We start from the raw sequence: 111,445 nt of genomic DNA on the forward strand, positions 1-111,445 counted from the left end.
CGGGGCAGGATCTCGTCCAGGTGGGTCTCGGCGAGGTGGAGGGTGAGGGCCCCGGCCTGGAGGCGGCTCATGTCGAGCAGGTTGTCCACCAGCCGGGTGAGCTTGACCAGGGACTCGTCGGCGGTGGCCAGGAGTTCGGCCCGGTCCTCGGCGGAGAACTCGACGTCGGGGCTGCGCAGCGAGCCGACCGAGGCCAGGGCGGCGGCCAGCGGGGTGCGCAGGTCGTGGCTGACGGCGGCGAGCAGGGCGGTGCGCATCCGGTCGGCGGCCCTGATCGGTTCGACCTCGGCGGCCACCACGGCGAGCCGGTCGCGTTCCAGCGCGGCGGCCACGTGGGCGGCGAACGCGGTGAGGACGCGCTGGTCGGCGGCGGGCAGCCGGCGGCCGGTGAGCGCCAGCAGGGCGTCGGCGCCGACCGGGACCTCGGTGGTCCCGCCGGGCCCGGCGGGCCCGCCCTCGCCGTCGCAGCGGGCCAGCACCGCGCCGCCGGTGCGTTCCAGCAGGGCGACGGAGTCCATCCCGAAGGCCGTCCGGGACTTCTCCAGCAGGGCGGGCAGGGCGTCGGCGCCGCGCAGCACGCTGCCGGCCAGGGTGGAGAGGGTCTCGGCCTCGGCGGTGGCCCGGGCGGCCCGGGTGGTGAGCCGGCCCGCGTGGTCGACCACGGTGGAGACGGTGAGCGCGACGGCGGCGAACACCAGCAGGGCGACGAGATTGTTGGTCTCGCCGATGGTCAGGGTGTGCAGGGGCGGGATGAAGAAGTAGTTCAGCAGCAGCGAGGCGACGAGGGAGGCCAGCAGGGCCGAGGTGGCGCCGCCGAGCAGGGCGACGACGACCACGCCCAGCTGGAAGATCAGCGCGTCGGTGGTCAGGTTGACGGTGCCGTGGGACTGCGAGAGGCCGGCCGTCAGCAGCCAGGGCAGCACGAGTCCGGCGGCGTAGCCGGCGACGGTGCGGCGCCTGGAGTGGCGGCGGCCGAGCGGGGGCAGCCGGCCGCGGCCGGTGAACGCGTGGGTGACCATGTGGACGTCGATGTCCTCGGAGGCGTCCACGGTGGTCTCGCCGATGCCGGGGCCGGTGAGGAGCCGGGTGATCCGGCCGCGCCGGCTGGTGCCGAGGACGAGCTGGGTGGCGTCGTGGGCGCGGGCGAAAGCCAGCAGCGCGGTGGGGATGTCGTCGCCGACCACCACGTGGTAGCTGCCGCCCAGCGCCTCCACCAGCTGCCGCTGCTGGGCGAGCGCCCCCGAGGACGCCCCGGCCAGGCCGTCGCTGCGGGTGACGTGCACGGCGAGCAGGTCGCCGCCCGCCGTGCGGTCGGCGATCCGGGCGGCGCGGCGGATCAGCGTCTCGCCCTCGGGGCCGCCGGTGAGGGCGACCACCACCCGCTCGCGGGTCTCCCAGACGCGGTCGATGCGGTGGCTGGCCCGGTAGTCGCGCAGCCCCTCGTCGACCCGCCCGGCCACCCAGAGCAGGGCGAGCTCGCGCAGGGCGGTGAGATTGCCGACCCGGAAGTAGTTCGAGAGCGCGGCGTCCACTTTCTCCGCCCGGTAGACGTTGCCGTGGGCCATCCGGCGGCGCAGCGCCTGGGGGGCCATGTCGACGAGTTCGATCTGGTCGGCCCGGCGGACCACCTCGTCCGGGACGGTCTCGCGCTGGGGGATGCCGGTGATCTTCTGGACGACGTCGTTCAGCGATTCCAGGTGCTGGACGTTGACGGTGGTGATGACGTCGATCCCGGCGGCCAGCAGCTCCTCGACGTCCTGCCAGCGCTTGGCGTGCCGGCCGCCGGGGACGTTGGTGTGCGCGAGCTCGTCCACCAGCACCAGGGAGGGGCGGCGGGCGAGCAGCGCGTCGAGGTCCATCTCCTCGAACTCGGCGTCCCGGTAGGACCGTCGGGCCCGGGGAGCGACGTCCAGGCCGTCGAGCATGGCCTCGGTGTGGCGGCGGCCGTGGCACTCGATGTAGCCGACCACCACCTCCGCGCCGCGGTCCTGTCTGCGCCTGGCCTCGTCCAGCATCCGGTAGGTCTTGCCGACACCGGGGGCGGAACCGAGGTACACCCTCAGCCGGCCGCGGCGGGGGCCGGTGCCGGGGGCGAGGTCGCGGGCCATGGGCGCTGCTCTTTCGTCTTCGTACGGGGGTCGGGGCGTACGGCGGCCGACCCGGGCGCGGGGTGGTGCCCCGGCCCGGGTCGGCCTGTCTCACGGCGCTGCCTGCCTGGCCGTCACTTCTGGTGTGCCAGAGCCGTGTTGAGAAGGACGATGTTGACTCCCGGCTGGCCGAGGAAGCCCAGCGAGCGGCCCTCGGTGTACCTGTCGATCAGCTTCTCCACCGTCTCCACCGGCAGGTTCCGGGCCCCGGCGACCCGGGCGGCCTGCTCCTCGGCGTAGGCGACCGAGATGTGCGGGTCGAGGCCCGAGCCGGAGGCGGTGACCGCGTCCACCGGCACCTTCGCCGGGTCGACGCCGTCGAACGCGGCGACCGCGGCGCGGCGGTCCTCGATCGCCTTGGCGAGGTCCCCGCTGTTCGGGCCCAGGTTGGAGGCGCCGGAGCTCTTCGGGTCGTACCCGCCGGCGGAGGGCCGGGGCTGGAACCACTCCGGGTCCGGCCGGGCCGCCTCGTTCTCGTCGCCGGGGTTCCGCTTGGGCAGGTCGAAGGTCTGGCCCAGCAGACTGGAGCCGACCTCCTTGCCGTCGGCCCTCACGATCGAGCCGTCGGCCTTGTCGGCGAAGGCGACCTGGCCGATGCCGGTGACCAGCAGCGGGTAGGCGAGGCCGAGGATCACCGTCATCACCAGCAGCATCCGCAGTGCGGTGAGGTGCGTGCGCACGGTGGTGGGCAGGGGCTTGGACATCTGGATTCTCCTCTCTCAGCTCAGGCCGGGGACGAACTGGACGACGAGGTCGATCAGCTTGATCCCGACGAAGGGGACGACCAGACCGCCGAAGCCGTAGACCCCGAGGTTGCGACGCAGCAGGGAACTCGCTTCCGACGGGCGGTACTTGACCCCGCGCAGGGCGAGCGGGATCAGGCCGACGATGACCAGGGCGTTGAAGACGATCGCCGAGGTGATCGCGGACTGCGGGCTGTGCAGGCCCATGATGTTGAGCCTGTCCAGGCCCGGGTAGACCGCCGCGAACATCGCCGGGATGATCGCGAAGTACTTCGCGACGTCGTTGGCGATCGAGAAGGTGGTGAGCGCGCCGCGGGTGATCAGGAGCTGCTTGCCGATCTCGACGATCTCGATCAGCTTGGTGGGGTTGGAGTCCAGGTCGACCATGTTGCCGGCCTCCTTGGCCGCCATGGTCCCGGTGTTCATCGCGACGCCGACATCGGCCTGGGCGAGGGCGGGGGCGTCGTTGGTGCCGTCGCCGGTCATCGCGACCAGCTTGCCGCCCGCCTGCTCCTTCTTGATCAGGGCCATCTTGTCCTCGGGGGTGGCCTCGGCGAGGAAGTCGTCCACGCCCGCCTCCTCCGCGATCGCCCTGGCGGTCAGCGGGTTGTCGCCGGTGATCATGATGGTCCTGATGCCCATCCGGCGCAGTTCGTCGAACCGCTCCCGCATGCCCTCCTTGACGACGTCCTTGAGGTGGATGACGCCCAGCACCCGAGCCGGGGCCGAGGCCGTGCGCGTCGCCACCACCAGCGGTGTGCCGCCGGCCGCCGAGATGCCGTCGACCAGGGCGGAGACCTCGTCGGTGACCGTGCCACCGTGGCCGGTGACCCAGAGGGTGACCGCGGCGGCCGCGCCCTTGCGGATCTGGTGGACCCCGTCGGCCTCGTCCAGGTCGACGCCGGACATCCGGGTCTGCGCGGTGAACGGCACCCAGGTGGCGTGCGTCAACTCGCCCTGGGCACGCGCCCGCAGACCGTAGTCCGTCTTGGCGAGGACGACGATCGAGCGGCCCTCCGGCGTCTCGTCCGCCAGGGACGACAGCTGCGCCGCGTCCGCGAGGTCCCCGATGCCCACACCCTGGGCCGGCTGGAACTCGGCGGCCTGGCGGTTGCCGAGGGTGATGGTGCCGGTCTTGTCGAGCAGCAGCGTGTTGACGTCACCCGCCGCCTCGACGGCCCGGCCGGACATCGCCAGCACGTTGCGCTGGACCAGCCGGTCCATGCCCGCGATGCCGATCGCCGACAGCAGCGCGCCGATGGTGGTCGGGATGAGCGCCACGATCAGGGCGACCAGCACGATCATCGACTGCGGCGCACCCGCGTAGGTGGCCATCGGTTGGAGCGTGACGACCGCGATCAGGAAGACGATCGTCAGCGAGGCCAGCAGGATGTTGAGCGCGATCTCGTTCGGCGTCCTCTGCCGGGCCGCGCCCTCGACCAGGGCGATCATCCGGTCGATGAACGACTTGCCGGGCTCGGAGGCGATCTTCACCACGATCCGGTCGGAGAGCACCTTGGTGCCACCGGTGACCGCGCTGCGGTCACCGCCCGACTCGCGGATCACCGGCGCGGACTCACCCGTGATCGCCGACTCGTCCACCGAGGCGACCCCCTCGACGACGTCGCCGTCGCCGGGGATGATCTGCCCGGCCTCGACCACCACGTGGTCACCCAGGCACAGCGCCGTCCCCGGCACCTCCTCCTCGGCCCGGCTCGCCGGCCAGTCGGTGAGCCGGCGGGCCATGGTGTCCGTCTTGGTCCTGCGCAGGGTGTCCGCCTGCGCCTTCCCGCGGCCCTCGGCCACCGCCTCGGCCAGGTTGGCGAAGACGGTGGTCAGCCAGAGCCAGACGGTGATCGACCAGGCGAAGACGGACGGGTCGGCGATCACGGCGATCGTGGTCACGACCGAGCCGACCTCGACCACGAACATCACCGGGTTCCTGACCATCACCCGGGGGTCGAGCTTCTTCACCGCGTCGGGCAGCGACGCGACGATCAGCTTCGGGTCCAGCAGTCCGCCGGAGACCCTGTGCGGCGCCGCCGCGGGTGCCTGCGGCTGCGCGGCCGGCTTGTCGGTAAGGGTGGAGGACATCAGGAGAGACCTTCCGCGATCGGCCCGAGAGCCAGGGCCGGGAAGTAGGTGAGACCGACGACGATCAGGACGACGCCCGACAGCAGGCCCACGAACAGCGGCTTGTGGGTGGGCAGGGTGCCCGGGGTGGCGGGGACCGGCTGCTGGCTCGCGAGCGAGCCGGCCAGCGCCAGGACGAAGACCATCGGCAGGAACCGGCCGAACACCATCGCCAGTCCGATCGCGGTGTCGTACCAGTCGGTGTTCACCGTGATCCCGGCGAACGCCGAACCGTTGTTGTTCGCGCCCGAGGTGAACGCGTACAGCACCTCGGAGAAGCCGTGCGCACCGGAGTTGAGCATCCCGGCCCGCTCACCGGGCAGCGCCATCGCCACCCCGGTGCCGACCAGCACCAGCGTCGGCGTGGTCAGGATGTAGAGCGAGGCGAACTTCATCTCCCGCCCGCCCAGCTTCTTGCCCAGGTACTCCGGGGTCCGGCCGACCATCAGACCGGCCACGAAGACCGCGACGATCGCCAGCACCAGCATCCCGTACAGGCCCGAACCGGTGCCGCCGGGCGCGATCTCGCCCAGCATCATGTTGAACATCGTCAGCCCGCCGCCGAACGGCGAGTACGAGTCGTGGAAGGAGTTCACCGCGCCGGTCGAGGTGAGCGTCGTCGAGGCCGCGAACAGGCTGGACGCCGCGATGCCGAACCGCTGCTCCTTGCCCTCCATCGCGCCGCCGGCCGCCTGCAGCGCGGTACCGGAGTGCCGGGCCTCGGAGAGGGTGATCAGCGCGACCGAGGCCACCCAGAACAGGCCCATCACCGCGACGATCGCGTAGCCCTGCCGGTGGTCGCCCACCATCTTCCCGAAGGCGCGCGGCAGCGCGAACGGGATCAGCAGGATCAGGAAGACCTGCAGCAGGTTGGTGAACCCGGTGGGGTTCTCGAACGGGTGGGCCGAGTTGGCGTTGTAGAAGCCGCCGCCGTTGGTGCCCAGCAGCTTGATGACCTCCTGCGAGGCCACCGCCCCGCCCGGGACCGCCTGCGGGTCGCCCGCCAGAGTGGTCACCTCGTGGAACCCGTGGAAGTTCTGCACCACCCCGTTCGCCACCAGGACCAGCGCGAAGACGATCGAGACCGGCAGCAGCAGCCGCAGCGTGATCCGGGTCAGGTCGACCCAGAAGTTGCCCACCCGGTCCGTCCGGTTGCGGGTGAAGCCCCGGATCAGCGCGGCCACCACGGCGATGCCGACGGCGGCGGAGACGAAGTTCTGCACCGCCAGGCCCGCCATCTGCGCCAGGTGCCCCATCGCGGACTCGCCGCTGTAGGACTGCCAGTTGGTGTTGGCGGTGAAGGAGATCGCGGTGTTCCACGCCTGGTGCCCCGACATCTGCGGGACCCCGAGGCTCAGCAACAGGTGTCCCTGGAGCCGGATCAGGCCGTAGAGGAAGAGCACCGAGACGGCCGAGAAGGCCAGCACCGAACGCAGGTAGACCGGCCAGCGCTGGTCGGCGTCGCCGTCCACCCCGACGACCTTGTACAGGCCGCGCTCCGCTCTGAGGTGCTTGGACGTGGTCAGGATCCGGGCGACGTAGTCGCCCAGGGGCCGGTAGCACAGGGCCAGCGCGCCCACCAGGGCGACGACCTGCGACCAGCCCGCGAGAACGGAACCCATGTCAGAACTTCTCCGGGTAGATCAGCGCGACGACGAGGTAGCCGACGAGGGCGACGGCCACGATGAGACCTGCGACGTTCTCGGCGCTCACAGCTTCTCCACCCCCCGCGCGATCAGGGCGATGACGGCGAACACGGCGACCGTGACACCGACGTGGATGAGATCGGACATGGGCTCCACCACAGTGGTTCGGAGGTGGCCGCGAACCGGCCCCTGCGGGCGGTCGACGCGGCACCGGCGGTGGGCCGGCCTCGCCAGCCAACCGCGCCTACGGACCGTCACCGCCGTTCTTGACGCCCTCCATACGGCGCCCGTTCGATTGTTGACGGGCTCCATACGGTGACTCCACGCGGCGCCCCTCACGCCTCGCCCCTCGCACTGCCGGGCGTCCCTCGGGACGGCCGCGCGGATACGCCGAGAGCCCCGGACCGCGTGGTCCGGGGCTCTCGGCGTGGTCCGGGGCCCGGCCGTGACCGGGGCTCTCGGCGTGGTCCGGGGCTCCGGCGTGCTCCGGGCTCCGGCGTGCTCCGGGTTCCGGCGTGGTCCGGGGCTCTCGGCGGCGACGCCTCAGGCGTTCCCGGGCGCCGGCAGCCGCTCGTACTCCGACCGCGTCGCCGGCTCGCCGCGGCGGACCGCCCCGGGGGCCCGGCGGGACGGGTGGTGCGCCTTGCTGGAGGAGGTCAGCTGCCACGGCACGCTGATCACCATCACGCCCGGGGTGAAGAGCAGCCTGCTCTTCAGCCAGAGCGCCGACTGGTTGTGCAGCAGGTGCTCCCACCAGCGCCCGACCACGTACTCGGGGATGAAGACGGCCACCGCGTCCCGGGGGCTGGTCCGGCGGTACTCGCGCACGTACGCCACCACCGGCTTGGTGATCTCCCGGTACGGCGAGTCCAGCACCTTCAGCGGCACCCGGACGTCCAGTTCGCCCCACTGCCGCTCCAGTTCGCCGGTGGCCTCCCGCTCCACCGCCACGGTCAGCGCCTCCAGCGAGTCCGGCCGGAACGCCTCGGCGTAGCCGAGCGCCCGCAGGGTGGGCTTGTGCAGCTTGGAGACCAGCACGATCCCGTGCACCTGGGAGGGGCGCACCGAGTCGGCCTCCGGGTCGTCCACCGCCAGTTCCTCGGCGACGCGGTCGTAGTGCCGGCGGATGCCCCGCATCATCACCCAGAGCACCACCGCCGCGACCACGGCCAGCCAGGCGCCCTGGGTGAACTTGGTGAGCAGCACGATGACCAGCACCAGCGCGGTGGTGACCGCGCCGAAGGCGTTGATCACCCGGGCGCGCTGGGCCGGGCCGCGCACGCCCGGCTCGGTCTCGGTGCGCAGCACCCGGTTCCAGTGCTTCACCATGCCGATCTGGGAGAGCGTGAAGGAGGTGAAGACACCCAGGATGTAGAGGTGGATCAGGCTGGTGACGTCCGCCTCGTACAGCCAGAGCAGCCCGCCGGCCACCACCGCGAGGGCGATGATGCCGTTGGAGAAGGCGAGGCGGTCGCCGCGGGTGTGCATCTGCCGGGGCAGGTAGCGGTGTTCGGCCAGGATCGAGGCCAGCAGCGGGAAGCCGTTGAAGGCGGTGTTGGCTGCCAGGATCAGCACCAGCGCGGTGACGGCCTGGATGAAGTAGAAGAGGAAGCTCCGGTCGCCACCGAAGATCGCGGCCGCCAGCTGGGCGATCACGGTCTGCTGCGGCGCGGTGTGGCAGTCCCCCGCGAAGCCGGTCAACGTGCAGGCGTCGTCGGCGATGTGGACCTTGGACATCAGCGCCAGCGCGGTGATGCCGACGAACATGACCACGGCCGTGGTGCCCATCACGGCCATCGTGGCGGCGGCGTTCCTCGACTTGGGCGCCCGGAAGGCCGGTACGCCGTTGGAGATCGCCTCCACGCCCGTCAGTGCCGTGCAGCCGGAGGCGAACGCCCGCAGGCCCAGCATCAGCAGACCGAGGCCGGCCAGGGTGTCCTTGCCGTCCACCGGCAGGATCCCGTACGAGGCGCTGGCCGCCACCGGGGTGTCCCCGAAGAGCGCCTTGACCAGTCCGGTGACCACCATCAGCAGCATGCCGCCGATGAACAGGTACGTCGGCGCGGCGAAGGCCTTGCCGGACTCCCGGACCCCGCGCAGGTTCATCGCCGCGAGCAGCACGACGAAGGCGACCGCCAGTTCGACCCGGTGGTCGGCCAGCGAGGGCAGCGCCGAGATGATGTTGTCGACGCCCGAGGCCACCGACACCGCGACCGTCATCACGTAGTCGACCAGCAGCGAAGCCGCCACCACCAGGCCCGAGTTGGCGCCGAGGTTGCGGGACACCACCTCGTACGAGCCGCCGCCGCTCGGGTAGGCGTGGACGACCTGGCGGTAGGACATCACCACGACCGCCATCAGCGCGACCACACCGGCCGCGACCCACGGGGTCAGGTACAGGAAGGCGGTGCCACCGACGGTGAGCACCAGCAGGATCTCCTGGGTCGCGTAGGCGACCGAGGAGAGCGGGTCGGAAGCGAAGATCGGCAGCGCCAGCCGCTTGGGGAGCAGCGTCTCGCCCAGCTCCTCGCTGCGCATGGCTCGGCCGATCACTAGGCGCTTGAGCGCCTGGGGCAGGTTGAACACATGGGCGAGCGTAAGGGCGGAAAACGGACCGTCCATGGGCCCGAGCGGAGTACCGCGAGCGCCGGACACGCCCTTTGGGCGGGGTGTTCCCGCAGGTGGAAGCCGCTATGGGGAGCGTGCTCCGAGCGGCTCGGAGGCGTTTCGGGGGCGCCAAGGGGGGCCGTTAAGACCTCGTCAAGATATGACGATCGGATAGGACATTTGCGGCATAGGCTCTTAATTGCCCCCATTGGCGAGCCGCTCCTGAGGCACCGCCGCCCGGCCGCTACATCCGCATCCGCAGCCGGCATGCCACCGCGTCGGTGTACCGGGGCCGCGCCGCTCGTTGACACCTCGCAGGGGGTTCCTGCGCGGGGTGGGCGGGCCGATGTCCCGGCGGGCGCCGGTTGGGAAGACGATCAGCTCGGACGGAGGACTCCCGGCGCGCCTGGGCACGTCCGGAACTTCTCGGCGGGGAGGCTGAACGGCCCGGCCCCACCCCTCGGAGAACACTCTGCTGCCCCCAGGAAGCAATTGCAAGTAATGCGCAATAATGCCGACCCCTCCGGCGGGCTACGCTCCGCGCATGGATCACCACTCTCCGCAGGCGAGCCCGCTCCTCCTCATCGACCTCGACCACACCCTGGTCGAACGCGACGGCGGCACCGACGCCTGGGCCACCGCGTTCTGCACCGCCCACGCCCTCCCCCTGGACACCGCACCCACCATCGTCACGCTGGTGCGCGCCGACCGCTCCCCGGCCGGCTTCGCCGGGATCGCCGCCCGCTACGGCCTCCGGCAGTCCGGCGAGGCCCTCTGGGAGGAACACGTCGCCCACGAGGCCGCCCGCACCCACCCGATCCCGGGCGTAGCCGCCGCCCTCACCGCCCTGCGCGAAGCCGGCTGGACCATCGGAGTCGTCACCAACGGCTACACCGACGTCCAGCGCGCCAAACTCGCCCGGACCGGCCTGCTCCCCGCCGTCGACGCCGTCTGCGTCTCCCAGGAGGCCGGCGCCCGCAAGCCCGACCCCGAGATCTTCCGCCTGGCCGCCACCCGCCTCGGCCGCACCCTCACCCCGGACACCTGGATGGTCGGCAACAACCCCGCCACCGACCTGCTGGGCGCCCACGCCTGCGGCATCCGCTCCATCTGGATCACCCCCACCCCACCTCCGCCGCTCCCCCCGGCCCACCCCGCCCCCACCCGCACCGCCCCCGACACCCCCACGGCGGCCGCCCTCCTCCTGGCCGCCCCCTGAGCCGCACCGGCCGCCCGCCGATGTCGGCCCCCTCGGGCAGGCTTCACCCATGCGCGCACCACGAGTCCAGTGCCCCGCCTGCGGCCGACCGGTCGCCCTGATGCCCACCCGCCGGGCCGGCTACGGCGTCATCCACGACCACAAGAGGGACCGCCGCTCCCTCCTCCTCTGCGAGGCGAGCATGCGACCCCTCCCGCTCTCCCGGGCCACCGCCTGGCAGGACGCCCTCCCCGGCGTCACCCCCGACCCTCCGGCCCCCACGCTCTTCTGACCCCCCGGCACCGCCGAACCGGAACGCCCGCGCCCGAGACCCGCCCCCGGGTACGACAAAACCGGCCCTGAACAACGTTTCCGCTGTTCAGGGCCGGTCTGGTAATCCAGTGGCTGGTGCAGGGTTCGAACCTGCGTAGCTTGCGCGGCAGATTTACAGTCTGCTCCCTTTGGCCGCTCGGGCAACCAGCCAGGATTTGGCGCCTCGCGGGGCTTGCCCCGTTCGACTCCGTAAACGATACCTGATGCCGGGGGGTGGTTCGCCACCTGGTTGGTCACGTGATGATCAAAGGATGTGGCGTGGCTGTCGGGGGCGGGGGCGGGGTGGTGCTGGATAGGCTGGGGCTGCGGGCGTCCGGTGGGGCGGGCCGTGTCAGTGAAGCCAGAGCATCAAGGAGACCAACACCCATGGCCGACTCCAGTTTCGACATCGTCTCGAAGGTCGAGTGGCAGGAGGTCGACAACGCGATCAACCAGACCTCGCGTGAGATCGCCACCCGCTTCGACTTCAAGAACGTCGGCGCCGAGATCAGCCGCTCCGGCGAAACGATCGAGATGAAGGCCAGCGGCGAGGAGCGGGTGAAGGCCATTCTGGACGTGCTGCAGAGCAAGTTCATCAAGCGTGGCCTGTCGCTGAAGGCGCTGGACGCCAAGGAGCCGCAGCTGTCCGGCAAGGAGTACAAGATCTTCGCGGACGTGAAGGAGGGCATCTCCCAGGACGATGCCAAGAAGGTCGCGAAGATCATCCGTGACGAGGGCCCGAAGGGCGTCAAGGCCCAGGTCCAGGGCGACGAGCTCCGCGTGACCTCGAAGAGCCGCGACGACCTGCAGACCGTCCAGGCCCTGCTCAAGGGCAAGGACCTCGACTTCGCGCTCCAGTACGTGAACTACCGCTAGTCCCGTCGGGACGCGCAGCGGCGACGGCCCCCGGACACCGTGTGGTGTCCGGGGGCCGCCGTGTCGGGCGGTGGGTCAGGGGCCGGTGAGGCGGGTGACCGTGCCGGTGGTGGTCGCGACGGTGTCGGGGGCCAGAGCCGTGACGGCCTGCTGGACGGCGGCCGGGTCCGGCTTGGCGGCCGTGGCGGCGTCGACCAGGGCCTTGGCCTTGGTCCCGAGCGAGGCGAGCCGGTCCTCCAGGGCCGGCGGCGGGAGCGCGGGGGTGGTGGTGCGCGGGGGCTCCGCCGCCGGCTGCTGGTCCAGCGGGGCCGGAGCGGGCACGGGGGCCGCCATCGGGGCCGCGGGCAGCTGGGCGAGCAGGCCCTTCGTCGCCGTGTCGAGCGTGGCGAGCAGCTGCTGGAGGACGCCGAGGTCGGGGCTGCCGGTCGGCGGGGTGGCGGCCGAGAGCAGGCTGCTGACCAGCTTGAGGACGTCGCCGAGGCCGCCCAGCGCCCCGAGCGCGGCGGCCGGGTCGGGCACGGCGGCCGGCGCCGCGGCGAGGTCGGGTGCGGCGGGGAGCACCGGAGCCGGGGCGGAGACCGGCGGGGCCGCGACCGGCGGCACGCCGACCGGCAGCGGGACGTCCGCGAGGAACGCGGGGGGCGAGCTGGCGGGGGTGAAGGCCGCGGCTTCGTTGCCGGCGGCGGTGGCGGACGCCGTGGCGACCGGGGTCAGCGCGATGGCTGCGGTCAGCACGGCGGCCATCCAAGTGGCACGCATGGGTGATGCTTCCTCTCGATGCGAATCAGGCGAAATGCCTGATTCACACGTTGGGGCAAGCCAGTTGGCCCAGCCACCGCGGGTACGCCGAACGGTTCACGCCCCGTCGGGAGCGGCCCAGCCGTCGGTGCGGCGGTGGGCGGTCAGGCCGACCGCCTCGAACTCGTCGTGGTGGTGGGCGTCCACGACAGTGGCGCCGATGCGCCGCAGGGCGCGGGAGATCGGGGTGCCCTCGGGCGGGCTGGGTTCGAACTCGCCGCTGACGAGCGGGCCCAGGTCGAGCCGGCCGTCGGCCCAGACGGCGGCGCGCTGGGTGCCGCTGCCACCGAAGTAGTCGGCCTCCACACAGGCGATCGGACCGGCCTTGGACCACGCGGCGAGCCGGCGTTCGAGGCCGTCCGGGAACCAGTCGAAACCGGACTCACCGCCGAACCCGGGCTCACCGCGGCCGAACTGGAGCGCGGACAGGAAGGCGGGGGTGGCCGGTATCAGGGCCAACCCCTGGGCCAGCGGACTGAGACGGGCGGCCGGGACCTCCGCGGCGGCCACCGCGAGCAGCTCCGCCGAACCGATCAGCGCCTGAAGTTCGTACGACATTCAGTCATCCTGAACCAAGGCACTGACACTCCGCCCGGCATTTACCATTCCGTACCCGGACGGGTAGGGGATGGACGGCGCGGCTCCGGGTTCGGGCGCCCGGGGCAGGCCCCGGGCAGGGTTTCGGGCAGGGCCCCGGGCAGGGCCCCGGAGGTATCGGACGGCCCGGGCGCATCGGACCGCCGGAGGCCGCGGCGCGGCGTGCGGACGGCCCACGCGGACGGACCAGGCGGTCCTGACCGCCGGAGGCACCGGGACGGCCGACCGGATGACCGACCGGGAGGGTGAACCGGGCACCGGGGCCCCCGCGGGCCAAACCTCCGCCGCGCATCCCTGACAGTCGCTCACCCGAGCGGGCGCACGCCGCATGCGACACCCCCGGCAACCGGGTGAACTGGCCGGGTACGGCCCGCCCCCGGGGCTCTCCCGGGGCGAACCCCACCGCCGGAGCGGACCCCGGTGGACGTACCCCGGGCCGCACCCGAGGAGGACGCATGAGTTCGATGGAGGCACCCTCGCCCGGCCGGGGCAGCCCCGGCCCGAGCGCCGCCCGCAGGAGCGGCGGCGCGGTCGCCACCCGGATGGCCGGCGCACCACGGATGTCCTGGCTGACGCTGGCGCTGATGACGACCAGCTCCGTGGCCAGCCTCCGGGCCGCGCCGACCATGGCGGTCTACGGCCTGGCCTGCGTCTTCCTCTACCTCGTCCCCGCGATCGTCTTCCTGCTGCCGACCGCGCTGGTCTCCGCCGAGCTGGCCTCCGGCTGGGAGGGCGGCGTCTACCGGTGGGTGTCGGAGGGCCTGTCGAAGCCGCTGGGCTTCCTCGCCGTCTGGTGCCAGTTCGCGATGACGATCTTCTACTACCCGTCGCTGCTCGCGTACGTGGCCTCGACGATCGCGTACGTGGTCAACCCGGCGCTGGCCAGCAACGGGCCCTACACCGCCGTCGTGATCATGGTGCTGTACTGGACCGGCGTCTGGGTCTCCTCGCGCGGGACGAAGGCCGTGGCCGGCCTCTCCTCCTGGGGCCTGGTGATCGGCACCCTGATCCCCGGCACGCTGCTCGTGGTGCTCGGCCTCGTCTTCCTCGGCCAGGGCAACACCTCGGCCGCCCCGATGAACGCCGCGCACCTCTTCCCGCAGTGGACCGGCCTGGCCAGCCTGGTGCTGATCGTCAACAACTTCCTCAGCTACTCCGGCATGGAGATGAACGCGGTGCACGTCTCCTCGCTCCGCGATCCGGCCCGGGAGTTCCCGCGGTCGATGTTCACCGCCTCCGGGATGGTCCTGCTGATCTTCATCCTGCCCGCGCTGGCGATCAGCTGGGTGGTGCCGTCCAGCCAGCTGAGCCTGACGGCCGGCGTGATGCAGGCCTTCGACTCCTTCTTCCAGTACTTCCACATCGGCTGGCTCACCCCGGTGATCGCGGTGGCGCTGATCGCCGCCTCCCTCGGCGGCATGCTCACCTGGCTCGCCGGACCGTCCAAGGGCCTGCTGATGATCTCCCGCCAGGAGGGCTACCTGCCGCCGTTCCTGCAGCGGCTGAACAAGGAGGGGATCCAGCAGAACCTGCTGGTCACCCAGGGTGTGGTCACCACGGTCATCGCCCTCGCCTACGCCCTGATCCCGAACGTCTCCAGCGCCTACTGGATCTTCTCGGTGATCACCACGCAGGTCTACCTGATCGTCTACCTGCTGATGTTCGCCGCCGCGATCCGGCTGCGCCGCACCCAGCCGGACCACCCCCGCGGCTACCGCGCCCCGGCGCTGGTCCCGGTCTGCGTGACCGGCCTGATCGCCTCGGCGGCCGCGATGGCGATCGGGTTCGTCCCGTCCTCGCAGTTCGGCAGCGGCAGTGTCTGGTCGTACGTCGCGATCGTCGGCGGCGGCCTGGTGCTGCTCGGCCTGGTGATCCCCTACCTGTTCCTGAGACTGCGCAAGCCCTCCTGGCGCAACGCCGACGCCCAGGCCGAACTGGCCGAGCAGGAGGCCGAGGAGCGGCGCGGCACCACCGGAGGTGCGGCATGACCGGCACCGTGATGGCCTCCCGCCACCGCTGGATCTACCTGGGCGCGATCGCCCTGCTGGTCGGCATGCTGATCACCGGTCTGCTGACGTACTCCCAGCTGCACAGCACCAACGAGGCCAACGACAAGGCCAAGCAGCTCTCGTCCGCGCTGACGGCGGCCGGCTACCCGGTGCCCAGCCAGAGCCAGATCGTGCACACCCTGGGCGAGGACGGCGGCGCGGTCTGCGAGAACCCGGCCGACGCGCTGAACCAGGCGCAGTGGAAGTACGGGATGTCCAACGGCGCGGGCGGTCCCGGGCAGCGGCCGGTGCTCTCCGACCGCGAGGTGGTGTTCGCGGAGTCGATCGTGCTCTCGGTGTACTGCCCGGACAGGCTCGCCGACATCCGGCAGAAGATCGACGACCTCAAGCTCCGTGACACCGTCCGCAATTGACGATCAGCCCACCGAACCGACCGATCGCCCAGGAGCCGTACCCATGACCGACGAACTCGCCCGCCGGATCGCCGCCCTGATGCCCCGGGCCAAGGACGACCTGGCCGAGCTGGTCGCCATCCCCTCCGTCGCCGACCCGCGCCAGTACCCGCCGGAGAAGTGCCGCGAGGCCGCCGAGTGGGTCGCCGCCGCTTTCACCGGGGCCGGCCTGCGCGACGTCCACCTGGAGGAGACGCCGGACGGCAGCCACGCCGTGATCGGCCACCGCCCGCCGCCGCCCGGCGCCCCGACCGTCCTGCTCTACTGCCACTACGACGTCCAGCCGCCGCTCGACGACGCCGCCTGGACCTCCCCGCCGTTCGAGCTCACCGAGCGCGACGGCCGCTGGTACGGACGCGGCACCGCCGACTGCAAGGGCAACATCGTCATGCACCTCACCGCCCTGCGGGCGCTCGGCGACGACCTCCCGGTCGGCATCAAGTTCGTCGCCGAGGGCTCCGAGGAGCAGGGCACCGGCGGGCTGGAGGCGTACGTGCCGCCGCACGCGGGCGAGTTGCACGCCGATGCCCTGCTGGTCTGCGACACCGGGAACGCGGCGGTCGGCGTGCCGACCGCCACCACCTCGCTGCGCGGGGTCACCAACGTGGTGGTCGGCGTCTCGACCCTCGCCGGCGACGTGCACTCCGGCATGTTCGGCGGGCCCGCCCCGGACGCCCTGGCCGCGCTGATCCGCGCCCTCGACTCGCTGCGCGACGCCGAGGGCGGCACCCGGATCGACGGCCTGGACTCCACCGGCACCTGGCGCGGCGTCGGCTACGACGAGCAGCAGTTCCGCACCGACGCCGGGGTCCGGGAGGGCGTCCGGCTGACCGGTTCCGGCACCGTCGCCGACCGGCTCTGGGCCAGGCCCGCCGTCACCGTGCTCGGCATCGACTGCCCCCCGGTGGTCGGCTCGGCGGCCGCCGTCCCGGCCACCGCCCGCGCCCGGGTCAGCCTTCGGGTGCCGCCCGGCACCGACGCACGGGCCGCCCAGGACGCGCTGACCGCGCACCTGAAGGCCGCCGTGCCGTGGGGCGCGCAGGTCACGGTCGAGCCGGAGAGCGTCGGTTCGCCGTTTCAGGCCTCCACCGGCGGGCCGGCGTACCAGGCGCTCGACCGGGCCATGCGGGAGGTCTACGGCAAGCCGATCTCCTTCCTCGGCCAGGGCGGCTCGATCCCGCTCTGCAACGTGTTCGCCCGCACCTACCCGGACGCGGAGATCATCCTGATGGGCGTCGAGGAGCCGCGCTGCCTGATCCACGCGCCCAACGAGAGCGTCGATCCCGGCGAGATCGAACACATGGCCCACGTCGAGGCGTTGTTCCTCCGGCACTACGCCGGGTCCGCCCGGACGTGAGGGAGTTCGGTACGCGCGACAGCCCGCGCCCGGCGGCCGGCCCGACCCGGACGGCCACCGGTCCGGGCCCGGTTCCAGAACGGGAAGGACAGCGGGGAAGACAGCGGGAAAGACAGCGGGGAAGACCCATCGGGACAGAAGCGGAATTCCGGTACGGGGCAGACGCAGCACTTCCGGTACGGGACAGACGCAGAGAGGAACCCTCATGCCACGACCGTTCACCACCGAGGACTACACCGCCCGGATGGCCCGGGCCACCGCCGACGCGGCCGCCGCCGGACTCAGCGGCCTGGTCGTCGCCCCCGGCCCCGACCTGGTCTACCTCTGCGGCTACCAGCCGACCGCGATCACCGAACGGCTGACCGCGCTGCTCCTCACCGACGGGCGCGAACCCGCCCTGATCGTCCCCAAGTTGGAGCGGCCCGACGCCGAACGGGCCACCGGCGCCCCCGGCCTGCGGCTGCTCGACTGGACGGACGGCGAGAGCCCCTACGACACCGCCGTCCCGCTGCTCGACCCCGCCGGCCGCTACGGCGTCTCGGACAACGCCTGGGCGATGCACCTGCTCGGCCTCCAGGCCGCCCTGCCGGGCGCCGGCTGGACCTCGCTCACCGAGGCGCTGCCGATGCTCCGGGCGGTCAAGGACACCGACGAGCTGGAGCGGCTGGCCGCGGCCGGCGGGGCCGCGGACGCCGCCTACCGCGGCATCCTGGAGGTGCGGTTCGCCGGCCGGCGGGAGACCGACGTGGCCGCCGACCTCAGCGCCCTGCTCATCCAGTACGGGCACAGCCAGGTCGACTTCACCGTGGTCGGCTCCGGCCCCAACGGCGCCAACCCGCACCACGAGGCGGGTGACCGGGTCATCGAGGCCGGGGACACCGTCGTCCTGGACTTCGGCGGCCTCAAGGACGGCTACGGCTCCGACACCACCCGGACGGTGCACGTCGGCACGGACGTCCCGGCCGAGGTGCGGACGGTGCACGACGTCGTCCGGCAGGCGCAGCAGACCGCGTTCGAGGCGGTCCGGCCCGGCGTGACCTGCCAGGAGATCGACCGGATCGCCCGCCGGGTGATCACCGAGGCCGGGTACGGCGAGTACTTCATCCACCGCACCGGGCACGGCATCGGCATCACCACGCACGAGCCGCCCTACCTGGTCGAGGGCGAGGAGCAGCCGCTCGTCCCGGGGATGTGCTTCTCGATCGAGCCCGGTGTCTACCTGCCCGGCCGCTTCGGGGTGCGGATCGAGGACATCGTGACGGTGACCGACCAGGGCGGCCGGCGGTTCAACAACACGCCCCACGAGCTGGGCACCGTCTCCTGACCACCGTCTCCTGACCACTGCCGACCGGCCCCGCGACCTGCGGCGGAGTCCGCCCGCACCGCGCCGCACGGGGCCGGGCGGGGGCGGGCCGGCGGGCCAGGCCGTTCCGCTGTCCGGCGTCTTTCTGAGTCTTTGCTGGACGACAGGCCGTTCGCGTGAAGAGTTCTCAAAGAATGCCTTGCTAGCTTCGGCTGGCATGACCAAACTGCTCCGCCCGGCGCCGCCCCCACCCGCGAGCGCCGGGCGGCTGCGTCCGGTGACCCGGCCGCTGCCCGGTGCGCGCGCCAGCGCACTGACGCGGCTGCGGCTCCTGGCGTGGCCGCTCTACCTCGTCGCCCTGCTCTGGTACGTGCGCACGTACGGCCTGCCGTACTCCAACGACGTGGTCTTCTGCTGGCTGATCGGCGCGCTGCTGGCCGCCGCCGTGCACAGCGGCCACGGGACGCGCGGCTTCCTGCTGGTGCTGCGCGACTGGGTGCCGGTGATGGCCGTCGTCTGGGCGTACTCGCTGCTGCGCGGGTACGGCGCGCACACCCCGTGGGCCCCGCACTGGCGGCCGCAGCTGCGGGCGGACGAGCTGCTCGGCTTCGGTGAGACCTGGACGGTCCGGCTGCAGCACGGGCTCTACACCGCCGGTTCGCCGCACTGGTACGACTACGCGGCGGTCCTCGTCTACATGTCGCACTTCTTCATGATCTTCGTGGTGCTGGCCGTGCTCTGGCGGCGCCGCCACGACCGGTTCCGGCACCTGCTCACCTGCTACCTCGCGCTGACCTTCGCCGGTTTCGCGACGTACATCCTGTTCCCGGCCGACCCGCCGTGGCTCACCGCGCAGGAGGGCCACATGCCGGCGCTCACCCGGGTGGTGTCGGACGTGCTGACGCAGAGCGGGCTGCCCCGGGCCGGGTCGGTCTTCGAGAACGGCAGCCGGTTCGCCAACGACGTCGCCGCGATGCCCTCGCTGCACTCCGCGTACCCGGCGATGCTGCTGTTCTTCTTCTGGCCGACGGCCGCGCGGTGGGTCCGCGTGCTGCTGGTCGCGTACCCGCTCGCGATGGCGTTCACCCTGGTCTACGGGGCTGAGCACTTCATCGTCGACGTCCTCGCCGGCTGGGCGTACGCGGCGGCGGTGGTCTACGGCGTGCGGTGGCTGCGCGCACGGCGCCGGGCCCGGCTGCTGGCGGTGGCCGTACCGGGGTAGCCGCGCCGCCCGGCCGGGTGCGGACCGCACCACCCCCGTACCCGGCCGGCGGCCGCCACCGGCAGACTGGGCGGGTGACCGAGACACCCAGGAAGCCCACGCAGGACCAGCTGCTCGCCGCTCGCGGCAGCACCATCCCGGACATCGCCGGCCCCGGGCTCCGGGTGCTGTTCTGCGGGATCAACCCCGGCCTCTGGTCGGGCGCCACCGGTCACCACTTCGCCCGGCCGGGCAACCGGTTCTGGCCCGCGCTGCACCGCTCCGGCTTCACCCCGCGCCAGTTCCGCCCGGACGAGCAGCGCGAGCTGCTCGACCTCGGCCTCGGCATCACCAACGTCGCCCCGCGCGCCACCGCCAAGGCGGACGAGCTCACCGCCGACGAACTGCGCGAGGGCGGGGCCGCGCTCGCCGCCCGCGTCCTGGCGCTGCGCCCGCAGGCGCTGGCCGTGCTCGGCATCGGCGCGTACCGGACGGCCTTCGGCCGGCGGACGGCGGCGGTCGGCCGGCAGCCGGAGGGCCTCGGGGAGACCGAGGTCTGGGTGCTGCCCAACCCGAGCGGGCTCAACGCGCACTACACGCCGGACGCGCTGGCACGGGAGTTCCGGCGGCTGCGCGAGGCCGTGGAGTGACCGGGGCCGGGACCGCCGGAGGGCCGGCAACCGGCCCGCGGGGGCGGTTCAGCGCGCGCCGAACCGCTCGTCAGTGGGTACCACCTCGCGCCCCAGCGGCATCAGCGAGATCGGGATCATCTTGAGGTTGGCCCAGCCGAACGGGATCCCGATGATCGACACGAACAGCGGGATGCTCGTCGCGATGTGCGCCAGCGCCAGCCACCAGCCCGCGAACACCAGCCAGATCACATTGCCCACGCAGGACGCCGCCCCGGCCTCCGGCCTCTCCACCGTCGTCCGGCCGAACGGCCAGATCACGAAACCGGCGATCCGGAACGAGGCGATGCCGAACGGGATCGTGACGATGAGGACGCAGCAGATGATGCCGGCGATGACGTAGCCGAGCGCCATCCAGATCCCGCAGAAGATCAGCCAGATGGCGTTCAGGACGAACTCGATCACCTTCATGGTGGGCACCCTCTCACGACGGACGGCCGACCCCTATGACGTGCCATGCCCGCTGTCCGCCGTGTCTACGCCGCCGACCGCCGACCCGCCCGCCGGACCGACCGCAGAACCGACGACCGAACCCCCCGCCGAACCGGCCCGCCACGCGCGGGCCGCCGGTGCCGAACCCCTACAGCGCCCGGCCCCTACAGCGGGGTGACGGCCTTCAGCACCAGCAGCAGCGCCACCGCCGCGTTGACCGCGCAGAGCGCCGACGCGGCCGTTCCGATCGCCGCCACCATGGCCGCGAGGCCCGCCCGGGTGTGGGCCGGCGGCCAGTTCCGCGAGGACGGCACCGGGCCGAGCAGCGCGGCCACCCGGCGCGGCACCGGGCCGGGCACGGCCCCCGGCGCGGCGAAGGCGGCGAAGCCGGGAGCGGGCGCCCGGTGCGAGACCAGCGCCGCCCGGGCCACCGCCCGGGCCGTGATCCGCCGGTCGCCGACCGCCTGGGCCGACTCCTCGTCCGCCCACCGCTCCGCGCTGTACGCCACCGCCTGCTGCAGGGGCCGCAGGAACGGGTTGACGCAGCCCGCGAGTTGGGTGATCAGCAGATAGCGGTGGTGCCGGTGCTCCAGGTGCGCCCGCTCGTGCGCGAGCAGCGCCTCGCGCTCGTCGGCCGCCAACCCGGCCAGCATCCCGGTGGAGACCACCACCCGCCCCGGCGAGCCGGGCAGCGCGTAGGCGTAGGGCCGGTCGTCCGGCAGCACCGCGAGGTCGTCCGGGAGCCCGCCGGGTGTGCCGCCGAGTCCGTACCCGGCGGTCCCGGCGAGTCCGTACCCGGTCGTGCCGCCGAGTCCGTACCCGGTCGTGCCGCCGAGGTCGCGGCCGAGCGCCCGGCGGGCCCGGGCCCGGATCCTCAGGTGTCGCACCACCGTGCGCAGACAGGCCCCGGCCACCACGGTCAGGACGCAGATCGCCGCCGTGCCGACCGTCTCGTGGTACGGCAGCGCCGCCCGCACCTCCGGGTCGGACCAGCTGTCCGGCAGCGGGTTGCCCGGGATCTGGGCGGTGCCCACCACCCCGGTCAGGCCGAGGCAGACGGCGCTGCACAGCGCCATCACCGCACTGATCACGGTCAGCAGCCGGGACGCCCCGCGCGGATGCAGGTGCTGTTCGGTGAGCCGGGCGATCGGGACGGCGGTCAGCGGCAGGATGAGCGGGAGGAAGACGAAGACGCCCACGGGTCAGCTCTCGTGGTCGGCCACTGCCGGGTCGGCACCGGCGCTGTCCAGCAGCGTCCGCAGCAGCTCCTCGTCGTGCGGCAGCAGGGCGGTGACGAAGCTGGCCAGGACGGCGTCCCGGTCCGGCTCGCCGTCCAGCATCCGGCGCATCCGCAGTGCGGCCAGCCCGGCCGCGTCGGAGGACGCCTGCCAGAGGTAGGAGCGGCCCGAACGGGTCCGCGAGACGGCCTTCTTGGCGTGCAGCCGGGACAGGATGGTCATCACGGTGGTGTACGCCAGGCCGCCGTCCAGCCGCTCCTGAACCCAGACCGCGGTGGCCGGGCCGGGCGCCCGCTGGAGCACCGCCAGCACCTGGGCCTCCAGCTCGCCCTGGCCTCGCCGGCGGGCCCGTGGATCCCCGGCCGCCGGGGCGTGCCTCTCCTCTGCCATGACGGCCACTCCCTCCGGATGCCGCGCCCCGCAGCCGGCGGGACGCGCTCTCATCCTAACGAGCGGCCGCCGGCCCCCGGCCGCCCACCGGCCCGCTCAGACCAGCGGCTCACGGGCGTTCTGCCGCCGGTCCAGCTCGGCGATCCCGGGGTGGTGCAGGTCGAAGGCCGGGGACTCCGATCGGATCCGGGGCAGGGTGACGAAGTTGTGCCGCGGCGGCGGGCAGGAGGTGGCCCACTCCAGCGACCGCCCGTACCCCCACGGGTCGTCCTCGGTGACCCTGCGGCCGTACCGCGCGGTGTGCCAGACGTTGTAGAGGAACGGCAGGGTGGAGATGCCGAGCAGGAAGGAGCCGATGCTGGAGACGGTGTTCAGCGTGGTGAAGCCGTCCGAGGCCAGGTAGTCGGCGTAGCGGCGCGGCATGCCCTCGGCGCCCAGCCAGTGCTGCACCAGGAAGGTGGCGTGGAACCCGACGAAGAGCGTCCAGAAGTGGATCCGCCCGAGCCGCTCGTCCAGCATCCGTCCGGTGAACTTGGGCCACCAGAAGTGGAAGCCGGCGAACATCGCGAAGACCACGGTGCCGAAGACCACGTAGTGGAAGTGGGCGACGACGAAGTACGAGTCCGAGACGTGGAAGTCGATCGGCGGCGCCGCGAGCAGGACCCCGGTCAGCCCGCCGAACAGGAAGGTGACCAGGAAGCCGACCGTCCAGAGCATCGGGGCCTCGAAGCTCAGCGAGCCCTTCCACATGGTGCCGATCCAGTTGAAGAACTTCACCCCCGTCGGCACCGCGATCAGCATCGTCATGATCGAGAAGAACGGCAGCAGCACCTGGCCGGTGACGAACATGTGGTGCGCCCAGACCGTGATCGACAGACCGGTGATGGCGATGGTGGCGGCGATCAGCCCGGAGTAGCCGAAGACCGGCTTGCGGCTGAAGACCGGGATGATCTCGGTGACGATGCCGAAGAACGGCAGCGCGATGATGTACACCTCCGGGTGCCCGAAGAACCAGAACAGGTGCTGCCAGAGCAGCGCCCCGCCGTTCGCCGCGTCGAAGACGTGCGAGCCGAACTTGCGGTCCGACTCCAGGCAGAGCAGCGCGGCCGCCAGCACCGGGAAGGCGAAGAGCACCAGGACGGCGGTGAGCAGGATGTTCCAGACGAAGATCGGCATCCGGAACATCGTCATCCCGGGGGCCCGGAGGCAGACGATCGTGGTGATGAAGTTGACCGAGCCGAGGATGGTCCCGAAGCCGGAGAAGGCCAGGCCCATGATCCACAGGTCCGCGCCGAGGCCCGGGCTGTGCTCGGCGCTGTTCAGCGGCGCGTAGGCGAACCAGCCGAAGTCGGCCGCGCCGTCCGGGGTGGCGAAGCCGTAGAGGGCGATCAGCGAGCCGAACAGGTAGAGCCAGTAGGCGAGCGCGTTCAGCCGGGGGAAGGCCACGTCGGGCGCGCCGATCTGCAACGGCATGATCCAGTTGGCGAAGCCGGCGAACAGCGGGGTCGCGAACATCAGCAGCATGATCGTGCCGTGCATGGTGAAGAGCTGGTTGAACTCCTCGTTGGAGAGCAGTTGCAGCCCCGGCCGGGCCAGCTCGATCCGCATCAGCATCGCCATCAGCCCGCCGACCAGGAAGAACAGGAACGCGGTGGTGATGTAGAGGGTGCCGATCCGCTTGTGGTCGGTGGTGGTGAGCCAGCCCACCAGGGCCCGGCCGCGCCGTCGGCGCGCGGCCGCCCGCCGGCGGTCCAGTCGCGGCGTGCGCGACGGGCGCGGAGCCCGCTCCACGGCGTCCTTCGGCAGGAGAGTCACGCGGCGCACCTTCCGTACTCGGGGCCGGGCCCCGGTCGAGCCCGCCGGCCCGGGCCCGGACAGCAGTCGGACAACGACTACCAGCCGCCGCCCGGCCCCGCCGGGGGCGCGCGGGGCCGGTCACCCGAACAGGCGCGGTCCGGTTGCCCGGCGCCCGGCCGCGGCGGACGGTCGAGGTCCGTACCCCTTTCCGTGCGCCTGTTCGCCGTCGGTCCGGCTCCGGCCGGGTACCGCCGACGACGCCGGCCCGCGGCCCAGGAGGAGTCCATGAGCACCTCGTCGCCCACCCCCGACCAGCCCCCGCCCTGGCGCTCCGGCACCGGGGCGCCGCCCCCGCCGCCATCGGCCGACCGGTTCCGTGACTGGGCCCCCGGCCTGGTGATGTTCGCGGGTGTGCTGATGCTCATCAACGGCTTCATGGAGGCGGTGCGGGGCATCATGGCGGTCGCCGACGACGACATCTTCGTCTCGACCCCGCGCTACGTCTTCCGCTTCGACCTCACCGGGTGGGGGTGGGTGCACATCGTCATCGGCGCCCTGGTCGCGGTGGTCGGTGCCTTCGTCCTCAAGGGCGCCGCCTGGGCCCGCTGGGCCGGTGTGTTCCTCACCGCGCTGAGCGCCCTGGACAACTTCCTGGCCCTGCCGTACTACCCGCTCTGGTCGATCGTGGTGATCGCCCTGGACGTCTTCATCATCTGGGCGCTCTGCGTCTACCGGCCGGAGGACGACGTGTACTGACCGGCCGCACCGACCCGCCCCGCGCCCGTACCGCACCGCCGGTACGGGCGCGGGCCGTCTCAGCTGCGGGCGCGCTGGGTGACCGCGATGCAGACCAGCACCACCACCGCGGTGACCGGCGCCGCCACCGGCAGCTCCTCGCCCAGCAGCAGCACCGCCCAGACCAGCGTCAGCAGCGGCTGGGCGAGCTGGAGCTGACTGGCCCTCGGCACCCCGATCGCCGCCATCCCCCGGTACCAGAGCACGAACCCGCCGAGCTGCGACACCGCCGCCGTGTACGCCAGTCCGGCCAGCGCCTTCACCCCCGGGTGCGCCGGCTCGCCCGGCAGCGCCAGCGCCGTGGTCACCACGGTGACCGGCAGCGCCGCGACCACCGCCCAGGCGATCACCTGCCACCCCGGCAGCTCCCGCGAGATCCGCCCGCCCTCCGCGTACCCGGCCGCGCAGACCACCAGCGCGGCGAACAGGTAGAGGTCGGCGGTGGTCGGCCGCCCGTGGCTCTGCAGCAGGGTGAAGGCCAGCACCGCCGCCGCACCGGCCAGCGCCGCGCACCAGAAGGCCCGGGACGGGCGCCGGCCGGTGCGCAGCGCCGAGAACGCGGCGGTGGCGAGCGGCAGCACACCGATGACCACAGCCGAGTGGGCGGTCGAGGAGGCCCGCAGCGCCAGCGTGGTGAGCAGCGGGAAGCCCAGCACGCAGCCGGCCGAGACCACCAGCAGCCCGGGCCAGTGCCGGCGCGCGGGGAGCGGGACCCGGGCGGCCGCCAGGCAGAGCGCGGCGAGCAGCCCGGCCACGGCGCCGCGCAGGCCGGTCGCCGTCCACGGACCGAACCCGGACAGGGCCCAGGCGGTCGCGGGGAAGCTGAAGGAGAAGGAGAGGACGCCGAGGGCCGCCAGGGCCGTACCGGAGCTGCCGGAGCTGGCGGAGCTGCCCGAGCTGGCGGAGCCGATCGGTGCCTGCGGTGCTATCGCGATCGGGCGGGTAGCGCTATCTTGTGCCGTCATGAACGAGCGTAGCAGCGTGACCGATCTGGCCGACAGCCTGCGCCGGGAGGTCGAGCGCTACCCGGAGGGACGCAAGCTGCCGTCGAGCCGGGCCCTGATGGAGCGCCACCAGGTCAGCCCGGTGACGGTCTCCCGGGCGATCGCCGTGCTGGCGGCCGAGGGCCTGGTGGTCTCCCGGCCGGGCGCCGGGGTCTTCCGGGCCGCCGCCTTCGCGGGCGGCGGCACCACCGGCGGCGGTTCGCCGCTCGCCGCGCCGACCGCCCGGCCCGGCGACCTCTCCTGGCAGGAGCTCGCGCTGAGCGCCGACGCGGGCCCGCGCGAGCGGGGCGCGGGCGCGCTGTTCGCCACCCTGAACGTCCCGCCGCCCGACGTGGTCGACCTGAACGGCGGCTACCCGCACGCCTCGCTCCAGCCGGAGCGGCTGCTGGCTGCCGCCCTGGCCCGGGCCGGCCGGCGGCCCGGCGCCTGGGAGCGCCCGCCGGTCGACGGGCTGACCGAACTGCGCGCCTGGTTCGCCCGGGACATCGGCGGCAACGGCGGGCCGCTGGGCGCGGGCGACGTCCTGGTCACGGCGGGCGGGCAGAGCGCGCTGACCGTCGCGATCCGCTCGCTGGCCGCCCCGGGCGCACCCGTGCTGGTGGAGTCGCCGACCTACCCCGGGACGCTCGCGGTCGCCCGCGCGGCGGGCGTGCGGCCGGTCCCCGTCCCGGTGGACGAGGACGGCGTGCGCACCGACCTGCTGGCGGCGGCCTTCGACGCCACCCGGGCCCGGGTCTTCGTCTGCCAGCCGCTGTTCCAGAACCCGACCGGCGCGGTGCTCTCCCCCGAGCGGCGCGCCGAGGTGCTGCGGATCGCCCGGACGGCCGGCGCGTTCGTCGTCGAGGACGACTTCGCCCGCCGGCTGGTCCACGCCGACTCCCCCGCACTGCCGCGCCCGCTCGCCGCCGACGACCCGGACGGCGTGGTGGTCCACCTGCGCTCGCTGACCAAGGCCACCTCGCCCAATCTGCGGGTCGGCGCGCTGACCGCCCGCGGCCCGGCCCTGCGGCGGCTGCGGGCGACCCAGGTGGTGGACAGCTTCTTCGTGCCCCGGCCGCTCCAGGAGGCGGCACTGGAACTGGTCGCCGACCCGGGCTGGGCGCGCCACCTGCGCACCCTCGGCGCCGAGCTGCGCGACCGCCGGACGCTCACGGTGGCCGCGCTGCGCCGCGAACTCCCCGGGCTGCTCGGCCCGCACCGGCCCGGGGGCTACCACCTCTGGCTGCGGCTGCCGGAGGGCACCGACGAGGCCGCGCTGGCCACCGCCGCGCTGCACGCCGGAGTGCTGGTCGCCCCCGGAAGCCCCTACTACGCCGCCGAGCCCCCCGCGCCCCACCTGCGGCTGAGCTATGCCGCCGTCGACAGCCCGGCCCGGATCGCCGAGGGCGTCCACCGGCTGCGCCGGGCCTACGAGGGTCTCACCGGCTGAACGCGGCCGGCCGCCGAGCGAGCGGGCGGGCGGGGGCGCGGGGCAGGCGGGCCCCCGTCAGCCCCGGTAGCCCGCCATCCGCTCCAGTCGGGCGATCCGCTCCGCCATCGGCGGGTGCGTCGAGAAGAGCTTCGTCCCGGCCTCGCCCGGGCGGAACGGGCTGGCGATCATCATGTGGCTGGCCGTCTGGAGCTGTGGCTCCGGCGGCAGCGGCAGCTGCCGGGTGCCGACGTCCAGCTTGCGCAGGGCGCCCGCCAGGGCGAGCGGGTCGCCGGTGATCCGAGCACCGTCGGCGTCGGCCTGGTACTCCCGGGAGCGGCTGACGGCCAGCTGGATCAGCGAGGCGGCGAGCGGACCCAGGATCATGATCGCGAGCATCCCGAAGAGCCCGGGGCCGTCGTCGTCGTCGCTGCGGCCGAACGGCACCAGCCAGGCGAAGTTCACCAGGAACATCACCACCGAGGCGAGCGCCCCGGCGACCGAGGAGATCAGGATGTCCCGGTTGTAGACGTGGCTCAGCTCGTGGCCGAGCACCCCGCGCAGCTCCCGCTCGTCCAGCAGCTGGAGGATGCCGTCGGTGCAGCACACCGCCGCGTTGCGCGGGTTGCGGCCGGTGGCGAAGGCGTTCGGGGCCGGGGTCGGGGAGATGTACAGCCGCGGCATCGGCTGGCGGGCCGAGGTGGAGAGCTCACGGACGATCCGGTACAGCCGCGGCGCCTCGATCTCGCTCACCGGGCGGGCCCGCATGGCGCGCAGGGCGAGCTTGTCGCTGTTCCAGTACGCGTAGGCGTTGGTCCCGAGCGCGACCAGCAGGGCGATCACGAAGCCGGTGCGGCCGAAGAAGCTGCCGATCACCAGGATCAGCGCCGAGAGGCCGCCGAGCAGTGCGGCGGTCCTCAGTCCGTTGTGCCGGCGGTGCACGGCAGGCCCTCCAATGGTGCGGTGGGGAAGCCCTCGCTGCCTCGTCCCTCTGCCCGCTCAACGGGCGAGCCCGGCGGCCTTGTTCCCTTGTGACCACCGCTACACCCGGACCGCCCAGCCGCCCGCCCCGGCCGGCGGCCTCAGAACAGCGTGCCGCCGACCACCTGGAGGACCAGCTGCGGGGCCACCGAGAGCACCACGGCCACCGAGGCGGTGAGCCCCAGGGTGGCCGTCAGCGAGGCCGGCAGCCGGCGCTCGGCGACGGCGGTGACCGCGTCCTGCGACGGCGCCGGAGCGAAGAGCCGCGCCATCCAGAGCAGGTAGTAGTACAGCGCGATGACCACATTGACGGCCATCACCACGGCCAGCCAGCCCAGCCCGGCGTCGACGGCGGCGCGGAACACCACCACCTTGCCGAACAGGCCGATCACCCCGGGCGGGAGCCCGGCCAGGCAGAGCAGGAAGAACGCCAGCGCCAGGGCCGTCCAGCGGCGCCGGGCGAACAGGCCGCGGAACTCGTCCACGCTCGTCCCGGCCCGGCGGCCGACGGCGGCGACCACCGCGAAGGCGCCCAGGTTCACCACGCCGTAGATCAGCGCGTACGCGGCGGTGGCGCCCAGGCTGTCCGCCCCGGTCCGTGCGTAGCCGGCGGCGGCGAGCGGCACCAGCAGGTACCCGGCCTGGCCCACCGAGGACCAGGCGAGCAGCCGCACCGCGCTGTACCGGGTGTCGAACCGCTGGCGCAGCGCGCCCACGTTGCCGACCGTCATGGTGACGGCGGCCAGCACCGCGAGCACCAGGCCCCAGGTGTGCGCGTACGGCCGGAAGGCGATCGTGGTGACCAGCGCCAGGCCGGAGAGGCCGGCCGCCTTTCCGACCACCGAGAGGTAGCCGGCCACCGGCAGCGGGGCGCCGACGTAGGTGTCGGGCACCCAGAAGTGGAACGGGACGGCGGCGACCTTGAAGGCGAAGCCGACCAGGGTGAGCACCGCGCCGGCCTCGGCCAGCGGCCCCAGCTGGGCGGGGGCGTGGGCCAGGCCCTCGGCGACGGCGCCCAGGTGCAGGCTGCCGCTCGCGGCGTAGACGAAGCCGACGCCGAGCAGCATCACCGCGGTCGCGGTGACGGAGGAGAGGAAGAACTTCAGCGCGGCCTCCGCGCCCCGGCCGTCCCGGCGCAGCGCGACCAGGGCGAAGGCCGGCAGCGAGGCCACCTCCAGGGCGACCACCAGGGTGGCGAGGTCCCGGGAGGCGGGCAGCAGGGCGGCGCCGGTGGCGCTGGAGAGCAGCAGGAACCAGTACTCGCCGCCGGGCAGCCCCGCGGCGGAGCCGTCGTCCGATGCCGGGCCGTCCACGGTGTGCATGGAGAGCAGCGCGGCGATCAGCGCGCCGCCGAGCGCGAGCAGCTGGAAGACCAGCGCGAAGTGGTCCGCGACGTAGGAGCAGCCGGTGTCCCGCACGCAGAAGGTGCTCCGGGGCGAGCCGCCGGTGAGCGGGAGCAGGGCGAGCAGCGCGAGGGCGAGGCCGCCCACGGCCAGGGCGCCGAGCAGCTTGCGGTGGCGCGCGGGCAGGAAGAGGTCGGTGACCAGCACCGCGAGGGCGGCCAGCGCGGCGATCAGCGGGGGCGCGATCGCCACCCAGTCCACGGACTGGATCAGGCTGCCCGGGTCGGCTACGGCGAGGGAGGTCACAGTGGGCTGCCCCGTGGAGTGAGGTCCGAGTGCGGCGAGCTGGGGTCCGAGCATGTCAGCCACCCCCGAGGAGGTGCTTGACGGCCGGGTCGGAGAGACCGAGCAGGAGCGCGGGCCAGAGGCCGGCGAGCAGGGTGAGGGCGGCCAGCGGGGTCCAGCTGACGGCCTCATACGGGCGCAGGTCGGCGAGCTCGGCCACCGGAGCCGGCTGCTTCGGGTCGCCCATGCAGACGCGCTTGACCACCATCAGCAGGTACCCGGCGGTGAGGAGGGTGCCCAGGCCGGCCAGCACCATGTAGGTGACGAACGCGGGGCGCGAGAGGCCCTCGGCCGGGTCGAACGCGCCGAACATCGCGAGCAGCTCGCCCCAGAAGCCGGCCAGCCCCGGCAGGCCGAGGCTGGCGACGGCGGCGAAGGCCAGCAGGGCGCCGATCCGCGGGGCCCGTCCGTAGAGGGCGGCCCCGGTGGAGCCGGCCAGGGTGTCGAGGTCCGCCGTGCCGTAGCGGTCCTTCAGGGCCCCGACCACGAAGAACAGCAGGCCGGTGATCAGCCCGTGGGCGATGTTGGCGAACAGCGCGCCGTTGACGCCCACCGGGGTGAGGGAGGCGATGCCCAGCAGCACGAAGCCCATGTGGCCGACGGAGGAGTAGGCGATCAGGCGCTTGAGGTCGCCCTTGGCCCCGGGCCGGACCAGCGCGAGGCAGGCCAGCGAGCCGTAGACGATGCCGACGGCGGCGAACGCGCCCAGGTAGGGGGCGAGCGTCGCGGTACCGTCCGGGACGACCGGGAGGAGGACCCGGACCAGGCCGTACGTCCCCATCTTCAGCAGCACGCCGGCGAGCAGCACCGAGCCGACCGTGGGGGCCGCCGTGTGCGCGTCCGGGAGCCAGCTGTGCAGCGGCCAGGCGGGGGCCTTGACCACCAGCCCGACCATGATCGCCAGGGCGGCGACCACCTGGGTGGTGTGGCTCAGGCCGCTGCCGTGCGCGGCGGCCAGCGCCTGCATGTCGAAGGTGCCCGCCTTGCTGCCGACCAGCAGGAAGCCGAGCAGCATCACCGCCGAGCCGAGCAGCGTGTACAGGATGAACCGGTTGGCGGCCGGCACCTTCGCCCCGGTGCCCCAGCGGGCGATCAGGAAGTACATCGGGATCAGCACGATCTCGAAGGCCAGGAAGAAGAGCAGCAGGTCCAGCACCGCGAAGGTGGCGAGCATGCCGACTTCGAGCAGGAGGAAGAGCCCGGTGAAGGCCCGGGCCGAGGGGACGCCCTCCCCGGTCGGCAGCCGCTTCTCCGAATACAGCGCGCAGAGGAAGGTGAGCAGCGCGGTCAGCACGATCAGCGGGAGCGAGACGCCGTCCACGCCGAGGTGGAGGCGCACGCCGATGGCCGGGATCCAGGACACGTCGGTGGTCGCCTGCATCCGGCCGGGCCCGTCGTGGTCGAAGCCCGCCGCGAGGACGATGCCCAGCACCAGGACGGCGCCGGTGACCACGGTGTTCAGCCGCAGCGCGCGCCGGTCGGCGGCGGCCGGGTCGGCGCCGAACGCCGGTACCAGGGTCAGCGCGGCCCCGGCCAGCGGCAGCACCAGGAGGGCGATGAGGACTGCGTTCATCGGGGGCTCCTACGGGCTGCGGTCGGCGGGGCTGGGCGGCGGGGCTGCCTGTTCTGGTCCATCCGGCTACACCGCCACCAGGACGGCCAGCAGGACGACGCCGGCGAGCAGCGCGCTGAGGTAGGTCTGCGCGTTCCCGGTCTGGGCGAGCCGGACGGCCCGGCCGAGCAGGCCGGCCGCCGTCCCGCTGCCGCGCACGTACGTCTCGACGACCTCGCGGTCGAGGAAGCGGACCAGCCGGGCCGCGGCGGTCACCGGCCGGACGAACAGCGCGCTGTAGAGCCGGTCGACGCCGAAGCCGTGCCGGGCCGGGCCGAACAGCGGACCGAGCAGGGTGCGGCCGGGGTCGGCGACGATCACCTCGGCGGCCGGGGCGCCGGCCTGCTCGGGCACCCGGCCCAGCGGTGCGGCGGCCGGCCGGCCGGCGCCGAGCCGCGCGGTGGCGGAGCGCCAGGCCCCATACGCCAGCAGCGCGCCGACCACGGCGAGGCCGGTGCCGGTCACGGCGGTGACGGCCGAGGGCCGCAGCGAGCCGCCGTCCAGCAGCGCGGGCAGCCAGTCCGAGCGCAGGCTCGTCACGCCGAAGGCCATGGTCGGGACGGCCAGCACCCAGAGCGGCCAGCGCATCGCGGGCGGCTCGGCGGTGGCCGGGTCGGCCTCGTCCACCTCGGGCGAGTAGGGCGCGTCGGCCTCGTGGTCCGCCGGCGAGGCGGGCGCGGCGGCGCCGGCGGCGGCCGGGCTGTGGAACGCCACCAGGAACAGCCGCGCCGCGTACGCCGCGGTCAGCAGGGCGGTGAGCGCGGCCGAGATCAGCACGATCCAGCCGGCCGACTGCGGTACCGCGGACACCGGGCCGAGGCCGTTGGTCAGCGCCTCGCCGTTGGCCGCGTGCTCGGCGGCGGTCAGCACCGCCTCCTTGCTGAAGAAGCCGGAGAACGGCGGCAGCCCGATCAGGGCGACGAGCGCGATGCCCATCGTCCAGTAGGCGTCCGGCACCCGCTTTCGCAGCCCCGGCATCCGGGACATCGCGGAGATCGAGTTGGTGTGCGCGGCGTGGATCACCACACCGGCCGCGAGGAACAGCAGTGCCTTGAACGCCCCGTGGCTGACCAGGTGGAAGACGGAGGCCTCGCGGTCGCCGGCGGCCAGGGCGCCGGCCATGTAGCCGAGCTGCCCGACCGTCGAGTAGGCGAGCACCCGCTTCAGGTCGTCCTGGGCGAGCGCGCAGAGCGCCGAGCCGATCATCGTCACGGCGGCCATCACCGCGAGCACCACCAGCGCCGCGCCGGAGAGCAGGAAGACCGGCAGCAGCCGGGCGACCAGGTAGATGCCGGCCGCGACCATGGTGGCGGCGTGGATCAGCGCGGAGACCGGCGTCGGACCGGCCATCGCGTCCGGGAGCCAGGTGTGCAGCGGGAACTGCGCGCTCTTGCCGGCCACGCCGGCGAGCAGCAGCAGCGCGGTCAACGTCGGGTGGCCGAGCCGCCCCTCGGCGGCGGCGGCCAGAACGTCAGAGATCCGGAAGCTGCCGGCGTCGGCGCCGAGCAGGAAGATGCCGAACAGGAACGGCACGTCACCGAGCTTGGTGACCAGGAAGGCCTTCAGCGAGGCCGACCGGGCGTCCGCGGTCTCCCAGTGGTGGCCGATCAGGAAGTACGAGCAGATGCCCATGACCTCCCAGCCGACCAGCAGCACGATCAGATCGCCCGAGTAGACGACCAGGAACATCGCCGCCGTGAACAGCGAGACCAGCGCCGCGTACGACGGGTAGCGCGGGTCGTCCTTGAGGTAGGCGGTCGAGTACACCTGCACGCAGGTGGCGACCAGGCCGACCAGCACGGAGATCAGCGAGCTGTAGCCGTCCAGGTAGAGGCCGAGCGTGAGGTCCGGCCCGCCGGTCGGGGTGAGCCGGGTGCCGGCCTCCAGCACCTGGCCGGTGCCCAGCTGGAGGGCGACCACCAGGGCGAGCACGGCCGAGACGGCGACCGGCACGATCGCCAGCGGCCGGGCCAGACCGGGCGCGCGCCTGCCGACGGCCAGGGTGGCGGCCGATCCGAGCGCGGGCAGGACGGGGACGAGGACGGGCAGGGCGAGGTTCATGCGGCGGCCTGGCCCTTCAGTGCCCCGGCGCCGGCCGGCGCCTCCTCGGCGGACTCGGCGGGATCACCGAGCGCGGTGGCCCGGTCGATGTCCGCGGTGCCCCGGGCCCGGAAGAGCAGCAGGACGATGGCGAGCCCGAGGCCGATCTCGGCGGCGGCGATGGTGATGGTGAACAGGGTGAGCGCCTGGCCGGCGTGCAGGGAGTCCCGCAGCCAGGCGTCGAAGGCGACGAGGTTGAGGTTGACGGCGTTGAGCATCAGCTCCACGGACATCAGCACCAGGACGACGTTGCGCCGGGCGAGCACGCCGTACACGCCGACGCTGAACAGCAGCGCGGCGAGCACGACGGGGTAGGCGAGATGCATCAGCTCTCCTCCGCCGAGGTCGTCGGGGCGGGAGCCGCGGGCTCGGCCGGGGCCTTCGGCGCGGTGGCGGCGACCGTCCCGTTGGAGCCCACCGGCCGGCCCACGCGCAGCTTGGCGGCCCGGGGCGGCGGCACCCGCCGGCCGGCCCCGCGGGACAGCACGATCGCGCCGACCAGTGCGGCCAGCAGCAGCACCGAGAGCGCCTCGAAGGGCAGCACCCAGGTCCGGAACAGGCTGGTACCCGTCGCCTGCGCCGAACCGCCGCCACCGCCGAGGTCGATCCACGACGTCCGGAAGGCGTCGACGAGCAGCGTCACCAGCGTCCCGGCCGTGGCCAGCGCCACCACCAGGGCGACCCAGCGGTTGCCCGAGTCGGCGTCCGGCGAGCGCCCGATCGGCGCCCGGGTGAGCATCAGCCCGAACAGCACCAGGACGACCACCGAGCCGAGGTAGATCAGCACCTGCACCCATGCGATGAACTCGGCGGTGAGCAGCAGGAACTCCACCGCCAGGCCGCCGAGCGCGACCACCAGCCAGAGCGCGGCGTGCACCAGCTGCCTGGTGGTCACGGCCATCACGGCCGAGCCCAGCACGGCGACGCCGACCAGCAGGAAGACGATCTCGACCCCGGTCGGGGAGAGGAACGAGCGGGCGGCCGGGTCCAGCGACCCGGCCGCGGTCAGCAGGGCGGCACTCATCGCGGGTCACCCTCCTCCGGCGCCGCCGAGGCGGCGGCGGCCAGCTTGTCCGCGGCCTTGCGCGCGGTGGCGATCTCCTTGGGCTCCTCGGCCGCCGGGTCCAGCGCCGGCGGCGCCGGCACCGTCCACATCCACTCGCGGAGCTTGTCCCGCTCGTGGGTCAGCTCCAGGATGTCGGTCTCCGCGTACTCGAACTCCGGGGACCAGAACAGCGCGTCGAACGGGCACACCTCGATGCAGATCCCGCAGTACATGCAGAGCGAGAAGTCGATGGCGAAGCGGTCCAGCACGTTGCGGGTCCGGGCGCGGGCGTTCGGGTCGGCGGCCGGCAGCGTCTCCTTGTGGGAGTCGATGTAGATGCACCAGTCCGGGCACTCGCGGGCGCACAGCATGCAGACCGTGCAGTTCTCCTCCAGCAGCGCGATCACGCCGCGCGAGCGCGGCGGCAGCGCGGGCTGCACGTCGGGGTACTGCGCGGTGACGGTCTTCTTCGTCATCGTCCGCAGGGTGACGGCCAGGCCCTTGGCCAGTCCGGAGCCGGGGAAGCTCATGCGCCCACCCCGCTCCGCCGGGCCGGGGCGTCGGCCCCCGCGTGCCTGTCGGCCACGAGCTCGCTGCGCTCGGTCATGAGATCGCCACCTTGATGATGCCGGTGAGGGCGAGCTGGACGAGGGCCAGCGGGATCAGCACGAGCCACGCGAAGCGCATCAGCTGGTCCTCCCGCAGTCGCGGGTAGGTGACCCGCAGCCAGATGACCACGAAGGCCAGCGCGAAGGTCTTCAGGATCGTCCAGAGCCAGCCGAGCTCGTCCGGCAGCGGACCGTGCCAGCCGCCCAGGAAGAGCACCGCGGTCAGCCCGGAGACCACCAGGATCCCGACGTACTCGGAGAGCAGGAAGAGCGCGAAGCGCAGCCCGGTGTACTCGGTGTACGCGCCGAAGATGATCTCCGAGTCGGCCACCGGCATGTCGAACGGCGGGCGCTGGAGCTCGGCCAGGCCGGCCGTGAAGAAGACGAAGGCGCCGATGAGCTGCCACGGGATCCAGTACCACTGCCAGGCGTCCAGGATCCCCGGGAGCGAGAGCGTGCCGGCCGCCATCGCCACCGAGGCGGCCGCGAGCACCATCGGCAGCTCGTAGGACATCAGCTGCGCGGCCGTCCGCAGACCGCCGAGCAGCGAGAACTTGTTCGCCGAGGCCCAGCCGGCCATCAGCTTGCCGATCACGCCGACGCCCATCACGGCCAGCACGAAGAAGAGGCCGGCGTCGATCGCCTGGCCGACGAAGCCGTCCGGCCCGACGGGGATGGCGAGCAGCACGAACAGGTAGGGCAGCAGGGAGACGGCGGGCGCCAGCTGGAAGATCCTGCGGTCCGCCCCGGCCGGGACGATGTCCTCCTTCTGCGCGAACTTCACGCCGTCGGCGACGAGCTGCGCCCAGCCGTGGAAGCCGCCGGCGTACATCGGACCGAGCCGGCCCTGCATGTGCGCCATCACCTTGTGCTCGGTCTGGCCGATGACCAGGGGGAAGGTGAGGAAGACGACGAGGGTGGCGACGCAGCGCAGCAGCGTGTCGAGCAGGTTCACGTGCTGTCTCCGTCCTGGTCGGCCGGGTCGGCCGGCGTCTCCTTCGTCCCGTCCTCCGCGCGCTTCCCGTCCTCCGGTCCGGTCGCACCGGCCGCCTCGCCGGGCGCCTCGGGCGCGGCAGCGGCCTCGGTCTCGGTCTCGGGTGCGGCGGTGCCCTCAGGTGCGGCCTCGGCCTCGGAACCGTGCGCGGGCACCGGGGCGTGCCAGGGCGCGTCCGCGGACTGGGTCCGGGCCGGCGCCGCCCGCCCGGGCTTCAGCTCGGCGCTCTCCACGGCGGGCTCCCCGGCGGGGACCTGGCTCGCCGAGCCGTCCGTGACGGACCTGGTCCGGCGCGGCCGGTCGGCCCGCACCGGCGGCGCCGCCTCGGCGGCGGCTCCCTCGGCGACGGTCTCGGCGGCCTGGCTCACCGAGCCCGCGTCGACCGACCTGGTCCGGCGCGGCCGGTCGGCCCGGACGGCGGGCCCGCCCTCGGCCGAAGCGGCGGCCGCACCTGCGGCGGCCGCACCGGCCCGGGGCGTACGGGCCGCCGCGCCGGCCGCCCGCGCACCGCGCGCGGGCCGCTCGGCCACCGGCGGCAGGGTCCCCTTGAGCGGGCCCCACTCGTTCGGGTCCGGGACGCCGGGCGGCTGCATCTTGCGCCGCGCCGGTCCGTCACCGTGGTCGGACTCGCCCGGCTCCTTGGCGCCCGGCCAGGCCTTGGCGACCCGGGCCGCGAGCACGAACTCCTTGCGCAGCGGGAACCCCTCGAAGCCGTCCGGCAGCAGCAGGGTGACCAGGTGGGGGTGCCCGGGGAAGTCGATGCCGAACATCTCGTGCGTCTCGCGCTCGTGCCAGCCGGCCCCCGCGTACACCTCGACGGCGGTCGGCAGGGCGGCCCCCGCCCGCGCCACCTTGGTGCGCAGCGCCAGGTGGCGCACCCCGGGGCCGTCCGCGGCGGCCAGGTGGGCGACCACCGAGAAGCCCTCGGCCAGCTCGTCGACGGCGCTCAGCCAGTCGAAGAACCGCAGGCCCAGGACGTCCCGGGCCGCGGTGAGCGCCTCGATCCAGTGCTCGGCGGGCACGTCGACGGTGACCAGCCCGTACGCCTCGGCGCCGGTGGCCCACTCGCCGACCGACGCCGCGTACTGCTCGGCGGTGCTCACGAGACGCCTCCTTCGGACGGCGCGGGGCCGGCCACCAGCGGGCGGCGCAGCGCGCTCGCGGGCGCGGCGTACCGGCCGGGCAGCGACTCGGCGGCGATCTTCTCCTGGAGCTTGAGGATGCCCTGGAGCAGGGCCTCCGGCCGGGGCGGGCAGCCGGGCACGTAGACGTCGACCGGGATGATCTGGTCGACGCCCTTGGTGACGGAGTAGGAGTCCCAGTAGGGGCCGCCGGAGTTGGAGCAGGCGCCGAAGGAGATGACGTACTTCGGCTCGGGCATCTGCTCGTAGAGGCGCTTCACGGCGGGCGCCATCTTGTCGGTCACCGTCCCCGAGACGATCATCAGATCGGCCTGTCGGGGGCCGGGCGCGAACGGAATCACACCCATCCGGATGAAGTCGTGCTTGGCCATCGACGCGGCGATGAACTCGATCGCGCAGCAGGCGAGGCCGAAGTTGAAGCACCAGAGGCTGTAGCGGCGGCCCCAGTTCAGGACGACCTTGACCGGGTCCGGCGCCAGCCGGGCGAGCGGGCCGAGGCTGCTCCGCCCGACGGCCGCACCGGGGCGCGACGGGTCCGGCAGACCGAGCGGTACCGGGCCCCCGGCGCCCCCGGTGCCGTGCGCGTGCGAGTGGTTGTGGGTCACGTCCATTCCAGAACGCCCTTCTTCCAGGCGTAGAGCAGCCCGACCGCGAGGAAGCCGATGAAGACGAACATCTCGATCAGCGTCCCGGCGCCGTAGCCGGCGGCGGCGAAGACGGTCGCCCACGGGAACAGGTAGATCGCGTCTACCGCGAAGATCACGTACAGGAAGGCGTAGACGTAGTAGCGGATCTGGGTGTGCGCCCAGTCCTCTCCCACCGGGTCCACGCCGCACTCGTAGGCGAGGAGCTTCTCCGGCGAGTACACCACCGGCCGCAGCAGCCGGTTGGCGGTGAACGCCACGGCGACGAAGAGCACGCCGACGACGGCGAGCAGGCCCATCGCGGCGTACGCGTCGAAGTAGCCGCTGCCGGCGGCCGGGTCGGCCGCGACGGCAGCTGCCGGCTGCCCCTCCATGCCCCTCGCCTCCACATCGCCTGGGAAAACCGCCCTCACGGCAGTTCTACGACGTTTCTTTACACGGTCATAACCATCGCCAATGCGTGAGTCTAAGTGCACGGCCGTGGAGCACCGCATCCCGCCCGATCCGCAAGACGGCCGATGGACATTCGGTGGACGACCGCGCCCGCCGGCCGCCCCGGGCGGGGGTGGGGATAACCCCCGGGCGGGAAGACGTATCACCCCCATGGCCCCGCGCGCCCCCGACCGGGGAAGCTTGGATCACCAGCTCGACTCCAAGGGACGGTAGATCCGACATGAAGCCACTGCACCGCCGCGCCGCGGATGCCCTCAAGGAGCAGGACGCGGGCCCCGAGCGCGCCCCGCTGTACGGCGCGCGGATGTGGCGGCAGGCCGGGCAGCTGATGCTCAATCTGCCGCTCGGCCTCGCCGGGTTCGTCTTCACCGTCGTCCTGCTCTCCGTCGGGCTGGCGCTCTCCATCACCGTGATCGGCCTGCCGCTGCTGGCCGCCGGGCTGGCCGGATGCCGACTCCTGGGCGCCTTCGCCCGCCGCCGGGCCCGCTCGGTGCTCGGCTCCGAGGTGCGCGAGCCGGAGCCGGTGCGCCGGAACCGGCCGGGGATCACCGGCTACGCGATCGCCTACCTCACCGACCCGCTCAGCTGGCGCTCGGCGCTCTACAACGTGCTGCTGCTGCCCTGGGGCCTGCTGAGCTTCGCGGTGACGCTGATCTGCGTCATCGTCGGCTGGCCGGTGCTGCCCTGGGTGGTCCGCTTCCAGGCGGCGATCGACCGGATGCTGGTGGAGGTCCTGCTCTACCCGGGCGCGCTCTCCGAGCGGGTGCGGGAGCTGGAGGACGACCGCGGCACGGTGATCGACACCGCCGCCGCCGACCTGCGCCGGATCGAGCGCGACCTGCACGACGGCGCCCAGGCCCGGCTGGTGGCCCTGGCGATGGACCTCGGCATGGCCAAGGAGAAGCTGAGCGAGACCGAGACGCCCGAGGACGTGGCGGCCGCGGCCCGGATGGTCGGCGCCGCGCACGGCGAGGTGAAGCTGGCCCTGCAGGAGCTGCGCGACCTGGCCCGGGGCATCCACCCGGCGGTGCTCACCGACCGGGGGCTGGACGCGGCGCTCTCCGCGGTGGCGGCCCGCTGCACGGTGCCGGACGGGGTCAAGGTGCACGTCGAGCTGACCGCCGCCGACGGCACGGTGGAGCGTCCGGACTCGGCGGTCGAGGGCATCGCCTACTTCACCGTCAGCGAGCTGCTGACCAACATCTCGAAGCACGCCCGCGCCCGCTCCGCCACGGTGGACGCCTGGCGGGCCGGCGACCAGCTGATGCTGCTGGTCCGGGACGACGGCAAGGGCGGCGCGGCCGCCTACCCGGGCAGCGGCCTGGCCGGGCTGGCCGAACGGATCCGGGCGGTGGACGGGGTGTTCCTGGTGGAGAGCCCGGACGGCGGGCCGACCACGGTCACCATCGAGCTCCCCTGGCGCACCCGCGCCGCCCGCCGCTGACCGTTCCTCCGGCCCCCCGCCGGACACGTCAACGGGCCGGGACTCCGTCGAGGCAGTGACGGAGCCCGGCCCGTACCCGTGCGGCGGCCGCCCGCCGACCCTTGCGCGGTGCGCGGGCGGCCGCCGCCGGGAACCCGAGGGGCCAGGGCCTGTCCCACCCGGCCCTAGGGCGTTTCCAGCGTGCCGAGGGTGACGTCGGCGGTCTTGGCCTGGCCGTCCCGGGTGTAGCCGACGGTCGTCGTGGTCCCCGGGGTGAGCGAGGCGAGCGCGCTGGTGAGCCCGTTCAGCGAGTCGACGGTGGCGTCGCCGACCTTGGTGATCACGTCGCCGGGCTGGAGCCCCGCCGAGGCGGCCGGCCCGCCCGCGCTGACGGCCACCACCACGGCGCCGGCCGGGCGGAAGTTCTGGTCGAAGTACGTCCGGGCGGTGACCCCCAGCGCGGCCCGGCCGGAGTTGGTGACCTTGCCGTCCTTGATCAACTGGTCGGCGATGCTCGTGATGGTGGACGCCGGGATGGCGAAGCCGATACCGGGCGCGGCGGCCCCGTTGGCCTCCGGCTCGGTGGCGGCGAGCGTGTTGATGCCGATCACCTGGCTGTTCAGGTTGACCAGCGCGCCGCCGCTGTTGCCCGGGTTGATCGCCGCCGAGGTCTGCACCATGTTGCCGATGGTGGCGCCCGGCGAACCACCGCCCTGGGGCTCCGAGACGGTCCGGCCGGTGGCCGAGACGATGCCCTGGGTGACGCTGCTGGACAGGCCCAGCGGACTGCCCATCGCCAGGGTGATCTGCCCCAGCTCGACCTTGGCGGAGTCCCCGAAGACGGCCGGCTTGAGGGCGCTCGGCGGGCTGGTCAGCTTGATCACCGCGAGGTCGGAGTCCGGGTAGGAGGCGACCAGCGTGGCGTCCAGGGCCTTGGTGCTGTTGGCCAGCGTGACGGTGAAGGTGGTGGCGGTGCCGACCACGTGGGCGTTGGTGACGATGTCGCCCTTGTTGTCGTAGACGATCCCGGAGCCGAGCCCGGTCGCGGTGGTGATCTGCACCACCGAGGGCAGCACGTCGGCGATCACCTTCTGGTAGGCGTCCTGGAGCTGGTTGCCGCCGGCCGGCTGGGCGGCGGACGACGAGGAAGCGCCGGGGGTGGTGGCGGTCGACGAGGAGGAGGACGATCCGCTGCTGCACCCGGCCACCGTCAGCGCGGTCAGCGCGGCGACGGCCGCCGGCCCGGTCAGTCGCCCGCCGAACGCCCGGGGGCCGGTGGGGCGCGGCCCGGCCGGGAGCGGGCGGGTGGGTTCCTTCTTTCGGTTCACCTGGGCTGCCTCCGATTCCATCGGCCGTACCGGGGCCGTCGAGGTCCGTGCGGAACCATCGAGATCACAGAGATCTTTGTCAGCATTTCACCGATATGTCCGAATCATTGCCCCGACGCGCCCGTCACCGGGCACGACCTGGGGCAAGGCGGACAAGCCCTAGGATTCACGCCATGACTTGGTTGATCACCGGTGGTGCCGGGTACATCGGCAGGCACGTGGTGCACCAGCTGGTCGAGGCCGGCGAGCGGGTGGCGGTACTGGACGACCTCAGCACCGGCGACCGCGCCCGGCTGCCGCGGGGAGTCACCCTGATCGAGGGCTCCACCCTGGACCGCGCCGCGCTGGACACCGCCCTGCGCTCCCAGGACATCGCGGGCGTGCTGCACTTCGCGGCGAAGAAGCGGGTCGGCGAGTCGGTGGAGCGGCCGTTCTTCTACTACCGGGAGAACCTCACCGGCCTGCAGAACGTGCTGGAGGCCGTCGCCGAGGCCGGGGTGCCGCGCTTCCTCTTCTCCTCCTCCGCCGCCGTCTACGGCATGCCCGACGTCGAGCTGGTCACCGAGACGGCCCCCTGCGCCCCGATGAACCCCTACGGCGAGACAAAACTGGCCGGCGAGTGGCTGGTGTCCGCGGTCGGCCGGGCGCACGGCATCTCCACCGTCTCGCTGCGCTACTTCAACGTGGCCGGCGCCGCCTCGCCCGAGCTCTCCGACGAGGGCGCCTACAACCTGATCCCGATGGTCTTCGAACGGCTCACCGCCGGGCGCGCGCCACTGATCTTCGGCGCCGACTACCCCACCCCGGACGGCACCTGCGTCCGCGACTTCATCGACGTCCGGGACATCGCCTCGGCCCACGTGGCGGCCGCCCGGCGGCTCGCCGCCGACCCGCCCGGCGAGACCTCGCTGGTCCTCAACATCGGCCGCGGCGAGGGCGTCAGCGTCCGGGAGATGCTGGACGTGATCGCCCGGGTCACCGGCTACGACACCACCGGCGAGGTCACCCCGCGCCGCGCCGGCGACCCGGCCCGGGTGGTCGCCTCCGCCGAGCTGATCCACCGCGAGCTGGGCTGGACGGCCCGCCACGGGGTCGAGGAGATGGTGACCTCGGCCTGGGAGGGCTGGTGCGCCCGGCACCCGGGGGCCCGCAGGCGGTAGGGCCGGTCCTCGGGGTCCCGCCTGCGGGGCGTTCGGGACGGCGGCTCAGTGCGAGGGCACCGCCGTGCCGTAGAAGGCGTCCAGCGCGTACACGCAGCGGTCCTTGCTGCCGACGAAGACCCGCCCGCCGACCGCCACCGGCGAGCCGGTCAGCTCGCCCTTGGTGCCGAGCTCCCACCGCAGCTGACCGCTCACCAGGTCCAGGGTGTGCAGCGAGTGGTCGCGGCTGCCCAGGTGGACCAGGCCGTCGGCGACCGCCGGCGAGCCGACGATCTCGCCCCGCGCGGTGTAGCGCCAGCGCTCCCGGCCGGTGGCCGCCTCGAACGCGTAAAGCACGTCCCCGCTGCCGACCAGCACCATGCCGTCCCCGACGACCACCGGCTCGGCGCCCTGCCGGTTGCCGGTGGCGGCGCGCCAGCGGTCCCGGCCAGTCGACGCGTCGAGCGCGTAGACCGTGCCGAGGTAGTCGGCGACGTAGACCGCGTCCGCGTCCAGCGTCGGCGGGGTGAAGAGCACCACCGGCGCCTCGAAGCGCCAGCGCTCGGCGCCGCTGGCCGCGTCCAGCGCGTACACCCGGGTGCCGGCCGTCACGTACAGCACGCCGGCCCGCTCGGCGGGGCGCGACGGCACGTCCTCGCCCACCGGGAAGGACCAGCGCAGGCCCGCACCGCGCGGATCGACGCAGCGCAGCCGCCCGCCGCCGTAGTAGTACGCGGCGCCGCCCACCAGGGCCGGCCCGGACTGCGGGTTCTCGTAGTCCTGCTGGGCGTCGTCGGCGCGCCACAGCTCGGCGCCGCCGGCCGCCGAGCGCAGCTGCACCCCGCCGCCCCGGACGCCGCAGCAGAGCACGCCGTCGGCGGCGTCCAGCGAGTAGACCCAGCCGTCCAGCGAGTTGCGCCAGCGCTCGGTGCCGTCCGCGACGTCCACCGTGTACAGGTGCGGGCCGTCGGCGGCGTGCACCCGGCCGGCGTCCACCGCGAGCGCCCAGGCGACGTCCCGGGTCTTGTAGCGGCGCTGGCCGGAGGCGACGTCCAGGGCGTGCACCTCGAAGCTGGAGACGAAGAGCGTGCCGTCGGCGACCACCGGGGTGCCCCAGACGTCGTTGGACATCCGGAACCGCCAGGGGCGCCAGCGGGCGGCCTGGACCGGCGGCGGCGTGGCCCGGCGGACCCAGTCCGTCTCGGCGGGCGCGGCCCCCGGCCCGGCCTGCTCGGCGCGCGGACCCGGGCCTATCCGGACCGAGGCCCCGGGCAGCCGGACCTCGGCGGCGCTCTCCCCGGCGACCGGGGCCCGGTGGCGGCGGGGGGCGGCGAGCTTCTCGGTGGCGGCCTCGGGGTCCGGCCCGGGCAACGCGTGCACCGGCCCGGGCGCGGGCGGCGCGTACCGCTCGGCCGGATGCCGGGTACGCGGGTCGTCCTGCGCGGGGCGCTGGGGCGGCAGCGGCTGGTGCGGGTGGGGCGGCGGGGCCGGCTGCGGCGGCACCGGCGCGGGCGCCGGAGCGGGGGCGGGCGCCGGGGCCGGGCGGCGGCCGCGCTTGCGTTCGATCAGCTCCAGCGCGTTGGCCGGCAGCCAGTCCCCCGCCTCGCCCGAGGCGTCGTCACGGGAGAACAGGTGCGGGGCCAGCTCGGCCTGGATCTGCGCCGGCGAGGGCCGGTGCTCCGGGGAGGGCCGCATACAGGCGCGCACCAGGTCCACCAGCTCGGCCGGCAGGCCGGAGAGGTCGGGCTGGTCGCGCAGCAGCTGGAAGACCGTCTCGACCGGGTTGGCGCCCCGGTACGGCGGGTGCCCGGTGGCGCAGAAGACCAGCAGCGACCCGAGCGAGAAGACGTCGCTGGCACCGGTGACGCCACGGCTGTCCCGGGCCTGCTCCGGCGACATGTACGCCGGGGTGCCGACCGCGACGTTGGTCATGGTGAGCCGGGTGCTGGAGACGCCGGCGGCGATGCCGAAGTCGATCACCCGCGGACCGTCCTCGACCACCAGCACGTTGGAGGGCTTGAGGTCACGGTGGACCAGCCCGGCCGCGTGGATGGACTGGAGCGCCTCCGCGATGCCCGCCACCAGCCAGCGCACCGCCCCCGCGGGCAGCGGCCCGCACTCGGTGACCAGGTCCTCCAGGGACGGCGCCGGGACGTACGCGGTGGCCAGCCAGGGCACCCGGGCGTCGGCGTCGGCGTCGACCACGGCGGCGGTGTAGAACCCGCCCACCGTCTTGGCGGCCGCGATCTCCCGGGCGAAACGGACCCGGAACAGCTCGTCCTCGGCCAGCTCCCCCCGGACGGTCTTGATGGCCACTCGCCGGCCGGACGCGGAGCGCGCCAGGTAGACCAGGCCCATCCCGCCCGCGCCGAGCCGCCCCAGCACCTCGAAGGGCCCGATCCGCCTCGGATCGTGCGCCGTCAGCTGGTCCACTCCGCTGCCACCTCCCCGTCTTCCGCACCCGCCACGGGGTGCCGCAGCCGATTCTCCAATGCCGCCCCGGTCAACTCCAACCTCCCCCGCCCAGAGGCCCCTCCGGCTCACCGTCCGGTCAGTGCCGCCGGAACGGCCGGATTCTGACGCCCGCTCCGCCTGCGGCTTGCACACGAGATACCCGCAACTCTTTTTCGGGCACCTCGGATCCGGCCGCGATCGTCACGCTCTGTCACTCGACCACCCCTCAGCGGAGGGTCCGTCACGCTGTGGGGTCATAAGCACACGGGGGGGCTTCAACAGGCGCCTCCGGAGCCCGGTGAATATCCGTCCGAAGTCGTTCACGCCCCCTATAGCAACCCCCCGTGCGGAGTAATAGTCGCATCACCGAATCGCGCCAAGATCGTGCCACGGTAAGCTGACGGCATGACAGGACAAGTTCGCACCGTCGACGGTCGCGTCGCCGGGCGACGCGGACAGGAGACGCGGCAGAAGCTGCTCGACTGCCTCCGCGAGATGCTCAGCACGTCGCCCTATCGGGACGTCAAGGTCATCGACGTCGCCCGTATGGCGGGTACCTCCCCCGCGACCTTCTACCAGTACTTCCCGGATGTCGAGGGCGCAGTCCTCGAAATCGCCGAGGAAATGGCCAAGGACTCCGACACCCTCAAAGAGCTGGTGGCCGGAAAGTCCTGGGCAGGGAAGTCCGGCACGACCACTTCGGAAGAACTGGTCGACGGATTCCTCGCCTTCTGGCGCAAGAACGACGCCATTCTCCGAGTGGTCACGCTCGGTGCCGCCGAAGGGGACAAGCGGTTCTTCAAGATCCGCATGACGGTCCTCAACGCGGTCGCCAAGCCCCTCACGGAGGCCGTCAAGGAGCTCCAGACGAAGGGCCAGGCCGACAAGTCGCTCGACCCGGCCGCCGTCGCCGGCTCGCTGGTCTCGCTGCTCGCCTCGGCGGCCGAGCACCAGAAGGCGTTCACCTCGTGGGGCGTCAAGGTCAAGGACCTGAAGCCCAACCTCGCTCCCCTGGTGTACCTGGGTGTCACCGGCAAGAAGCCGCCCAAGTAGACCGATCCCGCCTACCCACCCATCCGCTCCGCACGCAGCCCCGGCCTCCTGTCCGGGGAACGACGGACGGCGGCCGTGTCCTCGGGGGAGGTCCGCCGACGTGCCGCAGCGTGCCAGACATGCCGGTGGGCGGGCACCCGTGCAGGGTGCCCGCCCACCGGCATGCGCGTGTGAGAGGGGGCTTCCGGGCCTCCGGGGACGCCCGGGGGCCGGAAGGGGCCGTGGCGGGCGCCCAGGGGCGCCCTGGGGTGCCCCTGGGCGTCAGGGGGCCGCTAGGGGCAGCGGACGACCTGACCGGCGTACGCCAGGCCGCCGCCGAAGCCGAACAGCAGCACCGGGTCGCCGGGCGACAGCTCGCCGCGTTCGACCATCTTGGAGAAGGCCAGCGGAATGGACGCCGCCGAGGTGTTGCCGGAGACCACGACGTCCCGGGCGACCACCGCGTCGGGCGCGCCCAGCTTGGCGGCGATCGCGTCGATGATCCGCAGGTTCGCCTGGTGCGGCACGAAGCCCTTGAGCTCGGACGGGTCGATGCCGGCCTTCTCGCAGGTCTTCCGGGCCAGCGGGGCGATCTGGGTGGTGGCCCAGCGGAACACCGACTGGCCCTGCTGGCTGATCACCGGATCCCAGCCGGTGATCACCACGGCGTCGCTCTTCTCCGGCTCCGAGCCCCAGACCACCGGGCCGATGCCCGGCTCGGCGCCGTCCTCCTGGGCCTCCACCACCGCCGCGCCGGCACCGTCCCCGAAGATCACGCAGGTGGTCCGGTCGGTCCAGTCGAGGGTGTCCGACATCCGCTCGGCGCCGATCACCAGCGCGCGGGTGGCCGCACCGGCCCGGATCGCGTGGTCGGCCGTGGCCAGCGCGTAGGAGAAGCCCGAGCAGACCGTGTTGATGTCGTAGGCGGCGGGCGCGCGCACGCCGAGGCGGGCGGCGACGGCGGCGGCCGTGTTGGGGCTGCGCTCGACCGCGGTACAGGTGGCGACCACGACCAGGTCGATCTCGGCGGCCGAGCGGCCGCTGTTGGCCAGCGCCTTCTGGGCCGCCTCGGTGGCCAGGTCGACCAGGGTCTCACCCTCGGCGATGTGGCGGGTCCGGATCCCCACCCGGCTGCGGATCCACTCGTCGTCGGTGTCGACCAGCACCGCCAGGTCGTCGTTGGTGAGGACCTTGGGGGGCTGGTAGTGGCCGAGTGCCACAATGCGCGAACCGCTCATACAGCCACTCAACCGGGTTACCCGCTGGTCAGCGGGGCGCGACCGGCTACAGGATCCGCCCCCGGAAGCTGTAGGAGGCCGACAAGGGCCGTTGCGGCGCCTGGGGAGTGGCGGCGGCCCGGACGGCCGGTTCAGGCGGCCAGTGAGGCCGAGTCACCCATCACGATCACCGGATGGGCCGCCGGATCGAGGGTGCGGATCAGCTGGGCCATCTTGTCCTCGGGCACCGAGACGCAGCCGTGCGTCGGGCCGCCGTGGTCGACGTGGATCCAGATGCCGCCGCCCTTGGAGGAACCGCTGGGGCGTCGCGGGTCGAGCGGCGAGTTGCCGGGCACCCGGTTGTAGTTGATCGCGATCACGTAGTCGAAGGAGCCGGCCAGCGACTCGCCCGCGAAGCCCTTCCCGGAGACCACGAAGTTGGCGTCCTTGTCGTACGGGAGGCGGCTGCCGGGGTCGGCGTTGCGGCCGCCCGCGTCGGTGAGCGAGAAGACCCCGATCGGGCTGCGCAGGTCGCCCTCGTTGTGGTCGGTGGTCCAGCCCTTGTTGGCGTTGTGCCCCTGCCAGGTCTCGCCGGCCAGCCAGCGGCCCTCGGCGGTGCGGGTCCAGAGCGTGACGGCGGTCCGGTTGGCGTCCTTGTCCTGACCGGAGGCGAGCACGACCTGGGTGGTCTCGGCGGGTATCCGCGCGGTGAAGGCGGCCCCCAGACCGGGTATCGCGGCCACCGAGCCGTCCGGGCGGGACTCGCTGCGGTCGGCGGCGGGGGCCCCGGTGTGCCGGTCGCTCGCGGCCTGGGCGGCCGGCGCGGCGGCGGCCGGGGAGGGCTGGTCCGGGGCGGAGACCCCCTCCGGACCGGGGCCGTCGGCGGCGGTCACGCCCGGGTGGCCGGAGTCCTGGCCGACGGTGTACCAGCCCGCGGCGGCCGCGAGCAGCAGCGCGGTGCCGGCGGTCACGGCCTTGCCCCCGCGCTTCTTCTTGGGCTTGCGGCGGTGGCCGCGGGCGGCCGCCCGGGGACCGGCCGCGGCGGCGGCCGGGGCGGCCGCGGGTGCCTGGCCCCGGGGCCGGACCGGTGCGGCGGCGAGCGGCGCCACCGGCTCGGCGGGCTGGGGCTGGAACGGCCGGTCGTAGGCGTCGTAGCCCTCGGCGGCGGTGGCCTGCGGGACGTAGACCGCCTGGTGGTCCGGGTGGTTCTGGTGGGCCTGGTGGTTCTGGTGGTTCTGGTGGGCCTGGTGGTTCCAGTGGTCCTGCTGCGGGTAGCCGTTCCAGCCGTCGTGGAACGGCTGGTTCGGGTCGGCCACGGCCTGCGCGGGAGCGTCCCAGCCCTGGTGGGACTGCTGCTCGTAGACCCCGTAGGACTGCTGCGGCACCTCGTACACCGGCTCGTGCATCGGCTCGTACGACGGGTACGCGGTGGCGCGATGGGAACCGGACATGGCGCTGATCCTGCCAAACCCGGACCCGGTTGGGAAACCCGGGGGCCTGTGCGGACCCGGTGAAGAACACCGCCTCCCGGGCCGACGGGCGGCCCGGGAGGCGGTGGAAGCCGGTCGGGGACCGGTCAGAGGCGCATCGCCTGCGGGGTCTCCCGGCGCGTCAGGTCCGGGCCGTCGTACTCCCGGATGACCTCGTAGCGGGTGTTGCGCTCCACCGGGCGGAACCCGGCGTCCCGGATCAGCCCGAGCAGGTCGTCGCGGCCGAGCTTGTTCGGCGTGCCGAAGTTGTCCGCGTCGTGGGTGATCTTGTACTCGACGACCGAACCGTCCATGTCGTCCGCGCCGTGGCTGAGCGCCAGCTGCGCGGTGGTGACGCCGTGCATCACCCAGAAGACCTTGACGTGCGGCACGTTGTCGAACAGCAGCCGGGAGACGGCGAAGGTCTTCAGCGCCTCGGCGCCGGTGGCCATCTCGGTGCGCGCCATCAGCTTGTTGCGCACGACGCCGTCCTTGGAGTCGTGGAAGTCGTGCTGGTAGCGCAGCGGGATGAAGACCTGGAAACCGCCGGTCTCGTCCTGCAGCTCACGCAGCCGCAGCACGTGGTCGACCCGGTGGCGGGGCTCCTCGATGTGGCCGTACAGCATGGTGGAGGGCGTCTTGAGGCCCTTGCTGTGCGCGAGGCGGTGGATCCGCGACCAGTCCTCCCAGTGGGTGTCGTGGTCCACGATGTGCTGGCGAACCTCCCAGTCGAAGATCTCCGCGCCGCCGCCGGTCAGCGACTCCAGGCCGGCGTCGATCAGCTCGTCCAGGATCTCGTCGGCCGGCAGGCCGCTGATCTTCTCGAACCAGTGGATCTCGGTGGCGGTGAAGGCCTTCAGCGAGACGTTCGGCAGGGCCGCCTTCAGCTCCCGCAGCGAGCGCGGGTAGTAGCGCCACGGCAGGGTCGGGTGCAGCCCGTTGACGATGTGCAGCTCGGTGAGGGAGTCGACCTCCATCGCCTTGGCGAGGCGGACGGCCTCCTCGATGCGCATCGTGTACGCGTCCTTCTCGCCCGGCTTGCGCTGGAACGAGCAGTACGCGCAGGACGCGTTGCACACATTGGTCATGTTGAGGTGGCGGTTGACGTTGAAGTGGACGACGTCGCCGTTCTTCCGCGTCCGCACGTGGTGGGCCAGACCGCCCAGCCAGGCCAGGTCGTCGCTCTCGTAGAGCGCGATCCCGTCCTCGCGGGTCAGCCGCTCACCCGCGTAGACCTTCGCCTCCAGCTCGCGCTTGAGCCCTGCGTCCATGCGGTGCCCCGCCTCCTCCGACTTCGAATCGTTGCCGGACCGAGCGTACGCCTATGCCGGCGTCACGCCGCGAGCAGCTCCGCGAGCAGCGCCGGATCGATGTTCCCACCGCTGACCACGGCGGCCACCGCGCGGCCACCGATCTCGCCCGCGCGGTGGAAGTACGCCGCCGGGGCGACCGCGCCGGAGGGCTCCGCGACCAGCCGGCCGCGCCGGGCCAACACGGCCACCGTGGCGCGGATCTCGTCCTCGGTGACGGTGACGATGTCGTCCACGTACGCGGTGAGATGCTGGAACGGCAGCTCGCCGACGGAGGGGGTGCGCAGCCCGTCCGCGATGGTCCGGTAGGTGTCGGCGACCGGCCAGGCCAGCCGCTCGCCGGCCCGCAGGCTGGCCTGGGCGTCGGCGGCCAGCTCGGGCTCGACGCCGACCACCCGGATGCCCGGGCGGGTGAGCTTGAGGGCGGCCGCGACGCCGGAGATCAGGCCGCCGCCGCTGACCGGCACCAGCACGGTGTCCAGCTCGGCCGGGGCATCCTCGGCGATCTCCAGGCCGACCGTGCCCTGGCCCGCGATGATGTACGGGTCGTCGTAGGGCGGCACCCAGACGTAGCCGTGCCGCTCGGCCAGCTCGCCGGGCACGGTGTCCCGCTCCTCCGGCGAGACCAGCAGCACCTCGGCGCCGAACGAGCGGGTGCCTTCGACCTTGACCGCCGGCGAGGTGTCCGGCATCACGATCACGGCCTTGATGCCGAGCAGCCCGGCCGCGTACGCCACCGCCTGGGCGTGGTTGCCGCTGGACTGGGCGACCACACCGCGGGTCCGCTCCTCGTCGTCGAGCGCGGCGAGGCGGTTGTAGGCACCGCGGGTCTTGAAGGCGCCGGTCGGCTGGAGGTTCTCCGGCTTGAGCCAGAGCCGGCGCTCGCCGTCGCCCGCCCAGGGGGCGGGGACCAGCGGGGTGCGGACCGCCACCCCGGCGATCCGCTGCCGAGCCGCGCGCAGCTCCTCCAGACCGACCAGTGCCATCGTGTTACTCGCCTTCGACCATCGGGAGTTCGCTCACCCGGTTCTCCCACTTCGTGGAGAGTACGACGGTCGTACGGGTCCGGGCCACGCCTTTCGTGCCGGAGATCCGCTTGACCACCGATTCCAGGCCCTCCACGTCGGAGACCCGGACCTTGAGCATGTACGAGTCGTCACCGGCGATGAACCAGCAGTCCTCGACCTCGCCGAGGTCCTTCAGCCGGAACGCGACGTCCTCGTGGTCGGCCGCGTCGGTGAGCTGAAGGCCGATCAGGGCCGTGACGCCGAAGCCGAGCGACGCCGGATTGACCGTCGCGCGGTAGCCGGTGATGACCCCCGCCTGCTCCAGACGGTTGATCCGGTCCGTGACGCTCGGGCCGGAGAGGCCCACCAGTCGGCCCAGCTCGGCGTAGGACGCGCGGCCGTTCTCCCGGAGCGCCTGGATGAGCTGTCTGTCCACCGTGTCCATATACCGTCCGCGTCCTTCCGAACCTCACCAGACCCACAGATCATTATCCGGATTCAAAGGCGCCGTGCGCGGAACAACCCGGATATCGCAGAGAACATACTCTCCTGCCCCGGGGCCGCCCACTCCCCCCGGGACCGGCCTTCACCCGCCCTGGCCTGCCGGGCGGGCGGCCGCGCCCAACTCGCCCTCCCAGCGCCGGTACAGCGTGTGCGGGACGCCGACGGCGTCCAGGACCCGGCCGGCCACGAAATCGACCAGTTCGCGGACGGTGGAGCCGCCGGCGTAGAAACCGGGCGAGGCGGGGAGCACGACGGCGCCCTGCGCGTCCAGCTCGACCAGGTGCTTCAGGGTCACCCCGTTGAGCGGCGCCTCCCGGACGCAGACCACCAGCGGCCGGCGCTCCTTGAGGGTGACGCTGGCGGCCCGCTGGAGCAGGTCCTTGCTCAGGCCGAGCGCGATCCCGGCCACCGCGCCGGTGGTCGCGGGGACGACCAGCATGCCCTTGGCCGGGTAGGAGCCGCTGGACGGCCCGGCCGCGAAGTCCCCGGACGACCAGTACCGGACGTCGTCGAGGCCCTCGTCGCCGCCCACCCAGGCCGCGAGGTCGGCGCGCCAGTGCGCGTCCCGGAAGGAGATCCCGGTCTCGTCCAGGATGGTCAGCCGGGCGGCCCGGCTGACCACGAGGTCCACCGGCTCCCCGGCGGCGAGCAGCGCCCGGATCACCGAGGCGGCGTACGGCGTACCGGAGGCGCCCGAGACCCCGACCACCCATGGCTGACGCGTTTCTGTTCCCATGGCCCCTTTCTATACGGCGGCCCCCGGGACGGGCCCATCCGCGTTCACCCCTGCGAGGATGGGCGCCATGGCAGCGACCCTCGTCGACCTCACCCATCAGGTGACCACCGCGATGCCGGTCTACCCCGGCGATCCGGCCGTCGTCCTGACGCCCGTGCTCACCACCGCCACCGCCGGGGTGAACGTGCTGGCCGTGCACCTCGGCTCGCAGTCCGGCACCCATGTGGACGCGCCGTACCACGTGGACGTCACCTGGCCCACCCTGGACGGGCTCCCGCTGGAGCGGTTCACCGGGCCCGCCGTCGTCGCCGACCTGCGGGGGCTGGAGCCGCGGGCCGAGGTGACGCCGGAGCAGCTCGCCCCGGCGCTGGAGCGGGCGGGCGAAGGCACCGTGCTGCTGCTGGCCACCGGCTGGGCCCGGCACTGGGGCACCGACGCCTACCTGGCCCATCCCTGCCTGAGCGCGGCGGCGGCCGAGGCGATCGTCGCCGCCGGGGTGCGGACGGTGGGGGTGGACGCGCTCAGCGTCGACCCCACCCCCGACCCGGGCCCGGGCGACCCGGCGGTCGCCGCGCTGCTGGCCGACCTGACCGACGAGCACGACCAACCCGCCGCCCCGGAGCCCACGCTGGCCGCGCACCGGGTGCTGCTCGGGGCCTCCGGCGGGGGCGTGATCGCCGAGAACCTGACCGATCTGCGGGCGCTGCTGGACGCCCAGCAGGCCGGCCGGCCGGTGGAGGTGTCGCTGTTCCCGCTGCGTCTGGTGGCCGCCGACGGCGCGCCCATCCGGGCGGTGGCGCGACTGGGCTGACGCTCGTTGGCACTTGGTCTAGACCATCCCCGGCGGGCGCCGCTACGCTTGCGCGCCATGGCAGAGATCATCGGAGTGATCGAGCAGCTCTGGCGCTACCCCGTGAAGTCCACCGGCGGCGAGCGGCTCGACTCCGTCGAGCTGGACGAGCGCGGCCTGGCCGGCGACCGCCTCTACGCGGTGCGCGACGGCGCCGGGAAGCTGGGCTCCGGCAAGAACACCCGACGCTTCCGCCGGATGGACGGCCTGCTGCGGCTCTCCTCCCGGCTCGGCCGCCGGCTCGACGGCCCCGAGCTGTTCGACCCGTTGGGCCGGCCGGTCGCCGATTCCACCGCCTTCCTGCGCGCCTACCTCCAGCGCCCGGACGTCGCGCTCGCCCGCGAGGACGCCGTCTCGCACTTCGACCAGCTGCCGGTCAGCGTGCTCACCACCGCGACCCTGGACTGGGTCTGCGGGGCCGCGCCCTCCGTCGTCGTGGACGTGCGGCGGTTCCGGCCCAACATCCTGCTGCGGACACCACCCGGCACCCCGCCGTTCGTCGAGGACGGCTGGTTCGGCCGCGAGGGCGGCGCCGGCACCGGTGCCCGGCTCTCCTTCGTCCGGGCCAGCGAGCGCTGCGCCATGACCACCGTCGCCCAGCCCGGCCTGCCGCACGCCCCGGAGATCCTCAAGGCCATCGTCCAGGCCCACGACGGCCGGCTGGACGCCCTCGCCGAGGTGGTGGCTCCCGGGCGCCTGAGCGTCGGTGACGAACTGTCACTCGGCTGAGTCCGGCCGCTCCCGTCAGGCCCGCGGGCCACTCCCGGAGGCGGCCGGGAGCAGGCAGAACGGGTGGCCGGCGGGATCGGCGTAGATCCTCCAACCGCCGGCGTCTCCCAGTCGGGTGGCACCGAGGGCGAGGACCTCCCGCTCGGCCCGGTCGAGGTCCGGCACGTCGATGTCCAGGTGCGCCTGCTGCGGGTGGGCCGGGTCGGGCCAGCGCGGCGGCCGGTGGTCGGCCACGCCCTGGAAGCAGAGCACCGGGCCGCCCCCGACGTGCAGGGTCGACCACGCGCCGTCCAGCGACCACCGGGGGTCCGGCCGGTCCACCTCGCCGCCGAGCAGGGCCGCGTAGAACCGGGCCAGCACGGCCGGCTCCGGGCAGTCGAGGACGATGCACTGCAGTGTGCCGATCACGGCGCTCCCTGGTGACGGACGGGCGGTTCGCCGCCATTGTCCTCCGCGGGCCGGAGGGTGGGACTCACTCCTGCGAGTGAACGTCCCGGCCGGGCCCCGGGGTCTGTAGCAGGCTCGTCCGCGCGGCTGGCGCACCGTCAGCCACGCGGCGACGAAACCTCGGAGAGCCCCATGACGAACATCCCGACCGACCGGAAGTACTCCAGGGACCACGAGTGGGTGCGGTCCCTGGACAACGGCCGGCTGCGGATCGGCATCACGGACCATGCCCAGAGGCAGCTCGGCGACATCGTCTTCGTCGAACTGCCCAAGCAGGGCGACGTGTTCGAGGGCGGCGAGCCGTTCGGCAGCGTGGAGTCCGTGAAGTCGGTGAGCGAGCTCTACATGGCGCTGGGCGGCACGGTGAGCGTCGTGAACGAGGAACTGAACGACTCCCCCGAGCTGCTCAACGAGGACCCGTACGAGGAGGGCTGGATCATCGAGGTCACCCCGGCGGCGGGCAGCGGCCCGGAGGGCCTGCTGACCGCGGCCGAGTACCAGGACTACATCACGTCCGAGACGGCCGAGTAGCCGCCGTCCGGCCCCGGGGCACGGCGGCGGGCTACCCGGCCGGCCGCCGGCTCTCGGCGGCCACCGCGTCGACCAGGCGTGCCAGACCCTGCGGGGCGCTCCGCAGGAACAGGTTCGGCTCGATCAGCTCCAGTTCCATCACCACCGGCTCGCGGGCGTCGTTCAGCGCCAGGTCCACTCGCGCGAACAGCAGGGCGTCCGGCGCCGGGACGGCCGCCAACGCCGCTCGGGCGGTGCGCAGTTCCGCCTCGGTCGGCAGGTACGGGGTGACGCCGGGGTGGGGCATCCGGTCGTTGTCGATCACCCCGGGCTCGGTCAGCACGGGCCCCTTGCGGATCGCGTGGCTGAAGGCTCCCGCGATGAAGACCAGCGCGCGCTCCCCCTCCTCCACCAGCGGCAGGTACGGCTGCACCATCACCGTCCGCCCCCGCTCCAGCAGCATCCGGGCGTGGCGGAGCGCGTCGGCGGCCCGGCCGGGCTCGTAGCGGGCGGTGTCCTGCGCCCCGGCCGAGACGGCGGGCTTGACCACCACCCCCGGGGCCAGGTCGAAGTCCGCCTCGTCGCAGCGGTCGCCGGGGGCGACGAACCGCGTCGGCACGACCGGGACGCCGCGCTCGGCGAGCACCGACAGATAGCGCTTGTCGCTGTTCCAGCGCACCACCGGGGCCGGGTTGCGCAGCCGGGTGACGCGGGCCGTCGTGTCGGCCCAGGCCAGGAACTCGTCGAGGCGTTCCGCGTAGTCCCAGGTCGACCGGACCACCGCCAGGTCGAACTCCCCCCACCCCGGGGCGGCCGCGTCCCAGGGCACCGCCTCGGCCGCCAGGCCGCCCGCCCGCAGGGCGTCCACGATCAGGGGCAGGTCGGCGTCGTACTCCGCGGCGGCGGTGGCGGTGACGACCGCGATCCTGGCAGTACCCATGCGTGCTCTCCCGTCCGACCGGTCGACGATCTTCCGAGTCTAGGGAGCGGCGAGGCGGCGGTCCGCGAGCCGGCCTACGGGCGGACGCCCGGTCGACGCCCCCCTACTCTCGGGGCATGACGACGAGACTGGAGCGACTGCGGGCCGACCACGCGCCGGCCCTGCTGGCCTTCGAACGGGAGAACCGGGAGTACTTCGCCCGCTCCGTCCCCGACCGCGGGGACGACTACTTCGCGGCGTTCGCCGACCGACACCGCGCGCTGCTCGCCGAACAGGACACCGGGGCCTGCCACTTCCACCTCCTGGTCGACGAGCGCGGCGAGCTGCTCGGCCGGGTCAACCTGGTGGACGTGGCGGCCGGGAGCGCCGAACTCGGCTACCGGATCGGCGAGCGGGCCGCCGGCCGGGGCGCGGCGACGGCGGGCGTCGAGGAGGTGTGCCGCCTGGCCGCCGTCGAGTACGGCCTGACCGGACTCACCGCCGTCACCACGATCGACAACCCGGCGTCGAGGGCGGTGCTGCGGCGGACCGGGTTCACCGTGACCGGGGAGACCGTCGTCGACAGCCGCCCCGGTCTGCGCTACCGGCGCGGCCTCGACGCCCCACGGTAGCGGCGGCTCCTCAGCCGAGCGTGCGGGTGCGCTCCAGGACGGCGGCCGGGGCCTTGGCCACCGAGCCGGTGTCGAACGGGGGTCGCGGGTCGTACTCGGTGTACAGCTGGATGGCCTGGGCGGTGAGGTCGTCGGTGAGCAGGGCGGCGAGCCGCAGGGCCATGTCGATGCCGGCGGAGACCCCGGCCGAGGTGATGATCCGGTCGTGGCGGACGACCCGCTCGGCGGTGTAGGTGGCGCCATGGGCCTCCAGCTCGGCGACCGCCGCCCAGTGGGTGGTGGCGGTGAGGCCCTTGAGCAGCCCGGCCGCGCCGAGCACCAGCGCGCCGGTGCAGACCGAGGTGGTGAACCCGCTCTCCCCGTGCACCGCCCGGACCCAGTCCAGGAAGTCCTCGTCGGCGACCAGCGCCCGGGCCCCGGCGCCGCCGGGGACGAGCAGCACGTCGCAGGACCCGATCTCCGAGTACCGGGTGGGGACGTCGACCGTCAGCGCCCCCAGCGCATCGGTGACCCGCCCCGGCTCGGGCGCGACGAAGCGCACCTCGGCGCCCGGGACATGGCCGAGGATCTCGTACGGCCCGATCGCGTCGAGCGGCTCGAAACGGTCGAAGAGCGGGATCACGATGTCCATGGGCGCAGCGTAACGGCGGCCCCGCCCGGGCCGGTCGGTCGCGCGGCCGGGTTCACGGGATGGAGTGATCGCGCGGCCGCGGGGGAATACCGGGGGCCGTCAGCGCAGCGCGTCGAACCCGGCCCCGATGGCGGCCCGGAGGCCGTCCTGCGCCGGGCCGAGCGCATACCGGGCGCCCCTGTGACGCGGGTCACTCCGGCGGACCGATGAGTTCGGCGGTCCGCTCCGGTCCAACTTTCGGAAACACCGCGCGAAGGCGACCGAACACCCCGACAGGAGACTCCCGTGACCGCGTCCGTGAAGGGCCCCGCCAGCTACTTCCCGTCGATCGAGAAGACGTACGGCCGGCCGGTCGCGCACTGGCAGGAGCTGATCCGCTCCTCGCCGCTGACCAGGCACGGCGAACTGGTCGGCTGGCTCAAGTCCGAGCACGGTCTGGGCCACGGCCACGCCAACGCCCTGGTGAAGCACACCCTCGACGAGGACGCCGGCCGGTAGGACGGGCCGGGGCCCGGCCGGGGCGTCCGGGTCCCGGCCGGGCACGAGCGGATCCGGGTCAGGTCCCCAGACCGCGCAGGAGCAGGTCCACCAGGGCGAAGAAGAACAGCGAGATGCCGACGAAGCCGTTGGTCTGGAAGAACGCCCGGTTCAGCTTCGACAGGTCGTGGGGCTTCACGATGGTGTGCTCGTAGACGAACGCCCCGGCCACCACGAGCAGGCCGACCCAGAACGCCGGACCGGCGTCGGTCAGCACGGCGTACCAGCCGAGCAGCAGCGTGGTCAGCACGTGGCAGGCGCGGGCGCTGCGGATCGCCGCCGGGACGCCGAAGCGCGCCGGTACCGAACGCACGCCCCCCGACCGGTCGGAGGCGACGTCCTGGCAGGCGTAGATCAGGTCGAAGCCGCCGATCCAGATGCCCACCGCCACGCCGAGCACGACCGCGTCCCAGGACCAGGAGCCGGTGACGGCGAGCCAGGCGCCGACCGGGCCCATCGCCTGGGCCAGGCCGAGGATCGCCTGCGGGAAGTCGGTGAACCGCTTGCCGTACGGGTAGACCACCATCGGCACGACGGCGACCGGCGCCAGCGCCAGGCAGAGCGGGTTGAGCAGTGCGGCGGCGCCGAGGAAGACCACCAGCGCGACCGCCGAGCCGATGTACGCCGTCTTCACCGACACCGCGCCGGTGACCAGTTCGCGCCCGGCGGTGCGCGGGTTGCGGGCGTCGACCTCGCGGTCGATGATCCGGTTGGCGGCCATCGCGAAGGTCCGCAGACCGACCATGCAGACCGTGACGATGAACAGTTCGGCCCAGTGCACCCGCTCGTCGGCGAGGAACATGGCCGTCAGCGCGGCGATGTAGGCGAAGGGCAGGGCGAAGACCGAGTGCTCGATCATCACCAGCCGTAGGAACGCCTTGACCTTGCCGGGCGGGACGTCGGGGAGGGCGGCGGCGGTACTCATCAGAGCCCGTACTCCTTCCAGCGGCGGTCCACCAGGGCGGCGGTGGCCGGGTCGGAGGAGACCATCTCCGGCCAGCCGCCGTCGCGCGTGTAGCCCTCCTCGGGCAGCTTCCGGGTCGCGTCGATACCGGCCTTGCCGCCCCAGAACTGCTGGTAGGAGGCGTGGTCGAGGTGGTCGACCGGGCCCTCCACGACGGTGAGGTCCCGGCTGTAGTCGACGTTGCCGAAGGCCCGCCAGGCGACTTCCTGGTAGTCGTGCACGTCGCAGTCGGAGTCCACCACGATGATCAGCTTGGTCAGCGACATCATGTGGGCGCCCCAGATGGCGTGCATCGTCTTCTGGGCGTGCTTGGGGTACTTCTTGTCGATCGAGACGATCACGCAGTTGTGGAAGCCGCCGGCCTCGGGCAGGTCGTAGTCGACGATGTCCGGGATGATGATCTTCAGCAGCGGCAGGAAGAACCGCTCGGTGAACTTGCCCAGCGGGCCGTCCTCGGTCGGCGGCCGGCCGACCACGATGGACTGCAGGATCGGCCGGCGGCGCATCGTCACGCAGTCGATCGTCAGCGCCGGGAAGGGCTCCTGCGGCGTGTAGAAGCCGGTGTGGTCGCCGAACGGACCCTCGGGCAGCATCTCGCCGGGCTCCAGCCAGCCCTCCAGCACCACCTCGGCGTCGGCCGGGACCTGCAGCGGGACGGTCTTGCAGTCGACCATCCGCACCCGCTCCCCCGCCACGAAGCCGGCGAACAGGTACTCGTCGATGTCACCGGGCAGCGGCGCGGTGGCGGCGTAGGTGACGGCCGGCGGGCAGCCGAAGGCGATCGCGACCGGCAGCCGCTCGCCGCGCTTCGCGGCCACCGCGTAGTGGTTGCGGCTGTCCTTGTGGATCTGCCAGTGCATGCCGATGGTCCGTCGGTCGTGCCGCTGGAGCCGGTAGAGGCCCAGGTTGCGCACGCCGCTGTCCGGGTCCTTGGTGTGGGTCAGGCCCAGGTTGAAGAAGGAGCCGCCGTCCAGCGGCCAGGTGAACAGGGCCGGCAGGGCGTCCAGGTCGACGTCGTCGCCGGTGAGCACGACCTCCTGGACCGGGGCGTCCTTGACGTTCTTCGGCGGCACGTGGGCCATCGAGGCGAGCTTGCCGAAGGCGTCCCGGAAGCCGGTGAAGCCCTGCGGCAGCTCCGGCTTGAGCAGCCCCGCGATCTTCTCGGCGATGTCCTCGGGCCCCTTGAGGCCGAGCGACTTGGCGAGCCGGGCCTCGGTGCCGAAGACGTTCATCGCCAGTGGCATCGACGAGCCCTTGACGTTCTCGAACAGCAGGGCCGGGCCCTTGGCCTTCTGGACCCGGTCGACGATCTCGCCGATCTCCAGATGGGGGTCCACCTCGGCCTTGATGCGCTTGAGATCGCCCTCGCGGTCGAGGGCCCGCAGAAACGAGCGGAGATCGTCGTATGCCATGCCAGCCAGTATCCGCCACCCGATAGCCTGGCTCGGTCAAGGGCCCCCGTGAAGCCGTCCACCGCTTCCGGGCCGCCCGCCGCAAACCGCCGTCGCCGGGGGAGATCGCCGCCGTGCTGAGGATCCTGACCTTCGTACTCCCGCTCGCCCTCTGGGTGTGGGCGTTCATCGACTGCCTGACCACGCCCGAGGACGAGGTGAAGCACCTGCCCAAGGTGGTCTGGGTGATCATCGTGCTGCTCTTCCCGCTGGTCGGCTCGATCGCCTGGCTGGTGGCCGGCAAGCGGCGCGGCGCGGCGGTGGCCGGCGGCCACGGCGGCTCCCCGGAGTACGAGCGCCCGCGCGGCGGCCGGCCGCTCGCGCCGGACGACGACCCCGAGTTCCTCGCCTCGTTGAAGAAGGACGACAAGAAGCACGAGGACATGCTCAAGCAGTGGGAGGCCGATCTGCGCCGCCGCGAGGAGGAGCTGCGCGGCAAGGACGAGCCGGAGGACGGCCGGAAGAGCTGACCCGGCTACCCCGGACAGCCCAGCCGGACCGGTTCCGGGTGGGCTGCGGTGTTTTTGGCGCATCCCTACGAGTGGCGGACGCCCCGACCCGCTGCGCCGCGCCGGCCGCGACCGCCCGGCGGCCGTCGCCGGCCCTCTGCGGGGTGCCCCGCCCGGCCCCTCGGCGCACGCCCCTGACCTGCACGTTCCCTCATGTTCAGATCATCTTCCGCAAGTCGTGACGACGGCTTCGGGTAATCGAACGGACACCTACCGTACGCAGTCCCACCGACCGGTTTCTGTGCAGCCCTGACATCTAAACGGACCCGACCTTGTACGGAATCGACGCCGAAACCAGCGTGCGGCCCCTCGTACAGTCATAAGTGAAGAAAGTGATTCGCAGCCGGGGGCACAGCAGACGTTGGCTGTCGGACAGTTCCCTCACCCTTGGAGTGGTTCGAGATGACGGTTGTGCATGAGGCGCCGGTCGGCGACGAGATCCCCGAGATCGCGGCCGACGCCCACGGGCGGGTCGCCGAGCTGCACGAACTGCGCGACCAGGTCCGCCGCGGCCCGAGCGAGAAGGCCACCGAGGCCCAGCACGCCAAGGGCAAGCTGACCGCACGCGAGCGCATCGAGCTGCTGCTCGACGAGGGCTCGTTCCGCGAGGTGGAGCCGCTGCGCCGGCACCGCGCCCAGGGCTTCGGCCTGGAGGCCAAGAAGCCGCACACCGACGGCGTGGTCGTCGGCTGGGGCACCGTGCACGGGCGGACCGTCTTCACCTACGCCCACGACTTCCGGATCTTCGGCGGCGCCCTGGGCGAGGCCCACGCGCAGAAGATCCACAAGATCATGGACATGGCCATCGCGGCCGGTGCCCCGCTGGTCTCGCTGAACGACGGCGCCGGCGCCCGCATCCAGGAGGGCGTCACCGCCCTGGCCGGCTACGGCGGCATCTTCCAGCGCAACACCCGGGCCTCCGGGGTCATCCCGCAGATCTCGGTGATGCTCGGCCCGTGCGCCGGCGGCGCCGCGTACTCCCCGGCCCTGACCGACTTCATCTTCATGGTCCGCGAGACCTCGCAGATGTTCATCACCGGCCCGGACGTGGTCCAGGCGGTGACCGGCGAGAAGATCACCCAGAACGGCCTCGGCGGCGCCGACGTCCACTCCGCGGTCTCCGGCGTCTCGCACTTCGCGTACGACGACGAGCAGTCCTGCATCGAGGAGGTCCGCTACCTCCTCTCGCTGCTGCCGCAGAACAACCGCGAGATGCCGCCGACGGTCGTCAGCGACGACCCGGTGGACCGCCGCAACGACGTGCTGCTCGACCTGGTGCCGGCCGACGGCAACCGCCCGTACGACATGCGCAAGGTGATCGAGGAGATCGTCGACCACGGCGAGTACCTGGAGGTCCACGAGCGCTGGGCCACCAACGTGCTCTGCGTGCTCGCCCGGATCGACGGCCACGTCACCGGCATCATCGCCAACCAGCCGCAGTCGCTGGCCGGCGTGCTGGACATCAACGCGAGCGAGAAGGCCGCGCGCTTCGTCCAGATGTGCGACGCCTTCAACATCCCGCTGGTCACCATGCTCGACGTGCCCGGCTTCCTGCCCGGCGTCGACCAGGAGCACGACGGCATCATCCGGCACGGCGCCAAGCTCCTCTACGCCTACTGCAACGCCACCGTGCCGCGCATCCAGCTCATCCTGCGCAAGGCCTACGGCGGCGCGTACATCGTGATGGACTCCCGCTCGATCGGCGCGGACCTCTCGTTCGCCTGGCCGACCAACGAGATCGCCGTCATGGGCGCCGAGGGCGCCGCCAACGTGATCTTCCGCCGGGACATCAACGGCGCCGAGGATCCCGAGGCGATGCGGGCGCAGAAGATCAAGGAATACAAGAACGAACTGATGCACCCGTACTACGCGGCCGAGCGCGGCCTCGTGGACGACGTCATCGACCCGGCCGAGACCCGCCAGGTCCTGGCCTCCTCGCTGGCCATGCTGCGGACGAAGCACGCGGACCTGCCGTCCCGCAAGCACGGCAACCCGCCGATGTAGCACCGCGGTTACCACGCCACCGACCACACACCACACTTGCGCCGGGGGAGAAACCGAATCATGACCGCTTCCGCCGAACCTCTCGTCCGTATCGTCCGCGGCTCCCTCGACGACGAGGAACTCGCCGCCCTGACCGCCGTCCTGCTGGCCCGCGCCGCGGCCGCCCAGCAGGCCGCGGCCGCCGCCGCCCCGATCGAGCCGATCGCCAGCTGGCAGCGCCTGGAGCGCCGCCCGGCGTACTACTCGCCGGTCAGCTGGCAGCAGGCCGCCTGACGGCCCGACACGCCCGCCCGACGGCCGGCCACCCTCCCCGGGTGGCCGGCCGTCGGCGTACCGGGGCCCCGCTCACCGGGCGTCCGGGCCCGGACGGACCCGTCCCGGCCCCGGACGGTCCCGGTCGGGCCCGGGGCGGCTCGGTAGAATACCTACTGGACGGTATGTGATCTCCGCGCCGTCGCGGCCCTAGGATCAGCCGCTGCCGGAGCGTGCGAACTACCCAGGGAGGCTGCGATGGCCAGGCAGGCCCGGGCACTGGCGACCCGCCAGGCGGTGCTCCTCGCCGCGGCCGAAGTCTTCGACGAACGCGGCTACGCCGCGGCCACCATGGCGGACATCCTGGAGCGGGCCGGTGTCACCAAGGGGGCGCTGTACTTCCACTTCCACTCCAAGGAGGAGCTGGCGCTGGCCGTGATCGAGGGCCAGGCCGACTGGCTCGCCACCTGGCGGCCGACCTCCGACAGCCCGGTGCAGACCCTGATCGACCTGGGGTACGCCTTCGCCCACGCCCTGCTGGACGATCCGCTGGTGCGCGGCAGCATCCGGCTGACGATCGAGCACGGCAGCTTCACCCAGCCGCAGATCGAGGCCTACCAGGGCTGGTCGGACGCGGCACGCGCGCTGCTGGAGCAGGCCCGGGAGGCCGGCGACCTGCACCCGGGCCTGGACGTCGCGGCGGCGGCCGGGGTGATCACCGGGGCGGTGACCGGGATCCAGCTGAGCTCCCAGGTGCTGGCCGGCCGCCGGGACCTCCTCCAGCGGATGACCGACCTCTGGACGCTGCTGCTGCCGGGCCTGGTCCAGCCGCACGCACTCGCCCGGCTCAGCGTAGCCGAGCGGGGCGCGGGCGGCGGCTGATCCGGCGGCCGCCGATCGCGGGGTGCGGCGCTACGGCGCGCAGGTCCGGTAGGCGGCGCAGCGGTCCCCCGGGACCAGCGCGGGCAGCGCCGCTCCCCACAGGCTCCGCACCGCCTCCGGGCGGAGCCGGTCGGCGTCCTCGGGGGCGAGCAGCACCAGCCCCGCCGCCAGGGTGGTGAGCAGTTCGGCGGCCGGGCGCGGATCCAGCCCCGGGCGCAGCTCGCCGGCCGCCGCCGCGCGCTCCAGCAGCCGCCGGACCACGGCGGTCAGGCTGTGCCAGGCGTCCGAGCCGCCCCGGGCGCCCTGGCCGAGCTGGACTCCGGCCCGGACCACGACGTCCTCGCGGAGCAGCCGGGCCAGTTCGTGCGTGAAGTCGATCAGGCCCTGGAGGGCCGGTCCGCCACCGCGCAGGGCGCGGAGCGCGGCCGAGCCGATCTCGCGCCCGGCCGCGGCCCGGACGCCGTCGGCGAGTGCCTGCTTGGAGACGAAGTGGAAGTAGAGCGCGCCCTTGCTGACGCCCGCCCGGCGGCTGATGTCGATCAGGCTGGCGGACTCGAACCCCGCGTCCGCGAAGGTGACCGCCGCGGCGAGCAGGACGGCCTGCCTGGTCCGACCCGCGCGTTCCTGCTTGACCACTCGGCCCCTCCGGCCTCGGCGCCGGCGAGATCGCGGCTCGCCCGGCTGCTCTCAGGGCGTCGTCGTCGATGGTGCGACGCCTCGCATGCGGACGGGCCATCCCAAACCGCATGGTTGGTATCTAATCTAGCCCCCCGCTCGACGCCGCCATCCAGGGGGGATCGGCGCCCGTCCGGGGCGCGGACTTCTCCCCTCGGCACGTTCCCGCAGTCCAGCCCGCGGGTACCGTGATCACGCGGAGTGCTCGGCAACGACGACCCCGCCAGTAGTGCGCAAACCGGGTGGTCTGTATGTTTTACCGAGGCCGTCTGCGCGGCCGGTCGGCCGAGACCCGGGAGTGGGGCCAGTCATGCCATTGATCGTAGATCCGGACGCCGGCATCCCCTATGCCCACCCCGGTCCCGGCTACGACTTCCACGAGCGGACCGTCTCCCGGCACCTGGTCCACCGCTCCTGCGTCTCCGACGTCCTCATCACGGGCTGGCAGTCGGCCGGCCCCTACGACTTCCTGCTGGGCGCCCAATGGCCGCGGCTGCACGGCTTCTACCGGCTGCCGGACGACCGGCACCACGACCCGCTGCTGATGGCCGAGACCGTCCGCCAGGCCGGTCTGCTGATCGGCCACGTCGGCTTCGGCGTGCCGCGCGGCCACCACTTCACGCTGGACGAACTCTGCTTCACGCTCGGCCCGGCCGGGCTGGACGGGCTCGCCGTGGGCGCCGGACCGGCCTCGCTGATGCTCAAGGTCGGCTGCCAGGACGTCCGGATGCGGCACGGCCGACCGGCCTCGCTGCGGGTGCACGTCGAGGTCGAGCGGGACGGCCGTCCGGTCGGCCACGGCTCCGGAGAGCTACGAGTGCACTCCCCCGCCGCCTACGCCCGGCTGCGCGGTCCGGGGCCCCGGCCGGTGCCTCCCCGGCTGTCCGGCGCGCCCCCGATGCGGGCCGCGGCGCTGTCCGCGCCGACCGCGCCCGAACTCGTCGGCCGCGAGCGGTCCGCCGACGTGGTGCTCGGCGCGTCCCCCGCGCCGGACAGCTGGCTGCTGCGGGTGGACCCCGGCCACCCGGTGCTGTTCGACCCGGCGGCAGACCACGTCCCCGGGATGCTGGTGCTGGAGGCCGCCCGGCAGGCCGCCCAGCGGCTGCGGCACCCCGAGCCGGTGGTACCGGTCGAGCTGCTGTCCTCGTTCGACCGCTTCATCGAGCTGGACCGGCCCTGCCTGGTGCGGGCCGTCCGGGAGAGCGGCGCGGACGGCCGGCGGGTACCGGTCCGGGTCCAGCTGGTCCAGGACGGCCGGACGGCGGCCGAGTGCCGGCTGCTGACCGAGCCGGCCCGGCAGGAGGCCCGGGACACCCGCCCCGCCGGCTCCGGACGCGCGAGGGGCCTGCCGCTCGCCAGCTGACCCCGGACCGGTGTCCGGGGCCGGCGGGCGACCGGCAGGCCCCTCGTCCGCACCCTCAGGCGGCCACCAGCGCCGCGGGGCGGCCGGCGTGCATCACGCTGAGGTTGGCGGCCAGCCTGGTCGGGTCCTGGGCCAGCCAGAGCCGCAGCGCGGCGCCCAGCATGGCGCTGGCCGAGCCGATCCGCACCTGCGTCACCTGGGCGATCCGGGCGGCCCCCGGCACCAGCAGATCGGCCAGCGGCGTCGGCAGCCAGACGGTCAGCGCGCACGGCGCGGGGGCCGTCAGGGCGCCCAGCAGCCGGTAGGCGTCCGCCTGCGAGCTGAGCGTCGGAATGATGTCCAGCAGGCCGTCGGCCACGACCTCGGACACGTCGCTGCGGTGCCCCTGGGCGAGTCTGCGGAGCAGCGTGCGCTCGGCGGCGGTGATTCGGACGGTCAGCATGACCTCGTCGCACTCCATTGCGCGATTTCCTCCTCGGTTCCTCCCCGTGCCGGACCGGGTGGCCGGCACGAACTACCCCTGTCGCACCACGGCCCGGCTTCCTTGGTCGGAGCGCCGGGCCGGTGGGTGGTGCAGCCCCGGTCAGAGCCCCGCGTACGAGTGCTTGCCGGTGACGAAGATGTTCACGCCGTAGTAGTTGAACAGGTAGCAGGCGAAGGCCAGCACCGCGAGGTACGCGGCCTTGCGGCCCCGCCAGCCCGCCGTGGCGCGGGCGTGCAGGTAGCAGGCGTAGGCGACCCAGGTGATGAACGACCAGGTCTCCTTCGGGTCCCACTCCCAGTACTTGCCCCAGGCGGCCTCGGCCCAGATCGCGCCCGCGATGATGGTGAAGGTCCAGAGCGGGAAGACCAGGGCGTTGATCCGGTAGGACAGCTTGTCGAGCGTGGAGGCGGCGGGCAGCCGGCGCCAGATCGACGGCGAGGTGCCGAGCGGGCCCTTGGCCAGGCCGGCCGCCATCCGCTTGTCGAAGGAGTCCTTGCCGAGGTACAGCAGGGTCGCGATGAACGCCGCGTACAGGGCGCCGCCGCAGATGATCGCGGTGGAGACGTGGATCGCCAGCCAGTACGAGTGGAGCGCCGGGACGAGCTGCTCAGACTCGGTGTACAGCACCGAGACGGCGATGCCGAGGGTCAGCAGCACCGCCAGGGTGACCGGCAGGCCGAGCCAGCGGACCGGCTTCTTCGTCAGCAGCAGGCCGAGGAAGGCCACCGTCATGGCGAGCGCGAAGGCGCAGGAGAACTCGTACATGTTGCCCCACGGCCAGCGTGAGACCGAGAGGCCGCGGGTGACCACGCCGCCCGCGTGCAGCATGGCGCCGAGCACCGTGAGCGAGATCGCGATCCGGCCCGACAGGTCGGCCTTCTCGCTGGTGCCGGCCGCGCCCGGGCCGTCGACCTCGCCGTCGCCGCGCCCGCTGGTGACCACCGTCGCGCCCTCGCCCGCCAGCGCGGTGCGGGTGAGCGTGGTGGTGCCGCCGCCGGCCGAGGCGACCGTGACGGTCACCTTCTTGCCGCTCCCGGCCGCGGGCGCGGCCTCGGCGACGGTCTCGGCCAGGCCCGCCTGCGCGGACGAACGGACGGCGACGGCTCCCTTGGAACCGAACGTCCACTCGAACATGTAGGCGAACATGGCGATCAGGTAGACGGCCATGGCCGAGTAGATCAGCTTGTTGGACAGGTCGGCCAGCTGTGGGTCGACCGCCGAGGCGAGATGCACCGTCTACTCCTTGGAGTTCTGGTCGGCAGGGACTGCGGGGTCTGCGGGTGCCGAGGGCTCGGGGGCCGCTGCGGCCCCGGCGGGCTCGGCGGGCTCGGCGGGTTGATCGGGGTCGGCGGCCCCGGCGGGTTCATCCGGCCGGTGGGGACCGGTCGCGCCGGAGTCCGGCTCGTCGGCCGCCGGAGCGTCGTCCTGGAGGTCGACCGCCAGCTCGGCCAGCTCCTCGGCGGTCTTCGCCGACTCGCTGCGGCCCAGCCCGGCCAGCTCGACCAGGGTGCCGCCACCAGGCAGCGCCACCGCGCGCACCCAGATCCGCCGGCGCTGCACGAAGAGCGAGCCGATCAGGCCGAGGATCGCCAGCACGCCGCCGGTCAGGGCGATCGCGTTGCCGGGGCGGTGCGAGACGTTGAAGCTGGCCCACTGCTTGTAGCCCTCGAAGGTGACGCTTCCGTAGCCGTCCGGCAGGTCCCACGCCTGGCCCGGCTTCAGCCGGACCTTGGCGATCTTGCCGTCCTGCTGCAGCTGCGTCAGGTTCTTGGTGTTGAGCTGGTAGACGTTCTGCGGCAGGCCGGAGTCGGTGCCGAGGTCGCCCGCGAAGGCGTTCAGCACCAGCGCCGGGTCGGCGTCGCCGGGGAAGAGCGAGCGCGGACCGGTGTTGGCGTCGAAGGCCACCGGGGCGGTCGGCAGGAAGAAGCCGGAGAAGCCCATCTGGGTCCGCTTGCCGTCCTTCTCGCCGTAGTCGGAGACCTTGATGACGCCGGTGGAGGTCAGGTTGGGGTCCTGCGGCAGGAACGGCGTCGCACCGGTGTAGACCACCGTTCCGGCGGCGTTGCGCACGGTGACCACCGGGGCGTAGCCGTGGCCGATCAGGTAGACCTTGCTGCCGCCGATCTCCAGCGGGTGGTTGACCTCGATCGAGCCCTGCTTCAGCTTCGACGCGTCGCTGCCGGAGTAGTACTCGACGTTCGCGGTGAACTCCCGGGCGGCGCCGATCTGGTCGCCCTTGGTCTGGAAGCGCGAGGTGAAGTCGTTGAGCTTCAGGTAGAACGGGTCGAGGTCCTGGGGGCCGTAGAACCGCGAGCCGGTGAAGTCGTCGAGCTGGGTGATCGTGTTGGAGTAGCCCTCGCCGGCGACCATCAGCTTGCCGCCGGTGCCGCTGGCCAGGCTCGCCCAGGCGAAGCCGCCGAGCAGCGCGAACAGCGACAGGTGGAAGACCAGGTTGCCGACCTCGCGCAGGTAGCCCTTCTCGGCGGCCACCGCGCCGCCGGCCAGGTTCGCCCGGAACCTGCGGCGCCGCAGCAGCCGGTGCGCGGCGGCGTTCACCTCCCGGGGGTCAGCCTCGGTGCGCCAGGCCGCGTAGACCGGCATCCGGGTCAGGTTGCGCGGCGCGGCCGGCGGCTGGGCGCGCAGCACGCCGACGAACTGCCAGGTGCGCGGGACGATGCAGCCGGCCAGCGAGACGAACAGCAGGATGTAGATCGCCGAGAACCAGACCGAGCTGTAGACGTCGAACAGCTGGAGCTTCTGGTAGATCGGCGCGACCGTGGTGTGCCGGGCCTTCCAGGTCTCGACCTTGAACTCGTTCTGGCCGCTCTGCGGGATCAGCGAGCCCGGGATGGCGGCCAGCGAGAGCAGGAAGAGCAGGATCAGCGCGACCCGCATCGAGGTCAGCTGGCGCCACATCCAGCGCAGCCAGCCGAACGCCCCTATCCCACCGGGGCCGTCCGACTCGACCGGGGCGCTGGTCAGCCGCTCGGCCGCGTCCTCGACCGCCTGGGGGGGCAGCTCGGTATCGGTCGTGGTCTTGCTCACGGTCAGATTCCGATCTGGAAGTCGGCGGTCCAGGACTGCAGTTCGTTCACCATCGAGTCCCAGACCCCGGTGACGAGCAGCAGACCGACCGCGACGAGCATGCCGCCGCCGATCCGCATGACGAGCGGGTAGTGCCGCTTGACCCAGCCGAAGGCGCCCAGGGCCCGGCGGAAGGCCACCGCGGCCACGACGAACGGTACGCCCAGGCCCAGGCAGTAGGCCGTCATCAGCAGCGCGGCGCGGCCGGCGTCGGCCTCGTTGAGCGCCAGGTTCTGGACGGCGGCCAGGGTCGGGCCGAGGCAGGGCGTCCAGCCGACGCCGAAGACCACGCCCAGCATCGGCGCGCCGAGCAGGCCGACCGCCGGGCGGCGGTGCGAGCGCACCTCGCGCATGCTCAGCCCGGGCACCAGGCCCATGAAGGCGAGGCCCATCACGATGGTCAGCGCGCCGAACACGATCGAGATGACCCGCCGGTGCTCCTGGAGGGTCGAGCCGAAGAAGCCGAACAGCGCGCCGGTGGAGACGAAGACGGCGGTGAAGCCGAGGATGAACAGCAGCACCCCGAGCAGCATCCGGCCGCGCCGGGCCCCGCGCGCGTCGGCGAGGTCGGCGGCCGAGAAGCCGGTGACGTAGGAGAGGTAGCCGGGCACCAGCGGCAGCACGCACGGCGAGAAGAACGACGCCAGACCGGCCACCAGCGCGATCGGCGCGGCCACCAGCAGCGCCCCGCTCTGGATGGTCCCGGTGGTGTCGGCGAGTTGGGCCGCGGCACTCACTGCTGCTGCTCCGCGAGGACCGGCTGGAGCATCGACTCCAGGCCGTCGTCCAGCTGGCCGCCGACGGCCCGCACGGCGAGCCTGCCCTCCCGGTCGACCACGATGGTGGTCGGCACGGACTGCGGGTTGAGGCTGCCCTTGGGGAACTTCAGCAGCTGCGTCCCGGCCGGGTCGTAGAGGCTCGGGTAGGTGACGCCCCGCTCCTGCTCGAAGCGGACGGCGTTGGTGATCTCCGGGTCCCGGGTGTTGATGCCGAGGAACTGGACGCCCTGGTCCTTGTACTTGTCCCAGATCCGCTGGAGGTCGTCCGCCTCGGCCCGGCAGGGCCCGCACCAGGAGCCCCAGACGTTGAGGACGACGACCTTGCCCCGGTAGTCCGAGAGCTTGACCGGGGTGCCCTCCAGGGTGGTACCGGAGAGGTCCGGCGCGTCCTGGCGGTGCCCCACCGCGGCCTTGGAGATGTTGCTGCCCTTGGCCGAGACGAAGCCGATCTGGCCGTCACCGCTGGCCGACGAACCTGAGGAGCTGCAGCCGCTGAGGGCGAGCGCGGCAGCGGCGGCGGTGGCGGCGGCCGCTGCGGCGACACGGGGACGGGGGCGCGTCATGCCAGACATGTGAAAAGTTTCGCATGGAGTTGCGGGCAGGTTCGGGGGGGTCCGACATTCCGTGTCGAACCCCCTCTGACCTGCGGCTGGGCCAGACCACCCGACGGCGGTCAGGCGCCGAAGCTCTTACCCACCGGCTTGCTCTTCCCGCCCTTGCCGACCAGGTGCGCGGGCAGCAGATCGCGGGCCGGCTCGCGGTAGCCGACCGACACGATCCGGTCGCCCTCGTAGGTGAAGCTGGTCAGCGAGGCCAGCGAGCACTGGCGGTTGCGCGGGTCGTGCCAGAGCCGGCGGCGCTCCACGAAGGAACGCACGATCCAGATCGGCAGCTGGTGGCTGACGCAGACCGCCTCGTGGCCGCGCGCGGCGTCCCGGGCGGCGGCGAGCGCGCCCATCATCCGCACCGCCTGCTCCAGGTACGGCTCGCCCCAGGACGGCTTGAACGGGTTGGTCAGGTACTTCCAGTAGCCCGGGTTCTTCAGCGAACCGTCGCCGACCCCGAAGGTCTTGCCCTGGAAGATGTTGTCGGCCTCGATCAGCCGCTCGTCGACCGCGAGGTCCAGGCCGTGCGACTTGGCGATCGGCTCGGCGGTCTCCTGCGCCCGCTCCAGCGGGGACGCCACCACGTGGGTGATGTCCCGGCCGGCCAGGTCCTCGGCGACCCGGTCGGCCATCTGCCGGCCCAGCTCGGACAGCCGGTAGCCGGGCAGGCGGCCGTACAGGACGCCCTCCGGGTTGTGCACCTCGCCGTGTCGCATCAGGTGGACGACGGTGGTGTCGTTGGTGCTCACTTCTCAGTACTCCTGGTGGTCGGCCGCGGCTACGCGGGCTGGGCCTCGGCGGCCGCGCGGGCGGCGGCCGGCAGTGCGGCGGCGATCCGCTCGATCGCCCGGTCGTCGTGGGACGCCGAGACGAACCAGGACTCGAAGGCGGACGGCGGGAGGTAGACGCCCTCGGCGAGCATCGCGTGGAAGAAGGCGTTGAAGCGGAACGCCTCCTGGGTCCTCGCCTCGTCGTAGTTGGTCACCGCGGCCTCGGTGAAGAACACCGAGAACATGTTCCCGGCGGTCTGCAGCCGGTGCGCCACACCCTCCTTGGCCAGCGCGCCGGAGACCATCGCCGACAGCTCGGCGGCCACCCGGTCCACCGTGGCGTACACCTCGTCGGTGCAGCCGCGCAGCTGGGCCAGGCCCGCCGCGGTGGCGATCGGGTTCCCGGAGAGGGTACCGGCCTGGTAGACCGGACCGGCCGGGGCCAGGTGGCCCATGACGTCGGCGCGGCCGCCGAAGGCCGCCGCCGGGAAGCCGCCGCCCATCACCTTGCCGAAGGTGAGGAGGTCCGGCGCCCAGCCCTCGTGCGCCGCCTCCAAGCCGTACCAGCCCGCCTTGGAGACGCGGAAGCCCGTCATCACCTCGTCCGAGATGAACAGCGCGCCGTTCTCCCGGCAGAGCCGGGCCAGACCGCCGTTGAAGCCGGGCAGCGGCGGGACGACGCCCATGTTGCCGGGCGAGGCCTCGGTGATCACGCAGGCGATCTCGCCCGGGTGCGCCCGGAAGGCCTGCTCGACCGCGGCCAGGTCGTTGTACGGCAGCACGATGGTGTCGCCGGCCTGGGCGCCGGTGACGCCCGGGGTGTCCGGCAGGCCGAAGGTCGCGACGCCGGACCCGGCGGCGGCCAGCAGCGCGTCCACGTGACCGTGGTAGCAGCCGGCGAACTTCACGATCTTGGCCCGGCCGGTGAAGCCGCGGGCCAGCCGGATCGCGGACATGGTCGCCTCGGTGCCCGAGGAGACCAGCCGGACCTGCTCGACCGGGGCGATCCGGGCGACGATCTCCTCCGCCAGCTCGACCTCGCCCTGGCCGGGCGTGCCGAAGGAGGTGCCGTGCGCGACGGCCCGCTGCACGGCGTCGATCACCGCGGGGTGCGCGTGGCCGAGGATCATCGGGCCCCACGAGCACACCAGGTCGACGTACTCGCGGCCGTCCGCGTCGGTGAGGTAGGGGCCGCTGCCGGACACCATGAAGCGGGGCGTACCGCCGACCGCGCGGAAGGCGCGCACCGGGGAGTTCACGCCGCCGGGCGTGACGACCGAGGCGCGGTCGAAGAGTGACTGGGACTGGGGGGCTTCGTAGGGGTAGCTCACGGGAGACATGGTCTCAAATCGTGTCCTTCACCTCTGCATGTCGGACCTCATCATCTGGAACGATGATCCGGGTGACGAAGTCTGTACGGTTATCCGTACAACGGGGGTCCTGGCGACCCCGGCTGCACGGACCAGTCAGACTGTGTACTCCGGGCGTGCGCAAGCTCCGGTGTTTCAGGGGTGTGAAGAGGACTGCCGCGTGCCATGACTGGGTACGGCGGCGCATGACGGGTAAGGAGCACGACCGGTGGGACGCCGGACGTGCGGGGGTCTGTCGATTCCGGCGAATTCCGGTGAGGATGGTCCGAGTGTCCGAGGCGCAGGACGGCTACGACGAGGCCGCGGGTGGCCCCCGCCGCCCCGCCGAGGCCGCACGCGGGGGTACGGGAGCGGGTACGGGGCGTGGCGGTCGCGGTGGCGAGAGGCGGGGTGAGGGACGCGTGGGGGTGACGTACAAGTACTTCGGCGCACCCGACCGCGCCACCGCCGCCAGAGTCCCCACCGCGCTCGGCCCCGGAGGGCTCGGCCTGGACGCGGGCGAGCTCGGCTCGCTGGGGCGGCTCGGCGACCTGATGGAGACCAGCGGCTCGCCCAACGGGCACCTCTCCACCAAGATCAAGCCGGAGACCATGAGCGCCATGGTCCTCACCGGCATCCAGGGCGTGCCGCTGCACCAGGTGCCGCCGCTGGAGCTGGTCGTGCTGCACCCCGACTACGCGGTGGTGCAGCTCCCGCAGAACGTCGTCGAACCGCTGCGCAAGGCCGACGAGACCGAACTCGGCGCCGCCGCGTTCATCTGGTCCACCGTGCCCGACCGCCGCGGCCCCCGGGACGCCTTCGTGATCTACAGCATGCTGCACGAGTGGCAGGACTTCGCCAACCGCCTGCACGACGCCGGGCACCAGCTGTACTGCCTGGTCTGGCCGTAGCCTCCCGCCGCCCGCACGCGCGTCCGCCCCGGGGCGGGTGCTCCGGGGCGGACGCGCGTGCGGGTTACCGGCCGGTCAGCCGGTGGCGGCCTTCTCCGGCGCGGGGACGACGGCCGCGTCGGATCCGGGGCCGGCGGGCGTCTCCGGGGTGCGCTCGCCGCGGCGCACGGCGCCGAGGCTGGCCGCGACCACGCAGACGACGCCGGCGAGCTGGAGCAGGCTCATGGTCTGGTGCAGCAGCACGAAGCCGATCAGCGTGGCGAAGCCCGGCTCGAAGCTCAGCAGCGTCCCGAACGCGGCCGTGGTGAGCTTGCGCAGCGCCAGCATCTCCAGGACGTACGGCAGGACCGGCAGCAGCACCGCGGCCCCGGCCGCCCCGGCCACGATGCCCGGGGTGAGCACCGGCACGGCCTGCACCAGCCCGAAGGGCGCGGCGCACAGGGCCGCCACCGACAGCGAGATGGCCACCCCGTCGACGCCGGAGAACCGGTCGCCGACGCGCTGGGTGAAGATCACGTAGCCGCCGAGCGCCGCCCCGGACAGGGCCCCGAAGGCGAGCCCCACGAGGTCGACCGAGCCGTTCCACGGCTGGGTCAGCGCCAGCACGCCGCAGACCGCGAGCAGCGGCCAGATCACGTCGATCCGCCGGCGCAGGCCGGCCACGGCGACGGCGAGCGGCCCGAGGAACTCCAGCGCGCTGGAGACCCCGAGCGGGATCCGGGAGATGGCCACGAAGTAGGAGATCGTCATCAGCGCGCTGACCGCGCCGAGCGCGGCGGCGAGCAGGAGGTCCTGCCGGCTGCGCCCGCGCAGCCGGGGCCTGGCCCAGATCAGCATGATCGCGGCCGCGAAGGCGAGCCGCAGCGAGGCGGTGCCGAGCGGCCCCGCCGTCGGGAACATCCAGGTCGACACCGCGGCACCGGACTGGACGCAGATCATCGCGCCGACGGCGAGGGCGGCGGCGCCGTAGGTGCCCGGAAGTGCCTTCCGAGCACGGCCCGTCGTGGTGGTCGCTGGGGGCATGAGGTGGTGGTCCTTCCGCGGGTACTCGGCGCAGGTCTCGGGTCTCGGATCCGGCCGTGGGGGGTGGCCCACGGCCGTCCGCCACGGTCACCGTACGCACGTCGCGGGCCTCCTGACAGGCCGTCGCGAGATGTACGGGCCGCGGCGGCCGGAGATCCGGGACACCGGGCGCCCGAGCCGGCGTCACACCGCGGCGGCTTCCACGGTCTCCGCCGAGACGGTGTAGCCCTTGAAGGTCTCGGTGATCGACTCCAGGACGTCCTCGGCGGTGGCGCCGCGGAACCGGAAGCGGCCGCCGACGTGCTCGTAGCCGTGCGCGACCGGCAGGACGTCGCCCACCTTGGCCAGCGACTCGGCGTACGGACCCGGCGTCCGCCCGACCATCGAGGTGATGTGGGTGAAGCGGCACGGCCGGGGCGCGGGCGCCGGCACCACCAGGAAGCCGGCGACGTCCTGGGTGTCCCAGTCGGGGCCCTCCTCCAGCGGCACCCCGAGCTGGAGGTGGAACGCCGCCTTCATCAGGTCGTACCCGTGCACCTCGCGCCAGAGGAACGGCGTCTCCGCGCCGCCGACCCGGGCACCGGTCTCCAGGAAGGAGCAGGTGGCCCCGGTCCCGGTCTCCTCCAGGAACAGCTCCAGGTGGAACGGGGTGGCCCGGTCGGTGAGGGCGCGCATGTACCGCTCGGTGGCCTCGCCGATGATCCGGTGCAGCTCCGGATCGGCCTCCTCGATCGAGCCGTAGAAGGTGCCCTGGGCGAAGTCCAGGCAGGTGTTGACGTAGCGCGAGCCGCGCCACACCAGCAGCCGCTCGCCGTCGAACACGCCGTCGACGTGGCAGATCGGGTGCGGGTTGCGCACCTGCGCCATGAGCTTCCAGCGGCCGAACTCGATCCGGTCGAGGTCCTCCGGGCCGGAGACCACCACGACGCCGGCGCTGCCGCTGCCGTCGCGCGGCTTCACCACGAGGTCCCAGCCGTGCTCGGCGGCGAAGGCGGTGATGTCCTCGGCCGCGGAGACCGCGGCGAAGGCCGGGATCGGCAGGCCGGCGGCGGCGATCCGCTCGCCCATGACGACCTTGTCGCGGAACGCGAGGACCTCGTCGAGCCGCATCCCCGGGAGCCCGAGCTCGGCCCGGACGACGGCGGCGTTCTCCAGGTCCTCCTCCTTCAGCGTGATGAGGCGGTCCGGCGTGCCGTGGCGCTCGGCGAGGCCGAGGACGGCGGCCCGCAGCTGCGCGAGGTCCTGGATGTCGTCCAGGGTCACGACCTCGGCCGCGCCCGCGGGGACGGCCCCGCGCCCGAGCGGGCTGGTGATGTACGTGACGGCACACCGCGTGTGGTCGAGGTAGGCCGCGTAGTCGGCGTAGGTGTCCTTCCAACGGTTCATCACGATGACGTGTGACATTCCGTGGTCTTCCGACGTTCTCACTTCACCCATCCTGATTCTGTACGGCGGTTCGGCGCGGACGGCTCAGTACGTCAGCACCGAGCCGGTGTGGACCTGGTCGATGGAGCGGTGCCCGATGACCTCGGTGGAACCGGCCGGGACGACCCGGGCCTGGGCACCGGCGTAGCCGTCCGGCTGGTAGAAGACGCCCCAGAGGGTCTGCCAGGGCCGCTCCTCGCCGGTGTCCGGGTCGACCATGGACTCGGTGCGCGGGACGACCCGCTCCTGCACCACGCAGCCTGCGGCCGCGCCCTCGGTGAGGGCCGTGCGCCAGGCGTCCTCGGCCGTCTCCCAGCCGGCGACGACGCCGTGCCCGCCGAAGAGGTTGTTGGGCTTGAGGATCAGGGTGTCGCGGCGGGCCATCAGGTCGTCCAGCCGGCCGGGGACCAGCAGGTCCTCGGCGCGCTGGAGGGACCTCGTCCAGGGCAGCGCGCGGTCGATGACCTGCCGCTCGGCGGCCGTGAAGCCGCTCGCGTAGTGCGGGTCGGAGAGCAGCGCCATGCAGCCCTTCTCGCCGAAGAGGTTGCTCTGCAGGGTGTGCCAGAGCAGCACCGTGCCCGCCTCGTGGGCCCGGAAGACCGGCTCCGCCAGCTCGACGAACGCCGGGTCCTCCAGCAGCTGGTCGGTGTCGAAGGCGCGCCACACCACGTCGATGACGTGGCCGTCCAGCACCAGTCGGCCGTCCTTCACCTGGAGGTCGTCGAGCTCGCCGAGGTGGAGGTCCAGGCCGAGGCCGCGCAGCACGCGGTGCACGTTGTACCAGGTGGCCGCGCCGAAGGTGTCCAGGCCGCCCGGGCCCTCGATGATCGCGACGACCGGCTCGCGGTCGCCCGCGACGGCCTTGGCGGCCTCCTTGATGGTGCGCACCGTCTCGCGGCCGGTGTGCACGTAACCGAGGCCGTGCTCCTTCGCGAAGGCCGCGAAGGCGTCGATCTCCAGCAGGCCGCGCGGCACCTCGCCGGCCCAGTCCCAGCCGCCGAGGTCGCTGCCGATGCCGAACTCCAGCAGCTTGAACGCGTCGCCGTCGTGGTAGACGTCGGCGCGGCCGAAGACCACCGGGGTCTGGTGCGCGTGGCGGCGCATCAGCTCGGCGCGGGCGCCGTGCACGCCGACGGCGTCGAGGAAGCGGTCCAGGTCGCCGTCGAAGAGCCGGTCGGGCAGCGTGGTGAGCATGCCCAGCAGGGCCATCAGGTCGTCGGCGAACGCGCGGATCTCGCGCTCCTCGACGAAGTTGGGCCGCGGCGGGTAGGGGCGCTTCCAGGTCGGGATCGCCGGGTTCGCCGCCAGCGTCCGCATGACGTCGACCAGGCCGTTGCCCGGGATCTTGCAGGCGGCGTTGTACGCCTCGGTCACGCGGTTGGTCATCGTCTGTTCTCCGTCATCACGTTCTCCGTACTCGCTTCCGTACTCGCGTCCCGCACGGCCGCCCACGGGCGCCGGCACCCCCGGTGCCGGCGCCCCTGGCCGCGGCCGCCCCCGTACCGACCCCCGTGCCGGTCACGGTCCGCTCAGAGGTCGAGCACCAGGTCGGTGACCGGCCGGGTGATGCAGAGCAGCACCTCGTCGTCCTCGGGGTCGACGCCCGGGTCGGTGTTGTAGCTGACGGTGCCGCGCTTGATCCGGACGGCACACGTCCCGCAGACCCCGGCCCAGCAGAGCGACTCGGGCTTCAGCCCGCCGCGCTGCGCGAACATCAGCAGCGCGGTGGAGGACGGCTCCCAGCGCAGCGTCCGGCCCGAGCGCTGGAACTCGATCTGGAGGTCGGCGATCCGGCCCAGGGTCTCCAGCGCGTCGTAGCCGCCGGCGGTGTCCCGGCGCAGCACGGTCGGCGACAGCTCGGTGAAGCCGAGCCCGGTGAACCACTCCCGGGCCTCCCCCGGCTCCACCCGGACCTCCGCCACCGGCTCGCCGCTGAGCATCAGCAGCACGGCGGCGACCAGGAGCCGGCCGAGGCCGATGCCGCGCCGGTCCGGCGCCACCGCCAGGTCGTACAGCTCGGCGCCCTCGTCGGTGCGGTGGACGCCGACGCAGGCGATCACCGTGCCGAGCTGCTCGATCAGGCAGAACTCCTCGATCCGCTCGGCGTGGAACGCCTCCGGCCGGACCGGCAGGGCGGCGCCCGCCGCCCCGGTCAGCTCGCGGACCGCCGCCAGGTGCGCGGGGCCGGCCCGGCGGATCTTCACCTCGTCGATGTCCGGCCCGCCCCGGGCGATCAGGATCCCGACCGGACTGGTGAGAGCAGAGGTCATCGGGCGTCCGGCCCCTCGTGCTCGACCACCAGCCGGTAGCGGTCCATCACGGCGAGCGCCGCGCGCCGCACGGCGGCGTGGTCGGTGCCGCGCAGCCGGAACCGGCCGCCGATGTGCTCGTACCCGCCGCTGCCGTCGAAGACGGTGCCGACGTCGGGGACGACCTCCGCGTACACCTCGTCGACGGTGCCCAGCAGCGAGCTGCGGGACACCACCGTGCTGGGGTACGGCCGCGGTTCGGGGATGCTGACCCAGCCGCCGGCCACCCCGTCGGGCAGCGCCTCGGCGGGCACCGCGGGCGGCAGACCGATGGTGGCCCGGAACGCCTCGGCGAAGAGGTCGATGCCGAACAGGTCGCGGTGCACGAAGGGCACCTCCGCGCCGCCCGGGCGCAGACCGACCTCCAGGAAGACCAGCTCGCCGCCGGGCGTGTCGAAGAGCTCCAGGTGGAAGGGGCCGTCGAGGAGGTCCAGCGCGTCCAGGCAGCCGCCGGTGAACTCGGTGACCCGGTCCAGCCGGGCGCCGGGGTCGAGCAGGACCGACCCGAGCGGCGTGCCGGTCAGGAAGTCCAGGCAGGTGTTGATGTACTCCGACGCGCTGACGAAGTGGAACTTGCCGTCCCGGCGGATCCCGTCCACGTGCAGGATCGCGCCCTCGACGTACTCCTCGCACTCGAAGCCTTCGAGCTCCGCGCCCTGCTCGACCAGCAGCGCGGCCAGCTCGGCCTCGTCGCGGACCAGCACCACACCGCGCGCCGACCAGCCGGCCCGGGGCTTGAGGATCAGCGGCAGCCCGACCTCGGCGGCGATCCCGGCGGCGGTGCTGCCCGCGTCCAGCCGGCAGAACCGCGGCACCCGCAGGCCCGCGCCGCCGACGAGGTCCTTCATCCGGGCCTTGTCGCGGAAGGCCGTCACGAACTCCGGCCGCCAGCCCGGGACTCCGAGCTCCTCCCGCAGCTGCGCGGTGGAGAGCACGTCGTACTCCGAGGGGCCCACGATCGCGTCGAAGCCGCCGTGCAGCTCGGCGAGGCGGCGGGCGATCGGCAGCAGCGTCCCGATCTCCAGGTCGTCGACCACGACGAGGTCGAGGGCGCTCTCCTCGTCCAGGATCGGCAGGCCGCACGGCAGCGTGATGTACGCCAGCCGGCAGCTGCCCGGCTCGACGAACCGGTGGTACTCGCCGAACTCGTCGTCGAACCGGTTGACGACCAGGTACTGGGGGATCTCTCGACTAGACAAAGCGCACCTCGTCCCGGACGGCGTGCCAGCGCGTCGCGGCGTCCTCGTACGACTCGGCCTTGTAGACCACATGGCCGAGGAAGCAGCGGAAGTCCTCGGCCGGCGGGATCGGCTCCCCCGGCCGGACGTAGAGCTTCACCTCCAGGGTGTCCGGGTGGTCGCGCAACTCGTCCAGCCCCTCGATGTGCTGGTACCGCGTCAGCCCGTAGGCGGTGAAGCAGGCGATGCCCACGTACTTGGCGGTCGGCGCCGACTCGGCGCCGACCTCCTCGGCGGTCAGACCGGTGTAGCCGGCGAGCATGATCCGCACCTGGGAGATCCCGGTGACGGCCTCCACCAGGTTCGGGATGCGGTGGCCGGCCAGCCGGGCGCCGAGCTCGATCAGGACCGGCTCCCCCGCCGGCAGCCGCAGCTCGCAGTGGAACGGTCCCCGGGTCACGCCGAGCGCCTCGCAGACGCCGGCGACGTACGCGTCGATGGCCGCCCGGGCCTCCGGGGCCGCCGGGTGCGGCATGATCTGGCCGAGCTCCACGAAGTAGGGCTCCGGGCCGAGCATCTTGGTGGTGACCGCCAGGACGACGGCGCGGCCGTTCTCGACGTACCCCTCGACGCTGACCTCGGGTCCGTCCAGGTACTCCTCCAGCAGCACCGGGCCGTCCAGCACCCGGCCGAGGTCGGTGCGGTGGTCGGCGCGCAGGCTGCGGAAGGCGGCGAGGAGCTGCTCGGGCGAGTCGACGCGGCTGACGTGGATGCTGCCCGCGGACTCGGTGGGCTTGAGGACCGCCGGGTAGCCGACGTGGGCCGCGGCGGCGAGCAGCTCCCGCTCGTCGGTGGCCTCGGCGTGCCGGGGCACCCGCAGCCCGGCCGCCTCGACCAGGCGGCGCATGGTGGCCTTGTTGCGCAGCCCGCGCGCGGTGTCGGCCCGCAGGCCGGGCAGGCCCAGGGCCGGCGCCAGCCGCGCCACGGTGTCCACGTAGAACTCGAAGCCCGGCACGATGCCCGCCAGCGGGCGCTCGGCGTGGAGCGCGGCGGCGGCCTCGGCCAGCGCCTGCTCGTCGTTGGTGTCCACCACGACCAGGCGGTCGACGTGGGTGCGGGCCGCGTCCGGGAGGCGCCGGTCGTCGACGTCCGCCGACGCCACGACGGTCTCGAAACCGAGCGCGTGCGCCTCCGCGAGCAGGGCGACCCCTGACGAACTCGGCTCGACGATCAGGACGCGCCCGCGCGAGGCGGGCAGTTGTTCAGACATCAGTGTTCAACCCTCACGGACGGGTGCGCGACATGATCAGGGGCGGCCGGCACGGGCGCGGCGGGAGGCCGCGCCCGTGCCGTTCTCACTCAGACCCCGGCGGGCTGCTTGCTGCCCACGGTCAGCTCGTAGAGCTCGGCGAAGTAGTCGCCGATGAGCTCCACGAAGGTCGTGAGGTCCTGGTACGCCTGCTTCGGGGTGCCGAACACCTCGACCGCGCGGGCGACCGTGCGGAACATCAGCTCGTCGTGGTCGTGCGACTCGTCGAACTCGATGTGGGTCGCGGTGCCCGCGACGAACTCGCGGCCGAAGTCCTCGGCGGCCTTGTTCGTGATGATCGGGTTGTAGCGGTCGGAGTACCACTCGACCAGCCAGTCCCAGACCGTCGTGGGCGCCGGGCCGCGCGAGTCGGCCTCAAGACGCAGGTAACCCATCAGCTTCTTGGTCGACGGGAAGACATCGGTGGCGTCGATGTCCTCCTGGGTGAGGCCGAACTTGAAGAGGTCACGGGTGAACATGCTCTCGTGGCCGAACTCCTCCGCCAGGTACTTGGCGAGGTGGGCGGCGAGGGTGTCGTCCTTCGAACCGACCTTGAAGAGGGCGTAGGTGTCGACCTCGTTGTTCAGCCGGATGCGAAGCACGGTCTCGGTGATGTGACGGATGTAGAAGTCCCGGTCCGTCCACTCGCCGGCGTGCAGCTCGCGCATCTTGGGGACGCGCTGGAACTGCTTCTCGATCAGCTCGGCCGCGAGGTTTTCGAGCTTCTCGCGGTCCAGGGTTTCCGCTGCCACTTGTTTTCCTCCTAGTACCAATGCGCTGCCATGCCAGGGAGACGCCACATACTGCTCCGAATGTGCGGCTCAATGGCGCATTCCCCGTCGATAAGGACGCTAGCAACCGGCGCGGTGGTCGGACAGTGCCAATTCACCATGCTTGGCACCATGGCCCCGCCGGGTGCCAGGACGCGAAAAGGCCGGTGGCCGGCTCGACGGATCGAGCCGGCCACCGGCCGGGAAATTACCGGGGGTCCGGAGAAACCACCCGCGGGAGAAATCGGGCGGCGCCCGGAGAAACCGTGCGCGAATGGCGCGGGGCCGCCGCGGCCCGGCCGGAGATCATCCGGCCGGGGAATGCGGGGAAAGCGGAGGTCAGACGGTGGCGGGGGCCGCCGCGGGCTCGTCCTCCGGCGCCGTCGGGAGCTCCCGCATCGAGCGCAGCGGCGAGACCACCACCGGCAGGACGGCGAAGAGCTCGCCGACCACGCCCACCCACATCGCCGCCCGGACTCCGTACTTCTCGGCCAGCACACCGGCCAGCAGGGCGCCGATCGGCACCACGCCCCAGACCATGAAGCGGATCGTGGCGTTCATCCGGGCCATCAGGTGCTTGGGCGTCACCCGCTGCCGGAAGCTGACCTGGGTGACGTTGTAGATGATGAACGGGATCCAGCCCAGGCCGTGCAGCACGATGCCGAGCGCGAGCCGCCAGTCGTCCTGGTACAGCGGGAGGGCGAGGAACCAGCAGACCGTGCTGGCCACCATGCAGATCCAGATGGCCGGCCCCTGGCCCAGCCGGGCGACCACCCGCTCCGCCAGGACCGCGCCGGCGATGCCGCCCGCCGCCGCGGCGCTGAACACCAGGCCGACCAGCAGCGCCGACAGGTGCAGGGTGTCCGCCAGCAGGACGACCAGCAGCGAGATGCCGATGGTGCCCCACAGGTTGGAGATCGTCGCGGTGGCGGCGATCGGCCGCAGGATCGGGTGGCCGAGCACGAAGCGCAGGCCCTCGCCCATCTCCTTGCGCAGGTTGCTGTCCGGGCGGGGCTCGGCGCGCCGCTCGGGCCGGCGGATCCTGGTCAGGAAGAACGCGGAGCCCAGGAAGCTGACCGAGTTGATCGCGATGGCCAGCGGCGCGCTGAGCACGTTGATGACCGCGCCGGCCAGCCCGGGCCCGCCGACCTCGGCCACCTTGCGGGTCGCTTCGAGCTTGGCGTTCCCCTCGACCAGCTGCTCGTCGGCCACCAGCGACGGCAGCACGCTCTGGTAGGCCACGTCGAAGAAGAGGGTGAGCACCGAGGTGCCGAACGTGACGGCGTAGAGCTGCGTCAGCGTGAGCGCGTCGAAGGCGTGGGCGACCGGAATGGAGCCGAGCAGAATCGCGCGGCCCACATCGCCCACGATCATCACCCGGCGGTGCCGCATTCGGTCGACCCAGGCCCCGGCCGGAAGGCCGAGCAGCAGGAATGCGAGGTACTGGAACATCGTGAGCAGTGTCACCTGGAAAGGCGTGGCGTCCAGCTCTTTGATCGCCAGATACGGCAGGGCCAGCAGCGTGACCGCCGAGCCGATCTGGCTGATGGACTGGCCGGCCCAGAGTTGCCGGAAATCGTGGTGGGAAATCAGGCTCTTTTTGGGCGCCGGGCTCGATTGGGACACCAGAGGAGCATGCTGCGCGGCCGGTCGGTCTGTCAACGCGATACCGCCCGGAACTACGCCTGCTGCAAGAGGGCCGTCCCCAGGTCACTGACCGTGTAATTCACCTCGCGCCGGTACCGGTGGCTGGTGACCAGTCCGGCGTCGCGCAGCACCGCGAGGTGCTGGGAGACCGCCCCCAGGCTGAGCCCGGTACGGGCGGCCAGCTGGGTGGTGGTGGCCGGCGAGGCGGTGCAGGCCAGCAGCTGGGCCCGGCTGCGGCCGAGCAGCCGGGCCAGACCGTCGCCGGCGCTCTCCCGGCGCTCCCAGAGCACCCCGAGCGCCCGGGAGGGGTAGACCGCGCCGGGCGGGGTGGCCCGACGGGCGGTCAGCAGGTGGCAGCGGCCCGCGAAGGCGCTGGGGGTGAGGGTGATGCCCGCGCCGCCGAGGTCGAGCCCGGCGGCCGGGAGGTCCGGCGAGACCAGGCGGTCGCCGACCCAGTGCAGGCTCGGGTGGAGGCCGCCCAGCACCTGCTGGATGCCGTCCTCGGCGAGCTGGCGGGTGCGGTGGGCGATGTCCGCCTCCAGGACGGCGCGGATCCGCGGCCAGTGCGGCTTCACGGCCGCCAGCCACCAGGCGTGCACGGCCTCGGCCAGCTCGGGCAGGGCCCGCTCCGGGTCCTCGGCCAGCAGCCGCTCGAACGGCGGGGTGGGCCGGCCCGGGCGGGCCGCGTCGAGGCCGGCCCGGACCTCCTCCGCGGGGGTGGCCAGCATGATCGCCAGCTCCTCCTCGATCTCGGCCAGCGGGCAGCGCGGCGACGGGGTCAGGAAGGCAGGCCCGTGGTCGCGCCTCGGCAGCAAGGCGGAGAGCGCCGCCGTGCGAACGACCAGCGAGCGGTCCTGCCGCAGCGCCAGCGCCCTTCTGATCCACGGCAGATGGACCACGTGCCGGCCCGGGTCGGCGACCGCCCGGAGGCTGGCGACCGTCTCCCAGAGCGGCGAGATCGCGAACCTGATGTTGACGATGTCGTGCACGCCGAACCGCAGTTCACCCATGGCCTCGTCCTCCGCCCGCCCCTGCGAGGTTTTCGCCCAGACTAAAACAATGGCCGTTCCGGCTCCAGGGTGGTGGTGTTGGCCGCCATGACGCCGCCTCGCACCAGTCTCCTCCGCCATACCGACTTCCGTCGGTTCTGGGCGGCCGACTCGGTGAGCCAGGCGGGCACCGCCGTCACGCTCATCGCCCTGCCACTCGTCGCGATCGGCACGCTGAAGGCCACGCCCTTCCAGGCGGGCCTGCTGGTGACCTTCGAGTACCTGGCCTTCCTGCTCATCGGCCTGCCGGCCGGCGCCTGGGTGGACCGGGTGCGCCGGCGCCGGGTGATGGTCGTCGGCGACCTCGGCCGGGCCGCCCTGCTCGCCTCCGTCCCGATCGCCTCCTGGCTGGACTGCCTGACGCTCCTCCAGCTGTACGGGGTGGCCTTCGGGATGTCGGTCTGCACCGCGTTCTTCGACGCGGCGCACGGCAGCTACCTGCCGCACCTCGTGGAGGACGACCAGTTGGTGGAGGCCAACGTCAAGATCGAGGCCAGCCGCAGCACCATCCAGGTCGGCGGGCCGGGCGCGGGCGGGGTGCTGGTCGGCGCGCTGACCGCACCGGTCGCGATCGTGGTCGACGCGGTGAGCTTCGTCCTCTCGGCGCTCTTCGTGGGCCGGATCAAGCGGCCCGAGGAGCGGCCCGAGATCCACCCGGACGCCAGCCTGCGGGCCGAGATCGGCGAGGGGCTGCGGTTCGTCTTCGGCGACCGGCTGCTGCGCTCGATCACGCTGACCGCGGCGATCTCCAACATGTGCGGCACCATCGGTGCCTCGATGCTGCTGGTGCTGCTGGCCGGTGAGCTCCACCTGTCGCCGTTCCTGTGCGGCCTGGTGTTCACCGCGGAGGCCGTCGGCGGCCTGATCGGGAGCCTGGTCACGGTGCGGATCGTGACCAGGTTCGGCCAGGGGCCGGCGATGTGCGCGGCGATGATCACCAGCGCGGTGCTCTGGCTGCTGGCGCTGCCGATGTACCAGGCCGACTGGCGGTTCGCGGTCGCCCTGGCGCTCCAGGCGCTGGGCTGGGTGGTCTTCATGACCTTCAAGATCACCGGGGTGGCGTTCCGCCAGCAGCTCTGCCCGAAGCCGCTGCTGGGCCGGATGACCGCGACGGTGCGCTTCCTGGTCTGGGGGGCGATGCCGCTGGGCGCGCTGATCGGCGGGGTGCTGGGCCAGAGCATCGGCGTCCGCCAGGCGATGTGGGTCGGCGTGATCGGCGAGCTCTTCGCCGTCCTGCCGGTCCTCCTCTCGCCGCTGCGGCGGATGCGCGAACTGCCGGTCGCACCCGCGCCGGCGGGCGGGGCGCCGCTGGCGCTGGCCCCGTGACGCCGGCCCGCCGGCATCAGGCCGCCGCCTGCGTCCGCCGGCTCCCCCGGCCGGTCAGCTGGACCTCCCGCCAGGCCTCCGCGAGTCGCTCGCAGCCCGCGACCAGCGTCCGCTCGTCGGCGACGAAGGGGATCCGGATATGGCTCTCCAGCGTGCCGTCCACGCCGAACCGGCCGCCGGAGAGGATCTCCAGCCCGCGCCGGCCCGCCGCCTGCGCCAGCGGCGAGCCCAGCCTGGCACCGAGGTCCACCCAGAGCGAGAGCCCGCCGTGCGGCAGCGTGAACCGCCAGTCGGGGAAGTCCCGCGCCAGCAGGTCGACCAGCACCCGGCGGCGCTCCAGCAGCAGCTCCCGCCGCTCCCGCAGCAGGCCGGCGCCGGCCTCCAGCACCCGCAGCGCGATGAGCTGGGTGAGCAGCGAGTTGCCGGTGTCGACGAGGTTGCGCAGCCCGATCAGCCGGGCGATCACCGACTTGGAGGCGCGGATCCAGCCGACCCGCAGGCCGGCCCAGCAGGTCTTGCTCATGGTGCCGATGGTGATGACGTGATCGGGCGTCGACCAGGCGGCCATCGGCGGCGGAAGCTCGCCGCCGTCGAGCGCGAGTTCGCGCAGCGCCTCGTCCACCACCAGGTACGTCCCGGAGCCGCGCGAGGCGTCGACGATCGCGGACCGCGCGGAGTCCGGCATCACCAGGCCGGTCGGGTTGTGGAAGTCCGGCATCAGGTAGGCCAGCCGCGGCGCCTCCTGGCGCAGCGCGGACTTCCAGACGTCGGTGTTCCAGCCGTCGGCGCCGAGACCCACGGTCAGCAGCCGGCGGCCCAGCGCCCTGGTCAGGTCGAGCACGTTGGGGTACGTCGGGCTGTCGGTCATCACCGCCTCGCCCGGGCGCGACAGCAGGCGGATGAGCAGGCCGAGCGCGTGGTCGGCGCCGGCCGTCACCAGGATCTGGCCGGGGTCGGTCGGCGCACCCCGGCGGGTGAAGTCCTCGGCGATCGTCCGGCGCAGGTCGGCCACCCCCGCCACGTCGTAGCCGAGCAGGTGGGAGTAGCGGCCGAGGTCACCGGCGGCCAGCCGGGTCGCGGTGCCGAGGACGGCCTCCGGCGCGGGCAGCGAGGCCACCGCCAGGTCGATCGACCCGGCGCTGCGGGCCGCCAGCGAGTACGGGGCCCGCGTCCGCCGGCCGGGCTCCGGCAGCCGGACGAACGAGCCCGCCCCGCGGTCGCTCGCCAGGAAGCCCCGCTCACGCAGGATCCGGTACGCGGCGGTGACGGTGTTGCGGCTGAGCCCGCACTGGACGGCGAAGGTCCGCTCGGCCGGGAGCCGGGCGCCGGCCGGCAGCCGGCCGTCGGAGATCAGCACCTGGAAGGCCTCCGCGAGGTCCGCGTAGGCCGGGCCGGCCGCTCTCCACTCGCCGAGCATCCGCACGACCTGGGAGGCCGTCAGCGCGTAGCTCAACGCGCCGACGGACCGGCGGAGGCGAGGTCCGCTTCGGTCCCGCTGAAGGGGGAGTTCAGCCGGACGCCCACCGAGCAGGGCACCGGACCGGTCCGGGCGGCGGTGGCGTTGGTCAGCATCTCGCCCAGCTGCCGGGCGTTCTCCTCGGTGAGGATGAACTCGATGCGGTCGCACCGCTCGGAGTTCCGGCCGTGCCGGCCGACCAGGACGTGGAGGGAGACGTTGCCCTCCGCGTCGAGCGTGGCCGTGACCGTCCCGTCGACCACTCCGGGGATCACGTCGCTGAACTGGCCCGAATCAATCTGAGGTGTCGTCATCATTGGCTTCCTCTCATCGGTGTGGCGGCACGCGCCGGGGCGCGTCGGGGCGGTCGTCGGCTCAGGCCGGACCGGACTGCGGGAAGTCGGAGGAGTGCTCCGGGGCCAGCTGGGCGCCGGGCCGCAGCGCCACGGCCGCGTGGTTCACGGCGGTGGCGGCCTCGCCGAACCCGACCGAGATCAGCGGGACCCGGCCCTCGTAGGTGCAGCCGTCACCGACCGCGTAGACCTGCGGCAGGCTGGTCCGCATCGCCGGGTCGACCAGGATCTGGCGGTTCTCCAGCTTCAGGCCCCAGTCGGCGATCGGGCCCAGCTGGGAGGAGAAGCCGAGCGCGGCGACCAGCGCCTGGGCGGGCAGCTCCAGTTCGCCCTCGGCCCCCCGGACGGTGACGCCTTCCAGCCGGTCCGCGCCGTGGCAGGCGGTGACCTGGGCGTCGGTGACGACCCGGACCGGGGCGGCGTACAGCTGCTTCACGCTGTGCTCGTGGGCCCGGAAGCTGCCGCGCCGGTGGACGACGGTGACCGACCGGGCGATCGGGGCCAGTGCCAGCGCCCAGTCCACCGCGCTGTCGCCGCCGCCGACGATCACCACGTCACGGTCGCGGTGCTCCTCCAGCCGGGGCACGTGGTAGGCGACGCCCCGGCCCTCGAAGGGCAGCGAGCACGGCAGGGTGCGGGGCACCACGCGGCCGATGCCGGCCGAGATCACCACCGCCCCGGCGAGGACCCGGCTGCCCGCGTCGGTGGTGATCTCCCACCCGGCGCCGTTCGGCGTGAGGGTGGTGGCGGTCTGCCCGAGCAGGTAGCGGGGGTCGAAGGTCGCCGCCTGCTCCAGCAGGTTGTCGACCAACTCCCTCCCCTTGACCGCGACATGGCCGGCCACGTCGTACAGCCGCTTCTCGGGGTACAGCGCGGCGACCTGGCCGCCCGGCTGCTCCAGCGCGTCGATGACCGCGCTGGTCAGGCCGCGGAAGCCGGCGTAGTAGGCGCCGTACAGGCCCGCGGGGCCGGCTCCGACGATGGCGATGTCGACAGTGGACTCGGTGGCTGGCGCCACGGCCGTCTCCTTTGGTGTTCGGAAGCAGGGATGGTCGCGGTCCGGCCGGCCAGGGCGCCGGCCCGGGATCCGGGGCCGGCGGTGCCGGCGCGCTGCGGGCGCCGGGCACGGGAGAAGGCGGGACGGACGCGCGGAGAGCCACCACGCCGGTGGCTCTCGTCGCACTCACGGCAGCAGCGCGTCGATCCTCGCAACGCCCCTGATCGAGCGTCAAGAAGCCTTGGGTCGGCCGTCGTCCGGGACGTCGGCGCGCTGGGCGAGCTCCTCGGCGAAGCGGCTCCACTCGCGCGCGAAGCTGCTCGCCAGGTCGGCCACGGCGGCGGCGCAGTGCGGCGGCACGGCGGCGATCAGCTCCTGACCGGTCCGCGCGTCGAAGTCGTGGGTGCCCAGCCAGCGCAGCAGCAGCCGGCCGGATTCGGTGAACCGCAGCGACGGGTCCTTGGCGAGCCGCTCCAGGATGCCCGACCGGTCGGCCGGCTCCGGGGTCCGGGACCGCTGGGCGGTCCGGGCCGGGAGGGCGCGGCGGTCCTGCCGCGGGACCCGGCCGGCCAGCCGGAGCGGGTCCTCGCCCTGCCGCAGCAGCCGGCGCACCTCGTGCGCGGTGCTGGACGAGATGCCGACGGCCTGCGAGATCTCCCGCAGGGTCGCCTCGGGCCGCTCGGTCAGCAGCGCGACCGCGGCCCGGCGCCCCTCGACCGGATCCACCGGACGGATCCGCCCGTCCTGGCCGACCCGGGCGCTCGACTGAGGATTTTCCTCGCTCGACCGGCGCCGGATCGCCCCCACGGTCTTCGGCGACAGCCCGGTGGTGCGGGCGATCGCCCGGTCCGACCAGCCCGGGTGGGTGGCGAGGATCCGGGTGGCCGCCGCCCGGCGGTCCCCCAGGGTCAGCGGGAGGCCGTGCGCCACGTTGGCCTCCACCGAGCGGATGAAGATCTCCTCCTCCGGCCCGTCCAGGTACCGCACCCTGATCTGGCGCTCGCCGCGCATGGCGGCGGCGCGCAACCGGTGCATGCCGTCGACCACCCGCCGGGTGGCCCGGTGCACCAGGATCGGGTCGAAGGCCGTCCCACTCTGCGCAAGCGTCTCGACATGTCCGCTGTCCTCGCCCGCGAGCCGCGGCGAGTCGGCCGGCCTCAACTCCGCGATCGGCACGCTGTTGACCTCGGACGTGACAGCCCCCGTCACTGCCACCACCCCCTTCTCCGCTACAGCCTCATAAGACAGCACCCTTCGATCGCTTGCCAAGTTTGTCAATCTCTTTGGCAGATGCTTGTCAAATAACCCCAGGTGGGCTACGTTGCCGCTGCGGAGTGATCGGGGGGAAGCCGGCCCGTACCGCCGCCAGGATTCACTGCTGAACAACCCTAGGGAAAGCACGATGAACACACTCCGCCGCACGCTCGCGCTCACCGGACTGGCGGTGGTCCTCGCATTCGGCGCCGCCCAGAGCATCCATGCCCTGACGGCCCACTCGGGCTCCGCCACCACGGCCGGGAAGGACATCACGATCGTCGTACCGGACGGCAAGGAGGGCGACATCGAGTGGCCGTGAGCCGCTCCGACCAGCCCTGATCCCACTGCGCGCGGGCCCCGGTTGACAGAATTGCCGGGGCCCCGGTGCGGGCTTGACAAATGACGGTGGCGCTGTGGCAGTGTCGTCGCCATGCTCCAGACGTCCCTCCAAACCCTGCCACAGCCCTACTTCGGCATCCGGCTACGGACGATCCGGCAGAACCGAGGCATCTCGCAGGCCCAGCTGACAGGGCCCGGCATGTCCGCCGCCTACCTCTCCCGTCTGGAGTCGGGCAGCCGCCCGCCGACCGACCGCGCGGTGGCCTACCTCTGCGACAAGCTGGACCTGCCGCTCTCGTCGTTCCAGGCCGAACCGACCGACCGCACCGCCGAGACGCTCGCCATGGTGGTCTCCGGGAGCGACGCCGAGGACGCCACCCGGATGCTGCTGGACACCGTGCAGCAGGGCGTCCCGACCCACCCCGCGCTGCGCTGGCAGTCCCTCTGGATGCTGGCCGAGAACCAGCGCAAGAGCGGCGCCCGCCAGGACCAGCAGCGCACCCTGCAGTCGCTCACCGAGCTGAGCGACCAGATCGAACACCCGCATCTGCAGGTCAGAGCCAGGGTCCAGCTCGCCCGATGTCAGAGGTCCACCGGCGACGTCCCCGCCGCCCACCGGATGGCCACCGAGGCCTACGCACTCGCCACCGAGCACCAGCTCTCCCGCAGCGACCTGACCCGCACCCTGCTCGTCCTGATCTCCGTCGAGGCCGAGACCGGCCGGCTGGTCGAGGCCCTTGACCACACCGACCAGGTGCTCCGGCTCGTCGACGAACTCCCGGTCACCCTGCGCGCCGAGACGTTCTGGACGGCCGGCAGCATCCGGATCCGCCAGGGCCGGCACGCCGAGGCCGCCGCCCTGCTGGAACAGGCCATGGACCTGCTGGGCGCCGGCAACGAGGAACTCGTGCTCTGGATGCGGCTGAGACTCGCCGCCGCCTCGCTCTACCTGCGGATGGACCCGCGCCGCACCGACCAGGCCGAACGCCGGCTCCGCGAGGCCGCCCCGGCCGTCGAGCTGCTGAACCTGCCGGTCCACCAGCAGGAGTTCCTCACCCTCCGGGCCCACCTGGCCTTCCACCAGGACGACCACCCGGCCGCCCGGGAGCTCTGCGAACGGCTCGGCGACCACCCCGAGCACCTGTCCTTTCGGGACCGCGTCCGGCACCTCATGCTGCGCAACCAGCTGCGCATCCTGAACGGTGAGCGCGACGCCGCCATCCGGGAACTCGAACAACTCGCCCAACAGGCCCAGGAAGCGGCCAACATCGACCTCGCCTCCGAGGTCTGGCGCTCCCTCGCCGTCACGCTGGCCCAGGCCGAACGCCCCGCCTGAGCCGACCGGTCCGCCTTCCGGTCACCGTCGGTCACGATCCGACCCACCGGTGGAGTACGGACCCCGCTCGAACGTCGCGACGCGATGTGCCGGCGGCCGGAGAACCCGGCTCAGCACTCGCGCACCGCGCGCCCTCGGTGGCCCCCGTGCCGACCCCGCCGGCCGCCACCCGCGCAGCACCCCGCCTCCTCCGCCGTCGCCGTCCCTCGCCGCCGGTCGTCTCGTGCTGCCCCCGTACCGCCCTCACGCTGCCCTCGCGTACTGCCCCGTCGCACGGCTTCGCGGTGCCCTTTCGTGCGCTCCCGCGCTCCCTGTGACTCCCCCGCCGCGGCGCCGCGCTCCGCCGCACGCCGGGGCGGGCGGACGGCCGGGCGCCTTTCCCCATCGCCACGGATTCCGTCCTGAATTTGGCGATGATCACACCTAATGCCCATATCCGGAAGATCTCCGGCCACTTAGCACCGTTCCGCGAACCCACGAAGACCGGCATAGCCGACATGTCCCGACGGGGACATGAGAATTGCCCCGGAATCCCTTCCGAATCCTTGACAGCCGGCCCCGTCCACGCCGCGACAGCCCTGCGGGCCACCGGGGCGGATGCCCCGGTGGCCCGTCCGGTTCGGCGGGTCAGAGCACCGCCGCCGCGGGCCGTTCGGCGGAGCTCGCGGCCCCGGCGGGCTTCAGGACGACGGCCGTGACCACCAGGGCCAGCGCCAGCAGCCCGGCCGCGACCGCGAAGGCCAGGCGGAACCCGCCGGTCAGCGCCTCGGCCGCGGGGTGTCCGACACCGCTCAGGGTTCCGGTCCGGGCGGCGGCGAGGGTGGTGAGGACGGCGACGCCGAGGGCCGCGCCGACCTGCTGGGTGGTGTTGAAGAGGCCGGAGGCGGTGCCCGCGTCCGCCGCGCCGGCGCCCGACATGCCCAGCGCGGTCAGGCCGGAGAGCACCAGCCCGCCACCGCCGATCAGCAGCATGGTCGGCAGCAGGTGGACGGCGTAGTCGGCGTCCACCGGCAGCCGGACGAGCAGCCCGAGCGCGGCGACCAGCAGGGCCAGTCCGGCCATCAGGACGTTGCGCTCGCCGAAGCGGGCGTTCAGCCGGGCGGAGAGGAAGAGCGACACGGCTCCGATGGACACCGCTGCCGGGAGCATGGCCAGACCGGTCGCGGCCGCGCCGTAGCCGAGCACGTTCTGCAGGTAGAGCGCGAGCAGGATCTGGAAGCCGAACATCCCGGAGATCGCGAGGACCTGCACCACGTTCGCCCCGGCGACGGTCCGGGAGCGGAGCATCCGCAGCGGCAGCAGCGGCTGGGCGGCGCGGGCCTGGCGCAGCAGGAAGCCGGCCAGCAGCAGGGCGGCGAGCGCGCCCAGGCCGAGGGTGCGGGCGGAGGCCCAACCGTGCTCGCCGGTACCGACGATGGTGTAGATGCCGAGCATCAGGGCGGCGGTGATCAGTACGGCGCCGAGGGTGTCGGCGCCGGCCCGCAGGCCCGGGCCGCGGTCGGTGTCGAGCACCCGCACCGCGAGCAGCACGGCGGCGAGGCCGAGCGGCAGGTTGATCAGGAAGATCCAGTGCCAGTTCAGGGCCTGGGTGAGGACGCCGCCGAGGACCTGGCCGATCGAGGCGCCGGCCGCGCCGACGAAGCTGAAGGCGCCGATCGCCCGGCCGCGCTCGCCCGGCTCGGGGAAGAGCGTGACGATCATGCCGAGGCTGACCGCGGAGGCCATCGCCCCGCCGACGCCCTGGAGGAAGCGGGCCGCGATCAGCATGCCCTGGCCGGTGGCCACCGCGCAGAGCACCGAGGCGGCGGTGAAGAGGGCGAGCCCGGCGACGAAGACCCGCTTGCGGCCGATCAGGTCGCCGAGCCGGCCGGCCAGCAGCAGCAGTCCGGCGAAGGCGATCAGGTAGGCGTTGACCGTCCAGGTCAGGTCGGCCGACGAGAAGCCGAGGTCCGCCTGGATGGCCGGCAGCGCCACCGTGACGATGGAGCCGTCCAGGATGATCATCAGCATCCCCGCGCAGAGCACCGCCAGGGCGAGCGCACGGGAACGGGCCGAGGAGGCCCGGGTCGGGGCGGGCGCGTCCGGGGCGGATGCGCTCCGGACCGGTGCGCCCGGGGTGGGCGTGCTGGGGGCGTGCGTGGTCATGGCGGGTCTCCCGGTTCGTCGAGTACCGGGTATGACGCTAGCAGATTGTTTTGTTCGGGACTATCTTTCTCGGGAAGGTCTCTTTCGAGATGCTCAGTTCCGGGAGCGACGGGCCCGGCGGACCGTCCGGTCGCTCTCCACCGGCTCCGCCAGATGCCCGCCCACCAGCTGGGTCAGCGCCGAGACGAAGACCGTCCGCTCGGGCTCGGGCAGCGACTCCAGCACCTCGCGGTGCACCCGGTCAGCGATCGCGGTGCCCTCTTCGACGGCGCGCTCGCCCGCCTCGGTGACCGAGATGATCCGGGCCCGGCGGTCGGTGGCGGACGGGCGGCGCTCCGCCAGGCCCGCCTTCTCCAGCTCGTCCACGGTGACGACCATGGTGGTCTTGTCCAGGTCCGACAGCTCGGCCAGCTGGATCTGGGTGCGTTCGGTCTCCAGCGCGTGGAACAGCACGCAGTAGGCGCGCGGGGTGATCCCGAGCTCGGTGAAGGCGGCCGCCATCCGGGTCGCCAGGACATGGCTGGCGTGGTCCAGCAGGCCGGAGAGGTCTCGGATCCGGCGCACCGGCGGGCTCGTCGTCATACGTCCGAGCGTAGCAAGGCCGTCTGCCGGCAGATGATCCCGTGAACAACGATCCCGCGGGGCGGCGACCCACGGTACCGGCGGGGCGGGCGGCGGGCGCGGCCCGGCCTACGGAATGCCGAGCTCGAACAGCGCGTACCCGGCGTACCAGCCCGCCGCGAGCGTCGGCATCGCGCACAGGCCCAGCAGGGTGGGCACCTTCACCCGGCGCAGCGCGACCGCCAGCCCGATGAAGAGCGGGAAGGCGGGCAGCAGGTAGCGCGAGATGTTGCCGAAGATCTGGTTGCTGCTCAGCGCGGTGAAGACGGTCAGCAGCGTGTAGACCACCAGGACCAGCGGCGGCCGGATGCGCAGCAGCAGCACCAGCAGCGCGGGCAGGAGCATCAGCAGGGCCACCGCGATCAGGTCGGGCGCGGGGTTGGACTGCCAGAAGTCCCAGTGCCCGGTGATCACGTCCAGGAAGGTGCGCGAGGTGGAGGCGCCCCAGTCGAAGTAGCGGTTCCAGGCACCCCGCTGCAGCTTGAAGTAGCCGCCCCAGTCGCCCATCCGGTAGCCGACCCAGCCGACGTACCAGAGCAGGCCCCACGGCGTGATCAGCATCGCGGTCAGCGGTCGCGCGATGCCGTCGGTGCGCCGGACCAGAGCCACCAGCGCGGAGATCGAGACGGCCGCGATCAGCGCGGCGGCGGTGGGCCGGTTGAGGCCGGCCGCGAAGGCGAGCAGGCCGGCGGCGAGCCAGCGGTGGGTCATCACGCAGTAGCAGGCCCAGGCGGAGAGGGCGACGAACAACGAGTCCGAGTAGACCGCCCACTCGACGCCCGACCCCGGGAAGAGGCCCCAGATCACCGCCGCGATCACCCCGGCCCGGAACCCGCCGAGCCGCTCGGCGACGGCGAAGACGCCGGCCGCCGCGACGAACGAGGCCACCACCGAGACCGCGATGCCCGACCCGTAGGGGCCGAGCCCGGTGACGGCGCCGACCAGGCGCATCAGCCACGGGTAGAGCGGGAAGAACGCGGCCGAGTTCTCGTAGTAGGTGGCGAGCGGGAAGCCGTGCAGCGGGACCAGCTGCGGGTGGTAGCCGTTCTCGGCGATCCGCTGGTACCAGACGCCGTCCCAGGTACCGAGCACGTCCCAGGGCTGGGCACCCCCGCCGCGGCCCGGCTCCTTCCGGAGGAAGTCACCGGTGTGCGAGAGCAGCAGCAGGAGCACGGCCAGGCCGGTGGCCTTCACCACCGCGTACGCGCCGAGCGCGGGCGCGAACCGGTCCACGACGGCGCCGAGGCGGCCCTGCCGCCCGGCCTCGGCCGAGGGGGCGCCGGTGCCGGACGGCTCGGCGCTCGCCGGCTCCGCGCTCGATGTACTCGATGCCGTGCTCATCAGCTCTGGACTCCCGCCCCCGCTCGTGGTCGGCGCGGCCACGATCGCGCCGCCGAGCGAGCCTACGGCACGGGATCGGGCCTCTCCGGCCGACCTTCCGGTGCCGCCCCGGGCCGGTCGCGGACCCGCCCCGGACCGGGCGCGGCCCCGGGCAGCGGGCCGCCGCCGCCCGGGTGGGGCGGCGGCCGGGTGGGCGGGGCGGGTCAGCCGTGCAGGTAGACGATGCCGAGCTTGGTGAGCCGCCAGAGCTGGTCGGCGGCGCCGGTGTCGGTGGCGAGCTCGACCAGGGTGTTGCCCTTGGCGTCGCGGCTGCCGCCGGCGGTGGCGACCTTGGTGCGGTCCTGGGAGTCGGCCAGCTTGTAGCGGCCGTCACCGGCCGGCTCGAAGACCCAGTGCTGGTTGCCGCCGCCGTTGCAGCCCCACTGCTGGAGCCGGGTACCGGGGGCGGTGGAGCCGGCGTCGGCGTCCAGGCACATGTTCCGGTTGCCGCTGAAGTCGAGCTCGTAGCCGCCGCCCTGCTCGGCCTCCAGGACGAAGGACTGGTTCAGCCCGCCGGTGGGGGTGTAGGTGAGGGCGCCGCGGCCGTTGGTGGAGTCGCCGTAGGTGCCGCCGCCGGAGAAGTCGAGCGCCTTGCCGTCGGCGGCGGAGGTGAGCTGGTACCAGGCGCCGTCCTCCGGCCCGTCGCCGAACGGCTTCCCCGGGGTGAGCGGCTGGATGGAGGTGGTGTTCCGCTGGTCGAGGGTGCAGTAGGCCTGCTGCTGGTCCGGCCTGGCGTAGAACTGGCCGAGGCAGACGCCCTCGCCGCGGTAGCCGGCCACCCGCAGGTGGTAGGACTGGCGGACCATGTTCATGCAGAGGCCGGGGATGCCGATCTGCTGGTCGCAGCCGTTGCGGATCCACTCGGCGAGGTTGATCACATCGCCGTTGGTGTACTCGTACGGCGAGCTGGTCCACTCGGCGCAGACCTCGTGGCCGAAGGCGACCCGGCGCTGGTCCAGGTACCGGACGCCGGGCACCTGTTCGGCCGCGGCGCGCAGGGTGTCGCTGAAGAGCGGGACCACCCAGTTGTGGCCCCAGGCGAGGTCCTCGGGGAACGCCGGGCAGCCGTCGGCGACCTTGCCGACGTAGTCGTTGCGGCGGATGTCCGGGGTGATCGGGTTGAAGTAGGACTGGTAGACCAGCTGGTAGACGCTGTCGGCGTAGCCGGCCCGGCGCATGGTCTGCCGGATGTCGCGCAGCGCCGCGACCACCTTGGGCTGGACCGCCCTGGCCCGCTCGGCGATCTCCGCGCTGCCGATGGTGTCGCGGCAGCCCTGGTCCTTGGGGACGGGGAAGTACTGCGCGAGGCAGTGCATCATGATCCCGCTGAAGTCGAAGTCGTCGTTGGCGCCGATCGTGACGACGACCATCTTGACGTCGTACCGGCCTGCCACGTCCGCGAGTCGGACGTCCTGCTTGGGCTCGCCGAAGTCCCCGCTGCCGGGGCCGGTGATGGCGGCCAGTTCGGGGTCGCTGACCAGGTCGCCGGTCTGGGCGCCGGAGCAGGCCAGGTCGATCGGGGTGACGTCGGGGATGCCGGTGACGAAGATCTCCGACTTGGGGTGCCGGTGGCAGTAGTTGGTGGGCGAGTCGGTCTCGGGGAAGTAGCCGTCACCGGTGTCGGTGCCGGCGCCCTCCCCGGAGATGGCGCTGTCGCCGAGGGCGACGACCGCGGCCGGGCGGCCGGTGGCGGAGGCCGCGGAGGAGGCGCCGGAGTCGGCGAGGGCGGTGGGGGCGCCGACCAGACCGAGGGCGGCGACGAGGGCGCTCGTCGCGAGCAGTGTGCCGTAGGGGGAGCGGCGCGCGACCGACCGGGATCCGCGCGCGCCTGACAGGGGTGACCTGATCACTCGTGACTCCTTGCGGGGTGGGGGCCGCCCGACCGGGGACGCCGGACGGTTCGGAGCAAAGAAAGGTGAGCAGGTCTCACATTCTAGGTACTGACAAGTAACGCAACAAGGCTCCGGACAGCACCGGCCGGGACGCCCCCGGCCGGGCCCGCGTCCGCCGGCGGCGCCGGAGAACGCGGAGAGCCGCCGCCCCGCGCCCCAGGAGGGAAGCGCGGAACGGCGGCTCGCGCCGGCCGAACCGGGCGTCGGTCAGCCCGCGTTGACGCAGTGGTTGCCGAACGCCGGGTTCAGCAGACCGATGATGTCGATGGTGTTGCCGCAGAGGTTGACCGGGACGTGGACCGGCACCTGGACCTGGTTGCCGGAGATGACGCCGGGGGAACCCGCGGCGACACCCTCGGCGCCGGAGCTGGCCATCGCGGTGCCGGCACCGGCCGCCACGATGCCTACCACGGCGGCACCGACGGCGGCCGTCTTCTTGATGCTCATAGGAGCCTCCTGACTGATCGACAGAACTGCACGGGGAGTGCGACATCTAGAACGACACCCGTCCGGCCCGGTTGCTGCACCGCCCCCTTTGTCACCCGGCTGGCCCAACGGGCCCGGGCCTCCCGGCATTCGGGTGATCACCGGACCCGACCGTTTCCCTCCGGCCACTGCCTCGTTCTCCCTCTCGGAACCCGTTCCGCACAGGCCCACGAGACGAATCGAGTACCGCACATGCGCAAGCTCGCCCACGGCGCCCTCGGCACGGCGGCCACCGCCGCCCTGCTGGCCGCCGGCGCCGGCGTCGCCGTCGCCCACCACGCCCACGGCGCGTCCGCCGAGGGCGTCGCGGCCGGCTCGCCCGGGGTGGCCTCGGGCAACCAGTTCGAGATCCCGGTGCACGTCCCGGTGAACCTGTGCGGCAACTCCGTCGACGTCGCCGGCCTGCTCAACCCGGCCTTCGGCAACCACTGCGCGAACGCCTGAGCCGGCGCGGAACGGCCGCCCGGCCCACCGGGCGACCCATCGACTCCGGGAGATCCGCCGCCGGTCCGAGCCCGTCCGGAATCGCTCCTGGTCGCGCGTCTGCGCGAGTTGTTCCCGGCCGTGCGGGAATTCCTCGCGACGCGCTGGTGCAGCGGCGGCCTCCCATCGTCCAAGCCACGGACGACACGCGCCACTTGGGCCGCCAGAGTGACAATCACGGCAATCCCAGAAACCAGCGGGCGATGATTTCCCTTCGCCCGGCTCCCGACTCATTCCATTGACGGTCGGGCAGAAAACGGAGGAAGAACCACATGCGTAACCTCAAGAAGGCCGCCGCCCTGTCCCTCGCCGCCGCCGGCCTGGTCGTCGGCGCGGCCGGCGGCGCGTTCGCCAGCTCCGGTGCCGAGGGCGTGGCCGCCGGCTCGCCCGGTGTGCTCTCCGGCAACCAGATCCAGATCCCGGTGCACATCCCGGTCAACGTCTGCGGCAACTCCATCGGGGTCATCAGCATCCTGAACCCGGCGTTCGGCAACAACTGCGCCAACATCGGCTGAACCGGCGGTCGCCGCACCGGCGACGGCAGTTCCACCGAGTCCGTGCCGCATCCCGCCCCCGGGCGGGGTGCGGCCCGCTCAACCCGTGTGTGATCGAGGAGATCAACCCCATGCAGAACGTGAAGAAGGCCGCCGTCCTCTCCGCCGCCGCTGCCGGCCTGGTGCTGGGCGCGGCGGGCTCCGCCGCCGCCAGCTCCGGTGCCGAGGGCGTGGCCGCCGGCTCGCCCGGCGTGCTCTCCGGCAACCAGCTGCAGATCCCGGTGCACATCCCGGTGAACCTCTGCGGCAACTCCGTCAACGTGATCGGCGCCCTGAACCCGGCGTTCGGCAACAGCTGCGCCAACGTCGAGGCGCACCCGCAGCCCGCCGACGACTGCTGATCCCCGATCGGCACGCGTACCGGCCGAACTGCCCCCCGTCCAGCCGGTCGGGGGGCAGTTCGGCATACCCGGGCGCAGTACGGCCGCCCGGGGACCCGATCTCCCGAAGGTGACTGAGCATGGTTGCGAAGAGCATGGTTTCGATGAAGAGCGGGGCCGGCCTGGCCGCCGCCCTGGGCGCCGCGATGCTGCTCGGCGCCGGCGCCGGCACGGCGCACGCGGCGCCGGCCGAGGGCGGCGCCAGCCTGGCCAAGACCGACCTCGCCCAGGCGCTGGGCGGCACCACCACCGGTCTCGGCTACGGCATCGCGCCGGTCAAGGACCTGCGCGTCGACCCCTGGGCCAACTCCTCCGCCGACGTGCTGAACAACGGCGCGACCGTCCAGCCGGAGAACACCGGCCTGGCCCCGGTCAGCACCAGCACGCTGACCGGTCCGCTGAGCGCCGGCGGCGGTCCGCGCGACCTGCCGGTCGTGGGTCAGCTGCTCGGCGCCCTGCCGGGCTGAGCACCGGCGCCGCACGGCCGGGAGCCCGGCGCGCCCTCCGCGGGGAGGGGGCGCCGGGCTCCCGTGCGCGCCGGGTCGGCCCGGACCGGCTCAGAGCTGGGCGAGCCCGGTCAGACCGCTCTGCTCCACGACACCCGTGGTGGTCGCCGTGGCGGTCGTGGCGAGGTCCCCCACCGAGTCGGTCACGGAGATCCGCTCGTCCTCGTTGCCGAGCGTCGCCTTGGCGCCCGGGACGGCCTGCACCGCGCCGGTGACCAGCCGCGGGTCGATCTCGCCGACCTTGAGCGTGCCGTCGGCCAGCTGCCCGGTGCCGTCCTGGGCCAGCGCGAGCGGCTTGCCCAGGCCGATCCCGGGGGTATCGGCGTGCAGCGGGGCGGCCGGGGCCTCCAGCAGCAGCTCGCCGAGGTCGGCGCCCTGGTCGACCAGCGGCAGCGGGAGCTCCGCCTTGGCCGAGGGGCCCACCTTGCCGGTGCCGAGCTGGGGCACGATCCGCTCCGGGAGCAGCTCGTTGCCGGTGGTGCGGCCGGGGACGGCCGGCATCACCAGGGAGGTGGGGATGCCACCGGAGATCCGGCTGTCGAGGGGTGCGAGCGGGACGTCGAGGGGGACCTGCTGGGTGGCCAGCCGGTCCTCCAGGGCCCCGACCTGGTCGGGACTGACCGCGGCGGCGGAGGCCGCGCCCTGGGAGGCGAGCACGCCCGCACCGACCGCCAGCAGCATCGCGCCGGCCCGCTTGGAGAACTTCATGCTTTTCACCGTTCTGCCTGTCCGTACTGGGGATCTGGGGGTCGGCCGCGCGCAGGGCGCAGCCGAAAGCCATCTGTCTCAACGAGACACCCGGAGCCCTGATTGCGGCCGTTAACCGGTTCGGCCTAATAATCCGACCGGAATCCCCCGGAAGTCGCGCCTCCCGGACTCTTTTCAAGAATCCCCGTAACCTTCCGTGGCGTCATTCTTTGATCTGAATGTCAGTGACCGCAGACCGGGCCTGAGCGTTCTACGCGTTGTACGCACGGAAACCAAAAGCATTCCAGAGAGGGATCTCCCCATGATCCAGAAGTCCTTCGCCGCCGCCGGCCTGGCCGTCGCCGCGCTGGCCGCCGCTGCGGCGCCGGCCTCGGCCATCGCGGACTCGGACGGCTCCGCCGCGTCCCTCCAGGGCAACGGCGGGACCAACTTCACCGGCACCGTCGGTGACAACAGCCCGAACTTCCACTTCCTGGACAACGCGAACGTCTGCCTCCCCGAGATCCACAACATCGCGGTCGGCGTGCTCGGTGTGGCCGTCCCGGTCGAGGTCCCGATCGCCAACAGCGGTGGCAAGCAGTACTGCACCCAGGGCCAGGGCACCCAGAGCAAGGGCGACTCCGGCGTCTCCCACCTCATCGGCTGACCTGCCGACCCCGCACCACCTCCTGAACCACCCTTCGAATCGCTCCCCGATTCATCCCCCGAGAGGAAACCCGAAATGATCAAGAAGACCCTCGCCGCCGCCGGCCTGGCCGCCGCCGCCATCGCGATGTCCGCCGGTTCGGCCTCCGCCATCGCCGACTCGGACGGCTCGGCCGTCTCCGCCCAGGGCAACGGCGGCACCAACCAGACCGGCACCCACGGCAACAGCTCGCCGAACTTCCACACCCTGGACAACGCGAACATCTGCCTGCCGGAGGTCCACAACATCGCGGTCGCCGTCATCGGTGTCGCGGTTCCGGTCGAGGTCCCGGTCCTGAACAGCACCCCGAAGCAGATCTGCAACGTCGGCCAGAACACCCAGTCCTCGGGCGACGCGGGCGTCTCGCACCTGATCGGCTGATTGCCGCCACAGGACAGCGACGGAGGGCCCGGGGACGTGTCCCCGGGCCCTCCGGGCTTCGGTGGATCGACTGTCCGGTCGGCCCGTGCCCACGGGCGCGGGCCGACCGGGTGACAGGCCGTCGGGGCGGCGCGTGGAGCGCCGCGGCCGACGGCAGCGTGTGTTCACGTGTCAGTGGCAGGGCGCTCCGACCGAGCGCTCCGGAAGAGAGGGCAGATCCAATGAAGAACAAGCTGGGCAAGGCCGCGCTGACCGCCTTCGGCGCGCTGGCGCTCGCGGGTGTCGCCACCCCGGCGTTCGCGCACGTCGGCCTGGCCGGTGGCGGCGAGTTCGTCGCCTCCGCGCACCCGGTGTTCGCCGCCGGTGAGTGGTACGGCCTCGCCCACACCTCGCACATCCACACCGGCGCGCATGCGTTCGGCGCCGCCACCTCCACCGACGCGCTCGGTGGCCTGGAGGGCTTCGCCCACGTCGGCTGACGCCCGGGTGGTACGACGGAGGCCGGACCCCGCCCGGGGTCCGGCCTCCGTCGTGCTCACGGCTCCGACTACTTGATCATCGCGGCGGTTTCGAGCGCCCAGTAGGTGAGGATCTGCTCGGCCCCGGCCCGGCGGATCGAGGTCAGCGTCTCCAGGATCATCCGCTCCCGGTCGATCCAGCCGTTGGCCGCGGCGGCCTCGACCATCGCGTACTCGCCGGAGACCTGGTAGGCGACGACCGGCACCGGCGAGGCGTCGGCCACCTGGCGCAGGATGTCCAGGTAGGCCATCGCGGGCTTGACCATCACCAGGTCGGCGCCCTCGGCGACGTCCAGCTCCAGCTCGCGCAGCGACTCCCGGGCGTTCGCCGGGTCCTGCTGGTAGCTCTTGCGGTCACCCTTCAGCGAGGAGCCGACCGCCTCGCGGAACGGGCCGTAGAACGCCGAGGCGTACTTGGCGGTGTAGGCGAGGATGCCGGTGTCCTGGTGCCCGGCCTCGTCCAGGGCCTTGCGGATCACCCCGATCTGACCGTCCATCATCCCGGACGGGCCGACCAGGTGGACGCCCGCGTCCGCCTGCACGCGGGCCATCTCGGCGTACCGCTCCAGGGTCGCGTCGTTGTCCACGCTGCCGTCGGCGGCCAGCACGCCGCAGTGGCCGTGGTCGGTGTACTCGTCCAGGCAGAGGTCGGACATGACCACCAGGGAGTCGCCGACCTCGGCGACCACGTCCCGGATCGCCTGCTGCAGGATGCCGTCCGGGTTGGTGCCCTCGCTGCCGACCGCGTCCTGCACCGCGGGCACGCCGAACAGCATGAGGCCGCCCAGGCCCGCCTCGGCCGCCTCGACCGCGGCCTTGCGCAGCGTGTCGCGGGTGTGCTGGACCACACCCGGCATCGACGACACCGGGACCGGCTCGCGCACGCCCTCGCGGACGAACAGCGGCAGGATCAGCTCCGCCGGGTGCAGCCGGGTCTCGGCGACCAGCCGGCGCATCGCCGGGGTCGAGCGCAGCCGGCGCGGGCGAACGTACGGGAATTCAGCGGACACGGCTTCTCTCTCCGAACGGTTGGGCGGCGCCGGGGGCGACGGTCGGCCGCCCCCGGCCCCGGTTGGTCGGGCGCCGGCCTCAGCGCGCCTTGCGGCGCGAACCGGGACGGCGCTCGCTGGGCCGGTAGACCGGCTCGCCCGCCGCGGTCGCGGTGTCGCGACGCCTGGCCCCGAAGTCTGCCAGGGCCTGGGCCAGCGCGGCCGCCGACGGCGCCGGGGCCATCACGTCGACCCGCAGGCCGTGCTCCTCCGCGGTCTTGGCGGTGGCCGGGCCGATGCAGGCGATGACCGTGACGTTGTGCGGCTTGCCGGCGATGCCGACCAGGTTCCGCACGGTCGAGGACGAGGTGAACAGCACCGCGTCGAAGCCGCCGCCCTTGATCGCCTCGCGGGTCTCGGCCGGCGGCGGCGAGGCGCGCACCGTCCGGTAGGCCGTCACGTCGTCGACCTCCCAGCCCAGCTCGACCAGGCCAGCGACCAGGGTCTCGGTCGCGATGTCGGCGCGCGGCAGCAGTACCCGGTCGATCGGGTCGAACACCGGGTCGTACGGCGGCCAGTCCTCCAGCAGCCCGGCGGCGGACTGCTCGCCGGACGGCACGAGGTCCGGCTTCACGCCGAAGTCCACCAGGGCCTGCGCGGTGGTCTCGCCGACCGCCGCCACCTTGATCCCGGCGAACGCCCGGGCGTCCAGGCCGTACTCCTCGAACTTCTCGCGGACGGCGCGCACCGCGTTCACCGAGGTGAAGGCGATCCACTCGTAGCGGCCGGTGACCAGGCCCTTGATCGCCCGCTCCATCTGCTGCGGGGTGCGCGGCGGCTCGACCGCGATGGTCGGCACCTCCTGCGGCACCGCGCCGTACGAGCGCAGCTGCTCGGAGAGGCCGGTGGCCTGCTCCTTGGTGCGCGGCACCAGGACGTTCCAGCCGAACAGCGGCTTGGTCTCGAACCAGGAGTGCGAGGCGCGGTGCGCGACCTGCTCGCCCACCACGGCTATCACCGAGGTCGCCGGGTCCACCGGGGCGGAGACCGGCGAGGGCAGCACCCGGGCCACCTTGAGGTCCGCCGCGATGGTGGCCAGGGTGGCGGTGAAGGTGCGCTGGCGGGTGGTGGTGCCGGAGAGCGTCGCGCTGAGCGCCGACTCCGGCTTGCGGCCGTTGGAGACCAGCGCGTTGGCGGTGGCCGGCAGCTGGCCCAGGGTGGTGCGCACCACCAGGGTCGTCTCCGGCGCGCCCAGGTCCACCGGGCTGCCGGCGAGCAGCGCGGCGCCGTCCACGAAGCGGACGTCGGTACCGCCCACACCGCGCAGCGGGACACCCGCGTAGGCCGGCACGCCGACCGACTGGGCGACGCCCGGGATCACCTCGAAGTGGATGCCGTGGCCCGCGCAGCCGAGCATCTCCTCGGCGGCGCAGCCGTCCAGGCCGGGGTCGCCGTCGACGGTGCGCACGACGTGCTTGCCCGAACGGACCGCCTCGGCGACCAGCTCGGCCAGGTCGAACTCCGGGCCCTCGGCGCCGGGGGTGTGCACCTGCACACCGGCCGGACAGTGGCTGCGCACGGCGGCGGCGGTGAGCGGGTCGGCGACCAGGACGTCGGCCGAGGACAGCACCTCGACCGCGCGCAGGGTCAGCAGGCCCGGGTCCCCGGGGCCCGCGCCCAGGAAGGTGCACCGGCCCGCGGCGGGCGTCCCGCCCGGGAAGGGGCTGTCGGCCGGGAACGGCGTCTCGGTGGCGGCGGTGGGGCTCATCGGGCTCGCTCCCCCATCAGGGCGGCCGCGCCCGCGTCGAGCAGCCGGGCGGCCAGCGCGCGGCCGAGGGCCGCCGCCTGCCGCTCGGCGGTCTCGTCGAGGACGATCGGACCGTTGGCGGACATCTTCAGCAGGGTGGCGCCGTCGACGGTGCCGACCACGCCCTCCAGCCGCAGTTCGTACTCGTGGCCCCAGGTGGCCAGCGCGGCGACCGGTGCGGAGCAGCCGGCCTCCAGGGTGGCCAGCAGGGCGCGCTCGGCGGCGACCGCGGCCCGGGTGGGGGCGTGGTCGAGGGCCGACAGCGCGGCGGCCAGCTCACCGTCGGCGCGGGCGCACTCGATGGCGAGCGCGCCCTGGCCGGGTGCCGGGAGCATCAGCTCCGGGTCGAGGTGCTCGGTGACCTCGGCGGCGCGGCCGAGCCGGTTCAGGCCGGCGGTGGCCAGCACCACCGCGTCCAGCTCGCCGGAGGCCACGAAGCCGATCCGGGTGTCCACGTTGCCGCGGATCGCCACCGTCTCGATCTGGGCGCCCCGGCCGCGGGCCCAGGCGTTGAGCTGGGCCATCCGGCGCGGGGAGCCGGTGCCTATCCGGGCGGTGCGCCCGGCGCCGGCCAGCTTCTCCACCAGCTCGTCCAGGGCCAGGCCCTCGCGCGCCACCAGGGCGTCGCGAGCGTCCTCGCGCGCGGGGACGGCGGCCAGCGCCAGCCCCTCGGGCTCGGCGGTGGGCAGGTCCTTCAGCGAGTGCACGGCGAAGTCGATCCGGCCCTCCAGCAGCGCGTCCCGCAGGGCGGAGACGAAGACGCCGGTGCCGCCGATCTGCGCCAGCGCCTCCTTGGAGGTGTCGCCGTAGGTGGTGATCTCCACCAGCTCGACGGGGCGCCCGGTGACCCTGGTCACCTCGCGGGCGACCATGCCCGACTGGGCCATGGCGAGCGCGCTGCGCCGGGTGCCGAGCCGCAGCGCTGCTGCGGTGGCGGCCGGGGCCTGGTCGGTGAGCGGTTGACCATTCATGAGGTGATCGTCCCGGTGGTACTCGTGGGATGGCTGACGGTTCATCTGGCGCCCCCGCCCGAAGGCTGGGTGCCGATCGGGGTGCCCGAGACCGCGTGCACGGCCGCCGGGTCGAGGTCGAACAGCTCGCGCAGCGCGTCCGCGTAGGACGCGCCGCCCGGCTCGGCGGCGAGCTGCTTCACCCGCACGGTGGGGGCGTGCAGCAGCTTGTCGACGACACGGCGGACGGTCTGGGTGATCTCGGCGCGGGACCGCTCGTCCAGGGCGGGCAGCCGCGAGTCGAGACGGCCCAGCTCGGCGGCGACCACGTCGGAGGCCATCGCCCGCAGCGCCACCACGGTCGGGGCGATCCGGGCGGCCCGCTGGGCGGCGCCGAAGGCGGCGACCTCGTCGGCGACGATGCCGGAGACGGCGTCGACGTCGCCCGCGCCGGGGGTGGCGGCGTGGGCCTGCGAGAGGCTCTCCAGGTCGACCAGGAGCGCGCCGGGCAGCTCGTGCACGGCGTGGTCGACGTCCCGCGGCATGGCGAGGTCGAGCAGGGCGAGCGGGGTCCCGCCGGCGCGTGCGGCGACCGCCGCGGCGACGTCCTCGGCCCCGATCACCACGCCGGCCGCGCCGGTGCAGGAGATCACCAGGTCGACGTCGGCCAGCGCCTCGGGCACCTTGGCCAGCTCGACCGTCCGCGCCACGTCGGCGCCGAGGATCTCGACCAGGCGCTCGGCGCGCTCGGGGGTCCGGTTGGCGACCAGCAGATCGGTGACGCCGGCGCGGACCAGCGTGGCGGCGGCCAGCGAGCTCATCGAGCCCGCCCCGACCACCAGGGCGCGCTTGCCCGCGATCTCGCCCGCGCCGGCCGCGACCTGCTCCAGGCCGAAGGTGACCAGCGACTGGCCGGCCTTGTCGATGCCGGTCTCGCTGTGCGCCCGCTTGCCGACCCGCAGGGCCTGCTGGAACAGCTCGTTCAGCCCGCGCCCGGCGGTGTGCTGCTCCTGGGCCTTGGCCAGCGCGTCGCGCAGCTGGCCGAGGATCTGCCCCTCGCCGACCACCATCGAGTCCAGGCCGCAGGCCACCGAGAAGAGGTGGTGGACGGCGCGGTCCTCGTAGTGGACGTAGAGGTGGGAGGTCAGCTCCTCCAGGTCCACTCCGCTGTGGTGGGCCAGCAGCAGCGAGAGCTCGGCGACGCCGGCGTGGAACTTGTCCACGTCCGCGTACAGCTCGATCCGGTTGCAGGTGTTCAGCAGCGCCGCCTCGGCGACGGTCGCGGTGGCCGCCGCGTCGTGCAGCAGCCGGGTCGGGACGTCACCGGTCAGGGCGGCGCGCTCCAGCACGCCGACCGGGGCGGTGCGGTGGCTCAGGCCTACGACGAGGAGGCTCATGCCCGCCCCCCGGTGCCACGGATCCCGCACCGCACGCGCCCGGCCCGCTGCGACCGACGACCGCTCCGCACCGCGCGCACCTTCCCGATGGTTCGCTCGCTCACGCCGGCATCACCGCGGAGAGCTCGCCCTCGCCGCCGGCCTTGCCGGGCTTGGCCTTCGCCGGCGCCTCGTCGTCCTTGGCCGGCTCGGCGACCGGACGGGCCTTGCCGGAGCCGGCCGCGGCGCGGCGCAGCTTGGCCGCGGCCGCGCGGACCGGGCCGGGGGCGCGGTCCAGCACCGACTCGGTGCGGTCCGGCTCCTCGCCCGCCTTGCGCTGCTCGTGGAAGGCCAGGATCTGCAGCTCGATGGAGAGGTCCACCTTGCGCACGTCCACGCCGTCCGGAACGGTGAGCACCGTCGGGGCGAAGTTCAGGATGCTGGTGACACCGGCCTCGACCAGGCGGTCGCAGACCTGCTGGGCGGCACCGGGCGGGGTCGTGATGACACCGATCGAGACGTGCTGGTTCTCCACGATGGACTCCAGTTCGTCCATGTGGCGCACCGGCAGCCCGGCGGCGCTGCTGCCGACCACGGCCGGGTCGGCGTCCAGCAGGGCCGCCACCCGGAACCCGCGGGACGCGAAGCCGCCGTAGTTGGCGAGCGCGTGGCCGAGGTTCCCGATGCCGACGATGACGACGGGCCAGTCCTGGGTCAGGCCCAGCTCGCGGGAGATCTGGTAGACGAGGTACTCGACGTCGTAACCGACGCCGCGGGTCCCGTACGAGCCCAGGTAGGAGAAGTCCTTGCGCAGCTTCGCGGAGTTCACGCCGGCGGCGGCCGCCAGCTCCTCCGAGGAGACGGTCGGCACGGAACGCTCGGAGAGCGCGGTGAGTGCCCGCAGGTAGAGGGGAAGGCGGGCGACGGTCGCCTCCGGGATGCCCCGGGCACGCGAGGGTCGGCGCGCGGCGCCCTGGTCGGGCGTCTGCGAACTGCTCTGTGGTGATCGGCCGATTGCCACGGTGCTCCTGTGGGTGAAGCTGGGCTTTGGCAGCCAGGCTATGCGTTTGTGAACGTGTGCACAAAGATGGTGTCCGATTTGTCCCCGCACAGTGATGCGCATCACGCCGGCGAGTCCATAGCACCGGTCCCCGTCGGCACCGCCGCCGGGGGCTGCGCACCGGGCGGCCGGAGGCCGTACGGCGGCTCCCGGCGGAGCTGCGGGACGACCGCCCCGGCGGCGCCCGAGCGGGCCCGGCCCAGCCTCGGCCACGGCACCCGGGCCGCCTCGCGCAGGGGCGCCGCCCAGTCGTCGGGCGGGCAGGAGGGCGCGTCCAGGCAGTGCCGGAGCAGCCCGGCGGTGGCCCGGGCGTCGCCCAGCGCGGTGTGCGCGGGGAACCGGCCCAGCCCGGCCGCCTCCGTGCAGGCCGCCAGACCGAAGCCGCCCGCCTCCGACAGGTGGGCGCGGGCCAGCCGCATCGTGCAGAGCAGCGGGACGGGCGGCAGGGCCACCCCGATCCGGGCGAACTCGCGATCGAGGAAGGCGTGGTCGCAGGTCACGTGGTGGCCGACCAGCACCCGGCCGGCCAGCAGCTCCAGCAGCCGCGGCGCGACCTCGCGGAACCGGGGGGCGCCCTCCACGTCGGCCTGGGCTATCCGGTGCACATGGGTGGGGCCGACCGGACCGGCCGGATCCAGCAGGGTGCAGAACTCGCCCTCGGGGCGGAGCCGCTCGTCCAGCAGGACGACGGCGACCTCGACCACCCGGTGCCGCCACGGGCTGCGGCCCGTCGTCTCCACGTCCACCACCGCGAAGCCCCCGCCGGCTGCGGGCACGGGCGTCCCTGGGGTCGGACCGGGAAGCATGGCGGCACTCCTCGTGTGCTCAGCCCCCCATGGGCGCGGACGAGTTCGATCGTAAGCCGACGAACATCGCCGTTCCCAGGCCCGGTACGGGATTCTTCACAACGATTCGGCGAACCGCCCCCGCCGGTCGGCGGGGGCGGTTCACCGCCGTCAGGCGCCGAGCGCGGCGCGCAGGCGGCGCTCGTCGACCCGCCAGAAGTCGTGCTGACGCCCGTCGATCAGGGTGACCGGGATCTGCTCCCAGTACGCGCGGTACAGCTCCTCGTCCTGGGTGATGTCCTTCTCCTCGAAGGTCGCGCCCAGCTCGCCGGTCACCCGCACGATCACCTCCCGGGCGTCGTCGCAGAGGTGGCAGCCCGGCTTGCCGACCAGGGTCACGGTGCGGTCGGCCGGCTCGGGGCTCTGGTTCTTGTCACGTCGCAGCAGTGGGCTCACCCCGCCATTGTGCGCCCGCCTCACACCGGCCCCGACGCCCGGCCGGCCCGGGCACCGCCCGCCCGGGACCCGGCGCCGGACCGGTCGCTGTTCACCCGGTGGGCACGTCGCCGTCACGGCTCCTCCCGGCCCGGCTCGATATGCTCGACGGCATGGCCGTGCTCCGAAGGCTCACCCAGTCAAGGCGTTCCACCACCGAGCGGAACGCCCTGGCCGGCGAGGCCGCGGCCGAGGCCGCGGAGGCCGCCCTGCGGGCCGCCACGGACGCCCCGCACGACCCGGACGCCCCCGCCACGCCGACCGCCGCGCACGCGGCGACCGCCCCGGACGGCTCCGACGAGCGGCCCGCGAAGGCCCCCAAGGCACCCGCCGGCAACCACACCCCCGAGCGGGACGACCCGCGCGCCGCCGCCTTCTTCGACTGCGACAACACCATCCTGCGCGGTGCCGCGATCTTCTACCTCGGCGTCGGCCTCTACCGCCGCGGCTTCCTCACCCGCCGCGACATCGCCCGGTTCGCCTGGCAGCAGGCCTGGTTCCGGCTGCACGGCACCGAGGACCCGGACCACATGGCCGACGCCCAGCACACCGCGCTCGGCCTCGTCGCGGGCAAGCGCACCGCCGACCTCGAAGCCATCTGCGAGGAGGTCTTCGAGGAGGTCATCGCCGAGAAGATCTGGCCCGGCACCCGGGCCCTGGTCCAGATGCACCTGGACGCCGGCCAGCGGGTCTGGCTGGTCACCGCCGCACCGCTGGAGGTGGCCCGGGTGATCGCCCGCCGGCTGGGCATGACCGGCGCGCTCGGCACCGTCGCCGAGGCCCGGGGCGGCCTGTACACCGGCCGGCTGGTCGGCGACCTGCTGCACGGGCCCGCCAAGGCGGCCGCCGTCGGCGCGCTGGCCCGGCGCGAGCGGCTCGACCTGGAGCGCTGCGCCGCGTACAGCGACTCGGCCAACGACATCCCGATGCTCTCGCTGGTCGGCCACCCGTACGTGGTGAACCCGGACGGCGCGCTGCGCCGCCACGCCCGGGCCCAGGGCTGGCGGGTGCGGGACTTCCGGACCGGGCGCAAGGCGGCCCGGGTCGGGCTCCCGGCCGCCGCCGCGCTCGGGGTGGCCGCCGGGGCGACGGCCGCCGGCATCGCCCTGCAGCGCCGCCACCGCGCCTGAGCCGCGGACCGGACCGGGGTGGGGGCCACGCCCGGCGGCCACCGCCGAACCACCCCCCTGCGAGGGTGACCAGCCGTCAATCCGTACACCGAACATGGCCCCCGTACGGGCTAACTCCCCTCCACCGGCCGGGAGCCCGAAGAGCCTGAACGAAGCTGTCACTGGGTGACCGGTTCTGATCGTTCGTCAGACGGGGAAAGTCGGGGGTTACCAAGGCCAACCAAGGGGAAACCGGCCGTCCGACCGCCTAATTGGTCACCCGGTGCACATGTTCGATCACGTTGAGCCGGATGAACGATGACACGTTCGGTCAGTGTCAGCCGAATATGCACGCCATGTGGATCCCAAACGACCACTTCGACCACACGGTGTAGCTGTCATTGCACAAAGCGTTATTCTCTCCTGGATGCACGTCACCCACGCGCCCCGCTCGAACGGGCGGCGCGGGCGTGCTCTCCGCGCAGGCGGAGGTGATCCGTCCACAGTTCTGCCTCTGGGAGTCCCGTGTACCCACCCGTCCGGAACGACGCGCCTGCACCCTCCCGCCCGTCGCCCGCCACCCTGCGCTCCCGCACCAGCCTGCGCGGCCGCCCGGCCTCGGCCCGGCAGATCTCCACCGGCCTGGAACTGTTGCGCACCCTGCTCCGCAGCCAGCTCGCCACCTCACCCCAACTGGTGCCCGCCGGAGTCCCGTTCGGCCAGCAGCCGCAGCCGGCCGGTCTCGCCCTGCGCACCACGGCCGCCGGCTCCACCGGAACCGGCTCGCGCGGACGGACCGGAGCCACCGGCAGCAGCGGCCGCAGCCGGGCACGGACGGCCCCGGCTCCCGGCTACGAGACCGAGCACAACCCGATCATGGAGCTGGTCGAGCGGGCCCAGGCCGGCGAGAGCGACGCCTTCGGCAGCCTCTACGACCACTACGCGGACACCGTCTACCGCTACATCTACTACCGGGTCGGGAGCCGGGCCACCGCCGAGGACCTCA

108 protein-coding genes and 1 tRNA gene (2 of these 109 only partly in view) are annotated in these 111,445 nt (G+C 73.2%); 37 read left to right on the forward strand and 72 right to left on the reverse strand.

Features of this window, described 5'->3' with window-relative positions; translation table 11 throughout:
• The 6 genes from ABZ495_RS07080 to ABZ495_RS07105 all read right to left on the reverse strand — a co-directional run.
• Nucleotides 1-2,108: the 5' portion of an ATP-binding protein gene (locus ABZ495_RS07080; RefSeq protein WP_359834818.1), read on the reverse strand. 442 nt of this gene lie to the left of the window's left edge; the window shows 2,108 of its 2,550 coding nt (coding positions 1-2,108); it begins with the start codon at nt 2,106-2,108; the stop codon falls past the left edge of the window.
• Nucleotides 2,109-2,221: 113 nt separating this feature from the next.
• Nucleotides 2,222-2,851, reverse strand: a complete 630-nt coding sequence (kdpC, locus tag ABZ495_RS07085; protein ID WP_359803431.1) for a potassium-transporting ATPase subunit KdpC — start codon at nt 2,849-2,851, stop codon at nt 2,222-2,224.
• A 15-nt stretch (nt 2,852-2,866) separates the two neighbouring features.
• Nucleotides 2,867-4,984, reverse strand: coding sequence for a potassium-transporting ATPase subunit KdpB (gene kdpB, locus ABZ495_RS07090; protein ID WP_359834820.1), 2,118 nt, complete (start codon nt 4,982-4,984; stop codon nt 2,867-2,869).
• A complete protein-coding gene (gene kdpA, locus ABZ495_RS07095; RefSeq protein WP_359803427.1) occupies nt 4,984-6,645 on the reverse strand; it encodes a potassium-transporting ATPase subunit KdpA in 1,662 nt (553 codons plus the stop codon). The genes kdpB and kdpA overlap by 1 nt, the downstream gene beginning before the upstream one ends.
• Before the next feature lies 1 nt (nt 6,646).
• On the reverse strand, nt 6,647-6,736 hold the full coding sequence (gene kdpF, locus ABZ495_RS07100; protein ID WP_238863773.1) for a K(+)-transporting ATPase subunit F: 90 nt from the start codon (nt 6,734-6,736) through the stop codon (nt 6,647-6,649).
• A 476-nt stretch (nt 6,737-7,212) separates the two neighbouring features.
• A complete protein-coding gene (locus tag ABZ495_RS07105) occupies nt 7,213-9,291 on the reverse strand; it encodes an APC family permease (RefSeq protein WP_359834822.1) in 2,079 nt (692 codons plus the stop codon).
• Between the two features lie 529 nt (nt 9,292-9,820).
• On the opposite strand from ABZ495_RS07105, the gene ABZ495_RS07110 reads away from it, so the two are divergent.
• A complete protein-coding gene (locus ABZ495_RS07110) occupies nt 9,821-10,495 on the forward strand; it encodes an HAD family hydrolase (protein WP_359803423.1) in 675 nt (224 codons plus the stop codon).
• A 49-nt stretch (nt 10,496-10,544) separates the two neighbouring features.
• Nucleotides 10,545-10,766 (forward strand): hypothetical protein, encoded by a 222-nt coding sequence (locus ABZ495_RS07115; RefSeq protein WP_329488197.1) that lies wholly within the window; start codon nt 10,545-10,547, stop codon nt 10,764-10,766.
• Nucleotides 10,767-10,876: 110 nt separating this feature from the next.
• On the opposite strand, the gene ABZ495_RS07120 is transcribed toward ABZ495_RS07115, so the two are convergent.
• A tRNA-Tyr gene (locus ABZ495_RS07120) sits at nt 10,877-10,957 on the reverse strand.
• Nucleotides 10,958-11,173: 216 nt separating this feature from the next.
• On the opposite strand from ABZ495_RS07120, the gene ABZ495_RS07125 reads away from it, so the two are divergent.
• A complete protein-coding gene (locus ABZ495_RS07125) occupies nt 11,174-11,662 on the forward strand; it encodes a YajQ family cyclic di-GMP-binding protein (RefSeq protein ID WP_329488198.1) in 489 nt (162 codons plus the stop codon).
• Between the two features lie 75 nt (nt 11,663-11,737).
• Here ABZ495_RS07125 and ABZ495_RS07130 read toward each other — a convergent pair whose 3' ends face one another.
• Nucleotides 11,738-12,421, reverse strand: a complete 684-nt coding sequence (locus ABZ495_RS07130; RefSeq protein WP_359834824.1) for a hypothetical protein — start codon at nt 12,419-12,421, stop codon at nt 11,738-11,740.
• 96 nt (nt 12,422-12,517) lie between these two features.
• Entirely contained in the window at nt 12,518-13,018 is a 501-nt protein-coding gene (locus ABZ495_RS07135) for a hypothetical protein (protein ID WP_359834826.1), read from the reverse strand.
• A 581-nt stretch (nt 13,019-13,599) separates the two neighbouring features.
• Here ABZ495_RS07135 and ABZ495_RS07140 point away from each other — a divergent pair.
• The 6 genes from ABZ495_RS07140 (at nt 13,600) to mug (ending at nt 20,029) form a co-directional block, all read left to right on the forward strand.
• The gene (locus ABZ495_RS07140) at nt 13,600-15,045 is read left to right on the forward strand and encodes an APC family permease (RefSeq protein WP_359803667.1); all 1,446 of its coding nucleotides are present in this window, start codon (nt 13,600-13,602) and stop codon (nt 15,043-15,045) included.
• Entirely contained in the window at nt 15,042-15,479 is a 438-nt protein-coding gene (locus ABZ495_RS07145) for a hypothetical protein (RefSeq protein WP_359834828.1), read from the forward strand. Before ABZ495_RS07140 ends, ABZ495_RS07145 begins: the two co-directional genes overlap by 4 nt.
• 43 nt (nt 15,480-15,522) lie before the next feature.
• Nucleotides 15,523-16,875 (forward strand): dipeptidase, encoded by a 1,353-nt coding sequence (locus ABZ495_RS07150; RefSeq protein ID WP_359834830.1) that lies wholly within the window; start codon nt 15,523-15,525, stop codon nt 16,873-16,875.
• Nucleotides 16,876-17,080: 205 nt separating this feature from the next.
• Entirely contained in the window at nt 17,081-18,199 is a 1,119-nt protein-coding gene (locus tag ABZ495_RS07155) for an aminopeptidase P family protein (RefSeq protein WP_329488203.1), read from the forward strand.
• Between the two features lie 196 nt (nt 18,200-18,395).
• Nucleotides 18,396-19,400, forward strand: a complete 1,005-nt coding sequence (locus ABZ495_RS07160; RefSeq protein ID WP_359803372.1) for a phosphatase PAP2 family protein — start codon at nt 18,396-18,398, stop codon at nt 19,398-19,400.
• A gap of 74 nt (nt 19,401-19,474) precedes the next feature.
• Nucleotides 19,475-20,029 carry a G/U mismatch-specific DNA glycosylase gene (gene mug / locus ABZ495_RS07165; protein ID WP_359834832.1) on the forward strand — a complete coding sequence of 185 codons (555 nt, stop codon included), beginning with the start codon at nt 19,475-19,477 and terminating at the stop codon, nt 20,027-20,029.
• A gap of 48 nt (nt 20,030-20,077) precedes the next feature.
• Here the strand turns inward: mug and ABZ495_RS07170 are convergent, their stop codons facing one another.
• The 4 genes from ABZ495_RS07170 to ctaD form a co-directional block, all read right to left on the reverse strand.
• Nucleotides 20,078-20,479 (reverse strand): YccF domain-containing protein, encoded by a 402-nt coding sequence (locus tag ABZ495_RS07170; RefSeq protein WP_329488206.1) that lies wholly within the window; start codon nt 20,477-20,479, stop codon nt 20,078-20,080.
• Between the two features lie 185 nt (nt 20,480-20,664).
• Entirely contained in the window at nt 20,665-21,699 is a 1,035-nt protein-coding gene (locus ABZ495_RS07175; RefSeq protein ID WP_359803368.1) for a M56 family metallopeptidase, read from the reverse strand.
• A gap of 3 nt (nt 21,700-21,702) precedes the next feature.
• A complete protein-coding gene (locus tag ABZ495_RS07180; protein ID WP_329488209.1) occupies nt 21,703-22,128 on the reverse strand; it encodes a BlaI/MecI/CopY family transcriptional regulator in 426 nt (141 codons plus the stop codon).
• Between the two features lie 96 nt (nt 22,129-22,224).
• Nucleotides 22,225-23,883, reverse strand: a complete 1,659-nt coding sequence (gene ctaD, locus ABZ495_RS07185) for a cytochrome c oxidase subunit I (protein ID WP_359803665.1) — start codon at nt 23,881-23,883, stop codon at nt 22,225-22,227.
• 327 nt (nt 23,884-24,210) lie between these two features.
• Between ctaD and ABZ495_RS07190 the strand changes: the two genes are divergently transcribed.
• A complete protein-coding gene (locus ABZ495_RS07190; protein WP_352286288.1) occupies nt 24,211-24,681 on the forward strand; it encodes a hypothetical protein in 471 nt (156 codons plus the stop codon).
• Nucleotides 24,682-24,740: 59 nt separating this feature from the next.
• Here the strand turns inward: ABZ495_RS07190 and ABZ495_RS07195 are convergent, their stop codons facing one another.
• Nucleotides 24,741-25,685 (reverse strand): DMT family transporter, encoded by a 945-nt coding sequence (locus ABZ495_RS07195; RefSeq protein ID WP_359803366.1) that lies wholly within the window; start codon nt 25,683-25,685, stop codon nt 24,741-24,743.
• Here ABZ495_RS07195 and ABZ495_RS07200 point away from each other — a divergent pair.
• Complete coding sequence (locus ABZ495_RS07200; RefSeq protein WP_359834834.1) at nt 25,684-27,153, forward strand: PLP-dependent aminotransferase family protein; 1,470 nt, start codon at nt 25,684-25,686, stop codon at nt 27,151-27,153. The two genes, ABZ495_RS07195 and ABZ495_RS07200, sit on opposite strands and share 2 nt — an antisense overlap.
• 57 nt (nt 27,154-27,210) lie before the next feature.
• Here ABZ495_RS07200 and htpX read toward each other — a convergent pair whose 3' ends face one another.
• The 11 genes from htpX to ABZ495_RS07255 all read right to left on the reverse strand — a co-directional run bounded on the left by htpX (nt 27,211) and on the right by ABZ495_RS07255 (nt 38,320).
• Nucleotides 27,211-28,074 (reverse strand): zinc metalloprotease HtpX, encoded by an 864-nt coding sequence (gene htpX, locus ABZ495_RS07205; protein ID WP_359803363.1) that lies wholly within the window; start codon nt 28,072-28,074, stop codon nt 27,211-27,213.
• 140 nt (nt 28,075-28,214) lie between these two features.
• Entirely contained in the window at nt 28,215-29,762 is a 1,548-nt protein-coding gene (locus ABZ495_RS07210; RefSeq protein ID WP_359834836.1) for an NADH-quinone oxidoreductase subunit N, read from the reverse strand.
• Nucleotides 29,763-29,817: 55 nt separating this feature from the next.
• Nucleotides 29,818-31,374 carry an NADH-quinone oxidoreductase subunit M gene (locus ABZ495_RS07215; protein ID WP_329488215.1) on the reverse strand — a complete coding sequence of 519 codons (1,557 nt, stop codon included), beginning with the start codon at nt 31,372-31,374 and terminating at the stop codon, nt 29,818-29,820.
• Nucleotides 31,375-31,440: 66 nt separating this feature from the next.
• A complete protein-coding gene (locus ABZ495_RS07220; protein WP_359834838.1) occupies nt 31,441-33,474 on the reverse strand; it encodes an NADH-quinone oxidoreductase subunit L in 2,034 nt (677 codons plus the stop codon).
• A complete protein-coding gene (gene nuoK, locus ABZ495_RS07225; protein ID WP_352286278.1) occupies nt 33,471-33,839 on the reverse strand; it encodes an NADH-quinone oxidoreductase subunit NuoK in 369 nt (122 codons plus the stop codon). The genes ABZ495_RS07220 and nuoK overlap by 4 nt, the downstream gene beginning before the upstream one ends.
• Nucleotides 33,839-34,537, reverse strand: coding sequence for an NADH-quinone oxidoreductase subunit J (locus ABZ495_RS07230; protein WP_359834840.1), 699 nt, complete (start codon nt 34,535-34,537; stop codon nt 33,839-33,841). The genes nuoK and ABZ495_RS07230 overlap by 1 nt, the downstream gene beginning before the upstream one ends.
• Complete coding sequence (locus ABZ495_RS07235; RefSeq protein WP_329488219.1) at nt 34,534-35,088, reverse strand: NADH-quinone oxidoreductase subunit I; 555 nt, start codon at nt 35,086-35,088, stop codon at nt 34,534-34,536. The genes ABZ495_RS07230 and ABZ495_RS07235 overlap by 4 nt, the downstream gene beginning before the upstream one ends.
• Nucleotides 35,089-35,161: 73 nt before the next feature.
• A complete protein-coding gene (gene nuoH / locus ABZ495_RS07240) occupies nt 35,162-36,115 on the reverse strand; it encodes an NADH-quinone oxidoreductase subunit NuoH (RefSeq protein WP_359803663.1) in 954 nt (317 codons plus the stop codon).
• Between the two features lie 2 nt (nt 36,116-36,117).
• Nucleotides 36,118-37,263 (reverse strand): NADH-quinone oxidoreductase subunit C, encoded by a 1,146-nt coding sequence (locus ABZ495_RS07245; RefSeq protein WP_359834842.1) that lies wholly within the window; start codon nt 37,261-37,263, stop codon nt 36,118-36,120.
• Entirely contained in the window at nt 37,260-37,913 is a 654-nt protein-coding gene (locus ABZ495_RS07250; protein ID WP_359803354.1) for an NADH-quinone oxidoreductase subunit B family protein, read from the reverse strand. The genes ABZ495_RS07245 and ABZ495_RS07250 overlap by 4 nt, the downstream gene beginning before the upstream one ends.
• Nucleotides 37,904-38,320 (reverse strand): NADH-quinone oxidoreductase subunit A, encoded by a 417-nt coding sequence (locus ABZ495_RS07255; RefSeq protein WP_329488224.1) that lies wholly within the window; start codon nt 38,318-38,320, stop codon nt 37,904-37,906. Before ABZ495_RS07255 ends, ABZ495_RS07250 begins: the two co-directional genes overlap by 10 nt.
• A 383-nt stretch (nt 38,321-38,703) precedes the next feature.
• On the opposite strand from ABZ495_RS07255, the gene ABZ495_RS07260 reads away from it, so the two are divergent.
• Entirely contained in the window at nt 38,704-39,843 is a 1,140-nt protein-coding gene (locus tag ABZ495_RS07260) for a sensor domain-containing protein (RefSeq protein WP_329492144.1), read from the forward strand.
• A 164-nt stretch (nt 39,844-40,007) separates the two neighbouring features.
• On the opposite strand, the gene ABZ495_RS07265 is transcribed toward ABZ495_RS07260, so the two are convergent.
• Nucleotides 40,008-41,072 (reverse strand): trypsin-like peptidase domain-containing protein, encoded by a 1,065-nt coding sequence (locus tag ABZ495_RS07265; protein ID WP_359834926.1) that lies wholly within the window; start codon nt 41,070-41,072, stop codon nt 40,008-40,010.
• A 251-nt stretch (nt 41,073-41,323) separates the two neighbouring features.
• Here ABZ495_RS07265 and galE point away from each other — a divergent pair, with 251 nt between their 5' ends.
• Nucleotides 41,324-42,310 carry a UDP-glucose 4-epimerase GalE gene (galE, locus tag ABZ495_RS07270; RefSeq protein ID WP_359803351.1) on the forward strand — a complete coding sequence of 329 codons (987 nt, stop codon included), beginning with the start codon at nt 41,324-41,326 and terminating at the stop codon, nt 42,308-42,310.
• A 45-nt stretch (nt 42,311-42,355) separates the two neighbouring features.
• Here galE and ABZ495_RS07275 read toward each other — a convergent pair whose 3' ends face one another.
• Complete coding sequence (locus ABZ495_RS07275) at nt 42,356-44,722, reverse strand: PQQ-binding-like beta-propeller repeat protein (RefSeq protein WP_359834843.1); 2,367 nt, start codon at nt 44,720-44,722, stop codon at nt 42,356-42,358.
• A 426-nt stretch (nt 44,723-45,148) separates the two neighbouring features.
• On the opposite strand from ABZ495_RS07275, the gene ABZ495_RS07280 reads away from it, so the two are divergent.
• The gene (locus tag ABZ495_RS07280; RefSeq protein ID WP_329488227.1) at nt 45,149-45,796 is read left to right on the forward strand and encodes a TetR family transcriptional regulator; all 648 of its coding nucleotides are present in this window, start codon (nt 45,149-45,151) and stop codon (nt 45,794-45,796) included.
• A 272-nt stretch (nt 45,797-46,068) separates the two neighbouring features.
• Here the strand turns inward: ABZ495_RS07280 and ABZ495_RS07285 are convergent, their stop codons facing one another.
• The 6 genes from ABZ495_RS07285 to ABZ495_RS07310 form a co-directional block, all read right to left on the reverse strand.
• Entirely contained in the window at nt 46,069-47,013 is a 945-nt protein-coding gene (locus ABZ495_RS07285; protein WP_359803348.1) for a beta-ketoacyl-ACP synthase III, read from the reverse strand.
• Nucleotides 47,014-47,144: 131 nt separating this feature from the next.
• Nucleotides 47,145-48,443: a L,D-transpeptidase family protein gene (locus ABZ495_RS07290; protein WP_359834845.1), complete on the reverse strand. Its 1,299-nt coding sequence runs from the start codon at nt 48,441-48,443 to the stop codon at nt 47,145-47,147.
• A gap of 125 nt (nt 48,444-48,568) precedes the next feature.
• A complete protein-coding gene (gene mqnE / locus ABZ495_RS07295; protein ID WP_329488230.1) occupies nt 48,569-49,732 on the reverse strand; it encodes an aminofutalosine synthase MqnE in 1,164 nt (387 codons plus the stop codon).
• Between the two features lie 62 nt (nt 49,733-49,794).
• On the reverse strand, nt 49,795-50,757 hold the full coding sequence (locus tag ABZ495_RS07300) for a threonine/serine dehydratase (RefSeq protein ID WP_359834847.1): 963 nt from the start codon (nt 50,755-50,757) through the stop codon (nt 49,795-49,797).
• Between the two features lie 4 nt (nt 50,758-50,761).
• Nucleotides 50,762-51,223 (reverse strand): Lrp/AsnC family transcriptional regulator, encoded by a 462-nt coding sequence (locus tag ABZ495_RS07305; protein WP_329488232.1) that lies wholly within the window; start codon nt 51,221-51,223, stop codon nt 50,762-50,764.
• Between the two features lie 141 nt (nt 51,224-51,364).
• A complete protein-coding gene (locus tag ABZ495_RS07310) occupies nt 51,365-52,018 on the reverse strand; it encodes a UbiX family flavin prenyltransferase (RefSeq protein ID WP_359834849.1) in 654 nt (217 codons plus the stop codon).
• 67 nt (nt 52,019-52,085) lie between these two features.
• Between ABZ495_RS07310 and ABZ495_RS07315 the strand changes: the two genes are divergently transcribed.
• Nucleotides 52,086-52,829, forward strand: a complete 744-nt coding sequence (locus ABZ495_RS07315; RefSeq protein WP_359834850.1) for a cyclase family protein — start codon at nt 52,086-52,088, stop codon at nt 52,827-52,829.
• A 57-nt stretch (nt 52,830-52,886) separates the two neighbouring features.
• Nucleotides 52,887-53,597: an MOSC N-terminal beta barrel domain-containing protein gene (locus ABZ495_RS07320; protein ID WP_359803343.1), complete on the forward strand. Its 711-nt coding sequence runs from the start codon at nt 52,887-52,889 to the stop codon at nt 53,595-53,597.
• A gap of 15 nt (nt 53,598-53,612) precedes the next feature.
• Here the strand turns inward: ABZ495_RS07320 and ABZ495_RS07325 are convergent, their stop codons facing one another.
• Complete coding sequence (locus ABZ495_RS07325; protein ID WP_352286258.1) at nt 53,613-54,005, reverse strand: VOC family protein; 393 nt, start codon at nt 54,003-54,005, stop codon at nt 53,613-53,615.
• A gap of 171 nt (nt 54,006-54,176) precedes the next feature.
• On the opposite strand from ABZ495_RS07325, the gene gcvH reads away from it, so the two are divergent.
• Nucleotides 54,177-54,575, forward strand: a complete 399-nt coding sequence (gcvH, locus tag ABZ495_RS07330) for a glycine cleavage system protein GcvH (RefSeq protein WP_359803342.1) — start codon at nt 54,177-54,179, stop codon at nt 54,573-54,575.
• 31 nt (nt 54,576-54,606) lie between these two features.
• Here the strand turns inward: gcvH and ABZ495_RS07335 are convergent, their stop codons facing one another.
• Complete coding sequence (locus ABZ495_RS07335) at nt 54,607-55,494, reverse strand: hypothetical protein (RefSeq protein WP_359834851.1); 888 nt, start codon at nt 55,492-55,494, stop codon at nt 54,607-54,609.
• Between the two features lie 116 nt (nt 55,495-55,610).
• On the opposite strand from ABZ495_RS07335, the gene ABZ495_RS07340 reads away from it, so the two are divergent.
• Nucleotides 55,611-56,105 (forward strand): GNAT family N-acetyltransferase, encoded by a 495-nt coding sequence (locus ABZ495_RS07340; RefSeq protein ID WP_359834853.1) that lies wholly within the window; start codon nt 55,611-55,613, stop codon nt 56,103-56,105.
• A 10-nt stretch (nt 56,106-56,115) separates the two neighbouring features.
• On the opposite strand, the gene ABZ495_RS07345 is transcribed toward ABZ495_RS07340, so the two are convergent.
• Complete coding sequence (locus tag ABZ495_RS07345) at nt 56,116-56,736, reverse strand: DJ-1/PfpI family protein (RefSeq protein WP_359803338.1); 621 nt, start codon at nt 56,734-56,736, stop codon at nt 56,116-56,118.
• A gap of 285 nt (nt 56,737-57,021) precedes the next feature.
• Between ABZ495_RS07345 and ABZ495_RS07350 the strand changes: the two genes are divergently transcribed.
• Entirely contained in the window at nt 57,022-57,234 is a 213-nt protein-coding gene (locus tag ABZ495_RS07350) for a DUF4287 domain-containing protein (protein WP_359803336.1), read from the forward strand.
• 58 nt (nt 57,235-57,292) lie between these two features.
• Here ABZ495_RS07350 and mqnP read toward each other — a convergent pair whose 3' ends face one another.
• Together mqnP and ABZ495_RS07360 are read right to left on the reverse strand one after the other, a co-directional pair.
• Nucleotides 57,293-58,201, reverse strand: a complete 909-nt coding sequence (gene mqnP, locus ABZ495_RS07355) for a menaquinone biosynthesis prenyltransferase MqnP (protein ID WP_359834927.1) — start codon at nt 58,199-58,201, stop codon at nt 57,293-57,295.
• Nucleotides 58,198-59,649 carry a menaquinone biosynthesis decarboxylase gene (locus ABZ495_RS07360; RefSeq protein WP_329488243.1) on the reverse strand — a complete coding sequence of 484 codons (1,452 nt, stop codon included), beginning with the start codon at nt 59,647-59,649 and terminating at the stop codon, nt 58,198-58,200. The genes mqnP and ABZ495_RS07360 overlap by 4 nt, the downstream gene beginning before the upstream one ends.
• A 113-nt stretch (nt 59,650-59,762) precedes the next feature.
• On the opposite strand from ABZ495_RS07360, the gene ABZ495_RS07365 reads away from it, so the two are divergent.
• From ABZ495_RS07365 to ABZ495_RS07380, 4 genes are all read left to right on the forward strand, one after another.
• Nucleotides 59,763-60,158 carry a PLD nuclease N-terminal domain-containing protein gene (locus ABZ495_RS07365; RefSeq protein ID WP_359834855.1) on the forward strand — a complete coding sequence of 132 codons (396 nt, stop codon included), beginning with the start codon at nt 59,763-59,765 and terminating at the stop codon, nt 60,156-60,158.
• 441 nt (nt 60,159-60,599) lie between these two features.
• Nucleotides 60,600-62,201 (forward strand): acyl-CoA carboxylase subunit beta, encoded by a 1,602-nt coding sequence (locus tag ABZ495_RS07370; protein ID WP_329488246.1) that lies wholly within the window; start codon nt 60,600-60,602, stop codon nt 62,199-62,201.
• A 60-nt stretch (nt 62,202-62,261) separates the two neighbouring features.
• Nucleotides 62,262-62,474, forward strand: a complete 213-nt coding sequence (locus tag ABZ495_RS07375) for an acyl-CoA carboxylase epsilon subunit (RefSeq protein WP_329488248.1) — start codon at nt 62,262-62,264, stop codon at nt 62,472-62,474.
• A 237-nt stretch (nt 62,475-62,711) separates the two neighbouring features.
• Nucleotides 62,712-63,335 (forward strand): ScbR family autoregulator-binding transcription factor, encoded by a 624-nt coding sequence (locus ABZ495_RS07380; protein ID WP_329488249.1) that lies wholly within the window; start codon nt 62,712-62,714, stop codon nt 63,333-63,335.
• Between the two features lie 30 nt (nt 63,336-63,365).
• Here ABZ495_RS07380 and ABZ495_RS07385 read toward each other — a convergent pair whose 3' ends face one another.
• Entirely contained in the window at nt 63,366-63,971 is a 606-nt protein-coding gene (locus tag ABZ495_RS07385; RefSeq protein ID WP_329488250.1) for a ScbR family autoregulator-binding transcription factor, read from the reverse strand.
• 349 nt (nt 63,972-64,320) lie between these two features.
• Between ABZ495_RS07385 and ABZ495_RS07390 the strand changes: the two genes are divergently transcribed.
• Nucleotides 64,321-65,373, forward strand: coding sequence for a ScbA/BarX family gamma-butyrolactone biosynthesis protein (locus tag ABZ495_RS07390; protein WP_359834857.1), 1,053 nt, complete (start codon nt 64,321-64,323; stop codon nt 65,371-65,373).
• A 55-nt stretch (nt 65,374-65,428) separates the two neighbouring features.
• Here ABZ495_RS07390 and ABZ495_RS07395 read toward each other — a convergent pair whose 3' ends face one another.
• The 7 genes from ABZ495_RS07395 to hemL all read right to left on the reverse strand — a co-directional run bounded on the left by ABZ495_RS07395 (nt 65,429) and on the right by hemL (nt 72,435).
• On the reverse strand, nt 65,429-65,833 hold the full coding sequence (locus tag ABZ495_RS07395) for a hypothetical protein (protein ID WP_329488253.1): 405 nt from the start codon (nt 65,831-65,833) through the stop codon (nt 65,429-65,431).
• Nucleotides 65,834-65,956: 123 nt separating this feature from the next.
• Nucleotides 65,957-67,090, reverse strand: a complete 1,134-nt coding sequence (gene ccsB / locus ABZ495_RS07400; RefSeq protein ID WP_329488254.1) for a c-type cytochrome biogenesis protein CcsB — start codon at nt 67,088-67,090, stop codon at nt 65,957-65,959.
• A 3-nt stretch (nt 67,091-67,093) separates the two neighbouring features.
• Complete coding sequence (locus ABZ495_RS07405) at nt 67,094-68,902, reverse strand: cytochrome c biogenesis protein ResB (RefSeq protein WP_359834859.1); 1,809 nt, start codon at nt 68,900-68,902, stop codon at nt 67,094-67,096.
• Between the two features lie 2 nt (nt 68,903-68,904).
• Nucleotides 68,905-69,678, reverse strand: coding sequence for a cytochrome c biogenesis protein CcdA (locus tag ABZ495_RS07410; RefSeq protein WP_329488256.1), 774 nt, complete (start codon nt 69,676-69,678; stop codon nt 68,905-68,907).
• Nucleotides 69,675-70,283 (reverse strand): TlpA disulfide reductase family protein, encoded by a 609-nt coding sequence (locus ABZ495_RS07415; RefSeq protein WP_329488257.1) that lies wholly within the window; start codon nt 70,281-70,283, stop codon nt 69,675-69,677. The genes ABZ495_RS07410 and ABZ495_RS07415 overlap by 4 nt, the downstream gene beginning before the upstream one ends.
• A gap of 110 nt (nt 70,284-70,393) precedes the next feature.
• Nucleotides 70,394-71,041, reverse strand: a complete 648-nt coding sequence (locus tag ABZ495_RS07420; protein ID WP_329492147.1) for a histidine phosphatase family protein — start codon at nt 71,039-71,041, stop codon at nt 70,394-70,396.
• A 62-nt stretch (nt 71,042-71,103) separates the two neighbouring features.
• A complete protein-coding gene (hemL, locus tag ABZ495_RS07425) occupies nt 71,104-72,435 on the reverse strand; it encodes a glutamate-1-semialdehyde 2,1-aminomutase (protein ID WP_359834861.1) in 1,332 nt (443 codons plus the stop codon).
• A gap of 431 nt (nt 72,436-72,866) precedes the next feature.
• Between hemL and ABZ495_RS07430 the strand changes: the two genes are divergently transcribed.
• Nucleotides 72,867-73,355 (forward strand): hypothetical protein, encoded by a 489-nt coding sequence (locus tag ABZ495_RS07430; protein WP_218198242.1) that lies wholly within the window; start codon nt 72,867-72,869, stop codon nt 73,353-73,355.
• Between the two features lie 75 nt (nt 73,356-73,430).
• Here ABZ495_RS07430 and ABZ495_RS07435 read toward each other — a convergent pair whose 3' ends face one another.
• From ABZ495_RS07435 to ABZ495_RS07475, 9 genes are all read right to left on the reverse strand, one after another.
• On the reverse strand, nt 73,431-74,378 hold the full coding sequence (locus ABZ495_RS07435; RefSeq protein ID WP_359805092.1) for an EamA family transporter: 948 nt from the start codon (nt 74,376-74,378) through the stop codon (nt 73,431-73,433).
• Between the two features lie 183 nt (nt 74,379-74,561).
• A complete protein-coding gene (locus tag ABZ495_RS07440) occupies nt 74,562-75,782 on the reverse strand; it encodes a biotin carboxylase (protein ID WP_359834862.1) in 1,221 nt (406 codons plus the stop codon).
• A gap of 66 nt (nt 75,783-75,848) precedes the next feature.
• Nucleotides 75,849-77,189, reverse strand: coding sequence for a hypothetical protein (locus ABZ495_RS07445; protein ID WP_359834864.1), 1,341 nt, complete (start codon nt 77,187-77,189; stop codon nt 75,849-75,851).
• A gap of 143 nt (nt 77,190-77,332) precedes the next feature.
• Entirely contained in the window at nt 77,333-78,073 is a 741-nt protein-coding gene (locus ABZ495_RS07450) for a GNAT family N-acetyltransferase (RefSeq protein ID WP_359805098.1), read from the reverse strand.
• Nucleotides 78,070-79,311: an ATP-grasp domain-containing protein gene (locus tag ABZ495_RS07455; RefSeq protein WP_359805099.1), complete on the reverse strand. Its 1,242-nt coding sequence runs from the start codon at nt 79,309-79,311 to the stop codon at nt 78,070-78,072. The genes ABZ495_RS07450 and ABZ495_RS07455 overlap by 4 nt, the downstream gene beginning before the upstream one ends.
• Nucleotides 79,304-80,560 (reverse strand): ATP-grasp domain-containing protein, encoded by a 1,257-nt coding sequence (locus ABZ495_RS07460; RefSeq protein WP_359834866.1) that lies wholly within the window; start codon nt 80,558-80,560, stop codon nt 79,304-79,306. The genes ABZ495_RS07455 and ABZ495_RS07460 overlap by 8 nt, the downstream gene beginning before the upstream one ends.
• Before the next feature lie 89 nt (nt 80,561-80,649).
• Complete coding sequence (locus tag ABZ495_RS07465; RefSeq protein ID WP_352286218.1) at nt 80,650-81,351, reverse strand: hypothetical protein; 702 nt, start codon at nt 81,349-81,351, stop codon at nt 80,650-80,652.
• A gap of 357 nt (nt 81,352-81,708) precedes the next feature.
• Entirely contained in the window at nt 81,709-82,995 is a 1,287-nt protein-coding gene (locus tag ABZ495_RS07470) for an MFS transporter (protein ID WP_352286217.1), read from the reverse strand.
• Between the two features lie 53 nt (nt 82,996-83,048).
• Nucleotides 83,049-84,026, reverse strand: coding sequence for a DUF5937 family protein (locus ABZ495_RS07475; RefSeq protein WP_359834868.1), 978 nt, complete (start codon nt 84,024-84,026; stop codon nt 83,049-83,051).
• An 87-nt stretch (nt 84,027-84,113) separates the two neighbouring features.
• Between ABZ495_RS07475 and ABZ495_RS07480 the strand changes: the two genes are divergently transcribed.
• A complete protein-coding gene (locus tag ABZ495_RS07480; protein WP_359805103.1) occupies nt 84,114-85,391 on the forward strand; it encodes an MFS transporter in 1,278 nt (425 codons plus the stop codon).
• A gap of 16 nt (nt 85,392-85,407) precedes the next feature.
• On the opposite strand, the gene ABZ495_RS07485 is transcribed toward ABZ495_RS07480, so the two are convergent.
• From ABZ495_RS07485 to ABZ495_RS07500, 4 genes are all read right to left on the reverse strand, one after another.
• A complete protein-coding gene (locus ABZ495_RS07485; protein ID WP_359805105.1) occupies nt 85,408-86,844 on the reverse strand; it encodes a PLP-dependent aminotransferase family protein in 1,437 nt (478 codons plus the stop codon).
• Nucleotides 86,841-87,161, reverse strand: a complete 321-nt coding sequence (locus ABZ495_RS07490) for a hypothetical protein (protein WP_329488280.1) — start codon at nt 87,159-87,161, stop codon at nt 86,841-86,843. Before ABZ495_RS07490 ends, ABZ495_RS07485 begins: the two co-directional genes overlap by 4 nt.
• 61 nt (nt 87,162-87,222) lie before the next feature.
• On the reverse strand, nt 87,223-88,218 hold the full coding sequence (locus ABZ495_RS07495; protein ID WP_329488281.1) for an NAD(P)/FAD-dependent oxidoreductase: 996 nt from the start codon (nt 88,216-88,218) through the stop codon (nt 87,223-87,225).
• 210 nt (nt 88,219-88,428) lie between these two features.
• Nucleotides 88,429-89,406, reverse strand: coding sequence for a ParB N-terminal domain-containing protein (locus ABZ495_RS07500; protein ID WP_359834870.1), 978 nt, complete (start codon nt 89,404-89,406; stop codon nt 88,429-88,431).
• Between the two features lie 193 nt (nt 89,407-89,599).
• Here ABZ495_RS07500 and ABZ495_RS07505 point away from each other — a divergent pair, with 193 nt between their 5' ends.
• Nucleotides 89,600-89,773, forward strand: a complete 174-nt coding sequence (locus ABZ495_RS07505) for a hypothetical protein (protein WP_329488283.1) — start codon at nt 89,600-89,602, stop codon at nt 89,771-89,773.
• 111 nt (nt 89,774-89,884) lie between these two features.
• Nucleotides 89,885-91,129, forward strand: coding sequence for a helix-turn-helix domain-containing protein (locus ABZ495_RS07510; protein ID WP_359834872.1), 1,245 nt, complete (start codon nt 89,885-89,887; stop codon nt 91,127-91,129).
• A 627-nt stretch (nt 91,130-91,756) separates the two neighbouring features.
• Here the strand turns inward: ABZ495_RS07510 and ABZ495_RS07515 are convergent.
• From ABZ495_RS07515 to ABZ495_RS07535, 5 genes are all read right to left on the reverse strand, one after another.
• On the reverse strand, nt 91,757-93,274 hold the full coding sequence (locus ABZ495_RS07515) for a DHA2 family efflux MFS transporter permease subunit (RefSeq protein ID WP_359834874.1): 1,518 nt from the start codon (nt 93,272-93,274) through the stop codon (nt 91,757-91,759).
• Nucleotides 93,275-93,367: 93 nt separating this feature from the next.
• Nucleotides 93,368-93,856 (reverse strand): MarR family transcriptional regulator, encoded by a 489-nt coding sequence (locus ABZ495_RS07520; protein ID WP_359834876.1) that lies wholly within the window; start codon nt 93,854-93,856, stop codon nt 93,368-93,370.
• A 108-nt stretch (nt 93,857-93,964) separates the two neighbouring features.
• Nucleotides 93,965-95,236 carry a hypothetical protein gene (locus ABZ495_RS07525; protein WP_359834878.1) on the reverse strand — a complete coding sequence of 424 codons (1,272 nt, stop codon included), beginning with the start codon at nt 95,234-95,236 and terminating at the stop codon, nt 93,965-93,967.
• A 203-nt stretch (nt 95,237-95,439) separates the two neighbouring features.
• Nucleotides 95,440-97,125, reverse strand: a complete 1,686-nt coding sequence (locus tag ABZ495_RS07530; protein ID WP_359834880.1) for an RICIN domain-containing protein — start codon at nt 97,123-97,125, stop codon at nt 95,440-95,442.
• Nucleotides 97,126-97,374: 249 nt separating this feature from the next.
• Complete coding sequence (locus ABZ495_RS07535; RefSeq protein WP_329488290.1) at nt 97,375-97,614, reverse strand: chaplin; 240 nt, start codon at nt 97,612-97,614, stop codon at nt 97,375-97,377.
• Between the two features lie 231 nt (nt 97,615-97,845).
• Between ABZ495_RS07535 and ABZ495_RS07540 the strand changes: the two genes are divergently transcribed.
• The 4 genes from ABZ495_RS07540 to ABZ495_RS07555 all read left to right on the forward strand — a co-directional run bounded on the left by ABZ495_RS07540 (nt 97,846) and on the right by ABZ495_RS07555 (nt 99,537).
• Nucleotides 97,846-98,097 carry a chaplin gene (locus ABZ495_RS07540; protein ID WP_329488292.1) on the forward strand — a complete coding sequence of 84 codons (252 nt, stop codon included), beginning with the start codon at nt 97,846-97,848 and terminating at the stop codon, nt 98,095-98,097.
• Between the two features lie 311 nt (nt 98,098-98,408).
• Nucleotides 98,409-98,651, forward strand: a complete 243-nt coding sequence (locus ABZ495_RS07545; RefSeq protein WP_329488293.1) for a chaplin — start codon at nt 98,409-98,411, stop codon at nt 98,649-98,651.
• Nucleotides 98,652-98,761: 110 nt separating this feature from the next.
• The gene (locus tag ABZ495_RS07550; protein ID WP_329488294.1) at nt 98,762-99,031 is read left to right on the forward strand and encodes a chaplin; all 270 of its coding nucleotides are present in this window, start codon (nt 98,762-98,764) and stop codon (nt 99,029-99,031) included.
• A gap of 119 nt (nt 99,032-99,150) precedes the next feature.
• Entirely contained in the window at nt 99,151-99,537 is a 387-nt protein-coding gene (locus ABZ495_RS07555) for a hypothetical protein (protein WP_359805117.1), read from the forward strand.
• 90 nt (nt 99,538-99,627) lie between these two features.
• On the opposite strand, the gene ABZ495_RS07560 is transcribed toward ABZ495_RS07555, so the two are convergent.
• Nucleotides 99,628-100,284 (reverse strand): hypothetical protein, encoded by a 657-nt coding sequence (locus ABZ495_RS07560; RefSeq protein ID WP_359834881.1) that lies wholly within the window; start codon nt 100,282-100,284, stop codon nt 99,628-99,630.
• Nucleotides 100,285-100,585: 301 nt separating this feature from the next.
• Between ABZ495_RS07560 and ABZ495_RS07565 the strand changes: the two genes are divergently transcribed.
• The 3 genes from ABZ495_RS07565 (at nt 100,586) to ABZ495_RS07575 (ending at nt 101,829) form a co-directional block, all read left to right on the forward strand.
• Nucleotides 100,586-100,930 (forward strand): rodlet layer protein, encoded by a 345-nt coding sequence (locus ABZ495_RS07565; protein WP_313764319.1) that lies wholly within the window; start codon nt 100,586-100,588, stop codon nt 100,928-100,930.
• A gap of 75 nt (nt 100,931-101,005) precedes the next feature.
• Complete coding sequence (locus tag ABZ495_RS07570; RefSeq protein WP_329488298.1) at nt 101,006-101,350, forward strand: rodlet layer protein; 345 nt, start codon at nt 101,006-101,008, stop codon at nt 101,348-101,350.
• Between the two features lie 221 nt (nt 101,351-101,571).
• On the forward strand, nt 101,572-101,829 hold the full coding sequence (locus ABZ495_RS07575; RefSeq protein WP_329488300.1) for a hypothetical protein: 258 nt from the start codon (nt 101,572-101,574) through the stop codon (nt 101,827-101,829).
• Nucleotides 101,830-101,897: 68 nt separating this feature from the next.
• Here ABZ495_RS07575 and hemB read toward each other — a convergent pair whose 3' ends face one another.
• The 7 genes from hemB to ABZ495_RS07610 form a co-directional block, all read right to left on the reverse strand.
• Entirely contained in the window at nt 101,898-102,878 is a 981-nt protein-coding gene (gene hemB, locus ABZ495_RS07580; RefSeq protein WP_329488301.1) for a porphobilinogen synthase, read from the reverse strand.
• 79 nt (nt 102,879-102,957) lie between these two features.
• Nucleotides 102,958-104,625 (reverse strand): uroporphyrinogen-III synthase, encoded by a 1,668-nt coding sequence (locus ABZ495_RS07585; protein WP_329488302.1) that lies wholly within the window; start codon nt 104,623-104,625, stop codon nt 102,958-102,960.
• Complete coding sequence (hemC, locus tag ABZ495_RS07590) at nt 104,622-105,635, reverse strand: hydroxymethylbilane synthase (protein WP_329488303.1); 1,014 nt, start codon at nt 105,633-105,635, stop codon at nt 104,622-104,624. Before hemC ends, ABZ495_RS07585 begins: the two co-directional genes overlap by 4 nt.
• A 41-nt stretch (nt 105,636-105,676) precedes the next feature.
• Nucleotides 105,677-107,011 (reverse strand): glutamyl-tRNA reductase, encoded by a 1,335-nt coding sequence (locus ABZ495_RS07595; RefSeq protein ID WP_352286190.1) that lies wholly within the window; start codon nt 107,009-107,011, stop codon nt 105,677-105,679.
• 100 nt (nt 107,012-107,111) lie between these two features.
• Nucleotides 107,112-108,011 carry a redox-sensing transcriptional repressor Rex gene (locus ABZ495_RS07600; RefSeq protein ID WP_359805125.1) on the reverse strand — a complete coding sequence of 300 codons (900 nt, stop codon included), beginning with the start codon at nt 108,009-108,011 and terminating at the stop codon, nt 107,112-107,114.
• A gap of 101 nt (nt 108,012-108,112) precedes the next feature.
• On the reverse strand, nt 108,113-108,856 hold the full coding sequence (locus ABZ495_RS07605) for a 3'-5' exonuclease (protein WP_359834884.1): 744 nt from the start codon (nt 108,854-108,856) through the stop codon (nt 108,113-108,115).
• 150 nt (nt 108,857-109,006) lie between these two features.
• Complete coding sequence (locus tag ABZ495_RS07610; RefSeq protein ID WP_329488307.1) at nt 109,007-109,291, reverse strand: glutaredoxin family protein; 285 nt, start codon at nt 109,289-109,291, stop codon at nt 109,007-109,009.
• A gap of 152 nt (nt 109,292-109,443) precedes the next feature.
• On the opposite strand from ABZ495_RS07610, the gene ABZ495_RS07615 reads away from it, so the two are divergent.
• Nucleotides 109,444-110,460 carry an HAD-IB family hydrolase gene (locus ABZ495_RS07615; protein WP_359834886.1) on the forward strand — a complete coding sequence of 339 codons (1,017 nt, stop codon included), beginning with the start codon at nt 109,444-109,446 and terminating at the stop codon, nt 110,458-110,460.
• Nucleotides 110,461-110,964: 504 nt separating this feature from the next.
• Nucleotides 110,965-111,445: the 5' portion of an ECF subfamily RNA polymerase sigma factor, BldN family gene (locus ABZ495_RS07620; protein ID WP_359805131.1), read on the forward strand. Its footprint extends 404 nt past the window's final position; only the first 481 of its 885 coding nucleotides appear in the window; the start codon lies at nt 110,965-110,967; its stop codon lies beyond the right edge, outside the window.

Source organism: Kitasatospora sp. NPDC005748, from assembly GCF_040630735.1.
Taxonomy (GTDB): domain Bacteria; phylum Actinomycetota; class Actinomycetes; order Streptomycetales; family Streptomycetaceae; genus Kitasatospora.

Coding starts and splice junctions, on each gene's coding strand:
- kdpC (WP_359803431.1), bottom strand. CDS start 2,851: ATGTCCAAGCCCCTGCCCACCACCGTGCGCACGCACCTCACCGCACTG.
- kdpB (WP_359834820.1), bottom strand. CDS start 4,984: ATGTCCTCCACCCTTACCGACAAGCCGGCCGCGCAGCCGCAGGCACCC.
- kdpA (WP_359803427.1), bottom strand. CDS start 6,645: ATGGGTTCCGTTCTCGCGGGCTGGTCGCAGGTCGTCGCCCTGGTGGGC.
- ABZ495_RS07105 (WP_359834822.1), bottom strand. CDS start 9,291: ATGGACGGTCCGTTTTCCGCCCTTACGCTCGCCCATGTGTTCAACCTG.
- ABZ495_RS07110 (WP_359803423.1), top strand. CDS start 9,821: ATGGATCACCACTCTCCGCAGGCGAGCCCGCTCCTCCTCATCGACCTC.
- ABZ495_RS07115 (WP_329488197.1), top strand. CDS start 10,545: ATGCGCGCACCACGAGTCCAGTGCCCCGCCTGCGGCCGACCGGTCGCC.
- ABZ495_RS07125 (WP_329488198.1), top strand. CDS start 11,174: ATGGCCGACTCCAGTTTCGACATCGTCTCGAAGGTCGAGTGGCAGGAG.
- ABZ495_RS07130 (WP_359834824.1), bottom strand. CDS start 12,421: ATGCGTGCCACTTGGATGGCCGCCGTGCTGACCGCAGCCATCGCGCTG.
- ABZ495_RS07135 (WP_359834826.1), bottom strand. CDS start 13,018: ATGTCGTACGAACTTCAGGCGCTGATCGGTTCGGCGGAGCTGCTCGCG.
- ABZ495_RS07140 (WP_359803667.1), top strand. CDS start 13,600: ATGGCCGGCGCACCACGGATGTCCTGGCTGACGCTGGCGCTGATGACG.
- ABZ495_RS07145 (WP_359834828.1), top strand. CDS start 15,042: ATGACCGGCACCGTGATGGCCTCCCGCCACCGCTGGATCTACCTGGGC.
- ABZ495_RS07150 (WP_359834830.1), top strand. CDS start 15,523: ATGACCGACGAACTCGCCCGCCGGATCGCCGCCCTGATGCCCCGGGCC.
- ABZ495_RS07155 (WP_329488203.1), top strand. CDS start 17,081: ATGCCACGACCGTTCACCACCGAGGACTACACCGCCCGGATGGCCCGG.
- ABZ495_RS07160 (WP_359803372.1), top strand. CDS start 18,396: ATGACCAAACTGCTCCGCCCGGCGCCGCCCCCACCCGCGAGCGCCGGG.
- ABZ495_RS07170 (WP_329488206.1), bottom strand. CDS start 20,479: ATGAAGGTGATCGAGTTCGTCCTGAACGCCATCTGGCTGATCTTCTGC.
- ABZ495_RS07180 (WP_329488209.1), bottom strand. CDS start 22,128: ATGGCAGAGGAGAGGCACGCCCCGGCGGCCGGGGATCCACGGGCCCGC.
- ABZ495_RS07190 (WP_352286288.1), top strand. CDS start 24,211: ATGAGCACCTCGTCGCCCACCCCCGACCAGCCCCCGCCCTGGCGCTCC.
- ABZ495_RS07200 (WP_359834834.1), top strand. CDS start 25,684: ATGAACGAGCGTAGCAGCGTGACCGATCTGGCCGACAGCCTGCGCCGG.
- ABZ495_RS07195 (WP_359803366.1), bottom strand. CDS start 25,685: ATGACGGCACAAGATAGCGCTACCCGCCCGATCGCGATAGCACCGCAG.
- ABZ495_RS07215 (WP_329488215.1), bottom strand. CDS start 31,374: ATGAACGCAGTCCTCATCGCCCTCCTGGTGCTGCCGCTGGCCGGGGCC.
- ABZ495_RS07220 (WP_359834838.1), bottom strand. CDS start 33,474: ATGAACCTCGCCCTGCCCGTCCTCGTCCCCGTCCTGCCCGCGCTCGGA.
- nuoK (WP_352286278.1), bottom strand. CDS start 33,839: ATGCATCTCGCCTACCCCGTCGTGCTCGCCGCGCTGCTGTTCAGCGTC.
- ABZ495_RS07230 (WP_359834840.1), bottom strand. CDS start 34,537: ATGAGTGCCGCCCTGCTGACCGCGGCCGGGTCGCTGGACCCGGCCGCC.
- ABZ495_RS07235 (WP_329488219.1), bottom strand. CDS start 35,088: ATGAGCTTCCCCGGCTCCGGACTGGCCAAGGGCCTGGCCGTCACCCTG.
- ABZ495_RS07250 (WP_359803354.1), bottom strand. CDS start 37,913: ATGGACGTGACCCACAACCACTCGCACGCGCACGGCACCGGGGGCGCC.
- ABZ495_RS07255 (WP_329488224.1), bottom strand. CDS start 38,320: ATGGAGGGGCAGCCGGCAGCTGCCGTCGCGGCCGACCCGGCCGCCGGC.
- ABZ495_RS07260 (WP_329492144.1), top strand. CDS start 38,704: ATGTGGCGGCAGGCCGGGCAGCTGATGCTCAATCTGCCGCTCGGCCTC.
- galE (WP_359803351.1), top strand. CDS start 41,324: ATGACTTGGTTGATCACCGGTGGTGCCGGGTACATCGGCAGGCACGTG.
- ABZ495_RS07280 (WP_329488227.1), top strand. CDS start 45,149: ATGACAGGACAAGTTCGCACCGTCGACGGTCGCGTCGCCGGGCGACGC.
- ABZ495_RS07285 (WP_359803348.1), bottom strand. CDS start 47,013: ATGAGCGGTTCGCGCATTGTGGCACTCGGCCACTACCAGCCCCCCAAG.
- ABZ495_RS07290 (WP_359834845.1), bottom strand. CDS start 48,443: ATGTCCGGTTCCCATCGCGCCACCGCGTACCCGTCGTACGAGCCGATG.
- mqnE (WP_329488230.1), bottom strand. CDS start 49,732: ATGGACGCAGGGCTCAAGCGCGAGCTGGAGGCGAAGGTCTACGCGGGT.
- ABZ495_RS07300 (WP_359834847.1), bottom strand. CDS start 50,757: ATGGCACTGGTCGGTCTGGAGGAGCTGCGCGCGGCTCGGCAGCGGATC.
- ABZ495_RS07305 (WP_329488232.1), bottom strand. CDS start 51,223: ATGGACACGGTGGACAGACAGCTCATCCAGGCGCTCCGGGAGAACGGC.
- ABZ495_RS07310 (WP_359834849.1), bottom strand. CDS start 52,018: ATGGGAACAGAAACGCGTCAGCCATGGGTGGTCGGGGTCTCGGGCGCC.
- ABZ495_RS07315 (WP_359834850.1), top strand. CDS start 52,086: ATGGCAGCGACCCTCGTCGACCTCACCCATCAGGTGACCACCGCGATG.
- ABZ495_RS07320 (WP_359803343.1), top strand. CDS start 52,887: ATGGCAGAGATCATCGGAGTGATCGAGCAGCTCTGGCGCTACCCCGTG.
- gcvH (WP_359803342.1), top strand. CDS start 54,177: ATGACGAACATCCCGACCGACCGGAAGTACTCCAGGGACCACGAGTGG.
- ABZ495_RS07335 (WP_359834851.1), bottom strand. CDS start 55,494: ATGGGTACTGCCAGGATCGCGGTCGTCACCGCCACCGCCGCCGCGGAG.
- ABZ495_RS07340 (WP_359834853.1), top strand. CDS start 55,611: ATGACGACGAGACTGGAGCGACTGCGGGCCGACCACGCGCCGGCCCTG.
- ABZ495_RS07345 (WP_359803338.1), bottom strand. CDS start 56,736: ATGGACATCGTGATCCCGCTCTTCGACCGTTTCGAGCCGCTCGACGCG.
- ABZ495_RS07360 (WP_329488243.1), bottom strand. CDS start 59,649: ATGGCATACGACGATCTCCGCTCGTTTCTGCGGGCCCTCGACCGCGAG.
- ABZ495_RS07370 (WP_329488246.1), top strand. CDS start 60,600: ATGACGGTTGTGCATGAGGCGCCGGTCGGCGACGAGATCCCCGAGATC.
- ABZ495_RS07375 (WP_329488248.1), top strand. CDS start 62,262: ATGACCGCTTCCGCCGAACCTCTCGTCCGTATCGTCCGCGGCTCCCTC.
- ABZ495_RS07380 (WP_329488249.1), top strand. CDS start 62,712: ATGGCCAGGCAGGCCCGGGCACTGGCGACCCGCCAGGCGGTGCTCCTC.
- ABZ495_RS07390 (WP_359834857.1), top strand. CDS start 64,321: ATGCCATTGATCGTAGATCCGGACGCCGGCATCCCCTATGCCCACCCC.
- ABZ495_RS07395 (WP_329488253.1), bottom strand. CDS start 65,833: ATGGAGTGCGACGAGGTCATGCTGACCGTCCGAATCACCGCCGCCGAG.
- ABZ495_RS07415 (WP_329488257.1), bottom strand. CDS start 70,283: ATGACGCGCCCCCGTCCCCGTGTCGCCGCAGCGGCCGCCGCCACCGCC.
- ABZ495_RS07420 (WP_329492147.1), bottom strand. CDS start 71,041: ATGCGACACGGCGAGGTGCACAACCCGGAGGGCGTCCTGTACGGCCGC.
- hemL (WP_359834861.1), bottom strand. CDS start 72,435: ATGTCTCCCGTGAGCTACCCCTACGAAGCCCCCCAGTCCCAGTCACTC.
- ABZ495_RS07435 (WP_359805092.1), bottom strand. CDS start 74,378: ATGCCCCCAGCGACCACCACGACGGGCCGTGCTCGGAAGGCACTTCCG.
- ABZ495_RS07440 (WP_359834862.1), bottom strand. CDS start 75,782: ATGTCACACGTCATCGTGATGAACCGTTGGAAGGACACCTACGCCGAC.
- ABZ495_RS07445 (WP_359834864.1), bottom strand. CDS start 77,189: ATGACCAACCGCGTGACCGAGGCGTACAACGCCGCCTGCAAGATCCCG.
- ABZ495_RS07450 (WP_359805098.1), bottom strand. CDS start 78,073: ATGACCTCTGCTCTCACCAGTCCGGTCGGGATCCTGATCGCCCGGGGC.
- ABZ495_RS07460 (WP_359834866.1), bottom strand. CDS start 80,560: ATGTCTGAACAACTGCCCGCCTCGCGCGGGCGCGTCCTGATCGTCGAG.
- ABZ495_RS07475 (WP_359834868.1), bottom strand. CDS start 84,026: ATGGGTGAACTGCGGTTCGGCGTGCACGACATCGTCAACATCAGGTTC.
- ABZ495_RS07480 (WP_359805103.1), top strand. CDS start 84,114: ATGACGCCGCCTCGCACCAGTCTCCTCCGCCATACCGACTTCCGTCGG.
- ABZ495_RS07490 (WP_329488280.1), bottom strand. CDS start 87,161: ATGACGACACCTCAGATTGATTCGGGCCAGTTCAGCGACGTGATCCCC.
- ABZ495_RS07505 (WP_329488283.1), top strand. CDS start 89,600: ATGAACACACTCCGCCGCACGCTCGCGCTCACCGGACTGGCGGTGGTC.
- ABZ495_RS07510 (WP_359834872.1), top strand. CDS start 89,885: ATGCTCCAGACGTCCCTCCAAACCCTGCCACAGCCCTACTTCGGCATC.
- ABZ495_RS07515 (WP_359834874.1), bottom strand. CDS start 93,274: ATGACCACGCACGCCCCCAGCACGCCCACCCCGGGCGCACCGGTCCGG.
- ABZ495_RS07520 (WP_359834876.1), bottom strand. CDS start 93,856: ATGACGACGAGCCCGCCGGTGCGCCGGATCCGAGACCTCTCCGGCCTG.
- ABZ495_RS07525 (WP_359834878.1), bottom strand. CDS start 95,236: ATGAGCACGGCATCGAGTACATCGAGCGCGGAGCCGGCGAGCGCCGAG.
- ABZ495_RS07535 (WP_329488290.1), bottom strand. CDS start 97,614: ATGAGCATCAAGAAGACGGCCGCCGTCGGTGCCGCCGTGGTAGGCATC.
- ABZ495_RS07540 (WP_329488292.1), top strand. CDS start 97,846: ATGCGCAAGCTCGCCCACGGCGCCCTCGGCACGGCGGCCACCGCCGCC.
- ABZ495_RS07545 (WP_329488293.1), top strand. CDS start 98,409: ATGCGTAACCTCAAGAAGGCCGCCGCCCTGTCCCTCGCCGCCGCCGGC.
- ABZ495_RS07550 (WP_329488294.1), top strand. CDS start 98,762: ATGCAGAACGTGAAGAAGGCCGCCGTCCTCTCCGCCGCCGCTGCCGGC.
- ABZ495_RS07555 (WP_359805117.1), top strand. CDS start 99,151: ATGGTTGCGAAGAGCATGGTTTCGATGAAGAGCGGGGCCGGCCTGGCC.
- ABZ495_RS07560 (WP_359834881.1), bottom strand. CDS start 100,284: ATGAAGTTCTCCAAGCGGGCCGGCGCGATGCTGCTGGCGGTCGGTGCG.
- ABZ495_RS07565 (WP_313764319.1), top strand. CDS start 100,586: ATGATCCAGAAGTCCTTCGCCGCCGCCGGCCTGGCCGTCGCCGCGCTG.
- ABZ495_RS07570 (WP_329488298.1), top strand. CDS start 101,006: ATGATCAAGAAGACCCTCGCCGCCGCCGGCCTGGCCGCCGCCGCCATC.
- ABZ495_RS07575 (WP_329488300.1), top strand. CDS start 101,572: ATGAAGAACAAGCTGGGCAAGGCCGCGCTGACCGCCTTCGGCGCGCTG.
- ABZ495_RS07585 (WP_329488302.1), bottom strand. CDS start 104,625: ATGAGCCCCACCGCCGCCACCGAGACGCCGTTCCCGGCCGACAGCCCC.
- hemC (WP_329488303.1), bottom strand. CDS start 105,635: ATGAATGGTCAACCGCTCACCGACCAGGCCCCGGCCGCCACCGCAGCA.
- ABZ495_RS07595 (WP_352286190.1), bottom strand. CDS start 107,011: ATGAGCCTCCTCGTCGTAGGCCTGAGCCACCGCACCGCCCCGGTCGGC.
- ABZ495_RS07605 (WP_359834884.1), bottom strand. CDS start 108,856: ATGCTTCCCGGTCCGACCCCAGGGACGCCCGTGCCCGCAGCCGGCGGG.
- ABZ495_RS07615 (WP_359834886.1), top strand. CDS start 109,444: ATGGCCGTGCTCCGAAGGCTCACCCAGTCAAGGCGTTCCACCACCGAG.